Here is a 91,010-nt window from a genome sequence, read left to right on the forward strand (position 1 = left end):
CAGGCGATCTGAGTGAGCTATATCCCGGATACTCGGCAATACAGGTGCACCCGTCCATCATAGATGAATTTTACTCTAACCGTTTTTTACCAATCAAGCCACTGGAACTACCTTATACGCTGTATCCACATGAATTTGTCATTCTGAAAGATGAAATGGGAACAGGAAAATCAGCTTTGCTGAAAGTAAATCAGGAGGCAGAGAGATTAGAGCCGCTGTACTTAAGTAACGAATCGGTGTGGGGAATCAGCGCGCGTAATGCTCAACAGCGGATGGCATTGGAGCTTTTGCTTAATGACGAAATCCCCCTCGTGACCATTACAGGAAAAGCGGGTACGGGCAAAACGTTGCTGGCGCTGGCGGCAGGTTTGCTTAAGGTAGAGGATGAACATCGCTTCAAGAAACTGCTGATTGCTCGGCCTGTTGTTCCTATGGGTAAGGATATTGGTTATTTACCGGGAGAAAAGGATGAAAAGCTTCGCCCGTGGATGCAACCAATCTACGACAATCTAGAGTATCTGTTTGATGCCAAAAAATCAGGTGATATCGACAAAATTTTGATGGGCTTGGGCAGTATTCAGGTGGAGGCACTTACTTATATTCGCGGGCGTTCGATACCTGGGCAATTTATTATAGTCGATGAGGCGCAAAACTTATCCCGACATGAGATCAAAACGATTGTGTCCCGGGTGGGTGAGGGGAGCAAGATCATTTTGATGGGAGATCCGGAGCAGATTGATCACCCTTATCTGGATGCAGCCAGTAACGGTCTAACCTATGTGGTGGAGCGGTTTAAGCAAGAAGGGATTAGCGGGCATATTATGTTGGAAAAAGGAGAACGCTCCAAGCTTGCGCAGTTGGCAGCCGATCTGCTATAAAATCCCTATCGTTATGACAATAATAAAGACCTCGGGAATATCCCGGGGTCTCTTGTTTTGTACACGTAAAAATTCAGAACAATGAAAGTGAGCAAAAGCTTATTTAAAGTTTAATTCGAGCTTAACTTCAAGCATTCCTGCTAAAGTGCGTACTTCTGTGGCTTTGACATAGGAAATAAGCTGCTGTGGGTAGAAACCTAGATCAAAATCTTTTTCCAGCTTGTTGCGGGTCGTATCAGGGAGTTCCAGACCATTAAATACCAATCGATCTACATGAAATAAAATTGCATTTTTCGGTTCATTTTCTACCGTGTAGTGACCTTCTACTCTTAATTTCATCGTTCCCTGTTGACCTTCTACCATAATTCGATCCTGTGCAAATGTAAAGTTGAAGTGATTAAACAATTCATTCTCTGACTTTAAAAAACGGTTAAAGTCCTCTTCGCGAATGCTTATCGTAATCACTTTTCCATTTGTAACCATAGCACCTTGTTGTTGTTGAATGAATTGCGGTAAATCCTGCATAGCTTGAGCTAATGCTTTAAAGTGCTTATTTACCTCGTAGACCCCTACATTCTCCCAATAAGCTGTCATTTCGCCAATGAGCTTGCGTAGGGTATCCGGGTCATTACTGGCGTTAACGCCGTCATTTACACGCGACTGAAGCAGGACAATGCGTTTGCGTTGAGCTAGTAAGTTTGTTTTGACTATCTCCAATTCCATTGAGGCTTGGGTGACTTGTTGTTCTGTTTTTCGCATAGATTGATAATTGGATTCGTATTCTTGAAGCACATCCTGATCGTGACTAATCAATAATAAGTAGTAATCGTACAGAGAGAGAAGCTGCCGTATACTTTTCGCCCCTAGCACTACACTCAACAGCTTGTCCCTTTCTCCCATATAATACGATCGCAGCACAGAACCTGCACGCTTCCGTTGTATGGTCATTTGCTCTTGCTGAACGGTGAGATTACTTCGCAATTCCCGCTGACGCTGCAAAAGAGTCTGCTGCTCTTGACTGATTCGCTCAATTTCATGGTCTATCTCTACAATCGACAGGCTATCTTGTAAAATCTGACTTTCTTCATGGGAGGGAGCGGCCAGAGTAGGACTTACATATATGAAAGTTAGCAACATAATGGTGGTCAGCAGGGTGCTGATTGTGATTTTTACTCGTTTATTCATTTGGTTTCCCCTTTTATGTATTCCCGAAAAAAACTAATAGTAATGTATATGATCCTTTCTGTTTCTTTAACCATTCATTTTATTGTACAGCAGTCTGAGCATGCTTGAAACCCGAAACTGTTTACGTTCACGTATGAGTTCTTGCAGAAATGGAAATACAATTTAGTATCAAATAGATTCTATGAACTCTACGAGAGGCATAGGAATGAATAAACAGCTTTTATACCCTATTCAAATACCGGCAAGATCGGTTCATGAAGACGGTTATTTCAGGATGTTGTTAGGAGGGCTAGAGGCATGACTGCAATAAGACAAGATGCATGGAGTGTGGAAGATGACTTGATATTGGCGGAGGTGACATTGCGGCATATCCGTGAAGGTGGGACGCAGCTCGCTGCGTTTGAGGAGGTTGGTCAAAAAATCGGAAGAACCTCTGCAGCATGTGGCTTTCGTTGGAACAGCTGCGTGCGCAAACGTTATGATGAAGCGATTAGCATTGCCAAAGCACAGCGCCAGAAGCGCAGTTATATCCGTAAGCAGAACCCGGTAGGTGTATCACAGGTTGCGGCTTTTGCCTCGCTTGATACAGTCGAAGGTGGGTACAGAACGGATGGTACGAGTGAGGATACGTTATCTATTGATGCAGTAATTCGCTTTTTGCGTCAATGGAAGGGATCTGTCCAGGAAACGAATCGGCAGATTAAGATGCTGGAGAAAGATTTACGGGAAAAGGAAGACGAATTGAATCAGCTTCGCTCCATTAATGACCGGCTGTCCAAAGAAGTGAATGAGGTGCAAACCGACTATCGTGTTGTGAATGATGATTATAAAGCTCTGATTCAGATTATGGACCGGGCTCGGCGCTTGGCTTTAATCACTGATGATGAGGAAGAGCTTAAATCCAGATTCAAAATGGACGCCAATGGGAATCTGGAGCGCATTGAGTAACAAGATTACTTCTGCAATATTGAAATAAAACGTCAACTAGCGCTTTGCTGTAGTTGGCGTTTTTTGTATTTCTCTAGAGTGCATATGATATAGTAGAAAAAAAGATGGAAGCGAGACGATACAAAGGTGATTGATATTATTGGAGCGGGTTCGCTGGGATTGTTGTTTGCCGGGAGGTTGTCTGCCTCAGGTACAAAAGTAAGGCTGTGGACGCGTACACTTGAGCAGGCACGCATCATTGCTCGTGAAGGGATTACTGTGTTTGATAAGGAGGGACAGACGGCAGTACATGTGTCCGGGAATAAATTGAAGGTAGCGCCATTGGCAGATTGGCAACGGTTAAATTCACAGGCTCCGGCACGATGGATAATGCTTATGACCAAACAGGGGGCGATTGAGGAAGTATTAGAACAGATCCAGCCTGCAGCTCAAATGGATAGAGATACAGGAATTGTTTGCTTGCAGAATGGAATCGGCCATATAGAACGCATTAGAAAGGCTTGGCCTAAAGCTGTAATATACCCTGCTGTGACGACTGAAGGAGCTAAGAGGCAGGGAGTAGCATCTATTGTACATGCAGGATCGGGTGTTACTGAAATAGGATGTTCGGAGGAAGAGGAGGAGTCGAAGAACAATAATTTTAATCAATGTGTGCTAAATCGGCTGGTTGCAGCAGGATTTGACGCTTGCTTGTCGAAAGAAATCGAGAACGGTATGTATCGCAAGTTGTTGATCAATGCTGTGATCAATCCGCTGACGGCGTTATGGCGAGTTCGTAATGGCGAGCTGCTTTCGGACCCTATTCGAATACATATGATGCGCAGGCTGTACGATGAAGGCATTCAAGTGTATGAAGCTCATGGTATCCACTGGGAAAACGCATGGTGGGAGCAAATTATGAATGTATGCCGGGCAACGGCAGAGAATCACTCGTCCATGCTAGCTGATGTACTTGCACAGTCTATGACGGAAGTTGCTTCGATTAACGGACAACTGGTGCAGATGGCAGATCGGGCTGGAGTTACTGCACCAACTCATGAGTTATTGTGGCAATTAATTGAAGGCATGCGGCTAAAAGAGGGGTGATCAGTTGAGTCTTATACAAGGTACTATTATCACTTTCAGTATTCTTCCCTTTTTTCCGTTTTTGATCGTGTTTGTGGTTTGTCGCTACATTCTTAAAATGGAAAAAAAGAAATCGTTACTTACTTCTATGGATATTACCACGTTTTTTCTGATATTTTCCGTCGCAGCACTCTTTAACGTCATTTTTACATCTCGATTCGGTTTTTATTTGATTCTACTGCTCCTATTACTGGCTTTGGGTTTAATTGGAGGAGCTCAAAATCGAATAAAAGGGAAGGTTGATGGTAAAAGATTATGTAGAGCGGTCTGGAGATTAACTTTTATGGCGATGACATTGGCGTATATTTTGTTGACTGTAGTTGGTATATTTAAGAATATATTCAACGCCATGTGATATAAGGTGACATGAAAAGGTGAAAAAATATGAATTAATCATGTTTTTTTGAAAAAAAAGCTCAATTTGAAGAAATGTAATGTAGATTTTTTTGACCGCTGGTTGTATAATCTATAAACATATACCACTTTAGAACTAGGGGGAAAACGCTAGATGAAAAGGAAAAGCTTTTTAGTCCTTTTGACACTCATTCTTGCAGTTGGCGCACTGCTCGCAGGTTGCGGCGGCAAGAACGATACCAATGGTAAGGGCGCACAAGAAAACACCTCGACTACGCCGGCTGCGGCCGACAAGCAAATTTTGCGCATTAACCTTCTTTCCGAACCGCCAACCTTCGATCCGGCACAAGCTCAGGATAGTCAAACTAACACGGTTCTGAAAACTTTGTATGAAGGTCTCGTACGTATGGGTCCTGACGGCAAAGAAATCCCTGGCGTAGCTGAATCTTGGAAAATTTCCGATGACGGCAAAACCTATACGTTCAAGCTTCGTGATACTGCAAAATGGAGTAATGGCGACCCAGTCAAAGCAAGCGACTTCGTATTTGCTTGGCAACGGGTATTGGATCCTTCCACGGCTCCTGCACCTCCATATGCTTACCAATTGTACTATATCAAAAATGCTGAGGGTTACAACCTGAGCACTTCGAAAACTTTTAAAGGCACTAAAGTTACAGACTTTAAAGATGTAGGTGTTAAAGCTGTTGACGATCATACATTGCAAGTAGAGCTGGAGCACCCAACTCCTTACTTCTTGGGATTGACTTCTTTCTACACTTTCTATCCTGTAAATCCTTCTGTTAAAGGTAATGATAAGTGGGCTGTTAAGAAAGATAGCATGATCACTAACGGACCTTTCACATTAACGACTTGGGACAGCGGTCAAAAGATCGAAGTAACCAAGAGTGAAAACTATTGGGGTAAAGATGATATCAAGCTGAACAAAATTACGATGTCCCTTGTAAATAGCGGTGCAACAGAGCTGGCTTCTTATAGAAGTGGACAACTCGATTACGCAGGTATGCCAAACGGTGAAATTCCTACCGACCAAATTCCGGCTGTGAAAAAAGAACTGCCGAATGAATTTGAGGCTAAAGGGATTGCTAGTACGTATTACTATTTGTTTAATGTAACAGAAAAACCATTTAACAATGTTAAAATCCGTAAAGCGTTTGCGATGGCTATTGAACGTCAACCAATCGTTGAAAGAGTAACATTGGGCGGTCAAATTCCTGCATACGGCTTTGTACCTCCAGGTATCAAAGGAGTATCTCAAGAATTCCGTACTGAGAATAAAGATGATTACTTCAAAGAAGACTTCACTGAAGCGAAAAAATTGCTTCAAGAAGGTATGAAGGAAGAAGGCGTAACTACACTTCCTCCGGTAACATTGCTGTATAACTCCAGTGAGGGTCACCAAAAGATTGCTTTGGCAGTTGCTGATATGTGGAAGAAAAACCTTGGCGTTGACATCAAAACCCAAAACCAAGAGTGGGGCGTATTTATCCAAACACGTAACAAGCTGAATTTCCAAATCGCTCGTGGTGGATGGTCTGCTGACTATAATGATCCAATGACATTCCTGGATATGTGGACAACAGGCAACGGCAACAACAATGCAGGTTATGCTAACCCGGCATATGATGCTTTGATTGAAGCAGCTAAGAAAGAAACTGATCCAGCAAAACGCATGGAAGATTTTGCGAAAGCGGAGAAAATTCTGGTTCAAGATGATATGGTAATGCTTCCGATCTACTACTACTCAAATGTTTCTTTAACAAAACCGAATGTAAAAGACATTGGGCTTGACTTTAGTGGAGCAGTTGATTTCACAAGAGCGTATATTACACAGTAACTAAAGCTCGATTCTGAAGTTTGATAGTTACTTCGGGATATATATGTGGATAGAACCATATATATCCCGTTTTTTTTGTGTGTCATGGTCTTTTCCATCATCATGTAACCATGCAAATAAGTAGATTGGACAGTCCAATTCTATTTCGATAAAATCGAATGGTGTCGAAAAAAATTTATGGGGGGTGTAAACGGGCAATGACGCGTTATTTGATCAGTAAATTTTTCTACATGCTGCTATCTTTGTTCATTCTGATCTCTGCGACGTTTTTTCTCATGAAAGCAATTCCGGGTAACCCCTTCATGAGTGAAAAAGCGACTTCTCCTGAGATTCAAGCCCGGTTAATGGAACAATATGGGCTGGATAAGCCTGTATATGTCCAATATTTTAAATACTTAGGTGATATTGCTTCAGGTGATTTTGGTATTTCTATGAAAAAGCTGAATCAAAGTGTAACTGACATTATCGGACAAACGTTTACGGTTTCCCTTAAACTGGGTTTTGTTGCCATAATCGTGTCGATAATTGTCGGTCTCTTGCTAGGTATGCTAGCAGCTTTGTATCATCGTAGGTTAATAGATAACGTTGCAATGGTATTGGCTATCATGGGGATTGCGGTTCCCAGCTTCGTTCTGGCATCCTTGATTCAATTTTTCTTCGCTCAACAGTTAGGTTGGTTTAATGTTATGGGCTTTGACGGTCCGATGGACTACGTTCTGCCTGTTGCAGCTCTATCTGCTTCCCCTATTGCGTTTATCGCTCGACTAACGCGTTCTAGCATGCTGGAAGTGCTTCATGCGGATTACATTAAGACTGCCAAGGCTAAAGGCTTGAAATCCATTACTATTATGTTCAAACACGTTGTGCGTAATGCTATTCTGCCGGTTGTTACCTATGTGGGACCAATGACGGCCAATATTATTACGGGTTCAGTTGTTATTGAACGTATCTTCGGGATTGGCGGTATTGGTAAGGTATTCGTAGATAGTATTACGACCCGCGATTATACCATGATTATGGGAGTTACTATTTTTTACGGTATTTTGCTGATGGTGGCGCGTTTTATTACAGATATTGCATATGGATTTATTGATCCGCGGATTAAGCTTACTGGCGGGAAGGAGGGATAACTTTATGTCTGTTAAAGATAATGCTGTGAACTTGGATAAGCTTCAGGTGAAACCGGAAGATTTCCAGAAGGTCGGGGCGGATGAAAAGCAGTCTGAAGTTATTCAGCGCGAAAGCTTATCCGCTTGGCGAGATGCTTGGGAGCGACTTCGTAAAAACAAACTGGCTATGACAAGCTTGAGTGTTTTGGTTCTCATTGTGCTTGCTTCAATCGTTGGTCCGATGCTGTCCCCATACGATGACCGCACGAATGATTTGTTGAGCACCAATCTTCCTCCTTCGGCGGAACATTGGTTCGGAACAGATGATCTGGGGCGTGATATGTTTGTACGTACTTGGATGGGCGCTCGGATTTCCTTGATTATTGGTTTGGCTGCTGCAATGATTGACTTGATGATTGGAGTTATTTATGGTGGAATTATGGGTTACTTTGGTGGCCGCGTTGATGAAATCATGAATAAATTTTCTGAAATCTTGTACTCCATTCCTTACTTGCTTGTTACGATCCTGTTGCTGGTTGTACTGGAGCCAAGTATCACTACAATTATTATTGCGCTCTGTGTAACAGGGTGGATTAACATGTCGTGGATTGTACGTGGTGAGATGTTACAACTTAAAAACCGAGAATTCGTACTCGCTTCCCGTTCAATGGGTGCAGGTGCTGGTCGTTTGCTGTTCCGTCACTTGTTGCCTAATGCGGTAGGACCGATCATTGTCACACTGACTTTGACAGTTCCAAGTGCTATTTTCTCTGAGGCATTCCTGAGTTTCCTTGGATTAGGGGTACAGGCTCCTCAGGCGTCGCTGGGTTCAATGATTGAATCAGCTCTGACTGGGTGGATGTATTACCCGTGGCGGATGCTTTTCCCAGCAGGTTTGATCAGTTTGATTATGCTTGCGTTCAACCTTTTTGGCGACGGCTTGCGTGATGCGCTTGATCCGAAGTTGAAGAAATAGGAGGTGAGATCATGGTGAGTAGCAACAATTTAATTGAGGTTGAAGGTCTTAAAAAGTATTTTAATGTTGGCAAAAACCGTGTGCTCAAAGCGGTGGACAACCTGAATTTCTATATTCGCGAGGGTGAAACGCTGGGTATGGTTGGCGAATCCGGCTGTGGTAAGTCTACAGCGGGTCGTACGATTTTGCGTTTGTATGAACCTACAGCAGGTAGCGTACGTTTTAACGGTACGGATATTTACAAATTATCACCAAGTAAAATGAAAGCAATGCGCCGTGATATGCAGATGATCTTTCAAGATCCGTATGCATCATTGAACCCGCGTTTTACCGTTTCTGATATTATTGGTGAGGCACTGGATATTCACAATATGGCGGGTAGCCGTGCAGAACGCAAGAAACGGATTGAAGAGTTACTTGATCTGGTTGGTTTGAACCCTGACCATGCAACACGCTATCCGCATGAGTTTTCTGGTGGTCAACGTCAACGGATCGGTATTGCACGTGCACTGGCTGTTAATCCTAAATTCATCATTTGTGATGAGCCGATTTCAGCTCTTGACGTATCTATTCAGGCTCAGGTTGTCAACCTGTTAAAAGAGCTTCAAGAACGTTTGGGTCTGACATACCTATTCATTGCGCATGATCTGTCGATGGTCAAGCACATCAGTGATCGGGTAGCTGTAATGTATATGGGTAGAATGGTTGAGCTTGCAGAAAGTGCTGAGTTGTATGCAAATCCGATCCATCCTTATACGAAAATGCTTTTGTCGGCGATCCCACTTCCTGATCCAGAAGTAGAAGCCAACAAAAAACGGATTATTATGCCAGGCGACCAAGCAGGCCCGATTCATGATGCATCTGGCAGTAAGACAGGGGCTTATAACCTGGAAAATGCCACGCTCATCGAAGTGTCTAAAGGACATTTTGTAGCTGAGCCTTACGCCTGATCTTGTTTTATGCACCAACCGCCGAGTTATTCGGCGGTTTTTTTTGTAGGAAGCTTTGACGTGGACATAGGCTTTCGGTACAATCAAGCAGTAAGGTTTTGGTGGAGACAGGAGGCAGACCCATGAAAATAATTCCGGAAACGCTTCGCGGAGGGTCGGCTTTGGCAGAAGATTATATACAGGGTACAGGACGCGCAAGCGACTTGTATGAATATAATGTGCTGCACGCCGATGCTTATGCCCAACGGGCGAAGTGGCTGGATAAGACGGAGCATCTGCGATTAAACCGTAAGGATGTCGTAGCATGTCTTCGTATATACAATGAGAAATACAATTCGTATGAGGCGGTTCGTGCTTCATTGGACCGTCTGGAAAGTCCAGATGCCTTAGTAGTAGCTGGCGGGCAGCAAAGCGGACTGTTCACAGGTCCGATGCTGGTCATTTACAAAGCTGCTACCCTAATTAAGGCGGCGAGAGAAGCTGAGGAACGTCTTGGACGTCCGGTTATTCCCATCTTCTGGATTGCTGGCGAAGATCATGACTGGGACGAGGTCAATCATACATACGTAATGGCAAATGACCCACAAGCCGTCAAAATCAAGCTGAATAAGCAACCTGAACGCCGTTCTTCGGTTAGTGCCATTAAAGTTGACGCTTTTGAATGGAAGCAAGCGATAGCGGATATAGAGCAAAGCTTGCCAGATTCAGAACATAAGGCTGATATAATGCGCATGATTGAGAACGGGATAACGGATTCATATGGACTGAGTGAAGCCTTTGCCAAGTTGCTGGGCCTTTTGTTCGGCACCTATGGATTAGTACTCTTGGATTCAGCAGATCCTTCGCTACGCAAGCTGGAAGCATCCGTTTTTAAGCGGCTGGTTCAGCACAATGATGAGTTGGAGCAGGCTTATCGGACGGCTGCCACACGGATCGTAGATTATGGATATCATTTACAAGCCGATGTGCATGAAGGTGGCGCGAATCTCTTTTATATCCATGAAGATGAACGCTTGCTGCTTTTCAAAAAAGCTGGACTATTCGCGGATCGACACGGTCTGGTGGCGTTTACTGTGGATGAACTGCTTGAAGAGATAGATAGACATCCCGAACGTTTTAGTAACAATGTGCTAACTCGTCCTCTAATGCAGGATTCACTGTTTCCGGTGCTGGCATCTGTGCTGGGTCTAGGTGAGATTGCTTACTGGGCGATTACACGGGATGCTTTCGGGGTGTTGGAGATGCAGATGCCGATACTGCTGCCACGAATGTCTTTTACGTTGGTAGAGCCAGGTGTGGAGAAGCATATGCTTAAGTATGAATTAAGTTTTGGTCAAGTTAGAGACGGACTTGAGGAACGGAAAAAGCAATGGATTGCCACTCAAGATCAGCTTGGAATGCAGGATCAGTTTTCCGGGGCTAAGGAAGCTTTTGTCCGCATGTACGAACCACTTGTGCAGCAGACAGGTTTGATTGAAAAAGGTTTGCTACGGCTCGGAGAAACCAACCGCGAGAAAATTCTGGCACAGATCGCTTATCTGGAGGCAAAAGTTCAGGAAGCGTTGCTTCGGCAAAATGAAACAGCACTTCGCCAGTGGGATCGTATTGAATGGTCGCTTTTTCCATTTGGACAGCCGCAGGAGCGGGCGTATACGATCTATCATTTTCTAAACCGTCATGGTCTCAGCTTGATTGATACGATTATGAATGTACCATTGGATCTGACGGGTACGCATCGTGTTATTTATGTATGATTGTTATTTTATATAGGATTTATCATGGTGCAAATTTAACCAATATGAAGGAGGAAACAAAGTATGACTTCCCATTCTCTGCAAAATAGCATAGTTCACGATCTTAAATTGGCCCCTGAAGGTCATTTGAAAATTGATTGGGTAGAAGCCCATATGCCGGTATTGAACCGTATACGTCAACAATTCGAGCAAGAGCAGCCTTTTGCTGGTCTGAAGGTAACCATCTGTCTACATTTGGAGGCCAAAACGGCTTACCTGGCTAAAGTGGTACAAGCAGGTGGAGCGCAGGTAACTATTACGGGGAGTAATCCATTGTCTACACAAGATGATGTTTGTGCCGCATTAGTTGAAGATGGCGTTACAGTATTAGCTAAATACAATCCAGACCCAGAAGAATTCAAGAATTTGCAAATCAAGGCACTGGAAACAAAGCCGGATCTCATTATAGATGATGGTGGTGACTTGGTTACTCTGTTGCAATCCGAACGGCCTGATCTGATTTCTACGATCCGTGGGGGAGCAGAGGAGACAACTACTGGCATTATTCGTTTGAAGGCTTTGGAAAAAGAAGGGCAACTTCACTTTCCGATGGTGGCTGTTAATGATGCTTACTGCAAATATTTGTTTGATAACCGCTATGGTACAGGACAGTCAGCTTTCGACGGCATTATTCGTACGACTAATCTGGTTGTAGCAGGAAGTACAGTGGTTGTGGTAGGTTATGGCTGGTGTGGCAAAGGAGTTGCAATGCGTGCGAAAGGGCTGGGAGCCAACGTTGTTGTAACCGAAGTTGATCCGATCAAGGCAGTAGAAGCCCATATGGATGGTTTCCATGTCTTGCCGATGGTAGAGGCTGCCAAACTGGGCGACTTCTTTATTACAGTAACTGGAAACAAGGCTGTAATTACAGGAGAACACTTTGATGTGATGAAGGATGGAGCTGTGCTGTGTAACGCAGGGCATTTTGATGTGGAGGTTAGTAAGCCTGAGCTTGCTAAACGTTCCGAATCCATTCGTACAGTGCGTCGCAATATCGAGGAATATCGCTTTAAAGATGGACGTAAAATGTATTTGCTGGCAGAAGGACGCCTCGTGAATCTGGCTGCTGCTGATGGACATCCTGCGGAAATTATGGATACGACATTTGCGCTTCAGGCGCTTGGCTTGAAATATGTGAATGATCGTTACAATGAGCTAGGCAAAGCCGTTATTAATGTACCTTATGAAATTGATGAGCAGGTAGCTCGATTCAAGCTTGATAGTCTGGGAATCCAAATTGACACGTTAACTGAAGAACAAAAGATCTATTTGGACAGCTGGAACGCGTAATCGGATTTTTCCATCACGATTTTCGCTGTAAAGTGTTGCGTTTTTAATGCAAGTATTTGTTTAGGTTGACATAATGGACAGAGAGTAAGCCCTTTATTCCGTGTTGTTTCGAAACCTGATGCATATTGTCGGGGGACGGCTTCATGGGATAAGGGGCTTTTTTGCATCTTGTGACGCGGGGCTACAATAACAGACATAATGGTATGGATCCGGCTTCTATCACTTTTTGGTAATGAAAAAGAGGTCTTTGATTTTTTAAAGCGAATCTATTATGCTTAGGTGGTGGAAAGTGGGCCAAAGTGGGAGAATGGGGTAAGGGGTGACGAAACCAATGTTTATGGGGGAGTTCCAACATAGCATTGATGAGAAGGGTCGGCTTACTGTACCGGCCAAGTTTCGTGAACTTCTCGGTGCCTCGTTCGTGGTTACCCGCGGGTTGGACCAATGCCTCTTCGTGTATCCCATGGATGAGTGGGCTGTCATGGAGAAAAAACTTAAAGCACTGCCTCTGATGAAGGCCGATGCGCGGGCGTTTACCCGTTTTTTTTTCTCGGGGGCGACTGAATGCGAATTGGACAAACAGGGCAGGGTAAATTTACCGGGGAATTTGTGCGAATACGCCAAGCTCACTAAAGAGTGCGTCGTATTGGGAGTGTCCACCCGTGTAGAGATTTGGAGCAAGCACACTTGGGAGCAATATTTCAACCAATCAGAAGAAGCATTTAACGACATTGCTGAGAAATTGGTTGATTTCAACTTTGAATTGTAATTTAGGAGGTCAGCCGTTTGTTTCACCACATTACCGTACTCAAAGAAGAAGCAACACAGGCACTAAACATCAGGCAGGACGGGATTTATGTGGACTGCACGTTGGGAGGGGCAGGACACAGTTCCGTCATTGCATCACAGCTTGGCCCTGAGGGAAGGCTCATTGCCTTTGATCAGGACGACTGGGCATTGAACAATGCGCGAGAGAAGCTGTCAGCCTATGAAGGCAAGATTTCATTAGTGAAATCCAACTTCCGCCACTTGCAGGACAAGCTGACCGAATTGGGATTGCCCGAGAAAGACGGCGTCCCGCAGGTCCAGGGTATTTTGTTCGATCTGGGTGTGTCCTCGCCCCAGTTCGATGAGGGGGAACGGGGATTTAGCTACAATCATGATGCGCCGCTTGATATGCGGATGGATCAGAGTAGCTCGCTTACGGCTTACGAAATTGTCAATGAATGGTCGGAAGCAGAGATTGCGCGTATTTTGTTTCATTACGGAGAAGAGAAGTTTTCACGGCGGATCGCAAAGATCATGATTGAACGTCGATTGAACAAGCCTATTCACACAACTGGGGAACTTGTCGATATTATCAAAGAAGGAATTCCGGCTGCGGCACGCAGAACCGGGGGACATCCGGCTAAACGCAGTTTCCAGGCTTTGCGGATTGCTGTGAATGATGAGTTGGGTGCACTGGAAGATACTTTGCATCAGGCAGTAAGATGTCTGGCTCCAGGAGGCAGAATTTCGGTCATTACATTCCATTCTCTGGAGGATCGGATATGCAAGCATATTTTCAAGGAGTATTTGGCGAAAAGCATCTATCCATCTGATTTGCCTATTTTGGAAGACAAAATGGAAGGCGATCTGAAGCTGGTGAACCGTAAGCCGATTGTGGCGTCAGAGCAGGAACTGGAGCTTAATCCACGGTCCCGGTCAGCGAAGCTGAGAGTTGCCGAGAAATTGTAAATTTAATGGAGAAGGAGAGGCGACATGGCTTATACACGCGGTAATTTGGCTGTAAAAGAAAGAGCCCGTCAGGAACAGGTTCAGCAACAACGGTATCGTGAGACCACCAAAGTCGTTACACGCCGCAGAGAGCTGCCGATTCGAGAAAAGCTGCTGTATCTATTGACACTTGTAGCGTGCATTGTCATTGCTGGTATGTTGATTAGCAGGTACGCTCACATTTATCAAATCAATTATTCGATTAATACGGCAAGCAAGGACATTTCCAAATTACAGACCAATATCGCCCAACTGAAGATTCAAAAGGAGCGTCTGGAAAATCAGATCGTGCCGACTGCAAAGCAACAGGGATATATCGAACCAACAAGAGAGCCCATTCGTGTGGAAAAGCAGGCTGCCAAATAGTTAAGGGCATAGCATCAAGCTATGCTCTGACGTACATTTTTTTGCAGAGAGGTTTGAGCTATGGTCAAAAGAATAAAGCTTCGCACACTGCTAATAGGGGGATGTATTACCCTCTTTTTTCTTGTTCTGCTACTTAAGGTATTTTGGATTCAAGTTGTGAGCGGGGAGTACTGGCATAACCTGGTAGTTAATCAAGTTGAAAGAGATCAGGTCATTCAGCCCAAGCGTGGAACCATTACGGACCGTAAAGGAAACGTATTGGCTACGGATGCACCGGCTTATACGGTAGTTGTCAATCCTAGCATCATTCAGGAGTATGATTTGGAGAATGAGGTTGTAGCTAAGCTGCACCAGTTACTCAAAACGCCTGAGGATGAGCTGAGAGGACATCTTTCTGCAAAGGATAAAAAGGGGAACTACTTAAAAAATCGCGAGATTCGTAATGGGGGCTGGAAGGTAGACCCTGAGATCAAGGCACAAGTGGATACGTTCAAAGAGTATTTGAAGGATAAGTATGAAGTAATTGGAGCTGTGGACACCGTTCAAGAATCCAAACGCTATTATCCGGAAAATAAGCTGGCTTCCCATGTTCTTGGCTATCAAAGAAAAGATGGCACAGCAGGTATGGGGTTGGAAGCTTATTATAATAAAGAGCTCTCGGGGACGGCTGGAAAGCTTCTGTATCAGCGGGATCGGAAGGGAGTTCCTCTTCAAGGATCTGAAAGTGTCTATGAGCCGGCACAAAATGGTAAAAATTTAAAGCTGACGATTGACGATACAATTCAGTATTATATAGAGGATGCCATGCAGGAAGCTATTGCAAAATACAACCCGAAAACGATGACTGTAGTAGCTGCTGATCCCCAGACGATGGATGTTCTTGGTATGGCAACTTATCCGAATTTTAATCCCAATACATATGGGAGTACACCCTTGGAATATTTCCGTAATAATGCTACTCAATCTATCTACGAGCCTGGCTCCACGTTTAAGATTGTAACCTTGGCAGCTGCGGTTCAAGAAAAGGTGTTCAATCCGAATGAATCTTACCAATCTGGTATGATTCGGGTCGGAGGCTGGGATATTCGTGATGTAAGCCGTAACTGGGGAACGTTAACCTATCTTCAGGGAGTCAAGCGCTCAAGTAACGTTGGTTTCGTCCATCTGGGTTTGGATAAGTTGGGTGGCGAGAGACTGAAGAAATATATTAATAACTTTGGATTCGGCGTGAAAACGGGCATTGATCTTCCAAGTGAGTCTACCGGAGCTATTACGTTCCATACCCAGTACAAATCCGAGGTCGCAACCGCTTCATATGGACACGGACGTGTTCAGGTGACGCCAATCCAGCAGGTAGCTGCCATCTCGGCAATTGCTAACGGGGGGAAGCTGATGCAGCCTCATCTGGTGAAGGAAATCATCAACCCAGATACAGGCGAAGTTCAGACGATTCAACCGAAGGAAGTCCGCCAAGTGATTACTCGGGAATCGGCAGTCCAGACAAGCAGCTATCTAGAGCAGGTCGTATCTGACCAAGAAATTGGTACGGGACGCCTTGCTTATATTGACGGATATCGTGTAGCTGGTAAAACAGGTACGGCGACGAAGGTCGTCGGAAAAGTATATGACCATTCGAAGGATGTCGTGTCCTTTATAGGTTTTGCACCGGTAAATGATCCGAAAATAGCTGTTTTGGTTGTTATGGACGAACCTAACAAATCGGTAGGCGGCGGTACAGCAGCAGCACCTGTATTTAAAAAAATTGTATCCCAATCGTTGCAATATATGGGGGTTCCAAAAACGGGAACTAAAACGAATAAATCAGGTGCCGCTGTTGTAAAAACAGTGAATTTGCCAACGGTACCAACATTAACTGGTCAGGTGAAGAAGGATGCGCAAAATGCTTTGCTCAAACAGGGAATTGCCTATGAAACGGTAGGCAAAGGCTCCAAAATTGTTCGCCAGTATCCTGAAGCAGGCGTCAAAATGAAACCCGGACAACGCATTTACTTGCTGACTGAGGATAGTGCCAACATGACTATTCCTGATTTTACAGGTGTTTCGTTGCGTGACACACTTCAAGTTCTGACCCTTATGAAGGTTGGTGTGCAGGTAAGCGGCGAAGGTTATGTTGTCTCTCAAAAGGCGCAAATGGTAAATGGAAAGCGGATCGTCAGCGTGACGCTTCAGCCGGCCAAAGAAACGGTGACCGGAGTGAAACCGGAGGAAACACAGGACTCGACCAATGAAGTTGCAGCTAACCAGACCGGCAGCGCAACAAAAACGGAGATCGATACTAAAACCGATTCCGGTACTACTGCTGATGCTGGAACAGACTCGGAAGCTCCTAAGGGAGGAATATCTGCTGTTGCAGATGAGGAAAGTGCTGCTGCGATTAAAGGCGAGGATAACTGATAGCTTGTTCTAATGTCCGTTCTTTTGAATATTCATGAGGTAAGACATGTCATGAGTATTTGAGGAACGGAGGGAGCACGTTTGAAAAAATCTAACGTGACCATGCGGCGGAGGCTGGTATGGGGGCTAATGGGATTGTTTGTACTGTTTGCGGCCTTGTCGATCCGGCTCGCCTATGTTCAATTGGGTAAAGGAGGCGAGCTCTCGGCCAAGGCTGAGGATTCGTGGCGCCGCAATATTCCATTTGCCGCCAAGCGTGGCGAAATTTTGGATCGGCAGGGTACGGCGCTGACCTATAATGTCAGTTCGCCGACAGTCATGGCGATACCAGTACAAATTAAGAAGCCGGAAGAAACGGCACGCAGGCTGGCACCCTTGCTGGATATGAGTGAGGATAAAGTGCTCAAGCTGATTACCAAACGAACAGCAAGCCAAAAACTTCAGCCCGGCGGACGAAAAATTACGATGGAGAAAGCGCAGCAAATTCGTGATTTGAAGCTGCCGGGTATCGTTGTTGCTGAAGACAACAAACGTTATTATCCTTATGGTGATCTAGCGGCTCATATTCTTGGGTTTACAGGAATTGATAATCAAGGGCTGACAGGCGTAGAGAAGCAGCAAAACAGTAAGCTTCGGGGAATCGACGGAAGCATTGCGTATTTATCGGATGCAGGTGGTCGTCTAATGCCTGGTTCTTCTGAAAAATACATTGAACCGAAGGATGGACTGAATTTACAATTAACCATTGATAAGTCTGTGCAGTCCATTATGGAACGGGAGCTTGACCAAGCTATGGTCAAATTTCAGGCGAAGTCCGCATTGTCTATAGCTATGAACCCTAAGACGGGTGAAATATTAGGTATGGCTGGACGACCAAGCTATGAGCCAGCGCAATACAAGCAATATGCGCCTGAAATCTATAATCGAAATCTGCCTATCTGGATGACATATGAACCTGGGTCTACTTTCAAAATTATTACACTGGCGGCTGCCTTGGAAGAAAAGAAGGTCAATCTCAAAAATGACCGTTTTTTTGATCCGGGATATATTGAAGTCGGTGGAGCACGACTGCGTTGCTGGAAGAAAGGCGGACATGGAAGCCAAACTTTCCTTCAAGTGGTGGAGAATTCTTGCAACCCCGGTTTTGTAACATTGGGGCAGCGATTAGGTAAAGAAACACTGTTCAAATACATTCGCAATTTTGGCTTCGGCAGCAAAACGGGGATCGACATGATTGGTGAGGGCAACGGTATTTTGTTCAAACTACCTCAGGTCGGTCCTGTAGAGCTGGCGACAACCGCTTTTGGTCAAGGGGTGTCTGTTACTCCGATCCAGCAGGTTACGGCTGTATCAGCGGCAATTAATGGCGGTAATCTTTATAAGCCTCACATTACAAAAGGTTGGGTTCAGCCGGGAACCGGAAAAGTGCTGGAAAAAGTAGAGCCAGAACTGGTACGTAGGGTTATTTCAGAGGAAACCTCCCGACAAGTAAGGGAAGCGCTGGAAAGCGTCGTTGCTAAAGGTACAGGTCGTCCTGCTTTCATTGAAGGCTACCGGGTGGGAGGTAAAACGGGGACAGCACAAAAGGTGATTAACGGGCGTTATTCTTCCTCGGAGCATATTGTATCCTTTATTGGTTTTGCACCGGCGGATGATCCGCAAATCGTCGTCTATACCGCTGTCGATAACCCGAAGGGCATTCAATTTGGCGGGGTGGTTGCTGCGCCAATCGTGCAAAATATTTTAAAGGACGCGCTGATTGCCTTGAAAATACCGCCTCGCACCAATCAAATTGCCAAAGAGTACAAGTATGGAGAAAATCCGATCGAAACGGTACCTGATCTGGTAGGTGCTACTGCAGCTGATTTGTACGAAGATATGAATATGAACTTTATGCTCGTGAAATCTGGGTCAGGCAAGACGGTCGTGAGTCAGGCGCCGAAGCCGGGCTCCAGATTGGAGCGGGGATCAACGATCCGTATTTACATGGGGGATTGATAGGTTCATTTTATACCATACTATGAATAACGAGAGAGCAATGGAGGAATGAAAGATGCAGCTTCAACAATTGGCTTCACTGCTGGCCGTCTCCCGTGTTGTGGGTGACGGTACAGTGGATTGCCGAGGAATCGGGGCGGATTCACGTCGAGTGCAACAGGGAGATTTATTTCTATGTTTGCCAGGTTTTACAGTGGACGGACATGACTATGCTGAGCAGGCAATTGCGTCCGGGGCGGCAGCTTTGGTCGTTGAACGGGAACTGGATGTACCTGTTCCGCAGCTTGTAGTTAAGGATGCACGACATGCCATGGCGGTTTTGGCGGATTATATGTTTGATTCACCGAGCCGACGCATGCGCATGATCGGCATAACCGGAACTAACGGTAAAACAACGATAACTTATCTGATTGAAAAGATCATGAAGGATGCCGGGGTGAACACCGGACTGATTGGTACGATTCAAATGCGTTACGGGGGTCAGTCTTACCCAATGTCTGGTACTACGCCCGAAGCGGTGGAACTGCAACGTTATCTCGGAAATATGGCAGAGCAGGGGGTTCAATGCTGTGTCATGGAAGTATCCTCACATGCGTTGGAGCAGGGCCGCGTCAAAGGAACTGATTTTCGCACTGCTATATTTACAAACCTGACGCAGGACCACCTGGACTACCACAACACAATGGAGGAGTACCGTGCTGCAAAAGGACTTTTGTTCTCTAGGTTGGGAAATGCTTTCTCGCGGGATGCATCAGATAGCAAATATGCTGTTCTGAATGCAGACGATCCGGCTTCTTCCTATTTGCAGGCTCAAACTGCGGCCCAAGTGATTACATACGGCGTAGAAAAGGAGTCTGATGTGCAGGCATCTCGTATCACTATAGGTTCCAAGGGAACCTCCTTCCATGTGTCTACTTTTAAAGGAGATACCGATATTGAGCTTCGAATGGTGGGCAAGTTCAATGTGTACAACGCACTGGCGGCCATTACCGCTGCTTTGCTGGAAGGAATCTCGCTAGTGGATATCAAGCACAGTCTAGAGTCTATCGCAGGCGTAGATGGGCGGGTAGAGCCTGTAGATGCGGGTCAGCCCTTTGCTGTTATTGTAGATTATGCCCATACACCGGACGGATTGGAAAATGTCCTTCGCACCGTAAAGGAATTTGCGGTTGGTAAAGTATGGTGTGTATTTGGATGCGGCGGTGACCGGGATCGTACGAAACGTCCGTTGATGGGGAAAATTGCTGCGCGTTACAGCGATCATTCGTTTATTACTTCCGATAATCCGCGAACAGAGGACCCGAAAGTGATTTTGAAAGACATCGAACAAGGGCTGATTGACGAAGGTGTACCCGCAGAACGATATGAATTGATCGTGGATCGCAGAACTGCAATTCATAAAGCTGTTGAAATGGCAAGCCCTGACGATGTAGTATTGATTGCGGGAAAAGGTCATGAGACTTACCAGTTGATCGGAAAAACGGTGCATGAATTCGATGACCGCATCGTAGCCAAAGAAGCGATAAGGGGTTTATCCAAGTGATGAAAAGAACAATCGGTCAGATTGCATCTATGTGTGGAGGAACACTTCACGGAGAAGCGGACGCCGAACAGATGGTCGAAGGCGTTTTTACAGATTCTCGCAGGCCGCAGAGCCAAGGGTTGTTTGTTCCACTCGTGGGCGAACGGTTTGATGGACATAATTATGTGCAGCAGATCGTAAGCGAGGCAGGTGCAGCTGCATTTTTATGGCAAAAGGACCATGGAGCACCTCCGGCTGAGAACGCTATTGAGGTAGAGGATACGTTAGAAGCCCTTCAGCATCTAGCAGCTGCATACTTACGCGAAATTGGCGTTTCTGTCGTTGGGATCACGGGAAGCAACGGCAAGACGACAACGAAAGACATCGTAAACGCTCTGCTGGGCACGACTTTTAAAGTACACAAAACCGAAGGGAATTATAACAATCATATCGGTTTGCCTTTAACGGTACTGTCCATGCCGCAGGATACAGATATTCTCATTCTGGAGATGGGCATGAGTGGGCGCGGAGAGATTCGTCTGCTGGCTAATATCGCCCAACCAGATGTAGCTATCATAACGAACATAGGCGAATCGCACTTGCTGCAGCTTGGTTCTCGAACGGAAATCGCTCGTGCAAAGTTGGAGATTACAAGTGGCCTTAAGCCTGGTGGCTTGCTGATCTACAATGGGGATGAACCACTGCTTTCACAAGTGTTGGCGGAGTCTGAAACGGTCAAGCCTGAAGGTTTAAAATTGTTTACGTTCGGGCTAGCTACAGGCAACGATGACTATCCGACTGAAATCACTTCGGATGGAGAAGGTAGCTTATTCATAACAGCCCAATCTGGCAAAGAGGCTTTCCGGCTTCCCTTGCTTGGACAGCACAATGTTGTAAATGGTTTGGCAGCACTGGCGGTAGCGCGTCATTTCAATGTCGATGCAGACCATATACGTAAAGGGTTGTCGTCTTTAAAACTGACGGGCATGCGCATTGAGGTCGTGAACTGTCCTAATGGACTTACCGTGCTAAACGACGCTTATAATGCCAGCCCGGCTTCAATGAAGGCTGCCATTCAGACGTTGTCTGCGTATAAAACGGACGGACGTAAAGTCGCGGTGCTTGGTGACATGCTGGAGCTGGGACCTGAGGAAAAGCAATTCCATGAGGAGATTGGAATTTTCGCGGCAAAGCACGACGTAGAGGTACTGTATACCTACGGTGCGTTAGGCACTTCGATTGCGCAGGGTGCGCAAGGGTTGATGCCAACTGCTAACGTGCACGCTTATACAGATAAGCAAGAGCTGATCCAGCATTTGCAGGTTCATCTCCACGCCAATGATATTGTGCTGGTTAAGGCATCCAGAGGGATGCGACTAGAAGAAATTGTGGATGCGCTGAAAAACGGTCCGCTACAGAACTGATGTTGACGAGAGGGAGACTCCCATGGATATTCAATTATTACTGCTGACGATCGTCGTATCGTTTATACTGGCGGTCATTGCCGCTCCACTGCTCATTCCGCTGCTGCGGCGAATGAAATTCGGCCAGCAGGTCCGGGATGACGGGCCACAAAGCCATCTTAAAAAGATAGGTACGCCTACAATGGGCGGTATCGTGATTCTGGTGGCTTTTACGCTGACCTTTCTTAAGTTTTCAGCTATCAAAAATACGGACTTTTACGTTCTGTTGGTTGCTACGCTCGGTTTTGGGCTGATCGGCTTTTTGGACGACTATATCAAAATTGTATTCAAACGCTCGTTAGGTCTGACGGCGCGTCAAAAGCTGTTTGGGCAATTATTGTTCGGCGCAATTATGTGCTGGCTTCTGCTTAGCAATGATCATAGTACTGCGATCGGCATCCCTGGAACGTCATGGTCATTTGATTGGGGCGGCTGGTTTTATTATCCGTTCATCATTATCATGATGCTGGCGATTAGCAATGCTGTCAATTTCACGGATGGGCTGGACGGGCTGCTGTCCGGTACAAGTGCCATTGCCTTTGCTGCTTATGCCATTGTCGCGATTCAGGCGACCTCGCTTCCGGCAGCAGTATGCTCAGCGGCTATGATTGGCGCTGTACTCGGATTTCTTGTATATAATGCTCATCCTGCCAAGGTGTTTATGGGTGATACAGGCTCGCTGGGAATCGGAGGCGCCATAGGTGCCATTGCCATCGTTACGAAAAGCGAAATTTTGTTCCTCATTATCGGTGGTGTATTCGTAATTGAAATGCTGTCCGTAGTCTTGCAAGTAGCTTCCTTTAAAACACGTGGCAAGCGTATTTTCAAAATGAGCCCGATTCATCATCATTTCGAGCTGTCCGGCTGGTCCGAATGGCGCGTAGTCATTACATTCTGGGCTGTAGGACTGCTGTTGGCAGGACTCGGACTTTATCTCAACAAGGGGTTGTAGACAAATGAACCATCCAGACGCATACAGAGATCAGGAAGTCGTCATTATCGGTCTGGCTAAAAGCGGCGTGCAAGTTGCCAAGGTGCTGCACGAGGCCGGAGCCAAGCTGACAGTCAATGATAAAAAAGATAGGGAACAATGTCCCGAAGCTTCTGAATTAGAGGCTTTGGGAATTTCCGTTTTATGCGGGGGTCACCCAGAGGGGCTAATTCATCCTGGAGTGAAGCTGGTTGTCAAAAATCCAGGGATTCCTTATACGGCCCCTCCCGTACAGAAAGCTGTCGAGCTCGGCATTGAGGTCGTGACCGAGGTTGAGGTCGCCTACCATCTATGTAAAGCTCCGATCATCGGAATTACTGGCTCCAACGGAAAGACGACCACGACCACTTGGGTAGGCAAGCTGTTGGAAGCATCCGGCATGAATCCAATCGTGGCTGGTAATATCGGTACGCCCGTATGTGAGGCGGCTGTGGATGCCAAGTCGGACGAGTGGATGGTTGTGGAGCTGAGCAGCTTTCAGTTAAAAGGAACAAAAGATTTCAAGCCCACTGTGGCCTGCCTGCTCAATGTAGCTGAGACCCATTTGGACTACCACGGAGGCATGGAGGACTACGTTGCATCCAAGGCGCGTCTATTTGCCAATCAAACGGCAGCGGATACTGCGGTGGTGAACTGGGATGACCCCGTCTGCCGGGAGCTCGTACCCTATATAAAAGCGAAGCTGCTTCCGTTCTCTATGACAGAACGTTTACAGGAAGGGTTGTTCGCTGACCCGCCATACATACCGGATGTGACGGATGATATTGAACGTAGCATCGTATACCGCGATGGAAATGGTGTGCTGCATCCCATTATAGGCGTAGCTGAGATTGGACTTCCGGGTCGTTTTAACGTAGAAAATGCTCTTGCTGCTTGCGCAATCGCCATTGCTGCAGGCGCAGAACCAACGAATTTGGCGGAACCATTAAGTACTTTTCGCGGCGTCGAACATCGGCTCGAATATGTTTTAGAACACGCTGGTGTAGCTTATTACAATAATTCCAAAGCAACCAATTCGAAAGCAACAATGATGGCCTTATCTTCCTTTAAGCAACCGATTGTACTCATTGCCGGAGGATTGGATCGCGGCTCTGATTATACAGAGCTCGTACCTTCCTTGCAGGAAGGTGTGAAAGCCGTTGTGCTCTTGGGTGAGACACGGCATAAGCTGGCTGAGCGGGCCCATCAGGCTGGAATAGAGCATGTCAAGGTCGTCGATAATGGGGAGGATGCCGCCGCTACGCTCGTGGAGGCTGTGAACAAGGCTGCTGAATTTGCTGAGACGGGAGATGTAGTATTACTCTCACCCGCCTGTGCAAGCTGGGATATGTTCCGATCCTATGAAGAGCGTGGACGTATTTTTAAAGAGGCGGCGCATAAATTGTAAGTAGGGGGGTTGGATAAGCCCCTACTTTTATGCAAGGGGTGGCCTCCTGATGAAGCAATCTCGTCCAGCGCCGGATCTATGGCTTTTCGTTTGTATTGTAAGCTTATTAGCCATCGGCATGGTTATGGTATACAGTGCGGGCGCCGTCCTCGCTTTTCACGAGTACGGGGACTCCTACTATTTTGTAAAGCGGCAATTGCTGTTTGCAGGGCTCGGCCTTGTAGCGATGTACTTTACTGCCAGAACGGACTACCGGATCTGGCAGAAATATGCCAAGGTCGTGTTGTTGATCTGTCTAGCGCTACTGGTTGCCGTATTAATTCCCGGCATTGGTGTAGTAAGAGGCGGGGCACGAAGCTGGCTCGGTATTAGCTCTTTCGGCATTCAGCCTTCCGAGTTTATGAAGCTGGGTATGATTCTTTTTCTCGCTCGTTGGCTCAGTCGTCCTGACTATGATATTAGCTCTTTTACGCGCGGCCTGTTGCCCCCGCTTGGACTCATGGGACTGGCTTTTGGGCTTATTATGCTCCAGCCCGATTTGGGCACAGGCACGGTAATGATGGGAGCGTCCATGCTCATCGTATTTACGGCAGGCGCGCGTATGAAGCATCTCGGTCTGCTGGCTTTGTCGGGAGCAGCAGGGTTTGCTGCACTGATTGCAGCTGCGCCTTATCGACTCCAGCGCATCACCGCTTTTCTGGACCCTTGGTCCGATCCGCTTGGCGCAGGCTATCAAATTATTCAATCGCTGTATGCGATTGGTCCTGGCGGGCTGGCGGGCTTGGGACTCGGCATGAGTCGACAAAAATATAGTTACGTTCCTGAGCCGCAAACTGATTTTATTTTTTCCATTTTGGCGGAGGAGCTTGGCTTTATCGGTGGAATGACGGTGCTGGGGCTCTTTTTGGTTCTCGTATGGAGAGGAATGCGTGTCGCTATAACTATTCCGGATACCTATGGCAGTTTGCTTGCGGTGGGTATTGTCGCAATGGTCGCCGTACAGGTCGTCATTAATATTGGTGTCGTTATCGGTTTAATGCCGGTGACAGGAATAACACTGCCCTTAATCAGCTATGGAGGTTCTTCTCTGACCTTAATGCTAACAGCTCTGGGCATTTTACTAAATTTATCACGTTATGCGAGGTGAACGTTTATGCGCGTCGTGTTGAGCGGCGGCGGCACCGGAGGGCATATTTATCCGGCGCTAGCCGTAGCCAGACAGTGCGAAGAGATTGATCCGGACGCTGAATTTTTATATATTGGCGGTCAACGAGGACTCGAAAGTAAGTTGGTTCCTCAGGAAAAAATTCCATTTGAGGCTATTGATATCACAGGATTTCGCCGCAGCTTGTCTGTGGAAAATATAAAAACGATCATGCGCTTTTTCAAAGGGGTTCGCAGATCCAAAGCATTATTAAAGAAATTTAAGCCAGATGTCGTTATTGGCACTGGGGGATATGTATGCGGACCCGTCGTTTATGCAGCTTCCAAGTTGGGAATTCCCAGCATTATTCATGAGCAAAATGCAATTCCAGGGTTGACTAATACATTTCTGAGTCGCTATGTGGATACAGTGGCTGTTAGCTTTGAAGGCTCAGAAGGAGCTTTCCCCAAAGCTAAAAATGTACTGTACACTGGGAACCCGCGTGCTACAACAGTTCGTTTGGCTAACCGGGATCGGGGATTTGCTACAATTGGGGTTCCGATGAACAGTTCGGTCGTCCTTGTGGTCGGTGGCAGCAGGGGAGCGAAGGCCATTAATGACGCCATGATTGCAATGGCTCCGCAACTTTCGCAACTGAAAGACGTCCATTTTGTATATGTAACCGGTGAATCTTATTATGAGCAAACGCTGGATAGCATACGGAATCAGATCGGCTCATTGCCCAATCATCTACATGTGCTTCCCTATATTCACAATATGCCAGAGGTGCTGGCTTGTACCTCTTTAATTGTTAATCGCGCAGGTGCGTCCTTCTTGGCAGAGATCACATCGTTGGGCATTCCGTCCATTCTGATCCCATCACCTAATGTGACGAATAACCATCAGGAGGCTAATGCTCGTACACTTGAAAAGGCAGGCGCATCCGTCATGATTGTAGAAAAGGAACTGAGTGGCCCGGCCCTGTTTCAATCTATAGCGGGAATTATGAAGGATGAGGCACGACGAAGTCGCATGGCAGAGTCGGCGTCTGCGCTCGGCAAGCCTGACTCAGCAGATATTTTAGTAAAAGAAATGGAACGTCTTGCCCATAAAAGGTAGTCTGCAGCGCAGAATTGGGCGGTTGTCACACACCGGATGGTATTTACATAGGATACCCTATAGATTGTGACCATCACTCAGGCTGCCGGTTGTCAGGTGAGAGCCTTATAACCATGCGGGGCAAGCAACAAGGAGGTTTCAGTACAATGCAGCAATGGATGCCATTATTAGCGGAGCATGATATCGGAAAAGTGCTGGAGCATGAGCCGCTGTCCAAATATACGACATGGAAGATTGGAGGCCCTGCGGATGCACTTGTCATCCCGGATACCAAAGAGCAGCTGGCAAGAGTTTTGAAGCTGGCTAGCGAGCACGAAATTCCCTGGATGCAGTTGGGGCGGGGCTCCAACATGCTCGTCTCTGACAAAGGGATACGGGGACTTGTGATCAAGCTGGGGCCAGGATTTGATTATGTTCATTTTGAGGATGAACAGATCGTTGCTGGAGGAGGCGTTTCACTGGTCAAACTGTGCGTTATGGCCAGCAAGCAGGGCCTGTCCGGTCTTGAATTTGCTGGTGGTATCCCAGGATCAGTCGGTGGGGCTGTCTACATGAACGCCGGTGCCCATGGGTCTGATGTGTCACAAATATTCCAGTCCGCTGAGATTGTGCTGGATACAGGGGAATTGGCTGTGTACGATGCTGACAATATGCATTTCAGCTATCGTCACTCCGTGTTGCATGAGCAACGTGGAATGGTGACAGAGGCAGTGTTTCGGATGAAGCGGGGCGATCGGGAGGAAATTTCATCAGCGCTTGCGGCTTTTAAAGACCGCCGTCGGCTGACCCAGCCGCTACAGTTAGCTTGTGCAGGAAGCGTGTTCCGTAATCCTCCAGGTGACTATGCTGCTCGTCTTATTGAGAGCGCAGGTCTCAAGGGCTTGAAGGCGGGAGGCGCTGAGGTATCTGTACAGCATGCCAATTTCATTGTAAATACCGGTCAAGCGACAGCAGAGGACGTGCTTACCCTAATGAAGCATATTCAAAGTACAATATCATCTCAAACCGGCATCAAGCTAGTTCCGGAGGTTTTCGTAGTGGGTGAGCGGTAAACTCGGAGGTGATACATTGGACAAATTGGTGATTGAGGGAGGCCGTCCCCTGTCAGGCACCATACGTATCCATGGGGCAAAAAATGCGGCACTACCTATTCTTGCAGCGAGCTTACTTGCACAAGGTAAGGTAGAAATTCGGAATGTGCCCCATCTTTTAGACATTAAGGTCATGCTGCACATCCTTGAAAGACTCGGCTGTACATGCCGACATGAAGAGGAAACGGTATACGTGGATACGTCGTCCGTCCGAACGTTCCAAATTCCGGAAGATTTGATGAAGCAAATGCGCTCATCTATATTTCTGATGGGACCGCTGCTCGCCAGATATGGAGAAGTTTCCATTTACCAGCCCGGAGGCTGCGCCATAGGCGAGCGCAAAATTGATCTTCACCTAGAGGGCTTAAAAGCTCTTGGCGCAGAGATAGAGGAAAAAGACGAGCAAATTACGTTTCGAGCCCACAAGCTAATCGGCTCGGACATCCACATGGATTTCCCGAGTGTAGGTGCAACGGAAAATATTATGATGGCCGCTGCGTTGGCTGAAGGACGAACAACGATCACCAATGCAGCGAGGGAACCGGAGATTCAGGATCTACAAAACTTCTTGAATGCCATGGGAGCCCGCATTATTGGTGCTGGAACCGACACGATTACAATCACGGGGGTCAGTCGCCTCAATCCGTGTACGTATGAGGTCATTCCTGATCGCATAGTAGCTGGAACGGTTATGATTGCAGCTGCAGCTACACGAGGAAGTGTGTCGCTGACCCACTGCAATCCATCCCACTTGTCTGCTCTGATTCACGTCCTCAGGCGGGCTGGTGTTCAAATCGGCATCTTGAATGATATAATGACCGTAAGTTGTATGAGTCGTCCCAAAGCAGTGGAGAGGATCGTTACCTCCCCTTACCCGTCTTTTCCGACGGATTTGCAATCACAGGTCATGGTTCTGCTTTCTTTGGCGGACGGATTCAGCGTCATGAAAGAGACCGTCTTCGAAAGCCGATTCAAACATGTGGATGAACTAAATGTAATGGGTGCTGATATTACGGTTGATGCAAATGCTGCTTTTATAAGAGGAGTTTCTCGTCTGTACGGGGCTACGGTAGAGGCTACCGATCTGCGGGCAGGGGCAGCGCTGGTCATAGCGGGTCTAGCGGCTCAAGGACGTACTATTGTCGAGCAGGTTCATCATATTGACAGAGGGTATGACCGGATCGAACGTCTTTTCCAGGGACTGGGTGCCCGAATGAGCCGTCAGACTCCGGTGCCGGAGCACCTGGATTTCGTAAATTAATGCCTGTAATGTCCCTCCGTTAACGGGGGGACAAAAGGCTTTTGTGGAGAGAAGCTATGCCAAATGCTCAAATACCTGTTCTTAAAAAGAACAGAACGAAAAAAAGAACAAGCCGGAAGATTGCTATTCTTCTCATTTTGTTGTTTATCGTACTGCTCGCTGTTCTCTTTTTCCGTTCTTCGTTGAGTCGGGTTTCTGAAATTCGTTTTGATGGTAATGTATTTTCGACCCGAGATCAGCTTCTTAATCGAAGTGGTCTGGCTGTTGGAGACCAGTATTTCGGAGTCAGTTCATCCGACATCTCTGAGAAGCTGCGGGAAATTCAATCGATACAGCAAGTCACAGTGGACAAGCAGTTTCCGGGTATTATTGCTATTCATATTAAAGAGTTTGCTACGGTCGCTTACGAGTTGCAAAGTGACGGGAGCCTTCGTGCTATTCTAGCGAATGGGACAAGCGTGAGCGTGGGAAGTAGCGGAATAGCTGTTGAGAAGCCTATTTTGACCAAATGGAAATCTGATGATCCGTACAAAGCGAAGCTGTGTGATGCTTTATCGCGCATTCCGGGGGAATGGACAGCCGATATTTCGGAAATCATTCCCGCACCGATTCCTTCTTTTCCGGATCGCATCAAAATGTACACACGTTCCCAGTTTGAGGTTATTACAACTGTTTCTCTACTGAATTCTAAAATCAGCTATTTGAACCAGGTGCTAGAAACAGAAGATCCAGGTTTGATCACCATGTTGGAGGCGGATTCCTACGTTCCGTTCAAACCGGATACGAGTGAAGAGGGTCAAGAAAAAGATACTACTCAGTGATGTGAAAAAATGCTAGAATTGATTTTATGGGTAATAGACTTGCCTCCTTCTTTTTTCTTCAAATTTTTATGTGACTGCAACCATAAATTGGCTTCTAAAAAATTTGTAGAAAAAAGAGGGAAAGCATGGAGTATGTTGAATATGTACAGAGTGTGTTTAAAGAACGAAATTCATTTTGGAGTCAGGAGGTGCCACAGACTTGAGCAACAATGACATCATTGTTAGTTTGGACATCGGTACATCCAAAGTTCGGGCTATTATTGGGGAAATGAATAATGGAACCTTTAATATTATTGGAGTTGGATCTGCCGACTCGGAAGGGATTCGCAAAGGTGCAATTGTAGACATTGATCAAACCGTGCAATCAATCCGTAACGCCGTGGATCACGCAGAACGCATGGTTGGTATTCAAATAACAGAAGTGTATGTGGGGATTTCAGGCAATCATATTGGCCTGCAAAATAGTCATGGCGTAGTAGCCGTGTCCAACGAGGACCGTGAAATCGGTGAGGAGGACATTGAGCGTGTACTGAAGGCAGCTGAGGTTATTGCCGTACCACCGGAGAGAGAAATTATTGACGTGGTAGCCAAGCAGTATGTCGTGGATGGCCTTGAAGGCATTCAGGACCCTCGCGGTATGATTGGAGTTCGTCTCGAAGTAGAGGCCACGATTGTTACTGGAGGCAAGACCCCGATACATAATCTGTTGCGCTGCGTTGAGAAAGCCGGCTTGAGGATTAAAGATCTGGTCTTGCTGCCTCTTGGAGCCGGACAATTGTCTCTTTCGAAGGATGAAAAGGTGATGGGTTCAGTGCTGGTGGATATTGGTGCAGGATCTACGAATGTTGCCATTTTCCAGGAAGGAACGATTGTTGCCACATCAACACTTCCGATTGGTGGAGAATTTGTAACCAATGATATTGCCTACGGACTGAGAACCCTTACCGATCAAGCCGAAAAAGTAAAGCTTAAATACGGCTGCGCATGGTATGATGATGCGGCAGCCGATGTCGTCTTTAAAGTGACGCGTATCGGCAGTAATGTGGATAAGGAATTCAACCAGCAGGATTTGGCTGCTATTATTGAGCCGAGAGTGCAGGAAATTTTTCAACTCATTCAGGCGGAAGTTAAGCGCTTGGGTTACACAGAGCTTCCGGGAGGTTATATACTTACCGGAGGCACCGTCTCCATGCCTGGTGTACTTCAGGTGGCACAAAGCGAACTGGCCGCTTCCGTAAGGATCGCCGTACCTGATTTTATCGGTGTAAGGGATCCGGGCTACACGAGCGGAGTTGGAATCTTGCATAATGCTATTCGTTACTATCGCGGAAGATCGACTAGTGTTAGCAACAGTGGCGGAAGTACCAAGAAGCCGACTAACCGAACCAAAAGCAGTAGTCCCGCCACGGAAGGCGAGCAAAAGCAGGGGTTGATTGAACGCTTAAAAAATATGTTCAGTGAATTTATATAACGTTCATTGCTAATTATGCCAATCATGGACGGGCCATCCATGCACATTGAGGGGGAGATGGAATAGTATGTTGGAATTTGATTTTGAAATGGAGAGCTTGGCTCAAATTAAAGTGATCGGCGTCGGAGGCGGCGGCAGCAATGCGGTTAACCGAATGATCGAAAATGGTGTTCAGGGTGTGGAGTTCATTACAGTCAATACAGATGCCCAGGCACTTCATTTAGCAAAGTCTGAGCATAAGCTTCAAATTGGGGATAAGCTGACCCGCGGTCTGGGTGCCGGCGCTAACCCCGATGTGGGTAAAAAAGCGGCTGAAGAGTCGCGTGAGCTCATTATGAATACGCTCAAAGGTGCGGATATGGTATTCGTAACGGCGGGAATGGGTGGCGGTACTGGAACCGGAGCGGCTCCTGTCATTGCTGAAATTGCCAAGGAATGCGGCGCGCTGACTGTAGGCGTGGTAACCCGACCATTCACGTTTGAAGGGCGTAAGCGTTCCAATCAAGCTGAACTTGGTATTGAGGGATTAAAAGAAAAAGTAGACACTTTGATTGTAATCCCGAATGACCGTTTGCTTGAAATTGTGGACAAGAAAACCCCAATGTTGGAAGCATTCCGTGAAGCAGACAATGTTCTGCGTCAGGCGGTTCAAGGTATTTCAGATTTGATCGCTGTACCGGGTCTAATCAACCTCGACTTTGCTGACGTTAAGACGATCATGACGGAGCGGGGCTCCGCATTGATGGGGATTGGCGAAGCAACTGGTGAAAATCGTGCGGCTGAAGCAGCACGCAAGGCTATCATGAGCCCGTTGTTGGAGACATCCATTGAAGGTGCTCGTGGTGTGATTATGAACATCACTGGCGGCAACAACCTGTCTTTGTATGAGGTTAATGAGGCAGCTGAAATTGTAACATCGGCTTCCGATCCGGAAGTAAACATGATTTTCGGTGCTATCATTGACGAAGAGTTGAAAGAAGAGATCAAGGTTACTGTCATTGCCACTGGCTTTGAAGGCAAGCCAAGTCAACCGGCACCGGGACGTAAACCGGCAGCCAACCCGGCCACTTCCGAATCGGCGGAAAAAGGCTCTCCTAACTTGCGTCCATTTGGTAACACTCAAAGCAGTGACCAATTAGACATTCCTACATTCTTACGTAACCGTTCGCGCAATAATAATAACGATAACTAGTTTCAATTCGGATTGCCCGCATTCTCCCTGGAGATGCGGGCTTCTTTCTGTTTTCCGTATCCTGTAGTTCAGGCGCTTCTCCTCTTTCCGACAAAATTAGTCGGTCACCGTCCCCACCGTTAGACAGACTTTGAACAGCATGACTACTATACTTAATCCTATCCTGCAAACGCTGGGCGGGTGAAGCCTTGGTTGTTTATATCGACTTGATTTTTTTGGCCAATTTGTTCATTGATGCTGTGTTGCTGATGGTCACCGCTTGGATGAGAAAAATCCGTCCAGTGTGGTGGAGGTTGATGACTTCAGCTGGAATCGGCGCAATGTATGTGGTCATGATGTTTGTGCCGGAACTGTCCTTTTTATTTACGTTCCTGATCAAACTGGCATTATCGGTCATAATGCTGCTGGTGGCTTTTGGATTTGGCAGCATGCAAAAGTATCTTCGTACAATGGGTGCTTTTTACATGATCAATTTTGTAGCTGCAGGTGGCATTTTGGGGATGCATTATTTTCTCCAAAATACGGGGGAATTGTTTAACGGCATCTGGTACACCGCTTCGGGTGGAATGTCCTTTGAACTCAAAATCGCATTCTGGTTTATTTTATGCGCATTTGGCGGAGTGATGCTTTTCTTTCGTATTGTGCAGTCCTCAAAGCAGCGCACAGAAAGGATGAGTGGGTTTTTGGGACAAGTGCAGGTATGGATTGGGCAGGATCATATTGAGTGTACAGGCCTGTTGGATACAGGTAATCAGCTCTATGATCCTTTGACCCGAACCCCGGTGATGGTCATGGAGGCGGCCTTGTGGGAATCGCATTTGCCCGCCTCCTGGCTCCGAAAATGTTCTGAGGGTAATGCTGACCAACTGGTGATGGAACTGGGGGACGAATCGTTTAGTTGGCAGGATCGTGTTCGTCTCGTCCCCTATCGTGGAATTAACCGCAATCATTCCTTTATGCTGGCCCTTAAACCAGACCGGGTAGAGGTGGCGATGAATGGGGTTCATTTTGTACATCATCGAGTGTTGATTGGCTTGGATGGGGGAACATTGTCGGCAGAGGGTAAGTATCGCGCCATCATCCACCCGGATGTGACGGCACAAGAAGAGGGCAGTGCTGATACCAACCAGAAACGAGATGCACATTTTGGTGAGCATTTTACAGAATCAGGATGACAGAGCATAAACACAAAATGATGTTTGAAGGCGACGAGAAATATCCAATGGTGAAATGGGCGGAGCACAGCTGGAATTGCACTATTTTCAAAAGGGGGAGAATGATATGCGGGAACAGATGAAATTGAAGATGAAAATTAGGTTAGCATTGCAATTGCAATATTATCGTATTTTATTTTTATTTGGACTGAAAAGTGAAGAAATTTATTATATTGGCGGCAGCGAGGCGCTCCCCCCACCGCTGACGAGAGACGAAGAAGAATATTTGCTGGGAAAACTTTCTTCTGGAGATGCGGCAGTACGGTCGATGCTAATCGAAAGAAATTTGCGGTTAGTCGTATATATTGCCCGTAAATTTGAGAATACGGGCATCAACATTGAGGATCTCGTATCCATCGGTGCTATTGGACTAATCAAAGCGGTTAACACTTTTGATCCGGAGAAGAAAATCAAACTTGCCACATACGCCTCTCGATGCATTGAGAATGAGATTCTGATGTATTTGCGTCGCAATAGTAAAACAAGAACGGAAGTTTCTTTTGATGAGCCTCTGAATATAGATTGGGATGGTAATGAGTTGTTGCTTTCTGATGTGATGGGCACGGAAAATGATACCATTTACCGTAATATTGAGGAGCAGGTGGACCGTAAATTATTGCATAAGGCACTGGATAAATTGACGGATCGAGAGCGTTTGATTATGGAGTTGCGCTTCGGCTTACAAGACGGAGAGGAGAAGACACAGAAGGATGTTGCTGACCTGTTGGGTATCTCGCAATCGTATATTTCGCGTCTGGAAAAGCGGATTATAAAGCGCTTACGAAAAGAATTTAATAAAATGGTATAGTGCATGGGTATATCCGGAAGCGATGGAAACGGCGAATAAAAAAATGCCCTCAGGAGATAATGTACATTAATGTTGCTCCTTGGGAGGTAAGACACGATGACCCGAAATAAAGTGGAAATTTGCGGTGTGGATACCGCCAAACTGCCGGTATTAACCAATGCAGAAATGCGCGAGTTGTTCACATCACTTCAGCAAAATAATGAACGATCAGCCAGAGAAAAATTGGTCAACGGCAATCTCCGGCTCGTCCTGAGTGTGATTCAACGATTTAACAATCGGGGAGAGTTTGTGGACGATTTGTTTCAGGTAGGATGTATCGGCCTAATGAAGGCGATTGATAATTTTGACCTTTCGCAAAACGTAAAGTTCTCCACTTATGCGGTGCCGATGATTATCGGAGAGATCCGCCGTTATTTGCGGGATAACAATCCGATCCGTGTGTCTCGTTCGTTACGGGATATTGCATATAAGGCGCTTCAGGTGCGGGACAGTCTGACGAATCTGAACTCGCGGGAACCAACGATTTTTGAAATTTCAGAGGCACTGAATGTGCCTAAAGAAGACGTTGTGTTCGCGTTGGATGCGATTCAGGATCCGGTTTCGCTGTTCGAGCCGATATATCACGACGGGGGCGACCCAATCTATGTGATGGATCAGATCAGTGATGACAGAAATAAAGACGTCTCATGGATTGAGGAAATCGCTCTGCGGGAAGCGATGCATCGCCTGGGCCAGCGTGAAAAGATGATATTGTCTATGCGTTTTTATGAAGGAAAGACGCAAATGGAGGTTGCCGACGAAATCGGTATCTCTCAAGCCCAGGTTTCAAGATTAGAGAAGTCGGCTATACAGCAAATGCAAAAACATGTAAAGTCCTAATGAAATGAATGCTTGAATGATCCAGCGATAAAAACGATCCTACTCGGATCGTTTTTGCGTTTACAGGACATTTTTTGGGCTCTTCCGCTCATATAGTGAAATAAAGGATGTGATGCGTGTGAGTGCACCGGAAACGTCAGTAAGAGCAATGAAAATTTCCGAGTTTCAAACCAAGGATGTCATTAACATTGTAGATGGACGACGCCTCGGACAAATCAGTGATTTGGAGATTGACGTGCGGCAGGGGAAAATTGAAGCCATTGTGGTTCCAGGCAGCAGTCGTTTTATGGGCTGGTTTGGAGGCGGAAGCGAGTTGGTCATTCCGTGGCGCAACATTGTGAAAATTGGTTCGGATGTTGTGCTTGTACGACTGGAAGGATTGGAAGAGCCGCCGGGTGAAGGGGAAGAAAAGTTGTATATCGAACGTCAAGAGCGGAGTGATCGAAGGGGCTTCTGAACTTGCAGATCTACGTATTTTAGTGTGTTGTGAAGACACGGCGGCGGCTTTTTGGTACACTGGGCAGTAGAGGTGAGAATGAATGGAACCATTTGTAGTGAATACCGAGGCTACGGGGGCAAAGCCAATGCAAGATGGTGGACGTCCCGTACCGGAGTTGTTATATATTCAATCTTGGGAGCGACAGGTTCAGGGATTAACAGCGGGTTTTACAGGTCGTCATGGCGGTGTCAGTGAGGTGCCCTACGCTAGTCTGAACTGTGCGTTTCATGTAGGGGATGACCCCGAGAAAGTCATTCGTAATCGGCAGCTCATTGCTGAGCAGCTTGGTTTTGCTGCTGAAGCATGGACGTGCGGTGAGCAGGTTCATGGTCATCATGTTGCTGTCGTCAAGGCTGCTGATCGCGGGCGGGGCTTTAGGGATCGTGCATCCGCTTTTCAGGACACAGATGGACTTTTGACGAATGTACCTGGCATTTTGCTGACATCCTTTTATGCAGACTGTGTACCATTATATTTTTGTGATCCAGTGCGCCGTGTGATTGGGTTGGCGCATGCAGGCTGGAAGGGAACCGTTGCGGAAATTGCATTGAAAATGGTACAGACCATGCAGAACGAATATGGATCTCAGCCGTCTGATATACTAGCAGCTATTGGTCCTTCTATTGGTTCTGAATCCTATGAGGTGGATGAGTACGTGATGAGTCAAATTCAGGTTTTGGAGCATGATTGCCCGGGTAATGATAAATGGGAAGGTTCTGTTTACTTCCCCTTAACCGACGGAAAAACACTACTTGACTTGAAACAATGCAATCGACACATTATGATGAAAGCAGGAATATTGCCGAGCCATATCGAATGTACTACCTTATGCACGAGTAGCCGTAGCGATTTGTTTTTTTCATATCGCAAAGAAGGCGGCATCACAGGAAGAATGGCGAGTTGGATTGGTCTGGAAGAGAGGTGAGTCCTCCCGTGTCTTTGGAGGAACGAATTAAAGAAGTGAATGCCCGTGTAGAAGCGGCATGTGCCCGAAGCGGGCGTTCGCGTGATGAAGTTAATGTGATCGCTGTCACGAAATATGTTTCGGCGGCGACAATGACATCTGTATTGGATAGCAACTTGGAGCATGTGGGCGAAAATCGCTGGCAGGATGCTGCTGATAAATGGAGCAAGTTGGGTGACCGGGGAACGTGGCATTTTATTGGCCATCTCCAAACGAATAAGGTTAAAGATGTGATTGGAAAATTTAAATTTATACATTCGCTTGACCGCTTATCGCTCGCTCAGGAATTGGACAAGAAAGCAGCCGCTCTGGGATTGCGAGTTAAAGCTTTTGTGCAAGTCAATATTTCTGGAGAAATGTCCAAATATGGCTTGTCCTCTGAGGCGGTTGCCCCCTTCTTGGAACAAATTCGCGAGTTAGAGCATGTGGACGTGATTGGCTTGATGACGATGGCTCCTCATGAAGAAGACCCGGAAAAAACTCGGCCTGTGTTTCGGGGATTGCGTGAATTACGGGATACGTTAAATGGACAAGCCTTGACCAGAGAACCCATCGTTCACTTGTCAATGGGGATGTCCAATGATTTTGAAGTGGCAGTTGAAGAGGGAGCGACCTGGCTGCGGCTTGGTTCCGTACTGGTCGGACGAGAGGAGGATTTCCATTGGGCGTAATGAATAAGTTCATGAACTTTCTGGGGCTTCAGGAAGAAGAGGAAGTTATAGAGCGAGAGGTTATGAATACGCCGGAAGATCAAGAAATTGAAACCCCAAGCTTTGATAAACGTAAGAACCAGAAGGGCACTAATGTTGTCAGCATCCATTCACAGAAAAATGTGAAAGTTGTCCTGTATGAGCCGCGTTCTTATGATGAAGCACAGGAAATTGCCGACCATATCCGTTCCCATCGCACCGTCGTAGTTAATTTGCAACGAATTCGCAAGGATCAGGCGCTGCGCATTATTGATTTTTTGAGTGGTACTGTGTATGCACTGGGTGGTGGTATTTCCAAGGTCGGGAATAATATTTTTCTGTGTACACCAGATACGGTTGAGATTCAAGGCTCTATTACGGAAATACTGGCTGACACTGAACAAGAACTTAACAGAATGAGGTGAACTTTTCTTGATCGAGGTAATTTACTGGCTATTTCAGATTTATTCGTACATGATCATTGCATATGTTCTGCTGTCTTGGCTTCCTAATGCCAGAGAGAGTGTAATTGGTGATTTACTTGCCAAGTTTGTGGAGCCGTATTTGTCTCCTTTTCGCAGATTTATACCGCCAATCTTCGGGATGATTGATATTTCGCCCATCGTTGCGCTGATTGCTCTGCGTTTTGCGTCATACGGCTTGATTTCTTTAATTGGTAATTTCGTCTAGGAGGAGTTATGCGAACTGAGATTTATGAGCATTTTCACCCGGATGAACGGGACTATGTGGATCGCGCTTCCGAATGGATCAGTCATGCGGGAGCTTATCATGAGCAGAAGCTGACTGATTTTTTGGACCCGCGCCAACAGTACATATTGGAGACACTTGCTTCGAAGGAAGATAAGGTCACGATTAGGTTAGATGGCGGATACATGGCTTCGGAACGAAAGCGGGCGCTTATTGCGCCCGATTATTCGTATTTGGACGGTGAGGAGATGGGGATTCAGGTCCTTTCCATCACATCTGACGATCATAAAATAGGTACCCTTGAGCACGGTGATTATCTAGGTGCCCTACTGGGGCTTGGAATCAAACGTGGGAAAATCGGGGACATTCATGTACTGGATGATGGGTGCCATGTATTGGTAGCTTCAGAGATTGGTGATTTTATGACGATGCATTTACAGCAGGTACATCGTGTTCATGTATGGACAGAACTGTTGCCTGTAGCGAGTCTGCGAACAAAGGAAGTTGCATTAGATGCGCTAGATCTGACGGTCGCTTCTTTGCGCCTAGACGGTATTGCCAGCGACGTGTACAAGCTAAGCCGAAGTAAAATATTAACACCGATTCGGGCGGGGCGGTGCCGGGTAAATTGGAAGGTGGAGGAGAATCCATCCACTCCACTTAAAGCGGGGGACGTTATTTCCATGCAGGGTTTTGGGCGTTTCAAAGTGCTTGAAACAGACGGGATGACAAAAAAGGGAAGATTCCGTGTCAAAATTGGTAAGTTTGTATAGCTGTAGGCAGGAATCACGAGCTTTCTGTCGAAAGAATTAAGCTATAGCGAAGAACTGGAACGATTTTGCTCTGTACAGTATTCACAAAACGGGGTATGATGACCGATAGATGATAGTGAGCGTCGTGACGCGGAAAATGTATTTTTTGTCAATCTTATAGGAGGTGGACGGCATGCCATTAACGCCATTGGATATACATAACAAGGAATTTGCCCGCCGGCTTCGCGGTTATGATGAGGATCAGGTTAATGAATTTTTGGATCAGGTGATCAAAGATTACGAGGGCGTTATTCGTGAAAATAAAGAACTGAGCACCGAGTTGTTGAACGTACAGGAGAAGCTCGATCATTTCGCGACGATTGAGGATACGCTGAGTAAGACGATTATCGTAGCGCAGGAAGCGGCTGATGAAGTTCGTAACAACGCCAAGAAAGAATCCCAACTGATCGTGAAGGAAGCGGAAAAAAATGCGGACCGTATTGTGAACGAAGCATTGTCCAAATCCCGCAAGATTGCGTTGGAGGTTGAAGAACTGAAGAAGCAGGCCTCGATTTACCGAGCACGGTTTCGTACACTGGTGGAAGCACAGCTTGACTTGTTAAGCCAAGACGGCTGGGAAGCACTTGAAAACCGGGAACGCGAAGTACTGGAGCGCGAGCGTGAGATGAAAGAAATTTACTAATTTCATTGCTGACAAGCTTTTATCAGGCTTTGTTAGGGTTGACTTTTATCTTTAAACAGGCTATAACTGTAAATACTATACTGAATTCAATGATTATCCGTCTGTCGGCTGATGATTGTTATTCAATGCAACGATGTTGCTGATTTCAATGAATTTAACATGTTTAATTCGTTGATGGGAACGAGTACGTCATGATTTGTCCCTCAGAGAGTTGGCCTTCCGGTGCAAGCCAACGTTCAGAACATGACCGAAGATCCTCCCGGAGAAGTGAGCTGAAGCGCTTAAGATTTATGGCGTGTGTAAGCAATCACCGTTTGCCATGCGTTATAATGGCGCCCTGCTGTAGTTGAGTGGGGCTCAGAGAGCCGTGATGAGACTGTATTTTTAATGTCTGTTTTTACGGAATCAGGGTGGTAACGCGAGCACAGTCTCGTCCCTTTACAGGGATGGGGCTTTTTTTGTTGCTTTTTTTAGGAAATGCTAGAGAAATCAATGATGAGCAGAGAGGGAGTATGACGGTATGAACAGAGTGGATGTTAAAGAAAAAGCACGGTCTCGTGACCTACGCATCCTGAGCAAATGGAAGCAGGAGGACACATTCCGTAAATCCATCACAAATCGTGAAGGAAAGCCAAATTTTGTGTTTTATGAAGGCCCACCAACAGCTAACGGTAAACCGCATATCGGTCACGTGCTGGGCCGTGTAATTAAGGATTTCGTCGGTCGCTATCAGACAATGAAGGGATACCGCGTCGTACGTAAGGCAGGCTGGGACACGCATGGCTTGCCGGTAGAATTGGGTGTACAAAAGCAGCTGGGAATCTCCCACAAACCTGAAATTGAAGAATACGGTGTTGAAAAGTTTATTAAAAAATGTAAGGCGAGCGTATTTGAGTATGAGCAACAATGGCGTGATTTAACCGAAGCAATCGGATATTGGACAGACCTCGATAACCCGTACATTACATTGGATAATAACTATATCGAGAGTGTATGGAACATTTTGGCGACGATTCATGAAAAAGATCTGCTGTATCGTGGTCATCGTGTGAGTCCGTATTGCCCGGATTGTCAAACGACGCTAAGTTCTCATGAAGTAGCGCAGGGCTACAAAGATGTGAAGGATCTGAGCGCCACGGCTAAATTCAAGCTGCATAGCAGTGGTGAATATGTACTGGCTTGGACGACAACGCCTTGGACCTTGCCGAGTCACGTGGCGCTCGCCGTCAACCCTGAACTGGAATATGCACGTGTGAAGCAGGAAGACGGTGTATACATCGTTGCTAAAAATCTGGTTGAGGACGTAATTAAAGGCGAACATGAAGTGATTGGCACGCTATCCGGTTCAGAACTGGTTGGCCAAATGTATACCCCGCCATTTACGTATTTTCAGGTTGAAAAGGGTAATCAGATTCTGGGTGCGAAGTTCGTAACAGACTCCAGCGGTACAGGTATCGTTCATATGGCTCCGGCGCATGGTGAGGATGATTACCGGGTATGCCGTGAAAATGGTGTTGAATTTATCAACGTGGTGGATCTTCAAGGTAACTATGTAGAGGAAATCACTGATTTTGCAGGCCGTTTTGTTAAAGACTGTGATGTAGATATTGTTAAAATGCTGTCCGAAAAAGGCTTGCTGTACAGCAAGGAAAAATACGAGCATAGCTATCCGTTCTGCTGGCGCTGCGACACTCCATTATTGTACTATGCTATGGACAGCTGGTTTATCAAAACAACTGCGATCAAGGATCAATTGATTGCCAACAACAGCGAAGTCGAATGGTACCCGGGGCATATACGTGAAGGACGTTTTGGCAAGTTTTTGGAGGAACTGGTGGATTGGAACATCAGTCGCGATCGCTATTGGGGTACACCACTAAACATCTGGGTTTGTGAGGAAACTGGAGAACAGTTCGCTCCGCATAGTATTGCTGAGTTGAGGGAACGTGCGATCGGCGACGTACCAGCGGATATCGAGCTGCACAAACCATATGTAGATGATATCAAGGTTCGTAGCCAATGCGGTAAATACGAAATGACTCGTACACCGGAAGTAATCGACGTATGGTTCGATAGCGGCTCCATGCCGTTTGCGCAGCATCATTATCCTTTTGAGAATAATGAAACGTTTGAGCAGCAATTTCCGGCAGATATGATCTGTGAAGGAATTGACCAGACTCGTGGCTGGTTCTATAGCTTGCTTGCGGTTTCGACTATGCTGACTGGCAAAGCTCCTTATAAAGCTGTCATGGCGACAGGCCATGTACTGGATGAGCAAGGGCAGAAAATGTCTAAATCCAAGGGCAATGTTATTGATCCGTGGGAAGTGATTGACGAGTACGGTACAGATGCTTTCCGTTGGGCATTGCTGTCCGATAGTGCACCATGGAATAGCAAACGTTTCTCCAAAGGCATTGTAGGCGAGGCTAAATCGAAGCTGGTCGATACGCTTGTCAATACACACGCTTTTCTGACCTTGTATGCGGATATCGACGGATTTGATCCGGCACAGCATCCGTTCAAACCATCGGCTCATAAGTTGGATCGTTGGATTTTGTCCCGTCTGAACAGCCTCATTTTGGTAGTGGACAAAGCGCTGGCTGTAAATGACTTCCTGAACTCATCCAAAGCGATTGAGTCGTTTGTAGATGAGCTGAGTAACTGGTATATCCGTCGTTCACGCGACCGATTCTGGGGCAATGGTCTTACAGAAGATAAGCTGGATGCATACCGTACACTGACCGAAGTGCTGTTAACGACTGCCAAACTGCTTGCGCCGTTTACACCACTGCTTGCAGAGGATATTTACCTCAACCTAAGCAACGGGGAAAGTGTTCATCTAGATGATTATCCGACTGCCAATGAATCCTTGATCGATCTGGAACTGGAACGAGATATGGAAACGGCACGCCGTGTCGTCGAATTGGCTCGTAACGTCCGCAACGAAACGGGTTTGAAAACGCGTCAACCGTTGTCCGAGTTGATTCTGTCCATGGATCAGGATTTTGAACTGAGTGGCTATGAGGAAATCATCAAAGATGAGATTAACGTGAAGCATATTCATGTTGAGACGGACGATAGCGGCTTTGTAGATTTTACACTGAAACTGAATTTGAAAGTAGCAGGCAAGAAATACGGCAAAAATGTCGGTTTCCTACAAAACTTTTTCAAAGGAATGTCTGCTGAGGATACCCGTTCTGTTGTAGAAAAAGGAGTGTTAAACGTCGCTTCTCCAGAAGGTGAAGAACTGCAAGTTACGGCCGAAGAATTGCTGGTGGAGAAAAAAGCGAAAGAAGGCTTCGCTTCTGCTTCCGGTTATGGCTTAACGGTAGCGTTGAACACAGACATTACACCGGAGCTGGAGCAAGAGGGCTGGGTACGTGAAGTGGTTCGTGCGGTACAGGATTATCGTAAAAAACTGGATCTTCCGATTGAAAAGTATGTGGCGTTGACGTTGGATGTAGATAATGAGCTGCGTCTGGCCATCGAAAGCTTCGACTCTGTGTTGCGTGAGAACGTATTGGTTACTACTGTGACATTTGGTCAAGCCGAACCGGCAGAACATGTGGAAGTGAACGGTAAAACCATCGGCGTTCATATTGGGGAATAATTACAAGCCCCCTGTCCCATAATACAATAACAGGCAGCATATAAAAACGAGCCTAAGCATCGGAAACGGGTTTTCTCCGTTACGTGCTTCGGCTCGTTTGCTGCGTTCAGGGCAGCCATGGGAAAAGGGGGATTGTGCATATGACGGCACGATCAAGGCGTAGACAGGGAAGGAGTCTCCGAGGGGTGAACGGAGAAGGGGCTGCCATAGCCGCAGATAAAAGCAAAACAGGTAATCAGGCAGAGCAATTAAGTCGTGTTGAAAAGCTGATACGTGCTGTGTCAGAGCAGATGGAACGGACACGTATTGCAGATTACGCTTTGCTGCTGAATAAGCCTTGGCGATTACTCTGGCTAAATCTAATATCAGGCGTTTCCCGGGGAATCGGCATCGCGCTAGGTTTTACTTTTTTTGCCGCTACCATTATTTATGTGCTGCAAGTGCTCGGAGCGTTGAATTTGCCGATTATCGGTGATTATATCGCTGATATTGTACGGATCGTACAGCGACAATTGGAGCTTACCACCTATTAGGCAGCGATCTCCACTTTGAAGTTCACGATTCGTCTTCGTGCGTATCCGGCTCCAGTAGACCTTCGCCCTCACCATCTTCTATATAACGCTGATAAATGGAGCTGCGAATAACAGATACATTTTGTCCATAAATGTCAGTAGCAATAAAGCTTTCGTATGGCTCTACGAAGCCCATATTATCATCGCCTGCTTCAATTTCCATATCATCATAACTGTGGATTTCTCCACTTTCGGCCATGGCTGGTGTGTTAGATGTACCCCAATTTTCGACGATCTGCCAAGCATCTTCACCGTCGAAGCCGTTTTGATCATCACGCTCATCTAGACTCGTTCTGCCGAACGAGGGAGCGAGAAATTCTTCCTCTACTGGGCGGCGGTTAGACACTTCTGTTTCGGGACTGTACTCTTTACAGTAAATGGTATAGGGAACAGCCAGTAGGCGCTCATAGGGAATGGGTTTACCACTGGCGGCACAAATGCCATACGTCCCCTTTTCCATAGCCATCAGAGCTGATTCGATGCGTTCTAATTGGAATTCGTCGTGTTCCAGTAAGGAGATATCCTTGGCTCGCTCGTAGGTTTCGGTAGCCAGGTCTCCTGGGTGGTTATCAATAGGAGAAAGCTCGCCGGTTTGGTCGCGTTGGGAATCGCCGAGTCCGTAATGGTCGTTGTTTTGCAAACGATGCTCAATTTCTTTTTTGCGTTCCAGCAGTTCGTTACGCAAGCCCTGCAATTGTTGCTCCGTCAATGGGGACATGGAATCCTCTCCTTGTTCTAGGTTTACATGCGCATGCGTTGTGACGAGTATGCTCCATGTAGTTTGCACCGGGAAGACCTCTTTTACATAGGAAATTCTAATCAAATGCGAAGGAGTTCATTTTATGGATGATCTGTACTTGAAGCTTGCGGGATTCGTGGACGATCTGAGAATGCTTATGCTACAATAAATGGGTTCAACAACGGATATAAGCGGATCGGAGTGACGAGGGACTGTGATTTATTTTGGTATTGCGCTAATTATTTTTTTGATTGATCAGGGAGTCAAATATTTGGTGGCTACGCGGATGGAATTGTACGAACAAATACCAGTTATCGGCAATTTCTTTTTAATCACCTCCCATCGAAATCGTGGAGCCGCTTTTGGGATTTTGGAAGGTCAACGTTGGCTTTTTATCGTGATTACAATTGTAGTGGTGATTGGTATCGTCTGGTACCTGCGAAAAACAGTCAAGGCTGGACAAAAGCTACTTCCTGTTGCACTAAGTTTGGTGCTGGGGGGAGCAGTCGGTAACTTTTTGGATCGAGCTATTTCAGGGGAAGTAGTTGATTTTGCACAATTTAATTTTGGAAGCTATACGTTCCCCATTTTTAATGTGGCAGATTCGGCGATTGTCATCGGTGTAGCACTGATTATTTTGGATACATTGCTGGAATCGCGTCGGGAAAAAGGAAATGGCAATGATAGCATTGAAGGGAAGTCATAGCATGAGCGAAGTGAATGAAAACGGCGAAGCCGCAGGTCTGTCTTATGAGGACGAACTGGAGGGTGAATCTCTGGAATGGACGGCCGATTCCGGGGATGCCAAAACGCGTATAGACAAATATATCGCCGAAGAAATGAAGGAAGTGTCTCGTTCTCAGATACAGCTGTGGATCGGAAATGGTCGCGTGCTGGTGAACGGTACGGCGATCAAGGCGAACTACAAGCTGGCTGAAGGAGATCGTATTGTATTATCGGTACCGGAGCCAGAAAGTGTAGATATTGTACCGGAAAATATTCCGTTGGATGTCGTTTACGAGGACTCGGACGTTATTGTTATTAACAAGCAACGTGGTCTGGTCGTGCATCCTGCACCGGGACACTCTTCGGGAACATTGGTTAACGCACTGATGTACCACTGTCACGATCTTTCCGGCATCAACGGGGAATTACGTCCTGGTATTGTTCACCGTATTGATAAGGATACATCAGGACTGCTGATGGCGGCTAAAAATGATCAGGCTCACGCATCACTTGCAGCACAGCTTAAGGACCATAGTGTGACTCGGAAATATATCGCCTTAGTTCACGGTCATTTGAGCCACGATCAGGGAACGGTAGATGCTCCGATTGGCCGCGATTCCGGTGATCGTAAATTGTTCACAGTGACGGAACGTAACAGCAAGCATGCAGTCACCCATTTTCTCGTCATTGAACGGTTGGGGGATTATACCCTGCTTGAACTTCAATTGGAAACAGGACGCACACACCAAATTCGTGTTCACATGAAATTTATTGGACACCCATTGGTTGGCGACCCTATGTATGGGCGCAGCAAAGGGGTTCGTATGGATGGTCAGGCGCTGCATGCGGCGGTACTGGGCTTTAAGCATCCATCCACTGGAGAGTACATGGAATTCAACAGACCGATCCCTCCTGATATGGAGGATGTGTTAGCGTCCCTGCGTAGTCGCTAAAACAATGACAATTTGCATTCCTATTCACAAACCTGAATAAATTATTAAGTTAAACCGCCTAAATGGCGGTTTTTTTATTGTGGGATAAGGTATGGGTAAAAACAACTATGGATAATTATACAATGAAGTTGTATAATTATTAGAGTGCTTCCGGTGGTTCCGGTTGAACGGGTGTTGACACACGATTTTCAATCTGTCATACTTCTTGTAGTTGCGATGAACTTTGTCCAAGAGATGGCTAACCATCTCACACTATGAGAAGCAGGACAAAGGAAATCCTGAATAGCACCTTTAAATCAGTCCCGTGAGGCTGGCAAGGTAACGTGAATGGATCACTGATCAGTGCATCCGCTGCGGCGGTATGTCTTCAGTGTGTCCGAGAGATCGGAGAACAGTGGAAGACTGTTCACACGAGACTCCTTGCCAAACTTGGGCAAGGAGTCTTTTTTGTATCCGAACACGGGACCAGGTCTGAAGGGAACATCACCTGAGGAGGCTGGAAGCATGAGTCATGAAACACATGTACTGATGGATGAAATTGCGATTCGTCGGGCATTAACACGGATTGCACATGAAATTTTGGAGAAAAACAAAGGTATTGACGATTGTGTGCTAGTAGGTATTCGAACACGCGGAGTTCATCTGGCGCAACGCCTGGCTGAAAAAATTGCTGAGATTGAAGGCGCACCAATTCCTTGGGGAGAGCTGGATGTCACAGCCTACCGGGATGACCGGAGCAGCGTAGCCGAAGCTAAAGGAAATGGAAAAGAGCTTTTGATGAATCCTGCTGACGTATCGGTTCATGATAAGAAAGTCATTCTCTTTGACGATGTGCTGTACACAGGCCGCACCATCCGCGCGGCGATGGATGCATTGATGCACTGCGGACGACCGCAAATGATTCAGCTGGCAGTGCTAGCGGATCGCGGACACCGTGAGCTTCCGATTCGTCCCGATTACATCGGCAAGAACATCCCGACCTCCAAATCTGAGGAAATCGTAGTAGCCCTTCAAGAGACGGACGGTAAGGACGAAGTGACAATCATTCAGAACCGGGGGGAACAGCTATGATCACAACAGCCAGTCAACTTAAAGAACGTAGCCTGCTCGGGTTAAAGGAACTTAGCCGAAATGAAATCGAGTCCATTCTGGATCGCGCTCATTATTGGGAATCTCAACCAGAAAAACTGGTCCCAGTACTGCAATCACGCTTTGCGGCCAACATGTTTTTTGAAAACAGCACTCGCACCCGCTTTTCTTTTGAGATGGCAGAGAAGCGGCTGGGCGCTCAGGTTTTGAACTTTTCCGCTGCGGCTTCCAGTGTGGAAAAAGGGGAGTCCATTTACGATACAGTACGTACGCTCGAATCCATGGGCATTGATGCAGGAGTCATCCGGTTAAAGCCAGCCGGGGTGCTGCAAGAGCTCGCTGAGAAGGTCAGTATTCCACTGGTTAATGCAGGGGACGGCAACAATGAGCATCCAACGCAGGCTCTACTGGACCTGTACACCATGCGCAAAACTTTCGGTGAGCTTAAAGGCTTGAGAGTATCCATCATAGGAGACATTCTGCACAGCCGTGTCGCTCGCTCGAATCTGTGGGCCTTGCAAAAATTCGGAGCCAAGGTTAGCTTCTGCGCTCCTGATAATATGCAAGCACCTGATCTTGCGGCGTACGCGCCTTATGTTCCGATGCAAGAGGCACTACAGGCGGACGTGGTCATGATGCTTCGGGTACAGCTGGAACGGCATGCCGAAGGGATGTTGCGCTCAGCCGATGAGTACCGAGAGCAGTACGGTTTGACAGAGAAAAGAGCAGCGAACCTGAAGCCCGGAACAATTATCATGCATCCAGCTCCAGTGAATCGGAACGTGGAAATTGATAGTGCGGTTGTGGAAAGCGAACAATCACGAATTTTTCCACAAATGGCAAACGGGGTTCCGATCCGCATGGCGGTTATGGAACGGGCAATGAAGCTGTAGAAGCTGTCAGTAGGATCGTAGGAAAAGTTGCAGAAAACTGAGCGGAGGAATATTTCAGATGAAACAATTAATTATGAATGCAAGCGTATTGAACGAGCAGGGCGAGGCTGAATTGAAATCCATCCTAATCGCCGACGGAAAGATTTTGGCTATTGCAAATGCGGATGCTGGAGTCAGCCTACTTATGGAAGAAGGGGCATCTGGGCAGGAGCGCGAAATCGAAAAGATCGACGCCCAGGGAAAACTGGTCATCCCCGGTTTAATCGACATGCATGTGCATCTGAGAGAACCTGGTTTTGAATATAAAGAAACAATTGAAACGGGCAGCCGTGCGGCGGTGAAAGGCGGATTTACGACGATTGCCTGCATGCCAAACACACGTCCAGTGACGGACAATGTTGACACAGTCCAGCTGGTATTGAAAAAGGGACAGGAAGCCGGGTTTGCCAAGGTTCTTCCTTACGCAGCCATTACGAAAAACGAACTGGGTCGTGAGCTGACAGATTTTGAAGCGCTCAAAGCAGCAGGTGCAATCGGCTTTACTGACGATGGTGTCGGGGTGCAAAGCGCGCAAATGATGAAGGACGCCATGGCGTGGGCCAAAGCACTGGATATGCCGGTTATTGCACACTGTGAAGATAACACGCTTGTTGAAGGAGCGGCTGTGACGGACGGCGAATTTGCCAAGCGCCACGGACTTAAAGGCATTCCGAACGAATCCGAAGCCATTCACGTCGGACGAGACATTTTGTTATCCGAGGCAACCGGGGCACACTATCATGTATGCCATGTCAGCACAGAGCAGTCAGTGCGGTTAATCCGCCACGCGAAATCTTTTGGTATCAAGGTAACGGCTGAGGTATGCCCACACCACTTGGTATTGTCAGATGAGGACATCCCTGGGCTGGATGCGAATTGGAAAATGAATCCTCCGCTCCGCTCCCCACGTGATGTGCAGGCATGCATCGAGGGGCTGGAAGACGGTACGATTGACATCGTCGTAACGGACCATGCAGCGCACAGTGAGGAAGAGAAGGCAAGAGGTATGGAGCTGGCGCCATTCGGGATCGTTGGATTTGAGACGGCCTTCCCGCTGTTGTACACGAAATTCGTAGCTACCGGACAGTGGACGCTGGACTTTCTGGTGCGTCGTATGACTGCTGATCCAGCGCGTGTCTTCCGCCTGGATACGGGACGCCTGGAAGAAGGAGCTCCAGCTGACCTGACCATGATTGATCTGGAGCAGGAGCAGGCAGTTGATCCACAAACGTTTGCCAGCAAAGGACGCAACACTCCTTTTACAGGCTGGAAGCTCAAAGGCTGGCCTGTGAAAACTTGGGTAGACGGCAAACTGGTATGGTCTGCTGACGAAGCAAAATAAATAGAAACCACTAAAAAAATAGAACCTTATAGCAGGAAACAATATAGAGGAGTGAGACGGGATGCAGGCAAGATTGTTACTTCAGGACGGCACGCTGTTTACAGGCACATCATTTGGTGCGGAAGGTGATAAAACAGGCGAGGTCGTTTTCAACACAGGGATTACAGGCTATCAAGAGGTGCTGACTGATCCCTCTTACTGCGGACAAATCGTAACGATGACTTACCCGCTGATTGGCAACTATGGAATTACTCGTGATGACTTTGAATCGGTACGGCCTTATGTCCATGGCTTTGCTGTTAGACATTACGAGCCAGCGCCAAGTAACTGGCGTGCTCAATACAGCGTGGGCGATTTGCTGAAGGAATATGGCATCATTGGCATTAGCGACATCGACACCCGCATGCTTACCCGGATTATTCGCCATCACGGCACGATGAAGGGCATTTTGACGACTGGTTCCCAGCCGCTGGAAGAACTGAAAGAAATGATGTCTGACTTGACCATTGAAGAACTGCGCAATCAGGTTCCTATGACTTCCACACCTCATCCGTACAGCAGTCCTGGCAACGGAGAGCGGATCGTATTGATTGACTACGGTGCCAAAAGCGGCATTTTGCGCGAACTGAATAAACGGGACTGCGATGTGGTTGTCGTTCCACATGATACGACGGCTGAGGAAATTCGTCGCTTGGACCCGGACGGTATCCAGCTGTCTAACGGCCCTGGAGATCCAAAAGACGTACCCCATGCCGTTCGTACGGTAGCTGAACTGTTAGGGGAATATCCGATTTTCGGAATTTGCTTGGGACACCAGTTGTTCGCTTTAGCTTCGGGAGCGGATACGGAAAAGCTGAAATTCGGACATCGCGGTGGTAACCATCCGGTGAAAGAACTGGAGAGCGGACGCTGCTTTATCACATCACAAAATCACGGCTACACGGTGAATGAGGATTCGATCCAAGGTACTGAGCTTGAAGTGACACATATTAATAACAACGATAAAACGATTGAAGGTCTTAAACATACCAAGTATCCCGCGTTTTCGGTGCAATATCATCCAGAGGCTGCACCAGGACCTTACGATAATGGCTACCTGTTTGACCGCTTTCTGGACATGATCCGTGAGCACAAAAGAAATCATCCAAAGCAACCGCGTCAGGCTGCTATCGCCGCCGCAGTGAGAGGAGAGCGCTAATATGCCGAAAAATACAGAACTTAAAAAAATACTTGTGATCGGTTCCGGTCCTATCGTCATTGGTCAGGCAGCAGAATTTGATTACGCTGGTACACAAGCTTGTCAAGCGCTCAAAGAAGAAGGCGTCGAGGTAGTACTGATCAACAGTAATCCGGCAACCATCATGACAGACACCAACATGGCAGACAAAGTATACATCGAGCCGATTACACTTGATTTTGTAACACAGATTATCCGTCAAGAGCGTCCAGATGGGCTGCTTCCTACGCTGGGAGGACAGACAGGTCTGAATATGGCAGTGGAACTGGCTCGCGCCGGAGTGCTGGAGCGTGAAAACGTCAAGCTACTGGGAACTCAACTGAATTCGATAGAAAAAGCCGAAGATCGTGATCTGTTCCGTGATTTGATGCGCGAGTTGGAACAACCTGTACCGGAGAGTGTAATTGTAACAACCTTGGAAGAATCGTTAGAATTTGCCAACGAAATCGGTTATCCAATTATCGTTCGCCCGGCTTATACGCTAGGGGGAACAGGCGGTGGTATCTGTTCCACAGAAGAAGAACTGCGTGAAACCGTCAGCTCTGGCTTAAGATACAGTCCAATCGGACAATGTTTGGTGGAAAAGAGTATCGCAGGTATGAAGGAAGTCGAATATGAGGTCATGCGTGACGGCAATGATAACTGCATCGTTGTCTGTAATATGGAGAACTTTGATCCAGTCGGCGTGCATACTGGCGACAGTATCGTCGTAGCTCCGAGTCAGACGCTGTCAGATCGCGAATACCAGATGCTGCGCTCCGCTTCTCTGAAAATTATCCGCGCCCTCAATATCGAAGGTGGCTGTAATGTACAGTTTGCGCTTGATCCGCACAGCTATCAATACTATGTAATTGAAGTAAACCCGCGCGTAAGCCGCTCCTCGGCGCTGGCTTCCAAGGCAACCGGATATCCGATTGCTAAAATGGCTGCCAAAATTGCACTGGGCTACACGTTGGATGAAATTGTGAATCCGGTAACGGGACAAACGTATGCTTGCTTTGAGCCAACACTGGATTACATCGTGAGCAAAATACCACGCTGGCCATTTGACAAATTCATTTCTGCCAACCGCAAGCTGGGCACGCAAATGAAAGCAACGGGTGAAGTCATGGCCATCGGACGCACATTCGAAGAATCCATCCATAAAGCTGTACGGTCGTTGGAAATCGGTGTACACCGTCTGCATCTTAAGGGAGCCGAACAGCTGTCTGATGACGTGCTCCAGGATCGCCTGATTAAAGCAGATGATGAGCGGTTGTTCTTGGTAGCCGAGGCGTTCCGTCGCGGCTGGCAGCAGCAGGAGATTCAAGATTTGACGAAAATTGACTGGTGGTTCCTCGATAAGGTAGAGGGAATCGTCAAGTTCGAAGCCATCATCGCTGGAGAATCTGAGCTGACCTACGAAACACTCTATCAGGCCAAACGTAAAGGTTTTACCGACCGCTCGATCGCCGAGATTCGCAGTATGGGCCAAAACGACAGTATGATAACCGAGCGTGAGGTACGTGAATTCCGTCTAGCTCAAAACCTGCGTCCGGTCTACAAAATGGTAGATACGTGCGCAGCCGAGTTTGAAGCCACAACTCCATACTACTACTCCTCTTACGAGGTGGAAAATGAAGTGATTCCATCTAGTAAAGAGAAAGTTATCGTACTCGGCTCCGGACCGATTCGGATCGGGCAAGGGATTGAATTTGATTACTCCACCGTACATGCAGTATGGGCTATTCAAAAAGCGGGCTACGAAGCAGTGATTATCAATAACAACCCGGAGACGGTATCAACGGACTTTAACACATCCGACCGCCTCTACTTTGAACCGCTCTTCTTCGAAGATGTCATGAATGTCATCGAGCAGGAAAAACCGATTGGGGTTATCGTCCAGTTCGGTGGTCAAACGGCCATTAATCTCGCAGCTCCGCTGAGTGCGGCAGGCGTGAATATTTTAGGCACGAGTCTGGAAAGTATCGATGAAGCGGAAGACCGGAAAAAGTTCGAGCAACTTTTGTCTCGTCTGGCTATCGCACAGCCTAAAGGCAACACGGTCACATCGGTAGATGAAGCAGTAGGAACCGCACAGGCGCTAGGCTATCCGGTCCTGGTACGACCATCCTACGTTTTGGGCGGGCGCGCTATGGAAATCGTGTACTCAGATACGGAATTGCTGCGGTACATGGAAGAAGCGGTTAAAATCAATCCAGAGCATCCGGTGCTCATCGACCGTTATATGCTGGGTAAAGAAGTTGAGGTCGACGCCATCTGCGACGGCGAGATAGTATTGGTACCAGGCATTATGGAGCATGTAGAACGGGCCGGGGTTCACTCAGGTGACTCTATCGCGGTGTATCCACCACAGCACTTGTCTGCCGAGTTGAAACAAAAAATTGTGGAAATTACAATCAGCATCGCTAAGGAATTGAAAACGATCGGTCTGGTAAATATCCAGTTTGTTATTCATCAAGACGAGGTGTACGTGATCGAGGTTAATCCTCGCTCCTCGCGGACAGTTCCTTTCTTGAGTAAAGTAACAAATATCCCGATGGCGAATCTGGCTACACAGGCTATTTTGGGCGGTAAGCTTAAAGATGCAGGTTATTCAGAAGGTCTATGGCCTGAAAGTAATTATGTCTCGGTTAAGGTTCCGGTATTCTCCTTTGCCAAACTGCGCCGTGTAGAGCCTACGCTGGGCCCGGAAATGAAATCCACAGGTGAAGTTATGGGACGCGACATTCAGTATGCCAAAGCCCTGTACAAAGGACTTGTAGGGGCTGGTATGAAAATTCCATCCACTGGGGCGATCATCATTACAGTGGCGGATAAGGACAAGGAAGAAGCTGTCGAGTTGATGCAGGGCTTTTACAGACTGGGCTATAAAATTATTGCAACAGGTGGAACAGCGGCTGCTATGGAGCAAGCCAACATTCCAGTGAACACGATCAATAAGCTGAGCGAAGGGAACCCGAACATCCTGGATATGATCCGTACGGGTGAAGCCAACTTTGTCTTCAATACGCTGACCAAAGGCAAAACGCCAGAGCGTGATGGATTCCGTATCCGCCGCGAAGCAGTTGAGAATGGCATTGTCTGCATGACCTCACTGGATACAGTACGCGCTTTGCTAAGAATGCTGGAAACGATCAATTTCACATCCGAATCCATGCCAGTCCTGAGCAAATAATGCGTTACGAATAGATGTGAGGAAATAAGTAGCACAGGGAAGGACATTCATCAGCTTCGGCTGACGGATGTCCTTTATCACGGGCAAATGTACCCGAATTGACGTGAAAAGGGGATGTAGAACGGTGAATGGAGCATTTCAGCAGATGGCAGGACGGCTGATGGTTGCATTAGATTATCCCAATGCACAACAGGCTGAGCAGTTAATTCGGCAGCTAGAGGGGATTCCCTGTTATATAAAAGTAGGTATGCAACTGTTTTATAGTGCAGGGCCAGCTTTTGTAGAACAGCTAAAGTCCAGAGGATACTCCGTATTTCTGGATTTGAAGATGCATGATATCCCTAACACGGTGCGGGGAGGGGCAGAGAGCATTACCCGCCTAGGTGTGGATATGTTCAACGTACATGCTGCTGGGGGCGTTAATATGATGTCAGCCGCTAAAGCTGGTGCAGAAGCAGCTATTTCGGCTGACAGCTCGCTTTCCATGCCGCTCATTATTGCAGTCACACAGCTGACCAGCACGGATCAGACGACCATGAATAAGGAGTTAGGTATTCCTGGTACGGTGCAGGATGCAGTGGTTCGTTACGCACAACTGACCCGTGAGGCGGGACTGGATGGTGTGGTAGCTTCCCCTTTGGAAGTGCCTGCCATTCGTGCTGTATGTGGATCAGAATTTAAGACGATAACCCCTGGCATACGCCCGGCAGGTAGTGCTACAGGCGATCAATCGCGTGTGCTTACACCTGGACAAGCCATTGACCAAGGCAGCAGCTACATTGTCGTTGGACGTCCTATCACCGCAGCAGCAGACCCACGCGCCGCAGCGGAACACATTATTGAGGAGATGATACAAGTATGACTACATTGAATAGTATACCCGAGCAAATTGCATCCCATCTGTTACGTATTCAGGCGGTGGCATTGCGCCCACAACAGCCTTTTACATGGACATCCGGCATTAAATCGCCAATCTACTGCGACAATCGCCTGACCATGTCCTACCCGGAGGTGCGCGAGCTGATCGCAGACTCCTTTGCTGCCCTCATTCGTGAGCAATATCCCGAAACCGAAGTCATTGCAGGGACAGCTACAGCAGGGATTCCTCATGCGGCCTGGGTGGCGCAAAAGCTAAATCTGCCAATGGCCTATGTAAGGGACAAAGCCAAAGGACATGGGAAAGAGAACCAAATTGAAGGCCGCATCAGCCCAGGACAAAAGGTTATGGTCATCGAGGATCTCATTTCTACAGGAGGCAGCTCCATTAAAGCAGCACAGGCTGTAGCACAAGCAGGCGCTCAGCCGTTAGCGGTACTAGCCATTTTCAGCTACCAGCTAGACAAAGCGACTCAAGCTTTTGAAGAAGCAGGTGTGGAGCTGCAAAGCTTGTCCAATTATACAGCTCTGATGAATGTTGCCTTGCGTGAAGGAACCATTCAGGAAGAAGAGATGGAACTGCTGCGTTCTTGGCGTCAGGACCCGGCTTCCTTTGGCAAATAAGATGAGCTATAGGGGACAACAGAGCTAATGATTAGAACGATTCGTACTCGTTGTTAACTATTGTAGATTGTTATGGCTCGGGCCGTGTAAATCGAATTCGATCCGGTTACACTACTCCTACCATCATGTGAAAAGAGGGAGCTCGGATGTATTGGATTTACTATGGCAGACTGTACACGACTAAATTCCAGGCAGGATGTCTGGCAAAAAGGTTGGAGCACGACGGCTGGATGTATGGCTACAATGATCCCCGCGCAGTGGAGGTGTACCGCTCGCGCAAAGGTCGCTATGGTGTCCGATTTATTCCGTAAGTCCATAAAAATAATTTTATAAAAGAAAATTTTCGAAAGACTATTGACGAAACACAAGAAAATGTTGTATATTAATTAACGTTGCTGTTATGAATGTGTAACGTGAATATACAAATTTTTTTGAGGGCCCTTAGCTCAGTTGGTTAGAGCGGTCGGCTCATAACCGATTGGTCGGGGGTTCGAGTCCCTCAGGGCCCATTTCCTCAAAACCCTTGCGTAGCAAGGGTTTTTTTGTTGTTTATAGAGGGTGAGAAAATGGAGGGGAATAGCCCCTTTATTAGGGAGCGATTATAATTTGCAGTGAACCTTCTCTTTCTTCACTTTTTCTAAATGTGATTTAATTTTTTTAATCTTTCATTGCCATGAAGAATGCCCCCTTAGAATATATTAAACTACCCAGTGGGGATCAATATCTATTCTAGGGGATGCAATCTATAGGCTAGGAGAAGCTCCCAAAAGGCTATTTTTTTGAGATTTTAAACTTGAAAGGATTATATTCAATGGAAAAATTCTCCGCAGACCCCTTTGCAATTAAGGTTAAGTCCGTAGAAGAGTCAACTTTTGAGAATGTCAGAATTCCTTCTGTCTTCATACCAGGTAGTATTTCAGACTGTAACGCAGGATAAGTATAACTTACACTATCAGTCGTTGGTTCGTATTGTTTGTTTCCTTGAACCAATTTAGTATAAAAGTCATAATAATTTATCGTGTTTTTAGATTTGTTTTCGATTGCCATATAAATCCGTGTTTCCTCTTCAGCAAACTCGACTTTTTGAAGAGTCATGATATAGCCCTTTTGTTTTATTGACTTATTTACTTCTATAGTGCTCAATGTAGGATCAATAAACATAGATTTTTCTATTTTATTTGCCGAGATGGCAGGAGCTGAGGTGTAGGTGCCGTAGGTCGTTCTATAGCGATATTTATCAATGACAGTACCGGTTACGTGGATAAAATCATTCTCTTTTGCATTAGAGAAGCTGGAAAAACTATTGCCGTAGACAAAAGTATTTTTTTCATTATTTTTCGGATCAGCATTTACTTGAACATAAATCCCATCTCTATCCTCCTTAGGACCATTAGTGATTTGTCCATAAAAATCAATAGAGCGGTCTTCAAACTGATCAGCATTGACGTACATTTGTTCAAATTCTTCTTTAGATAATAATGAATGATCTTTACTTGATGATACTCCACATGCTGTTAATCCCATTATAAAAATAATAAAAGCACACAAAAGAGAGAAAAAAGCTTTATTTTTCATGAACCCAATATCCTCCAGCATAAAAATATAGTAGCAATAGTCTATCAGAACTAGATCTATTTTTCTATAAATATTTACAAATAACTAATTTCACTATTTTTTCTCACGTTTTTACCGAAATTTATTATGCCTGGCTACAATCAAGCCTTCATTTTTTACTTTGTGCAGCTGTTTCCATTGTTTGGTTTGCCACAATCGTATTATTGTTGAGTTATGTAAGGAAATGGTTAATGTCTCCGAGAGTACAAAATGTTATTGATAAAGCTACGGGCCTCGTTTTAATTGGATTCGGTTTAAACATGATCTTTAGAGTTCAAAGAACAGGACATTGAATAGCTATGAGAATGGGGTGACATCAGCCCGTCCATAAAAGTAGCACTGCCCCAATAAACGGACAGTGCTACTTTTACCGTTTTTACTTAGGATACCTTAACAGTGTATACCATTCTCAATTTACCGTTACCGCCGTAAATCTCAACTCTTGCATTCGTTGCAGTAGTGGTGGTTACCACCCCGGAAGCGGAGACGGTGACATTTCCGCTCGCCACTTTATAAGTATCCCCTGGGTAATTTGACAACGCATAGGAATAATTACGTGGCAACGTAGCCGTTCTGTAGTATACTCCGTTAACTTCTACGACAGGCGTAATTATCGGAGAAGGGCCTACAGATGCGGACGCGCTAGGGACGATAATACTCCCAATAAGTCTTTACTGTACTTTTGAACTATTCTCCTAGCTGTATAGTCTTTGATCCACACGGAATAAAAAACGGACGTCAGAGTGATTAGCTCCAAGTCCGTTTTGTGTTTGTATCTATTTAGTTCTTGATATCAGTTGACAAGTTGATGTGCAAGCTTCTCATCGCTGTCTAGATTCCTTTCTACGATACGCTGTTTTAATGCAGACAGTTCCGCACACTGTCGAATGGCTTCCGCTACAAGCTGGGCCACCTGTTTGGCTCCTTCGTCAGAAAAATGGGTATTATCCGTTACACCAGCGGGGTAATTAGGATGTGCTTTTTCAGGCAAATGCATAAATAGCTGCTGTGACTCTTTTTCACCCATTGAACGATAAAGCTGCTGAGAAGCTTCAAAAATATCGAGCAGGGGTGTCTTGGTTTCCGCGGCTACTTTTCTCATGGCAGCAGGATAGGCTCCTACAGCCAACAGATCAGGTTCACCGTCTGCGGTGAATCGTCGGCGGCTTACAGAGGTCAATAAGACTGGAATTCCACCACGCTCCCGAGCGGACTGAATGTATTGAATTAAGTTTTGACGATACTCTCCATCAGGATCGGTGTAGCGAGTGGGGTCTTCTTTTTTCTCATCGTTGTGTCCAAATTGAATAAACAGATAGTCTCCAGCTTGAATATCTTTTTCAATATCAGCTAATCGGCCTTCTGCTATAAAAGATTTGGTGCTTCGCCCATTGACAGAACGATTGTCCACATGAACAGACGGTGCCAAATAGCTTTGCAAGTGTTCACCCCAGCCTGTCATCGGTTTTTCGGTAGCCCCTTTTTGAGCTGCAGTGGAGTCCCCGGCGATAAACAGTCGAGTTGTCATCTGTTGCCTTGCCTGAGCATATCCATGTTTTTGAAGCCAAGTTTCCGCCAGATCAAGCCATTGACGGCATTCGTGGTTGTCCTCTGACAGTCCCAATCCGTGTCGCCCTTCCTCAAATACATGCAGTTCAAACGGAATATGTTCTCTGGATAATGAAAAAGCGAACAACAGACTATTTTCTACGGGTACAGCGCCATCATTAGCTGTAGTCCACATCAAAGTTGGAGGTGTCTGTGAAGTTACTTGCTGATCGGATGAAAAGGCTTGAAGCTGCTCCAGCGTCGGCTGTTCCCCTAAAAAATGTGTGCGGCTTCCGATATGTGTATGAGGCTCATGAAATGAAATTACAGGGTATCCCAACAACAGAAGATCTGGCTTTACTGTCCCTATAGTGGAGACAATGGAGGCCAAGTGACCGCCTGCAGAAAAACCGATGAGCCCCACTTGATCAGGAATGACTAGCCAGTCATGCGGTGTTTGGCGAATCCATTGCAGAGCATGTTCTACATCCTCCAACAAGGAAGTAATCTCGAAATCGCCGACTTGATACTTCAGCACACCCGCATGAATACCTAGATCATTCAACCATAGGGCTATAGGCTCTCCTTCATGTGAGGCCAAATGCTCGTAGCCACCGCCAGGTAATACCAATATAAAAGGACGAGCTTCACGAACTGCTACGGGATAGAGGGAGAGAAAAGAAGTGTCTGACGGAAATTCTTCTTTTATAATCGGTTCTTTAGGACTAACCACATGTAACATAAGTAACTCCTCCAAATTTCTTTTTAACTGCCGCAAACCAAACAAAATCGACTTAAATTGGAATGATACGGATGTAAAAAATAATGCACACGTGAAAAAAATGATTTAAACCTTGTTATGAAAGCGCTATACTTTTGATGTGAAGCAAAGAGCCAGAGGGGGAGCGCAATGAAAAAAGGAAGAATGTTCTACACTATTTTTATTACGATTCTGGTTTTGGGAGTAGGATTGGTGGCCAGTTTTGGCAGCTACATCTATTTTACAACAATTAGCTCCGTTGTGGAGAGAGTTTCCAATACCAAGCAAAGCTACATGGCACAGATCAGAAATAGTCTGGAGCAGAAAATTCAAACGATTGAATATGCTTTTAATACGTATAGCACGACCAGTTCCTTTAATGATGTTGTGAAAAATCCCATTACAGAAAAAGATTTTATAGCGTATCGGAATGTGAATACTCAGCTCAATTATATTGCTACGATGGGATTAGAAGGAACGGAATATTCACTAATCAGTCTGGATCAGAATTGGAGAATCTCCAATGGTAGCCTGTCCTATTTGACGAAAACGGAACGAGAAAAGCTGATTAGTACCTATATCGACCACCAAGAGAAGGGGCTATTCTGGGTTAAAACAGATAAAGGAATTCGTTTTGTGAATACCTTGCCTGTATTCTCTAAGAAGAAGCAAGCCATTGCTTTGTCGGATATTTCGCTGCAAACGTTAAATCATACGATTCAAACCGAGGATCATATGGCTGTTTTTATTTTGAATAAACAAGGCGATTTAATGTATGAAACCCAGCCTGCTGAACAATTATTGTCCACCCAGCAGCTTCAGCACATTTCAGAAGCTACAGTGAAGCCGAACAACACAGGTATGTTAACTTTGGAGAAAACGGATCAGCAGCCTGCACGACAAGTCATTTACGCCAAATCTGCCTATAACAATTGGACTTACTTAACGGTATTGGATAAGAAAGAAATTGCGGATGCCTTTCAAACGACCAAATTTGGAATCATCATGATGGGACTTGTATTAACGCTCTTAATGGTGGTAGTGGCGTACTTCATTGCCATTTACTTTACAAAGCCATTTCAGCAAATAAAAAAAAGCTTGCCTAAAAATCCTAATTTCGCTTTCAAAAATGAACCTTCTAAAAATGAAATTGAATGGATTATTAATTCCATCGACAACATTGTAACCGAGAAGGAAAGCTTGGAAAGTCTCATTCAGTCCGAAATGCCACAGTTGGAAACCCAATTGATTCTCAACCTGTTCCGCAAACGTATTTCTGCAGAGGAATTGGCACGAAAAATGCCACGCCTGGGTTATCCGCAGATCGAGAATCAAATGTATATTACCTTGTTAGTCCAACTGGATAATCTGGGAGATCGAGAGCCCTCGGATAAAGACGTTTTGCTGCTGGCTATTAACAAAATCATAGAAGAAACGATTCCAGAGCAGCAGCGAATGCTTCCCATCATTTTGAACGATAACACTCAGGCCACCATATTAATTTTGACAGGTAAGAGCGAACAGGAAATGAGAAAGCAAGTCCTGGATGATGCGACCCTTTTGGTTCGAAACGTAAAAGAGTATTTGAATGTATCCATCAGCATCGGCATTAGTACGGTGTATGATAACTTATTAGAAAGTAAAGAAGCCTGTGAGATGAGCAAGCAAGCTTTGCATCACCGTTTAAATTTAGGCAAAGAGTCGATTATTTTTTATGAAGATATTTCCATGGTCATTTCAGGTCCGGTGCTGCTTCATTATCCTACGGAATTGGAATCGAAACTGTTTGATGCCATCCGAATAGGGGACGAAGAGCAGGTATATCATACCGTGCACTCTTTATTGGAGGAAATGATGATAAAAAATAATCATTCCATGAACTTTGAAGTGCTGTTGGTACGGTTTGTGAATAACCTCATCCAATTGGAGCAACTATTAGGGATTGAAGTGCTGCTGACGCAAGACAATCATGCCTTGTATCATCGTTTGCTGGACATCCGTAACCCGGAAGAGATAGAACGTATGCTGATAGAGCAAGTTATTTTCCCCATGGTAAAAAGCATGAAAGAGAAGACCAACCAGCAATTCCGTTGTCTCTCGGAGAAAATTGCTGCTATTATCCGTGCTGAATATGACCAGGAATTATCATTAGAGCTCATTGGAGACCGACTTCATTACAATCCGAATTATTTAAGCAGTATTTTCAAAAAAGAATACGGAACGACGTTTAGTGAATATCTGATGGGCTACCGTTTACAAATGGGCAAAAAGTGGCTCGTTGAGACAGATATGACGATTAAAGAAATCGCCGAGCGACTGCAATATCATAATTCACAAAACTTTATCCGCTCTTTTCGGAAAAAGGAACAGGTTACACCGGGAGCTTACCGAAAGATGAAGCAAGCCAATTAGCCTTTTACCGCTCCTAATAAAGCTCCTTTGACAAAGTGCTTTTGTACGAATGGATATACGATTAACATCGGAACGGTCGCAATGACAATGACTGCCATCTTAATGGTCTGCGCAGGCGGGATGACATCTACAGCAGTTCCTTCTGCCTGCATACCACTGGAAACGATTACAATTTGTCGTAGCAAGACTTGAATCGGCCATTTGGCAGAATCATTGATATAGAGAATGGCGTGCATATACGTATTCCAGTAGGCAACAGCGTAGAATAGAGAGATGGTTGCAATAGAAGGCAGGGCTAACGGCAACATAATTTTAAAGAAGATACCAAAATCGTTGCACCCGTCCATCTTGGCTGATTCCTCCAGATCATCTGGCAGCGCCTGAAAAAAGTTACGCATGATAATCAGGTTAAACGCATTAATGGCCACGGGAAGAATCAAGGACCAATACGAGTTGATAAGCCCCATGCTTTTTACAACCAGGAATGTTGGAATCATCCCCCCACTAAACAGCATAGAAAACACGACAATGAAGTTAATCGTATTGCGGCCTAGTAGATATCTTCGGGATAATCCATAAGCCATAAAAGCAGTAAATATCATACTTACAACTGTACCGACGATCGTTACTCCGACCGAAACCCCGAGACCTCTAAAAATGGTGGGAGTCGACAGAATATAGCGGTAGGCATCCAAGGAAAAAGTAACTGGGAATAAAATGAACTTCTTGGCTATCACTTCTTCGGTTGAGGCAAAAGAGCTGGCAATGATATTCAAAAAAGGTAAGAGACAAGTGAGGGCAATGAGAATCAATAGTGTACTGTTTACAATGTTGAAAATACGGCTGCCCAGCGATTCTTTTTTTCGTAATTTTTGTTTTCGTAATGGCTGTGTCAATGTGGTTGACCTCCTCGTAATCGTTTACATGTCAACTTTATCAAGAGGAAAGAATTCCGTATATAATCAAATCTTGAGGTGTTCTCTAATCATGGAAATAAGCGGATGCTCATTAGGTTGTGTAGTAATCATTAGCTAAGGTGATAAGGTTGAAAAGTAGGTGCACACCCAGTTTTGTAAACGCTATCATTTGATGATTATATGCGGAATGCCGAAAATCGCATACTCTTGAAAACGTATACAGGAACGTTTGAAGGAGGTCGAACTAATGAAAGTTTCAAGTGTCCCCGCACCAAACATGAAAATGAAAAAGAACAAAAGAACGACGGAAAGCCTTTTACGAATGCAGAAACACAAGTTGCTCTATTTAATGGTTTTACCCGGACTGGTGTACTTCATTATTTTTAAGTATTTTCCTATGGGAGGATTGGTGATTGCATTTCAGGATTATCAAGCTTTTCAGGGAATCACGGGCAGTCCATGGGTAGGAATGAAGCATTTTATTCGTTTGTTTACCGAGCCTACGTTTTTTATGCTGCTTCGCAATACGCTGGTTTTGTTCGCATTGAACATTGTAATCTTTTTTCCATTGCCCATCATTTTGGCACTCATGCTGAACGAGGTTAGGAAGATGTTTTTTAAGAACATTATTCAAACCATCATCTACATCCCGCACTTTATGTCATGGGTTATCATTGTTTCGATTTCTTATGTATTCCTAACCGTAGACGGTGGGGTGCTGAATGAAATGATTGCCGCGCTAGGCGGTGAGAAGATCAGCTTCTTAACTTCTCCCCAATGGCTGCGAACCGTCTACATCGGGCAAGTGATTTGGAAGGAACTCGGCTGGTCTACCATCATTTATTTATCTGCGATTACAGTGGTAGATACGCAATTGTATGAGGCAGCAGAGATGGACGGAGCTGGACGCCTGAGAAAGACATGGCACGTTACCTTGCCTGCGATCCGCCCAGTCATTATTACATTGTTAATTTTGAAAATCGGTAGCACGTTGGATTTGGGCTTTGAGCATATGTATCTGTTATTGAACTCATTAAATCGCGAGGTTGCCGAAATCTTTGACACCTACATTTATACTGCGGGTTTAAAGAATGGACAATTAAGTTTCAGTACGACGGTAGGACTTTTTAAAGGTGTGGTAGGTTTAATCCTGATTATGGGCTCCAATCGACTGGCCAAGAAATTTGGTGAAGACGGCGTTTACTAATGACGACGGGAAGGATGCAAAATGGTACGGTTTGTAGAAAACATGAACAAATGGTGCATGCGCCTGCTGCGTCTGGTCTACCTTAATTTGCTTTGGACGGTTGCGACGATTCTGGGCTTGGGTTTTATAGGTGTCGGACCTGCGACCGTTGCTATGCTTAGTATTTTAAGGCAGTGGATTCGGGGCAATGAGGAAGTCGCCATTTTCTCGACGTTTGTACGTTACTTTAGAGAAAGCTTTAAAGAAGCAGCAATCATTGGCGGGCTTTACAGCCTTGTGGGTTACGTACTCTACGTGGATATAGTCAATGTCTCGTCCTGGTATGTTCGTGTGGTGACGCTTATTGGAGCCTTTTTGTATCTCATCTCTTTGGCCTACATTTTCCCGCTACTGGCTCACTATGATTGGAAAGGTATCAGACTGAAGGTCAAAATGTCGATAGTGATTGGATTTTCGTATTTACAATATACGCTTGTTCTTTTTGTAGCCATTGTTGTGCTTTTTGCATTGATTCTAGGCTTGTACCCAGGAATTCTAACTTTTGCCGGAGCAAGTATTATGGGTTATCTCGTGATGTGGATGACGCATCAGGTGTTCAGCAAAATAGAACGAGAGGTTCTGGTGAAAGAGGAAGATATGGCATAAATATATAAACAGAAGAGGAGCAAACACAATGAAAAAGGGAATCACGACGAAAAAGGGAGTATCAGGTCTTCTTGCTGTACTAATGGTCATGAGTGTTTTTTTAGCTGCTTGCGGTGACAAGGGAGCTGAGGATCAAAGCGGCCAAACCTATGATCCGAAGTCCAAACTGGAATTTACCTGGTTAAACGTATTGCATACAGCTTCTCCGCCTACAGAAACGATCAAAAGCAAAATTGAAGAATACACCAATTCTAAAATCACGTTCAATTGGGTGCCTGACGCTTCCAAAGAAGAGAGAATCACTACCGCGCTTGCGTCCGGCGAATTGGCCGATATGGTGACACTGACGATGATGACAAATTCTTCAGTACGAAGCTCTTTGAAATCAGGGCTATTCTGGGATGTAGGAAAGTATTTGGATGATTATGAAAATTTGAAGAAGATCCCGCCTGAAGTTCGGGAAGCCGCATCCATTGAAGGGGTACTGTATGGCGTTCCGTTCCAGAAGAATCTGGCTCGGGCGGGTCTGGTCATTCGTCAGGATTGGCTGGATCGCTTAGGACTGAAGGTGCCGACGACACTGGATGAGTTGTATGAAGTTGCGAGAGCGTTTACAGAAGATGATCCGGATGGAAATGGAAAAAATGATACGACTGGGTTTGTTGACAGATCGGATCTACGCTACAGCAGCTTCAAAACTTTAAGTTCCTACTTTGGCACACCTAATGGCTGGAAAGTAGATGAAAGCGGAAAGTTTACGCCAGAATTTGATACTCCTCAATATTTGGAGACCTTAAAGTATTCCAATAAATTATACAAAAATGGATATCTCTCTAAAGACTTTGCTGTAACCGCTAAAACGGATCAGCAGCAACAATTTGCACAAGGTAAAGCAGGTATTTATACGGGCATGATCGATATCTCTAACCTCAGAACCTTGTCCCAAGGCCTTCAAAAGGGACTGAAGCTGGTACCGGTTAACAAGATTTCGAATGGAGATGGCAAATACCACGTATGGTCTGAAGGAAGCGGGGTAGGAGGTTTGCTGGCATTTCCAAAATCCGAAGTGAAAACGGAAGCTGAGTTGAAGAGACTGCTGCAATTTGTAGATGATTTAATTGACAAAGATGTATATATGTATATGACCGGCGGTATTGAAGGCACTCATTATAAAATCGAAAAAGATGGAGCCTTCAAAATTACGAATACAGATTTGTGGCAAGCAGATGTTCAGCCGTTTTCAAGCTCCAGACCAAGTGAAGTGACCTATAACTTAAAAGATGCCAATCCAGAAAAGGAACTGGCTAATGAATTAGTCCGTGAAAATAATGAATTTGCTGTTCTGGACCCGACCGTGCCACTGGATTCAGTCACTGCTAATGAGCAAGGAACAGAGCTGGAGAAAATCATTACCGACGCCTCCTTCAAATTTATTATGGGCGAGCTTGACGAAGCCGGATTTAAAGCAGCCGTAGAAAACTGGAAAAACTCCGGTGGATCACGGATTACTGCTGAGTATGAGGAAGCGTATAAAAAAACGAAAAAATAATAGCTGAGCATGGCTGTTGCCCCCAGACTCCTTGAATGATTTCTTGGATATTGAAACCCGGGGGCAGCTTATGCTTTCCCAATACAAAATGGATCTAACATCCACAAAATATAAAGACAGGAGAGAACGAAATGCAATTGTATAACATTGTAGATTATGGAGCAGTTCAGGATGGTACGACGTTGGCTACGGAAGCGATTGCGGCTGCCATTGAAGCGGCCAGCAATGCTGGAGGAGGAACCGTTTATGTTCCGTCAGGGACGTATCTGACAGGAGCTATCTTTCTGAAAAGTAACATTGAGCTGCATGTAAGCCCTGGCGCAACTCTGTCCTTCAGTACGGAACTGGCTGATTACCCTGTAGTAGAATCCAGATGGGAAGGCGTTCAGCGGGAAGTGCATGCGTCATGCATTTATGGACAGAACCTTGAGAATATATCAGTTACAGGTAGCGGAACGCTGGAGGGAAATGGTCAACCCTGGTGGGAAAAGCACCGGAATCATCCAGAGGAATTACAGTATCCGAGACCCAAATTAATCAGCTTTGACCGTTGTCAGCGGGTTACCATTAAAGATGTTATGTTAAAAAATTCCCCCAGTTGGACGGTAAACCCCATCGCTTGCTATAACGTTACGATTGATAATTTGTCCATTCTTAACCCCGCGGACTCCCCCAATACGGATGGCATTAATCCTGAATCCTGTTCCAATGTTCGTATTAGCAACTGCAATATAGATGTGGGCGATGATTGTATTGCCATCAAAGCAGGAACCGAAGATACACAAGAGCGAATTCCATGTGAAAATATTACGATTACCAACTGTACGATGGTGCATGGACATGGCGCAGTCGTACTGGGAAGCGAAATGAGTGGTGATATCCGTAATGTTACGATCAGTAATTGCGTGTTCAAGCAAACGGATCGGGGGATACGTCTGAAATCCAGACGAGGACGTGGCGGAACCATCGAGGATATTCGCGTCAGCAACATTGTGATGGAAGATGTAATTTGTCCATTTATTCTGAACCTTTATTATTTCTGCGGCCCTCGGGGCAAAGACAAATATGTGTGGGATAAAAATCCCTATCCGGTTACCAATGAAACCCCGTGCTTTAGACGAATCCATTTTTCCGATATTACGGCACGACAGGTTCATGCGGCTGCTGGATTCTTATACGGACTTGCAGAGCAATATATTGCTGAAATTACATTTTCCAATATTGATATTTCTATGGCTAAAAATGCAATTCCCGGTCGTCCGGCGATGATGACAGGGATTGAAGATATGAACAACCGTGGTTTTTATCTAGGTAATGTGAAGGATATTCGTTTTCAACATGTGACGATTGAGAATCATGAAGGTCCTGCCTTTTACATTGAAAATGGAGAAGACGTTGAAATCAATCGTTGTCATTCGAAGAATACAGTTCAGCCCGAAAAGCTGATAGAACAAGTAACGATACAACCTTCTGAACAAAATAGGATGAATTAGAAGGGCATAAAAGGAGGTACAACGTGGATAAGTTGCAAGCATTGTTGGGCGACCTTCCGGCAGATCGCCCTGTAACGGCAACTCTGCTGAATCAAGAAGAGCGCGAGGGATACCGACTGGAGAGTCTCCTGCTCGACTTGAACGGGATCGAGTCTGTACCCGCTTATGTAGCTACACCCTTACAAGGGAACGGTCCGTTTCCATTGGTCGTTTTTAACCATTCGCATGGAGGCAATTATACGAACGGGCGCAAGGAACTGATCCATAGCAGCTCTTACTTGCAGCAGCCCTCGTTTGCTACTACCCTGACAGACATGGGGTACTGTGTATGCTGCATTGACATGTGGGGTTTCAATGAACGTGGGGGCAAAACCGAGAGCGAGCTGGTAAAGGAAATGCTCTGGCAGGGCCAAGTGCTGTGGGGCATGATGCTGTATGATAACCGTCGCTTGGTGGATTATATGTGCGAGCGTGAAGATATTGATGCTTCCCGTATCGCAACAATCGGTATGTCGATGGGCGGACTCATGGCATGGTGGATGGCTGCGTTAGATGAAAGGATACAGGTGACGGTTGATATTTGTGGACAGGTAGATGCCCATACGCTAATCGCCAAAAGGGGGTTGGATCATCATGGTTTCTATTCCTATGTCCCTGGCTTGTTGAAGCATTTTACCACCTTGGATATTCAAAAGCGGATCGTACCTCGTCCACGGATGAGTATAACAGGTCAAAATGATCGGATGTGTCCTATTGAAGGAGTCGAGCATTTGGCAAAAGGTCTGCTGGAAGCTTACCAGGAAGCAGGTCACCCTGAGCATTGGCAGCCTGTGATTGCGGGCGGTGGACATATGGAGACGTTGGAAATGCGAATGGCGTGGCAGTTATTTTTAGCTGAACACCTGTAAATCAAATGAAAGGATCGGGGTAACCATGCTAGTTGGAAAAGAATCCTTTTGCGATTTCCATACGATTCAGGAGGCGATTGCTGTATTGGAGCAGTCGGATTCCAACGAAATGGAAACGCTAACTATTTTATCAGGTACTTATGAGGAAGAGGTACGAATTTACCGTTCATATCTTCATATTATAGGCGTCGGACAGGTAGAGATTCGAATGGATCGGTATGCCAAGGAGCGGGATGAAGCGGGTGAGGAAATAGGGACCTTTGCGACACCTACTTTATTTTTAGGCGGTAGCCATCTGATCTTGGAAAATCTCACGATTTCCAACACGGCAGGACAGGGAGAAGCCATTGGGCAGGCCGTTGCGGTATACGCTCATTGTGATGAAACGGTCTTTAGAAACTGTACCTTTAAAGGGCACCAGGATACTTTATTTACAGGCCCTCTACCTCCTGCACCGAAAGAACGACTCCAGTTTGGTGGAATTCATTTGAAGGAGCATCATAGGCACTATCGGCAGCTCTACCAGCATTGTTATATAGAGGGGACGGTGGACTTTATTTTTGGTGGGGCTACCGCGTATTTTGAAGATTGCGAGATTCGCAGTTTACGCCATCATGACAACCAAACGAGCTACGTCACAGCCGCCTCTACGCCGCAAGGACAAGCATATGGTTATGTATTCAACCATTGCTACTTAACCGCAGAAGCTGATATTACCCCGGTTTTTTTGGGGCGTCCGTGGCGGGAGTATGCCAAGACCGTATTTGTCAATTGTAAAGTGGGCGATCATATTGACCCACGTGGCTGGGACAATTGGAACAATGTCGCGAACGAGAAAACGGTCTGTTATCAGGAATATAACGGACCCGATGAAGTTGCTACGTTACGTAAGCAGCGTGTTCCGTGGGCGGATTGTTTTGAAACGGGAACAGAAGTATGGAGCAAGGAACAGGTTTTTGATGAAGTCACATTTTGGAAGTAAGGAGAAGTGAGGTCTCATGATGATTCAAAATCCCATATTAAAAGGCTTTAATCCCGATCCGTGTATTACACGAGTCGAGGATACTTACTATATTGTGGTGTCATCGTTTGAGTGGTTGCCTGGAGTACGGGTGTACCAGTCCAAAGATTTGGCCAACTGGGAGCATTGCACAGATATTTTGACCGATCAGGTTGATTTAAGAGGAAACCCGAAAAATTGCAGCATTTGGGCACCGCAGCTTAGCTATGCGGATGACCTTTTTTATCTGCTCTATACGGATGTGAAAAGCACCAAGCGTCCGTTCAAGGACGTCCATAATTTTGTAATGACGGCGCCTACGATCCAAGGACCTTGGTCGGAACCCGTCTATCTTAACAGTAGCGGATTTGATCCGTCTTTATTTCACGATGAGGACGGACGCAAATGGCTGTTGAACGCATTGTGGGATTACCGTATGTTGGAAAGCAATAAATCTTCCGGTATCGTCATGCAGGAGTATGACAGCAAGCAACAACAACTCATTGGCGAGCCTGTCAAAATCTTTGATTGCACTCCTTTGAAGAAAACAGAAGCGCCTCACATCTACAAGCAAAACGGTTATTACTATCTTGTTACAGCGGAAGGCGGAACGGGTACGGGGCATGCCGTTACCGTAGCACGGTCGAAGCAGATATCCGGGCCATATGAAGTAGACCCGCACAACCCCATGCTTACGTCACGTGATCGACTGGATTTCCCGTTACAATGCGCAGGACATGGCAGTCTTGTACAAACTCCGGACGGCGAATGGTACATGGCTCATTTATGCACACGTCCAGTAGAGGGGAAATATGCCATTTTAGGACGGGAAACAGCCTTGCAGCAAGTGTACTGGAATGATGAAGGCTGGCTGCGATTAACCGCCGGGGGCCATACACCTCAATTGGAGGTGCCCGCACCTCGAGGGAAGTTCTCGGTTAAGCAAGAGCAGCAGGGTTATATTTTCGAGGATTTTTTCGAGGGAACCACATTAGATAAAACGTGGAACACATTGCGTATCCTGGCGGATGATAGCTGGTGTTCATTAAGCCAGCGCCCCGGTTATCTTCGGATTCTAGCTGGAGAATCCATTCAAAGTCTGTTCCAGCATCATGTGCTTGCCATTCGGCAAACGGATCATCATTTCCGGGTGGAAACAGCATTGGAGTATCAGCCAACAAGCTATTTGCAAATGGCGGGGCTTCTACTGTACCTTAATGAAGAAGATTATTTGTACGCCTATATTAGCTATGAGGAGGGACAAGGGAAGGTGCTGCGCATGATGCGATGTGAAGCCAACACATTTACCTTAGTTCCCCAAGCGATTACACTTCAGGACGATCTTCCTATACATTTAGCTGTGGAAGTCCATGCATCCCACGGGCAATTTTATTATGGGGTCGGAGACAAACCTGCTTGGAAGCGGCTTTTTGAAATGCAGGATATCAGCTTTTTATCCGGTGGTTTTACAGGGAATTTTGTAGGTATTGCTGCTCATGATATGCAACAATTCCAAGGAAGCTACGCTGATTTTTCTCATTTCTTATATCATGGTAAGGATCATCTTTCCTCATAAAAAACATGATAATGAATATGTTGAAAGCACCTTAATGGGTGCTTTTTTTCGTTGTTTCTGCACTTTATCTTTTCAAATTATAACTTCGCAAAATCTCCAAAAAAGCGGTGCTTGCTTTCATTTCAAATGTCGATGAAGGAGTTAGGAAGGAGAATTTTCGAATGACTGGAAGATTATGAATATCCAGTACTTTTAATGTGCCCAGAGCAAGTTCCTTCTGAATGACCCATTGGGACAGCAAAGAAATCCCCAAGCCTGCTTCTACAGACTCTTTGATGATCTGTGTACTGCCAAAATTCATCATATGAGAAGGGGAAAACCGGAACCGTGCAAACATATTTTCAGCCGCTTCCCGGGTTCCAGAACCTTCTTCCCTCAGAATCCAGATGTCCTCTTGCAGCTCACTTAAATCCACCTGAGATTTACCAGCCAAACGATGATTTTGCGGAACGACGATATACATTCGATCATCAGCAAATGATTCAATGTGTAAATGGTCATGCTGAAATTCTCCTTCGATAATGCCTACATCCAGTTGATTATGGATCATGAGTTTTTCAATTTCCTGAGTGTTACCGATGGTAATCGAGGGCTGAATGAGTGGATACTGGATTCTCATTTGCGCAATCACATGCGGCAACACATATTCGCCATATGTGTAGCTTGCGCCAATCGACAGGTTTCCTTTTGCCGTATGTATCAGCTCGTCCACCAAATATTGCATCCGTGTATGGAGACGGATAATCTCCTGAGCATGATGATACACAATTTCACCTGCTTTGGTTAAGCGCACATATTTATTACTACGCTCCAGGAGGCGGGTCCCTACGCTACGTTCCAGCGTTTGAATATATTGACTTACCGCTGGTTGGGTCATGTGTAACACCTCGGCAGCTCGTGTGAAGTTTTGTTTCTCCGCGACCATAACAAATACGATTAAAGATTGGTCCAAAGCCCATTCCTCCAAATTCATCATATCTATTTACTTATTATCATTATTATAATGATTTATTTTTCTTATGACAAAAAACATATTAAGCTGGATGCATGTAGAATTGGAGGGGTTCACCATGAACAGTCATACACAACACACCAAATTATTTTCGAACAGAGGGCGATTATTCCAGCGTATATTTGGCATTATCCTCACGATGTTATTTGCTTTGACAGGCTACGGCCTGAATGAATTGCCAGGTTTTCATTATGTAGGTCCATTGGCCTGTGCCATGTTTCTCGCTATTCTGTACCGACAGTTGTGGGGATACCCTGAAGCTGTGCGCTCGGGGGTTGAGTTTTCAGCAAAGAAAATACTACGTGGAGCGATTGTGTTATTTGGGCTGAAGCTGAACATGGATGTTGTCATTCATCATGGGTTGGGTTTACTTTTGCGTGATGTGGGCACCGTTGTATTTTCCATCTTTTTTACGGTTTGGCTGGCAAAACGTTTCAAGGCAGATGCTTCGCTTTCGCTTCTTCTTGGTATTGGAACAGGAGTTTGCGGTGCAGCAGCGATTGCAGCGGTTTCTCCCTTGTTAAAATCCAAAGATGAGGATACAGCCATAGGAGTAGGACTCATTGCCTTGGTTGGAACGGTATTTGCCATTTTGTTTACTGTGCTTCGGCCCTGGCTTCCTTTGACGGATATGCAATATGGAATCTGGTCGGGCATCAGTTTACATGAAATTGCACATGTGGCCTTAGCTGCAGCGCCTGCCGGACAGGATGCTCTTGCAATGGGCTTATTAGCTAAACTGGGGCGTGTTTTCTTACTCATACCGCTCAGCTTTGTTTTAATGGTTTGGATGAAACGAACTGGAAAAATTCGTACAGACGCTAAAGTGGAGTTTCCCTGGTTCCTCATCGGCTTTATGGCTACAAGTATTGTGGGCAGCTATGTTTTTGGGAAATATATTGTAGTTCCATCTAGTCTGACGAACGGAATTTCTCAAGTTACCACCTTTATGTTAACAATGGCTATGGTAGGCATGGGGCTGAATGTGAGCTTTAAGGCTTTGCGGGAGAAAGCAATGCTTCCCTTACTGGTACTATCTGTTACCTCGATCATTCTTATAGGGTTAACATTTTTAACAGTGTGAACATGAAGTATTCGTTTGGTGATAAGATTGCTAGTAAACTAGGTTAATAAAACTGAAAAAAGCTCTGCTTGCTGTATAGCTGGCAGAGTTTTTTAGTACTTTTGTATGATAAGACTGAAATATGTACTGAATCAATCGTAACTTTTACCATATGATTCGCGTCTATCAAAATAGAGGTCCTGAGAATCATAGAGTGCAAGAATTTCATAAGCGAAAATATAGAGATTGGTAGGGTACATAATGAAAAAAATTTGTTTATTTGCTTTTTTGTTTCTGTTTCTACTAGCATTTCCAAGAGAAAGTCATGCTGCATCTTCGAGTTCACATCTTCAGTTGGATGGTAAAGATATAAGTGTTGGCAAAGGTGTTCAGATTCAAGAAGTAAAGGGGAATGTACTGGTTCCACTCCGTCTCATTGTAGAGGAATTGGGTTATAGCGTGAATTGGGAGTCCAAGACAGGGACCATAACTATACATAAGCAAAATCTTAACCTCAGTCTTCAGGTCAACAATCCCATAGCCTCTGTCAATGATCATCAAATGGGATTGGCTGTAGCTCCTTTGCTTAAAGAGGGGACGACTTATGTTCCGCTTCGCTTTGTATCGGAACAGACAGGAATGAATGTGACCTGGAACAACGAGCTTAAAACCGTGTTCCTGACGACTCCTCCTACTTCAAGCGGCAATAGCGAGTCCACTCATGATCATCCTGCTACTCCAGCTGTAAGTAATCCTAAAGAGAGTGCGCGCACGGCTATAAACCAAATTAGCTTCGATAATCACCAATTAACTATAACTGTTAATGGAAAAGTAACCCCTAAAGTAACCACGTTGACTCATGCAGACCGTATTGTTGTAGATATACCGGATACAAAGTTTGCTGAGGAATTTCCATCCTCGCAATCATTTAACAATGGTGGACAAGGAAGTTTTCTAGTCACAGATGATCCAGATGTTTCCCAAGTAAGATACTCCATGTTTAGTACAAACCCAGCCTCGGTACGCATCGTGGTCGATCTTAATCAGAGTACACCCTTTCATGTACTCAATGTGGATGATGGTAAGGTGGTTATAGCGTTGGATCAGGAAACAGAGGAGCCATCAACAACCGAGAACGTTATACCTACCATACCTGTTGTACCTGAGATTTCTTCCGATGGACACGCGCAAGGGATTGACGTCTCACACTATAATGGCAATATTGATTGGCAGCAAGTGGCGGCGGCAGGCAAGACATTTGCTTTTATTAAAGCTACAGAGGGCACAAAATATCAAGATAATCAATTTTTAGTAAATGTGCAGGGTGCCAGAGATGCTAACATCCTGGTTGGCGCTTACCACTTTTTGAACGCTACTACTGCGGATGGAGCTCGGCAGGAAGCAGCTAATTTTGCCAGGGCTATAGATTCAGCAGGAGGCAGGCTGGATCTACCCCCTGTGATGGACTATGAAAATAACCCCAAAGGTCTTACTCCTGCACAGATTAGTGAAGTGGCGCATGCTTTTTTGGATGAAATGGAGAGGCTTACCGGGCGTCAGCCGATCGTATACACGGGCAATGTCTTTGCTTCCAAGTTTGATCCTACATTTTCTATGTATAAGCTGTGGGTAGCCCGATACAGCACTACGCAAAAGCCGACCGCAGTCCCAGCTTGGAATAGCTGGTGGGCTTGGCAGTACAGTAGCACAGGCAGTGTTCCGGGTATTCAAGGCCAAGTCGATTTGGATGAATACAACGGAACGATAGATGAACTCCGGGCTTCACTGGCAGGAGAGCTTGATTAGCATAATCAACGTTATAATCAATCCTCGCGAATCCGGAACAGGATTTGCGAGGATTTTTAATGTCTAAATTGTTTAGTTGGGCATAATCCATACGATTTCGCTGATTCGAACAAAGAATTTTTTTCCGTATACATCTAAAATGACATGATCAGGCTTACAGTCCACTACACATCCATCAATTCTGCCACGTGTTGTCTCAAGTACAACGTACTTGCCGATCACCGATTTTAATGTTTCTACGACGTACGGATCTACAGGGTGTACCACGACGTGGTGAGAGGTAGGATGGTGGGGGAAAGGTTGATTAACGTTGTAATTGAGCATTTGATTTGAATTCAATTGCTTCACTCCTTCAAGATTAGTTGTGTTATCCTATGCTCCTGCCTAGGAAAGGTGTAGGCTAATGCCCATCAGCAAAAACATTCATAACATTGCCGAAAAGCCCGGTCCGTAGGAAAGCTCAATACATAAGCTATGTTGTACCTTGAATTGAAGGAGGCAATGACCATGAGTGAATGTGAAAGAGGTTGTGGTGGCGGTTCAGTAGGGGGCTACCCAGGAGTATGGACATCGACAGGAGCTATTCTGGTACTGTTCATTCTGCTCGTTATCATTACGAAGTCTTTATGGGTTTAAATTGAACTGAGTAGCTTAACCCCCCATCGGTATATAACCGATGGGGGGTTAAGTGTTTTAGAGGATGAAACGTATGTAAAACACCTCAAATAACAGCGTACAAGCCCTACACAAACTGTGCCGGGCTGGGTAGCTGTCATTTGAGTTACATTGGCATCTATAGACAGGAACGGACAATGGATCAGGATTAAATTAACGCAATCGCCAGCAGGGTGAACAGGCTCAAAGTTAAGATTTGATTCCCATACCCGTAGCCAGGATAAAAGGCAGACGTTTGTACACGTCCGTTCTGTTCTGTTTTTAAGTACACATTATTACGATCCACATCCATAATGGTTCCTTCGTACTGTTTTCCGTCAATGGTGAGAATACGCACCTTTTTATTCATGCAGTTCAAACAGTTGTAGTAAGCGTCCATTCCATCACCCCCTCTTATACATTGGCATTTTATGAGAGGGACGGTCTTATGGTAACGGCGAACATACAGGGAAAAGGTATTCTCTCCAACTTAAGACCTGACTAGAGTTAGCCTATTCTTGATAGGGATTAAAAGAGAAGCCGGGATATCCGTTAGTATAGGCGTAATCTCTTTGGGGGACGGCTTGATGGTGTGATGAAGCATCAGCAAGCCTTACATGTATCCCTGGTTTTCGAGGGGGCTGCTGCTTGCAGTCATTGGGAGGACCGATGATGACAGGTTTTTTAATAGGGGCGAGCGCTTCTTGAACCTTATTCTCATCCAGGCAGTAAGTATGAGCCAGAATGTTATTTGGCGTTAGGCGCAAAATGTCAGATCCCAGTATGAATTCAGGGGTCGGGGCATCAAACATCGTCAACAAATGAGTGTTATCCATCGTGGCGACCAGATAATGCCACCATCCTTGAGGGACGTTAGCCACTTGGCCAGGTGTGATCGGAAAATGTCGTAATTCGCGGGTAAAGGGGTTAATCAGTGACACGGTTACTGCTCCAGAGATGCAGTAGACCAGTTCTGTGGCATTTTGGTGATAGTGAGGCTCCACAACATTAGCAGTGCTGAGGCGAATATCCAGCAGCGATACATTTGCCAATGTATTCAGCTGCTGGATCGACAGCTCGTTGATCGAATTTTGAGCATCCTTCTGAAACAAAACATTGTCGCTTAAATCATAGGTGAATTGTACAGTAGGAGAGGTGTAATCCATATATGAATTCACGCGTCGTTTCCAGCCTTTCTGTTAATCAAGATTTGATGATCGTACGCTACCCTATGCATACGCCCATATATGTGTGCGCGCAAATGTGATTTGAATTAGTAGAAATCAGGCTCCGATCCCGGGCAAGTTGAAGCGAAAAATAGCGAAAAAAGTCACGTATTCAAGTGTGGTCAGTACATGATCCATTGCTTTTAATACACGTCATCCCTTTAGGGATGGCGTTTTATTTGCTTGGGTAGTCTTAGGACCAGAGCCGGATGATACGTAAATGCGGCTTGTGGTATACTGCAACGGACGTGTGAAAGCATGATTGTCCCATTCCGTATGTAGCCACGCGTCATTTCTGCAGCTAGGCATAAGTTATGTCATAAGAAACATCATCGGATAAACGTCCCTGAGTTGTACAGGCCGGAATGGTTGCACCGGACAGAACATGAAAGAGGAGGTTGTCTGGAATATGAAAAAATTATCTATTTTAATCCTGTCCTGCGCATGTATGTTAGGTACTGTATTGTCAGTCGCACCAGGACAAGCACAAGCACAAACGTCAGCTTTGAAGAAAGGGATTCAAAGCGAACGGGTGCTGGAGCTTCAACAGCAGCTTCATTCGCTCGGTTATTTCAAGGCTGGGTTTACTGGGTACTATGGTTCTCTGACCAGTAAAGCGGTGGCTCGTTTTCAACGAGATAACGGTCTGACACCTGATGGAGTAGCCGGAGCGGCAACACAAGCCAAGCTGAAATCCTTCGGAAAGGTACGCGTAACCGCGCTGGATCAACTGGCTCGTATCATTTATTCTGAGGCGCGCGGAGAATCGTTTGAAGGCCAAGTGGCTGTTGGCGCTGTCGTATTAAACCGTGTGCAGTCCGGCGAGTTTCCAAGCTCGATCCCGGACGTTATTTTGCAGCCTGGCCAATTCACCGCTGTACAGGATGGTCAATACCGCCTGAAACCAAACAAGACGGCATACCGTGCAGCCAGGCAGGCACTTAATGGTGCTGATCCGACTAATGGGTCCTTGTTTTATTACAACCCGGCCATTGCCACAGCCAAATGGAGTAAAAGTCGCCCGGCTGTCATCTCACTCGGTCGCCATACGTTTACGAATTAATTGCACATGAGAATACGCAAATTTCCAGCCGTCAGTTGCTTCTTCTAGGAGCAGTGACGGTTTTTTATATTCATAAATTTGTAATATTTTAGTGGTGATTTATCTGATTTAATATTAAAAATTCTACCTATTATTCCGATACTCTTAATAGACAAAAAAATGAAATCAAAGGAGTCTTTCTAAATGAGTCAACATCCTTACACTATCGAAGTAGATCAAGCCATGAAAACGGTACATATGGCGGTGAATGGAGTTTTTAGCCAGGAGGAGTATGATAGCTTTGTAAAAGATTATGTAGCCAAAACTTCATCCATTCAGGCGTCCAGCTTTACACTCAAGGTAGATTGTACCCAGATGGCACTTTTGGGTCCGGGAGAAGTGGAAAAATTGAAGGGCTCATTTGTACGTTATAAAGAAACTGGATTTACCAAAGTAATCTTTGGCATCAGTCTTCAACAAACCATTATTAAAATGCAGCTTGGTCGAGTAGCACGTGAAGCAGGATTAAACAACGTAGATATTGTCGTACAATAATGCGCTGACGTATGTGTAAGGGGGAAACCTGATGAGCCATATCAAAATAAAAGCACTGGGTGTGTACCATCCGCCCCATTCGTTGGGTAACGAATATTATGTTCGCCATTTTGACGAGCGGGGCAAAGATATTCGACGCTTCATGGAGCATATGGGTAGAAAACAGCGTTATATCATTGATGATCCGAACGAAAACGGCCTAACCATGGGAATTGCAGCTGCGCAAAAAGCTCTGGAACAGGCCGGTATGACAGGCCGTGATGTGGATATGATCGTGTTCTCCACTCAAGTTCCTGAGTCACTGTTTCCAATGAATGCTTTGTTTGTTCACCAGGCGATTGGGGCGAGACATGATGTGGCCGTGATGGATTCCAACGCGAATTGTGCAGGGATGACAGTCGCTGTCGATCAAGCCAGTCGGTCGATGCTATCTAATCCTGACGTGCGGACAGCGCTTATTATCGGTTCAGATTATAATTCACTCATTTCCGGTCCAGAGGATGAGATTACTTATGCGAACTATGGAGATGCTGCATGTGCGGCTATTTTGGAGCGTACAGAAGAAGACACCGGTTTTATAGATTCAATGTATTTTACGGACCCAGTCAATATAGATAAAATTTTGTACCCGGCTCAGGGGTTAGCGGCAACACTCCAAAGGAATGCTCCCGGAAAATATATTCAGTGGCTTCCGTTTGATGCCAATATGGCCTTGCCTCCTACATTTGATCTGCTTGAACGCATTTTAAAAAAGAATGGGCTGACGCCTCAGGATGTACGGGCTTATTGTCTGTCTCAGTTCTCGTTAGCAAATGTATTGAAGATTCAGGATCACTTGGAGCTAGAGGATGCCCAAATGATTTATGTGGGTGATCGATATGGTTACACAGGTACCAGTAGCCCGTTCATTGCGCTATATGAAGGTATTGAATCGGGTCGTATCCGGCGCGGTGATTATGTGCTGTTCTGGACGATTGGAGCTGGATATCAGCTGGTTGCTATGTTGTTTAAATATTAGTTATGCGAAGACCTTGCAGCTGTAAGGTCTTTTTTGTGTGTCACACAATGACAATTGTAATGATTTGGTTGTGCTGTGTTTGATTATTTTGTAAAATTTAAACATTGAATTAAAAGGGAGAGCTTATATTGCGGGAATCGGATAGCATGACAATTATGACGGAAAACATGGCACACAATTCATAATAGGAGCTGAAGAGTCATTAAGATCGAAAATTTATTTTATGGGGAACGAATAAAATTGGCCGCAGTCAGGGAAGAAGATGCCGAAGTGATGTTCAAATGGGGTGAGGATGCGAAGTATCTGCGAAATGTAGATACGGATTTGGCGCTCCCCTACACGTTGAAACAGATGGAGTCAGAAGGATCTCCCCGCTCTAACGAGGTCTATTTTCGATTAAGAACATTGGCAGATGATGTCTTGATCGGATTTGTTGCTATCCACGGGATTGAGTGGAATAATCGCAGCGGACAGCTGGCAATAGGTATAGGTAATACGGACTACCGCGGCAAGGGCTTTGGGGCAGAAGCGGTACGGCTCATTCTTCGTTATGCGTTTTATGAGCTCAATTTGAATCGGGTCGGCTTGGATGTGATTGAGTACAATACACAAGCGATCCGAACTTATGAGAAGGTGGGGTTCCAGCTTGAGGGTAGAGTTCGTTCCGCTGTTCTTCGTGATGGTAACAGTTATGATCGTATCATGATGGGTATCCTGTATTCTGAATGGAGCTCGACTGTTCAAATATAATAGATACACAATTTGTTCATAAAATATTCCATAATAAGCCTTTTAATAATGTGAAAAGAGGTTTATAGTTAAAGGGTCACATGCCCAAATCATTATTAATTTGAGTATGAGTCAAAGCTGAGGAGGAATTTACATGGCAAACGTTGTAAGGTCCGTTACTTCACCCAAGAAATTTATTTCTGGACAAAATCTACTCTCGTCGTTAAATGACTATATTAAGGATTATGGCGATAAAGCCTTTGTCATTTGTGATGAGTTCATACTTGAAAGGGCCCAAAAGGAGGCAGGTGCTTCGATTGAAGCAGCTGGTAACCAGGTGGTCTTCGAGAAATTTCAATATGAATGTACAAAAGAAGAGATTGATCGTAACCGCGAATTGGTGCGTAAACATGGTTCGAACATTATCATAGGGATTGGCGGGGGAAAAACATTGGATACCGCCAAGGCAACGGCTTATTATGAAAAGCTGCCTGTTGTTATTTTCCCAACAATTGCTTCTACAGATGCTCCTTGTACCGCGCTTGCGGTTATATACAAAAAAGATGGCTCTTTTGATGAATATCTGTTCCTGCCTACTAATCCAGACGTTGTACTGGCGGATACAGGCATCCTGGCAGCAGCGCCTGCACGTTTCTTTGCAGCTGGAATCGGTGATGCACTGGCCACTTATTTTGAAGCTCGTGCCTGCTATCAGGCCAATGGAGATAACCTGGTTCTGAACAAGCCTTCCACTACAGGGCTGGGACTTGCTCGTCTTTGTTATGATACGTTGCTGGAAAATGCTGTGAAGGCCAAACGTGCTGTGGATCGTAAAGTATATACTCGTGCGGTTGAGGATACGATTGAAGCTACTATTTATCTGAGCGGTGTTGGTGCAGAATCAGGTGGATTGGCAGCAGCACATGCCATTCATAATGGCATGACGGCTGTTCCTTCGCTCCATAAAGCACAGCATGGTGAGAAAGTTACATTCGGTTTGTTAACCCAGCTAGTGCTGGAAAATGCACCGAAAGAGGAACTGGAAACCGTGATTAAACTGGTGAAGGATGTAGGCCTTCCGTTGACGCTTCGTGACTTGGGTGTAGAGGAATTTGTTGAGGCTGAATGGCGCCAAGTGGCTGAAGCTGCTTGTGCATCGAATGATACAATGGTCAACATGCCGTTCCCGGTTAGTCCTGCTGACGTGTACAATGCAATCATTGCAGCGAATGCAATAGCAGAATCCTATCAAGAATAGTTTCTTCCTAAATCACGAAAATGGGTTTACAAAAACGGGTCTGTCACATCACTGGCAGACCCGTTTCGTTTACGTGCACTAACATGTGAAACGAAAGAAGGGTACCAGGGACTTATATCCTATCTTGTTCTGACCGATATACATGTAACAGGGAAATTAGGTTGGTTACACAGCAGGAGGAGATTTGATGTTGGTGCATGGTAAAACACGTAGGGGTAACTTGTACATCCATATGTCCAGCGGTTTTCACAAAATTGGAGATTATCGGGAAGAATATTCTGTAGCACCGGGTGATCGGCTGATGTCTAGACTGTCCAAGCGGATCTACACCATTGTATCCGTACATCTTGGTGAAGAGGCGTATGCCGATATTGATCTAGAAGAGGTTATCAGAAATAGTTAGAGAGCTTTATTTGGATTTAGTATAAAAAAGCTTCCACTTTGCTCTTAGAGCGAAGTGAAAGCTTTTTTCTTTCAGCGGAGGGACTCATGAAGAAGGTCTCGTGTGATGATATTATTTTGGTTCATAAAATGTCTGATTGCTGCTTGTGAATTGGTTGCAGACAGCTCCTTTCCCCATGTCATGGCATAGGCCCAGGCTGGCTGGTTTTGCAGCACCTTCGCACTCGGCAGAATATCACTTTCTCCGATTCCCATAGGCTTGCCCTGCGCAAGCTTTAGCAATTCAGTGTAATAGGAGGATTTATAATCATTATTATAGATATCAGCTGCAAGAATATCTACCCGGTTAATACCTGGGAAGGATAGATTATAGGGAGTGCTATATGCGTTTGGGGCATTGGGACTCCACACCCACAACAGGTTATCCAGATGATGGACATGAGTGAACCGATCATACATTAGATTCCACAACTTAGCGTAATTTTGCTTGTTCCCCCACCAAAACCAGTTGCCGTTCATCTCATGATAGGGTCTCCATAAAACAGGTACATCCGCGTCTCGTAAAGTCTTAAGGGACAGAGCCACCTCATCCAGATCGGCGATCAGTTGTTTATATTGCGGGGTACCCGGCGTGATGTAACGATTAAATTCAGCTTGAGTTATTTTTGCTTGTACATTTTTCCACGTTTTGGGTGTGCCCGGTAGCGCCTGATGGAAGGTAATAGCTACGATTCCGCCGTCCTGACTCCATTGGATAGCACTATTCACAACATGCTGACGTTGCTCTTGTAGGGCCGTACGAGACTGATTAGCTAATCCTCCAAACTCATAGCCGTGAAGTCCTGCGTATTGTCCGCTGATTTGTTGTAGCTTGTTATTTTGTTCATCCGGTGCCTCTAAGTAATCATGCTGCCCGGAAATTAGCATATCATCCGGTACATTAGATAGGTAGGTGAGTAATTGCTTAGCTTTGGCAGAGGCCTGAACATTAATTGGCGGGGCGGCATCGGCAACAATGAATGATTGCTGAGAACCGCTGAAGAGTAAAACAAGCATTAGCAGTAGCACCCTCTGTAACCAAAAGCGTGTTGAGTGAGATTTCATGGCGCTCCTCCTTTGATGCATGGTAATGGGATTAGTATTTTTCTTTTTGCTTTCTAAGCTGTATATAGGCACTAATAATAATCACCAGCAGACTAATCATGGCCCATCCATTGAATTCCTGTGAGTGTGTCCAGTTGTCCCATACAAGGAAGCCTAAAATTACAACGAGCAAACTCATTGTGAGATACATTTTGGTTTGTGCTGGACGTTGGGTGCGTTTTGAAATCCAATGTATGATGCCGAAAACGATGGCTGCCTGAAATAAAAATATACCCATTATCATTAAACTTGCTATAAAGATTGGGGACATCGGTATCCTCCTCCTGGGTTTACAAACAGAATATGCAGGTTGTAACAGGAATGTGGATTCTTGGATGTGAATTTAATTGCAAGTTGAGTAAACAATTGAGCGCTGGTTACGATCTTGAACAAGTTGACTAAATTATACCATAACTACCGTCCTGCAATGAAAGACGTCTAAATACCCACTCTACCCTGATTCGACATCAGACTTTATATTCAGCGAAATATTGACATAAGGGGGTACACTTCACATATATGAAGATGCAATCAGAAATATGTGGTAAGTATATACATAAAAGCACCGCGAAATCGACGGAAAAGTTTGGTAAGATTAAAGTGGATTGAAAAGGAGGTACTCTTATGAATGAAGAAAACAGACCATTCTCTAGATCAGCAGATGCTCAAGGAGCCAAAGCGAACTTTGATGCCAATCAGCGGAAGCTTCACTCCGAGGGAGTGCCTAGCTTATGGCGTCAGGTCAGCAACCTGCTGATTCTAGTTGGCGTGATTGCATTGATTATCATTTTAGCTCGAGTGCTCTAATTGAGATATCCAAAAAAACGAAAAGAATTTGAAGAATTAGGGATGTGAAATGGTGTTAAAAGCAGCTTTACTTTTTATATTAGCTGGCATCGCTGAAATTGGAGGAGGATATTTGATTTGGCAGTGGCTGCGTGAAGGGAAGACATGGTATGTCGGACTTTGCGGCGGAGTAATTTTGGCTGTGTATGGAATCATCGCTACCTTTCAGGTTTTTTCCTCCTTTGGACGTGTATATGCAGCATACGGAGGTGTCTTTATCGTTCTTTCCATCGCATGGGGCTGGTGGATTGATAAAAAGACACCCGACTTGTACGATTTCATTGGTGGATTGATTTGTTTGGTCGGTATAGCTGTAATCCTGTTTCCGCGATCAGGGTGATAGGACGAAAAACCCTTTTTTATTTTCGAAAACATGACTATAGGTCTAAAAAAATAAGCTTCATATTCCGAAATAGAACTTAAGGAGGGGGTTCTATGAACTGGAATCAAATGAAGCTTAGATTGAAATTTGGCAGTACTATGCCGAAGAATGAAGGTAATTTCTCTTTTGGTATCATGTGTGGACTCTTAATCAGCATCGTGCTGTGGATATCGATCATTGGCTGGATTATGCTGATCTTTAAGTGATTTTACGAAATCACTGTACATATCAAAATAAATAAAATTAAGGGCTGCTCACAAACCTGTGTCCTATTACCCATGCTTTATTTTGTGAAATCGTTACGTAACTTATCTATCCCGCGACCTATGGCTTCATCAATCATATCGGTAGCAGCAGGTGTATCTGCATCGGTGTCAGGAATGCGATTAAATCCTGGCTCGCGCTTGTCGAGGGATTGTTTATGTTCGATTTGATCGTCAGTACGATTTTTTTCAGAGTTATTATCTCTCATAGCACATCACAGCTCCTTTTATTAGGTACATTCAGCTTCTATACTTTACATAAACGCTTGTGCTCCAGACTAAACGTTGATAAAAATAAAACCGGGAGGAAGTAAATCCCGCCCGGCACTTCCCAAACAACTAGCGATGCTCAATCAGATCAATCGCTCCCAGAACAACATGAGCCAGTCCGAAACCGAGAATGCCTGTAGCTGCAAGTTTGTACTTACTGCTCAGCAACACAGCGCCTGAAGCCGATACTACCGTTCCAAGAACAGCTGGAATCATACCTTCACGCATTCGTAACACCCCTTCTGGTAGTTTGGAAAGACGTTTATTAGTGTGATTCAAATGTGCACAAGTTATACAAAAAGAGAAATTTATTATTTTTTAAAAAAAACACTTTACAATTCGATAAAATTATCGTATTATATGTTGGTGCCCAATTGAACGACATTTACATAACGAGAACACTTCTTAATCAGATGCATGTTTCTCAGATACTTGTAAGACAAGTAAGTGTAAAGATTAGCGTTCCTAAATTTATGCCGGGGTGGCGGAATTGGCAGACGCACAGGACTTAAAATCCTGCGGTAGGTGACTACCGTACCGGTTCGATCCCGGTCCTCGGCACTATCGTTTTTCTCTTGAATCCCTTGATTATCAAGGGATTTTTTATTTTTAGTGATTGAAATCATGACTTCCATATCACAGGGAGCGAGCGCCTTTTTCGCTCTTGGGAACGGATTGGGGACGAACTTTTGGATCGAAGACATCGAGGTGTGCTGTTGTTTTACGACTAATCTTTTTGGTGAAATGAGCATGGGTGTATGAAGTCACTTGAGATGTAGAATGTCGCAATCGATGCTGAATCTCCTTGATAGGATGCTCCCTAGCCAATGGCAATGTGGGCTGAAGGCGGTGTAGGTGTCGATATCGGATACATAACTCCGAGTGATATTAGATAAGTATGCTGATTGAACAAAAGTAAGATTTATCGTGAAATAAAAGCGAAGACTCAACCAGTATAATAGCTGGTATGAGTCCTTTTTTATATCCAATAAAAAATAAATATGCAAATATATAGATTATATTTATAGATCAGCAAGTTTATGTTTAGACACAGTTCCTCAATTAAATTATTCTTAGTCTATTAAACATATTGGAAGATTACCTTAATGAAGAAAGCATGTATAACGATTTTGTTTTTAGTTCTTTTATCCCTTCCCTTATCGAATGCTTTTGCAGCCGAGGCAGAGTATTCAGAAAATTTAATTCCAAATATGACCTCTAACACTTTGCCATCTGGTGTGGCAAGCGCAAGTAATGAATTTTCATCCGCAAATAGAGCTTTCGACGGAGATTTTGCTACTATTTCTAGCGCGTGGGGTTCAAATGTAAATACAGCATGGTTAAGATATGACTTTCCTACTCCTGTGGTTATAGGTCAGTATGTTATATATCAACAAACTACGGCAAGTGATCGAGCCCCTAAAGATTGGACTTTCGAAGGCTCCAATGATGGGGTTACTTGGAACGTTCTAGACACTCAGTCAAATATCACTGGATGGGTAGATAGCACTCCCAAAAAATTCACTTTTTCTAATTCTAATTCATACAAGGATTATAGAGTTAATATAAGAGCCAACAATGGAAATCAAATTTTAGCTATTGGTGAACTAGAGATGATGTCTAAAGTATCGAGCTCTACTCCTAATCCAGGAACAGAGGACCCGGACCAAACTTCAAGCGGGGATCATGCTATTCTAGTAGTCACCATGACAACAGGCTTGGAGAAAGAATTCGATTTGAGTATGAAAGAGGTCAATGACTTTATTGCATGGTACGAAGGCAAACAGGCTGGTTCTGGATCAGCATCCTATGCAAATAAATAAACACGATAACAATAAAGGCCCATTCAGCAACCGTAAGGATTATATGCTATATGATCGCATTCTGACGTTTGAAGTAAGTGAATACTCGAAATAAAAGCAAATCCCCGCTAACCTTTAATTGGTCAGTGGGGATTTACATTTTTATCTCTTCTTAGCCCGATACCATGGTATAACTGCTGTATTAAAACTTTGTTTCGAATCACTTTAATTAATGCTTTACTCTATTCATATGTTATCATATCTGTTTACACAGATGATGAAGTCCCCTTATTTTCGTTATTTTTAACTTTTCTTGTTTTCTTAGTTCTCCGTCTAAGAATGACAAACATATAAACTGTAGCAATCAACAATGACTTTATATAGAAAACGTCATGTAATTGTTGAGAGTAGAAAGCTAGAACAGCAATAAACATAAGGACGGAAACAATTATTTGTACTGCAGGATGATAAACAAACTTTATAAATTTACTATGTTCATTACTTTTTTGAAGATCAATTACTAAATATACTACGAAAATAGGAGTAGTAAATAAAACTCTTTTAATTATATCTACTATTGTTTGTGAATTAAGTGTAGTAAATATAAGATACGACAAAGTAAGTACAATAAAAGTAATAAAAGAAGTATTGGAATTACTTAATTTTAAAAATCCTACCAACCATCGCACTAATACCTTGAAAGGATAAACAATTAGAAGCGAAAAAATCCAAGTAAGTAAATTCCAAAAAACGTCTGATGTAACGATCATATATAATCTCCAATAAATCCGCATCGGCTACGGTATTTGCTTTTTCATCTGTAATGTATGTATCGGTATTTTCCGTCATTTCCTTTACAGCAGACATAGGAGCTGGATTGCTGTCAAAGAAGGACAACTAAATTTTATGGGCTGATAAATCTAATTGCGAGATATTGTCATAATAGAGGACTGGAGTGCGGACAGAGTAGACCTATTAGCGATGCGAATAAGTATTTCACAGAATATTAAACCCCCGGATTGCTCCGGGGTTGTTTTTTATCTGATCGTATATTCGTAAACTTTATCCTGAATCTTTATCTCTGCTTTTAATGGCTTATCACTTTTAGCCACCTCATTGGGGATCTCTGAAAGATAGTACAGTGTTCCCGTTTTAAGTGGGTCTACGCTAGTTATGTTGGTGTAAGTAAAGTCTTCACCACCACGTTCCTCAATAGTACTGAATGTATCATAATCATATTTGTTATCAAATTTTAGGTTTACTTCCGCTATTTTATCCGCTTTAATACCTTCTGCCCCAAGATTTTTGGCTTTAATGAATATAGCAAAGAAGGTGGAGTCTGTTTCTTTGGATTCGTATAGTGTGTGGAAGTCTCCCGGTTTAGAGGGTTCGATTTTTTTCGAAATCTTATTTCCCGTTACTGTTATATCAGCGAAATCTTGTATTGTAACTGTCTCGCCCTTTTTAATAGGTGTAACCGTATCTTCTTGCTTTTGTTCCACTGGTGCTGCTGGTGCGGCAGTATTCGTTGGCGTAGTAGCTGGTTTAGTGTCATTTGTTGTGGCAGTTTGTTTAGGCGAGCAAGCTGCAAGCGTTAGAAACGCGGCAGCCACCAATATACCTATTACAATTTTCATATTATCCCCCTGATTTTTTATTTTCGTATAGTCTATCAGACCTAGGAATATTTTTCTAGGACAAAAGTTTTGGATTCGGCATACAAAAAGCCTTGTCTAGAACGTATGTTCGGAATATGATTTCTACATAACACATCAGGAGGCTGTATACATGGGAAAGAAACTTGAGGGCAATGGATTATGGGAAAGCAGTCGGATAATCATCCCTGAACATAAGGAAGCATTGCCTGAAGCTTATGAAAGATCGCCAACGGCGTGGTAAGCCTGAACTTGATGATCAAGAAGTGCAGCTAATTGAGCAGGCGATCATAGTCTCTTACAACACACGTCAACCTATATCGATAGTGTTTTTTAGCCCGTTCGATGACGAAGAACTCACAGGTGTAATCACGTCTATAAATACTGCTCGCAGGGAAGTGAAAATGTTTCGTGGCGAGGATGATTTTAGTTGGAACAAGTTGGAGGATATCATTTCAGCAAGTATCTAGCAAAAATCTAAGGGGAGTAAATATTCTACTGACGTTATCCAACAAACAAGAAATATTTTCAACCGCCTTACCTACGACATTTCAAGTCGAAGTCTTTCTAGGAGCATTTGACGCTAGTGTTTTAGCTGATTAACTAAAAAAGCAGATCCTCATATCGCAATCGAAGACTTCCTGATGATGATGCGTTACACCCGCATCAAGTTAAAGAAAGAGGCTTACAAAGTGGTACAAGACTATTACGGAGAAGCTCACTTTTACAGAAAAAGCCTGATGAGCTACAACGACATCGCGCTGGGCCAAGGTAACTTTTTCTTCGCTAGCGGTCCATTCGTTGTGCGAAAAATGGACCGCTGGCGAAGAAAGGTATCAATTTAGGTTAATGAAACAATTCTATAGGCTCTTGCTTGTCGTGGCTGGAAAATTAACAAAAGAGGCAGGGGGATCCGTGCCTTCGGCGTTTTATAATTCTACGTCTGTGAAAAGCGGAGTGGACAAATAACGCTCACCTGTATCAGGTAATATGACCACGATCATCTTGCCTTTGTTTTCTGGAAGTTTCGCAATTTGTGTTGCTGCACAAACCGCAGCCCCAGAAGAAATACCAACAAGCAGCCCTTCTGTTTTGGCAAGCAGGCGTGCAGTTTCAAACGCATCTTCGTTTTTAACTTTGAAAACCTCATCCACATATTCTTCATTAAAGTTATTTGGAATGAAACCAGCACCGAGTCCTTGTAGTTGATGTGAACCTGGAGTACCGCCAGACAGCACTGGTGAATCGAACGGTTCGACGGCTATCACTTTTACAGAAGGTTTTCGTTCCTTCAATACTTGGCCAACGCCTGAAATAGTTCCACCTGTACCTACGCCTGCGATAAAAATATCTACACCGCCGTCTGTATCCTGCCAGATTTCCTCCGCTGTAGTTTTGCGATGAATTTCTGGATTGGCAGGATTGCTGAATTGCTGTGGTATGAAAGAGTTCGGTATTTCGGCAGCCAAGAGCTCAGCACGCTTGATAGCGCCTCTCATCCCCTCGGATCCCGGTGTTAACACAAGCTCAGCACCGAACGCAGTCAAAAGCTTACGACGTTCGATACTAAACGTTTCAGGAAGTGTAATTATAAGTTTATATCCAAGAGACGCAGCTGCAAATGCAAGTCCGATTCCAGTATTTCCACTTGTCGGCTCGATAATAACGGAGTCTTTATTGATTAAGCCCTTCTCCTCAGCGTCTTTAATCATAGCATATCCAATGCGGTCCTTAACGCTACCAGCCGGATTAAAATATTCCAACTTTGCTACCACGCTTGCCTCAATATTTTGGATTTGGCTGTAGTTCAGCAGTGCTAACAAAGGAGTATTCCCAATTAATTCTGTCAACTTTTGGTGAATTTTAGTCAAAATTATCCCTCCAAACAATTTATTCATATCTACTTGCTATGACATAGATATTATCACGAAGTTTTCTTCATAACCATGTCCTGTTAATTCATAGTACGGAGCGGGAACGAATGGAGACAGTCTAAGCCTAAAGTTACTACTCATAAAAAGTAGTTCAAGCTTATTCAGAACCAAGAGAGTCATTAAGAATGTATACCGTGTATCATTTTTTTTATTTCGGAATAATTATCACGTTTCATAATAAACAAGCTTTTTCCTAGGATGCGTCGGAGGATAGAAATTAGATTACAGTGTACAATAAACGATAGTGGCATGAGGTAAGACAACACATACGGCAAAAGATACTACCCGCTAACCTAGTGGTCGGCGGATAATGATTTTGTATTTAGTAGAAGGCAAAAAGAGCAGTAAGGAATTAATCCCTTCTGCTCTTTTTATTGGGAACAGACTGTAGTATTTTGTGTAGAATACAGTCCAAATGAGAACATATACGAACACACAAAAGCCTTGAGGATGCTGGATTTTGGAACTTTATTCCAGTACAGTATATTGAAAACTCATGTTTTAAAATCCTGCGGTAGGTGACTACCGTACCGGTTCGATCCCGGTCCTCGGCATTCTTGAATTACCATGGACACATCAAAGTTAAATGAACGAAAATAATGAGAGATCTTGTAGCTGCAGTGGAGCATTCAGCAGGTACGCAGGATCAACAAAAAACGTCTCACCGTTAACTGGTCAAGACCCCATTTTATAGACACTAAAAAAAGACCCTAGGCTATAAGCTGCTTCCGATACTCTTTCGGAGGC

86 protein-coding genes, 2 tRNA genes, 2 pseudogenes and 1 other annotated feature (1 of these 91 cut by a window edge) are annotated in these 91,010 nt (G+C 45.2%); of the genes and pseudogenes, 73 read left to right on the forward strand and 17 right to left on the reverse strand.

Features of this window, described 5'->3' with window-relative positions:
• On the forward strand, positions 1–878 hold the 3' portion of the coding sequence (locus ACL9RM_RS11385) for a PhoH family protein (protein WP_250268837.1). The gene continues 454 nt to the left of window position 1, outside the view; 878 of the gene's 1,332 nt are visible here — the last part of the coding sequence; the start codon falls outside the window, past its left edge; the stop codon is at positions 876–878.
• Positions 879–977: 99 nt separating this feature from the next.
• Here ACL9RM_RS11385 and ACL9RM_RS11390 read toward each other — a convergent pair whose 3' ends face one another.
• Positions 978–2,063: a hypothetical protein gene (locus tag ACL9RM_RS11390; RefSeq protein WP_250268836.1), complete on the reverse strand. Its 1,086-nt coding sequence runs from the start codon at positions 2,061–2,063 to the stop codon at positions 978–980.
• 297 nt (positions 2,064–2,360) lie between these two features.
• Between ACL9RM_RS11390 and ACL9RM_RS11395 the strand changes: the two genes are divergently transcribed.
• The 37 genes from ACL9RM_RS11395 to ACL9RM_RS11575 all read left to right on the forward strand — a co-directional run bounded on the left by ACL9RM_RS11395 (position 2,361) and on the right by ACL9RM_RS11575 (position 43,839).
• Positions 2,361–3,011 (forward strand): RsfA family transcriptional regulator, encoded by a 651-nt coding sequence (locus tag ACL9RM_RS11395; protein WP_250268835.1) that lies wholly within the window; start codon positions 2,361–2,363, stop codon positions 3,009–3,011.
• Between the two features lie 126 nt (positions 3,012–3,137).
• Complete coding sequence (locus tag ACL9RM_RS11400; protein ID WP_250268834.1) at positions 3,138–4,097, forward strand: ketopantoate reductase family protein; 960 nt, start codon at positions 3,138–3,140, stop codon at positions 4,095–4,097.
• 4 nt (positions 4,098–4,101) lie between these two features.
• The gene (locus ACL9RM_RS11405) at positions 4,102–4,491 is read left to right on the forward strand and encodes a DUF3397 domain-containing protein (RefSeq protein ID WP_250268833.1); all 390 of its coding nucleotides are present in this window, start codon (positions 4,102–4,104) and stop codon (positions 4,489–4,491) included.
• A gap of 153 nt (positions 4,492–4,644) precedes the next feature.
• Entirely contained in the window at positions 4,645–6,345 is a 1,701-nt protein-coding gene (locus ACL9RM_RS11410) for a peptide ABC transporter substrate-binding protein (protein WP_250268832.1), read from the forward strand.
• Between the two features lie 197 nt (positions 6,346–6,542).
• The gene (locus ACL9RM_RS11415; RefSeq protein ID WP_023989458.1) at positions 6,543–7,475 is read left to right on the forward strand and encodes an ABC transporter permease; all 933 of its coding nucleotides are present in this window, start codon (positions 6,543–6,545) and stop codon (positions 7,473–7,475) included.
• Between the two features lie 4 nt (positions 7,476–7,479).
• The gene (locus tag ACL9RM_RS11420) at positions 7,480–8,430 is read left to right on the forward strand and encodes an ABC transporter permease (RefSeq protein ID WP_013311103.1); all 951 of its coding nucleotides are present in this window, start codon (positions 7,480–7,482) and stop codon (positions 8,428–8,430) included.
• An 11-nt stretch (positions 8,431–8,441) separates the two neighbouring features.
• On the forward strand, positions 8,442–9,380 hold the full coding sequence (locus tag ACL9RM_RS11425; protein WP_013311102.1) for an ABC transporter ATP-binding protein: 939 nt from the start codon (positions 8,442–8,444) through the stop codon (positions 9,378–9,380).
• Between the two features lie 122 nt (positions 9,381–9,502).
• Positions 9,503–11,134: a bacillithiol biosynthesis cysteine-adding enzyme BshC gene (bshC, locus tag ACL9RM_RS11430; RefSeq protein WP_250268831.1), complete on the forward strand. Its 1,632-nt coding sequence runs from the start codon at positions 9,503–9,505 to the stop codon at positions 11,132–11,134.
• Between the two features lie 63 nt (positions 11,135–11,197).
• The gene (locus ACL9RM_RS11435; protein WP_165178386.1) at positions 11,198–12,463 is read left to right on the forward strand and encodes an adenosylhomocysteinase; all 1,266 of its coding nucleotides are present in this window, start codon (positions 11,198–11,200) and stop codon (positions 12,461–12,463) included.
• Positions 12,464–12,794: 331 nt separating this feature from the next.
• Complete coding sequence (gene mraZ, locus ACL9RM_RS11440) at positions 12,795–13,232, forward strand: division/cell wall cluster transcriptional repressor MraZ (protein WP_013311099.1); 438 nt, start codon at positions 12,795–12,797, stop codon at positions 13,230–13,232.
• Positions 13,233–13,249: 17 nt separating this feature from the next.
• A complete protein-coding gene (gene rsmH, locus ACL9RM_RS11445; RefSeq protein ID WP_061828520.1) occupies positions 13,250–14,200 on the forward strand; it encodes a 16S rRNA (cytosine(1402)-N(4))-methyltransferase RsmH in 951 nt (316 codons plus the stop codon).
• Positions 14,201–14,224: 24 nt separating this feature from the next.
• Positions 14,225–14,605, forward strand: a complete 381-nt coding sequence (locus ACL9RM_RS11450; protein WP_025721604.1) for a hypothetical protein — start codon at positions 14,225–14,227, stop codon at positions 14,603–14,605.
• Between the two features lie 60 nt (positions 14,606–14,665).
• Entirely contained in the window at positions 14,666–17,020 is a 2,355-nt protein-coding gene (locus ACL9RM_RS11455; protein WP_250268830.1) for a penicillin-binding transpeptidase domain-containing protein, read from the forward strand.
• An 81-nt stretch (positions 17,021–17,101) separates the two neighbouring features.
• A complete protein-coding gene (locus tag ACL9RM_RS11460; protein WP_069289990.1) occupies positions 17,102–19,018 on the forward strand; it encodes a stage V sporulation protein D in 1,917 nt (638 codons plus the stop codon).
• Between the two features lie 55 nt (positions 19,019–19,073).
• A complete protein-coding gene (locus ACL9RM_RS11465; RefSeq protein WP_250268829.1) occupies positions 19,074–20,561 on the forward strand; it encodes a UDP-N-acetylmuramoyl-L-alanyl-D-glutamate--2,6-diaminopimelate ligase in 1,488 nt (495 codons plus the stop codon).
• Positions 20,561–21,964 (forward strand): UDP-N-acetylmuramoyl-tripeptide--D-alanyl-D-alanine ligase, encoded by a 1,404-nt coding sequence (locus ACL9RM_RS11470; protein WP_235309863.1) that lies wholly within the window; start codon positions 20,561–20,563, stop codon positions 21,962–21,964. The genes ACL9RM_RS11465 and ACL9RM_RS11470 overlap by 1 nt, the downstream gene beginning before the upstream one ends.
• A gap of 22 nt (positions 21,965–21,986) precedes the next feature.
• Positions 21,987–22,955 carry a phospho-N-acetylmuramoyl-pentapeptide-transferase gene (gene mraY, locus ACL9RM_RS11475; RefSeq protein WP_013311092.1) on the forward strand — a complete coding sequence of 323 codons (969 nt, stop codon included), beginning with the start codon at positions 21,987–21,989 and terminating at the stop codon, positions 22,953–22,955.
• A gap of 4 nt (positions 22,956–22,959) precedes the next feature.
• Positions 22,960–24,381, forward strand: coding sequence for a UDP-N-acetylmuramoyl-L-alanine--D-glutamate ligase (gene murD / locus ACL9RM_RS11480; RefSeq protein WP_250268828.1), 1,422 nt, complete (start codon positions 22,960–22,962; stop codon positions 24,379–24,381).
• A 49-nt stretch (positions 24,382–24,430) separates the two neighbouring features.
• The gene (gene spoVE / locus ACL9RM_RS11485; protein ID WP_061828513.1) at positions 24,431–25,528 is read left to right on the forward strand and encodes a stage V sporulation protein E; all 1,098 of its coding nucleotides are present in this window, start codon (positions 24,431–24,433) and stop codon (positions 25,526–25,528) included.
• 6 nt (positions 25,529–25,534) lie between these two features.
• Positions 25,535–26,644: an undecaprenyldiphospho-muramoylpentapeptide beta-N-acetylglucosaminyltransferase gene (gene murG, locus ACL9RM_RS11490; protein ID WP_061828512.1), complete on the forward strand. Its 1,110-nt coding sequence runs from the start codon at positions 25,535–25,537 to the stop codon at positions 26,642–26,644.
• 146 nt (positions 26,645–26,790) lie between these two features.
• Positions 26,791–27,696 carry a UDP-N-acetylmuramate dehydrogenase gene (gene murB / locus ACL9RM_RS11495; RefSeq protein ID WP_250268827.1) on the forward strand — a complete coding sequence of 302 codons (906 nt, stop codon included), beginning with the start codon at positions 26,791–26,793 and terminating at the stop codon, positions 27,694–27,696.
• Entirely contained in the window at positions 27,686–28,996 is a 1,311-nt protein-coding gene (gene murA / locus ACL9RM_RS11500) for a UDP-N-acetylglucosamine 1-carboxyvinyltransferase (protein ID WP_250268826.1), read from the forward strand. Before murB ends, murA begins: the two co-directional genes overlap by 11 nt.
• Positions 28,997–29,052: 56 nt before the next feature.
• A complete protein-coding gene (locus ACL9RM_RS11505; RefSeq protein WP_061828510.1) occupies positions 29,053–29,817 on the forward strand; it encodes a cell division protein FtsQ/DivIB in 765 nt (254 codons plus the stop codon).
• A 199-nt stretch (positions 29,818–30,016) separates the two neighbouring features.
• Positions 30,017–31,288, forward strand: coding sequence for a cell division protein FtsA (gene ftsA / locus ACL9RM_RS11510; RefSeq protein ID WP_250268825.1), 1,272 nt, complete (start codon positions 30,017–30,019; stop codon positions 31,286–31,288).
• A 67-nt stretch (positions 31,289–31,355) separates the two neighbouring features.
• Positions 31,356–32,480: a cell division protein FtsZ gene (gene ftsZ / locus ACL9RM_RS11515; RefSeq protein WP_013311084.1), complete on the forward strand. Its 1,125-nt coding sequence runs from the start codon at positions 31,356–31,358 to the stop codon at positions 32,478–32,480.
• 188 nt (positions 32,481–32,668) lie between these two features.
• Positions 32,669–33,655 (forward strand): sigma-E processing peptidase SpoIIGA, encoded by a 987-nt coding sequence (gene spoIIGA / locus ACL9RM_RS11520; RefSeq protein WP_061828508.1) that lies wholly within the window; start codon positions 32,669–32,671, stop codon positions 33,653–33,655.
• A gap of 106 nt (positions 33,656–33,761) precedes the next feature.
• On the forward strand, positions 33,762–34,502 hold the full coding sequence (gene sigE / locus ACL9RM_RS11525; protein ID WP_013311082.1) for an RNA polymerase sporulation sigma factor SigE: 741 nt from the start codon (positions 33,762–33,764) through the stop codon (positions 34,500–34,502).
• Between the two features lie 96 nt (positions 34,503–34,598).
• The gene (sigG, locus tag ACL9RM_RS11530; RefSeq protein WP_007431182.1) at positions 34,599–35,381 is read left to right on the forward strand and encodes an RNA polymerase sporulation sigma factor SigG; all 783 of its coding nucleotides are present in this window, start codon (positions 34,599–34,601) and stop codon (positions 35,379–35,381) included.
• A gap of 112 nt (positions 35,382–35,493) precedes the next feature.
• Positions 35,494–35,838, forward strand: coding sequence for a YlmC/YmxH family sporulation protein (locus ACL9RM_RS11535; RefSeq protein WP_196765424.1), 345 nt, complete (start codon positions 35,494–35,496; stop codon positions 35,836–35,838).
• A gap of 82 nt (positions 35,839–35,920) precedes the next feature.
• Complete coding sequence (pgeF, locus tag ACL9RM_RS11540) at positions 35,921–36,805, forward strand: peptidoglycan editing factor PgeF (RefSeq protein WP_061828506.1); 885 nt, start codon at positions 35,921–35,923, stop codon at positions 36,803–36,805.
• A gap of 8 nt (positions 36,806–36,813) precedes the next feature.
• Complete coding sequence (locus ACL9RM_RS11545) at positions 36,814–37,515, forward strand: YggS family pyridoxal phosphate-dependent enzyme (protein ID WP_061828505.1); 702 nt, start codon at positions 36,814–36,816, stop codon at positions 37,513–37,515.
• On the forward strand, positions 37,506–37,958 hold the full coding sequence (locus tag ACL9RM_RS11550) for a cell division protein SepF (RefSeq protein WP_013311078.1): 453 nt from the start codon (positions 37,506–37,508) through the stop codon (positions 37,956–37,958). Before ACL9RM_RS11545 ends, ACL9RM_RS11550 begins: the two co-directional genes overlap by 10 nt.
• A gap of 7 nt (positions 37,959–37,965) precedes the next feature.
• A complete protein-coding gene (locus ACL9RM_RS11555; RefSeq protein ID WP_023989436.1) occupies positions 37,966–38,223 on the forward strand; it encodes a YggT family protein in 258 nt (85 codons plus the stop codon).
• Positions 38,224–38,231: 8 nt separating this feature from the next.
• Positions 38,232–39,014, forward strand: a complete 783-nt coding sequence (locus ACL9RM_RS11560; RefSeq protein ID WP_165178379.1) for an RNA-binding protein — start codon at positions 38,232–38,234, stop codon at positions 39,012–39,014.
• Between the two features lie 172 nt (positions 39,015–39,186).
• On the forward strand, positions 39,187–39,696 hold the full coding sequence (locus ACL9RM_RS11565) for a DivIVA domain-containing protein (protein ID WP_023989434.1): 510 nt from the start codon (positions 39,187–39,189) through the stop codon (positions 39,694–39,696).
• 162 nt (positions 39,697–39,858) lie between these two features.
• Positions 39,859–40,137, forward strand: a binding site (T-box leader).
• Positions 40,138–40,216: 79 nt separating this feature from the next.
• Entirely contained in the window at positions 40,217–43,306 is a 3,090-nt protein-coding gene (gene ileS, locus ACL9RM_RS11570; RefSeq protein WP_250268824.1) for an isoleucine--tRNA ligase, read from the forward strand.
• 140 nt (positions 43,307–43,446) lie between these two features.
• Positions 43,447–43,839, forward strand: a complete 393-nt coding sequence (locus tag ACL9RM_RS11575; protein ID WP_250268823.1) for a DUF5665 domain-containing protein — start codon at positions 43,447–43,449, stop codon at positions 43,837–43,839.
• Positions 43,840–43,861: 22 nt separating this feature from the next.
• Here ACL9RM_RS11575 and ACL9RM_RS11580 read toward each other — a convergent pair whose 3' ends face one another.
• The gene (locus ACL9RM_RS11580; protein ID WP_069289977.1) at positions 43,862–44,596 is read right to left on the reverse strand and encodes a TraR/DksA C4-type zinc finger protein; all 735 of its coding nucleotides are present in this window, start codon (positions 44,594–44,596) and stop codon (positions 43,862–43,864) included.
• A 235-nt stretch (positions 44,597–44,831) separates the two neighbouring features.
• On the opposite strand from ACL9RM_RS11580, the gene lspA reads away from it, so the two are divergent.
• The 11 genes from lspA to ACL9RM_RS11635 all read left to right on the forward strand — a co-directional run bounded on the left by lspA (position 44,832) and on the right by ACL9RM_RS11635 (position 56,083).
• Entirely contained in the window at positions 44,832–45,323 is a 492-nt protein-coding gene (gene lspA, locus ACL9RM_RS11585; protein WP_023989430.1) for a signal peptidase II, read from the forward strand.
• A 1-nt stretch (position 45,324) separates the two neighbouring features.
• On the forward strand, positions 45,325–46,296 hold the full coding sequence (locus ACL9RM_RS11590) for an RluA family pseudouridine synthase (protein WP_069289976.1): 972 nt from the start codon (positions 45,325–45,327) through the stop codon (positions 46,294–46,296).
• A gap of 504 nt (positions 46,297–46,800) precedes the next feature.
• Positions 46,801–47,367: a bifunctional pyr operon transcriptional regulator/uracil phosphoribosyltransferase PyrR gene (gene pyrR / locus ACL9RM_RS11595; RefSeq protein WP_023989428.1), complete on the forward strand. Its 567-nt coding sequence runs from the start codon at positions 46,801–46,803 to the stop codon at positions 47,365–47,367.
• Positions 47,364–48,278: an aspartate carbamoyltransferase catalytic subunit gene (locus tag ACL9RM_RS11600; RefSeq protein ID WP_250268822.1), complete on the forward strand. Its 915-nt coding sequence runs from the start codon at positions 47,364–47,366 to the stop codon at positions 48,276–48,278. Before pyrR ends, ACL9RM_RS11600 begins: the two co-directional genes overlap by 4 nt.
• 58 nt (positions 48,279–48,336) lie before the next feature.
• Complete coding sequence (locus tag ACL9RM_RS11605; RefSeq protein WP_250268821.1) at positions 48,337–49,659, forward strand: dihydroorotase; 1,323 nt, start codon at positions 48,337–48,339, stop codon at positions 49,657–49,659.
• Between the two features lie 61 nt (positions 49,660–49,720).
• Entirely contained in the window at positions 49,721–50,857 is a 1,137-nt protein-coding gene (gene carA, locus ACL9RM_RS11610) for a glutamine-hydrolyzing carbamoyl-phosphate synthase small subunit (protein WP_025718621.1), read from the forward strand.
• 1 nt (position 50,858) lies between these two features.
• Positions 50,859–54,074, forward strand: coding sequence for a carbamoyl-phosphate synthase large subunit (gene carB, locus ACL9RM_RS11615; protein WP_250268820.1), 3,216 nt, complete (start codon positions 50,859–50,861; stop codon positions 54,072–54,074).
• Between the two features lie 67 nt (positions 54,075–54,141).
• Positions 54,142–54,936, forward strand: a complete 795-nt coding sequence (gene pyrF, locus ACL9RM_RS11620; RefSeq protein ID WP_322161199.1) for an orotidine-5'-phosphate decarboxylase — start codon at positions 54,142–54,144, stop codon at positions 54,934–54,936.
• Positions 54,933–55,574, forward strand: coding sequence for an orotate phosphoribosyltransferase (pyrE, locus tag ACL9RM_RS11625; protein WP_061828494.1), 642 nt, complete (start codon positions 54,933–54,935; stop codon positions 55,572–55,574). Before pyrF ends, pyrE begins: the two co-directional genes overlap by 4 nt.
• Positions 55,575–55,720: 146 nt before the next feature.
• Positions 55,721–55,885: a hypothetical protein gene (locus ACL9RM_RS11630; protein WP_014282411.1), complete on the forward strand. Its 165-nt coding sequence runs from the start codon at positions 55,721–55,723 to the stop codon at positions 55,883–55,885.
• A 124-nt stretch (positions 55,886–56,009) separates the two neighbouring features.
• Positions 56,010–56,083: transfer RNA gene (locus ACL9RM_RS11635), tRNA-Ile, on the forward strand.
• A gap of 262 nt (positions 56,084–56,345) precedes the next feature.
• Here ACL9RM_RS11635 and ACL9RM_RS11640 read toward each other — a convergent pair.
• Complete coding sequence (locus ACL9RM_RS11640; protein WP_250268819.1) at positions 56,346–57,149, reverse strand: DUF4352 domain-containing protein; 804 nt, start codon at positions 57,147–57,149, stop codon at positions 56,346–56,348.
• A 119-nt stretch (positions 57,150–57,268) separates the two neighbouring features.
• Here ACL9RM_RS11640 and ACL9RM_RS11645 point away from each other — a divergent pair, with 119 nt between their 5' ends.
• Positions 57,269–57,481, forward strand: coding sequence for a LysE family transporter (locus tag ACL9RM_RS11645; protein WP_231517130.1), 213 nt, complete (start codon positions 57,269–57,271; stop codon positions 57,479–57,481).
• A gap of 87 nt (positions 57,482–57,568) precedes the next feature.
• Here the strand turns inward: ACL9RM_RS11645 and ACL9RM_RS11650 are convergent, their stop codons facing one another.
• Positions 57,569–57,697, reverse strand: coding sequence for a hypothetical protein (locus ACL9RM_RS11650; protein WP_257785365.1), 129 nt, complete (start codon positions 57,695–57,697; stop codon positions 57,569–57,571).
• Positions 57,698–57,981: 284 nt separating this feature from the next.
• Positions 57,982–59,478 carry a GDSL-type esterase/lipase family protein gene (locus ACL9RM_RS11655; protein WP_250268818.1) on the reverse strand — a complete coding sequence of 499 codons (1,497 nt, stop codon included), beginning with the start codon at positions 59,476–59,478 and terminating at the stop codon, positions 57,982–57,984.
• Between the two features lie 168 nt (positions 59,479–59,646).
• Here ACL9RM_RS11655 and ACL9RM_RS11660 point away from each other — a divergent pair, with 168 nt between their 5' ends.
• Positions 59,647–61,908, forward strand: coding sequence for a helix-turn-helix domain-containing protein (locus ACL9RM_RS11660; RefSeq protein WP_250268817.1), 2,262 nt, complete (start codon positions 59,647–59,649; stop codon positions 61,906–61,908).
• Here ACL9RM_RS11660 and ACL9RM_RS11665 read toward each other — a convergent pair.
• Entirely contained in the window at positions 61,905–62,804 is a 900-nt protein-coding gene (locus ACL9RM_RS11665) for a carbohydrate ABC transporter permease (protein ID WP_013311057.1), read from the reverse strand. The genes ACL9RM_RS11660 and ACL9RM_RS11665 overlap by 4 nt on opposite strands.
• 268 nt (positions 62,805–63,072) lie before the next feature.
• Here ACL9RM_RS11665 and ACL9RM_RS11670 point away from each other — a divergent pair, with 268 nt between their 5' ends.
• The 7 genes from ACL9RM_RS11670 to ACL9RM_RS11700 all read left to right on the forward strand — a co-directional run bounded on the left by ACL9RM_RS11670 (position 63,073) and on the right by ACL9RM_RS11700 (position 71,203).
• Positions 63,073–64,032, forward strand: a complete 960-nt coding sequence (locus ACL9RM_RS11670; RefSeq protein WP_023989418.1) for an ABC transporter permease — start codon at positions 63,073–63,075, stop codon at positions 64,030–64,032.
• Between the two features lie 21 nt (positions 64,033–64,053).
• Positions 64,054–64,677 (forward strand): YesL family protein, encoded by a 624-nt coding sequence (locus ACL9RM_RS11675; RefSeq protein ID WP_013311055.1) that lies wholly within the window; start codon positions 64,054–64,056, stop codon positions 64,675–64,677.
• Between the two features lie 28 nt (positions 64,678–64,705).
• Positions 64,706–66,226, forward strand: a complete 1,521-nt coding sequence (locus tag ACL9RM_RS11680) for an extracellular solute-binding protein (RefSeq protein WP_028540499.1) — start codon at positions 64,706–64,708, stop codon at positions 66,224–66,226.
• A gap of 131 nt (positions 66,227–66,357) precedes the next feature.
• Positions 66,358–67,719 (forward strand): glycoside hydrolase family 28 protein, encoded by a 1,362-nt coding sequence (locus tag ACL9RM_RS11685; protein WP_250268816.1) that lies wholly within the window; start codon positions 66,358–66,360, stop codon positions 67,717–67,719.
• 23 nt (positions 67,720–67,742) lie between these two features.
• Positions 67,743–68,627 (forward strand): dienelactone hydrolase family protein, encoded by an 885-nt coding sequence (locus tag ACL9RM_RS11690; protein WP_250268815.1) that lies wholly within the window; start codon positions 67,743–67,745, stop codon positions 68,625–68,627.
• Positions 68,628–68,652: 25 nt separating this feature from the next.
• A complete protein-coding gene (locus tag ACL9RM_RS11695; protein WP_069289966.1) occupies positions 68,653–69,609 on the forward strand; it encodes a pectinesterase family protein in 957 nt (318 codons plus the stop codon).
• Between the two features lie 16 nt (positions 69,610–69,625).
• The gene (locus ACL9RM_RS11700; protein WP_250268814.1) at positions 69,626–71,203 is read left to right on the forward strand and encodes a glycoside hydrolase family 43 protein; all 1,578 of its coding nucleotides are present in this window, start codon (positions 69,626–69,628) and stop codon (positions 71,201–71,203) included.
• Positions 71,204–71,267: 64 nt separating this feature from the next.
• Here the strand turns inward: ACL9RM_RS11700 and ACL9RM_RS11705 are convergent, their stop codons facing one another.
• On the reverse strand, positions 71,268–72,155 hold the full coding sequence (locus tag ACL9RM_RS11705) for a LysR family transcriptional regulator (RefSeq protein ID WP_061828484.1): 888 nt from the start codon (positions 72,153–72,155) through the stop codon (positions 71,268–71,270).
• A gap of 118 nt (positions 72,156–72,273) precedes the next feature.
• Between ACL9RM_RS11705 and ACL9RM_RS11710 the strand changes: the two genes are divergently transcribed.
• A complete protein-coding gene (locus ACL9RM_RS11710) occupies positions 72,274–73,299 on the forward strand; it encodes a YeiH family protein (protein ID WP_061828483.1) in 1,026 nt (341 codons plus the stop codon).
• A gap of 240 nt (positions 73,300–73,539) precedes the next feature.
• Positions 73,540–75,084, forward strand: coding sequence for a GH25 family lysozyme (locus ACL9RM_RS11715; RefSeq protein ID WP_322161181.1), 1,545 nt, complete (start codon positions 73,540–73,542; stop codon positions 75,082–75,084).
• A gap of 72 nt (positions 75,085–75,156) precedes the next feature.
• Here the strand turns inward: ACL9RM_RS11715 and ACL9RM_RS11720 are convergent, their stop codons facing one another.
• Entirely contained in the window at positions 75,157–75,423 is a 267-nt protein-coding gene (locus ACL9RM_RS11720) for a DUF2642 domain-containing protein (RefSeq protein ID WP_025719729.1), read from the reverse strand.
• A 168-nt stretch (positions 75,424–75,591) separates the two neighbouring features.
• Between ACL9RM_RS11720 and ACL9RM_RS11725 the strand changes: the two genes are divergently transcribed.
• The gene (locus ACL9RM_RS11725) at positions 75,592–75,720 is read left to right on the forward strand and encodes a hypothetical protein (RefSeq protein WP_013371969.1); all 129 of its coding nucleotides are present in this window, start codon (positions 75,592–75,594) and stop codon (positions 75,718–75,720) included.
• Between the two features lie 187 nt (positions 75,721–75,907).
• Here ACL9RM_RS11725 and ACL9RM_RS11730 read toward each other — a convergent pair whose 3' ends face one another.
• Both ACL9RM_RS11730 and ACL9RM_RS11735 read right to left on the reverse strand, forming a co-directional pair.
• Positions 75,908–76,138, reverse strand: a complete 231-nt coding sequence (locus tag ACL9RM_RS11730) for a hypothetical protein (RefSeq protein ID WP_250268812.1) — start codon at positions 76,136–76,138, stop codon at positions 75,908–75,910.
• 112 nt (positions 76,139–76,250) lie between these two features.
• Positions 76,251–76,916, reverse strand: coding sequence for a cupin domain-containing protein (locus tag ACL9RM_RS11735; protein WP_069289961.1), 666 nt, complete (start codon positions 76,914–76,916; stop codon positions 76,251–76,253).
• A 457-nt stretch (positions 76,917–77,373) separates the two neighbouring features.
• On the opposite strand from ACL9RM_RS11735, the gene ACL9RM_RS11740 reads away from it, so the two are divergent.
• From ACL9RM_RS11740 to ACL9RM_RS11765, 6 genes are all read left to right on the forward strand, one after another.
• Positions 77,374–78,027 carry a cell wall hydrolase gene (locus tag ACL9RM_RS11740; RefSeq protein ID WP_250260962.1) on the forward strand — a complete coding sequence of 218 codons (654 nt, stop codon included), beginning with the start codon at positions 77,374–77,376 and terminating at the stop codon, positions 78,025–78,027.
• Between the two features lie 183 nt (positions 78,028–78,210).
• Entirely contained in the window at positions 78,211–78,561 is a 351-nt protein-coding gene (locus ACL9RM_RS11745; RefSeq protein ID WP_013311042.1) for a hypothetical protein, read from the forward strand.
• Between the two features lie 31 nt (positions 78,562–78,592).
• Positions 78,593–79,579, forward strand: coding sequence for a ketoacyl-ACP synthase III (locus ACL9RM_RS11750; protein ID WP_250268811.1), 987 nt, complete (start codon positions 78,593–78,595; stop codon positions 79,577–79,579).
• Positions 79,580–79,780: 201 nt separating this feature from the next.
• On the forward strand, positions 79,781–80,329 hold the full coding sequence (locus ACL9RM_RS11755) for a GNAT family N-acetyltransferase (RefSeq protein ID WP_322161243.1): 549 nt from the start codon (positions 79,781–79,783) through the stop codon (positions 80,327–80,329).
• Between the two features lie 133 nt (positions 80,330–80,462).
• Positions 80,463–81,566: a glycerol dehydrogenase gene (locus ACL9RM_RS11760; protein ID WP_023989402.1), complete on the forward strand. Its 1,104-nt coding sequence runs from the start codon at positions 80,463–80,465 to the stop codon at positions 81,564–81,566.
• Between the two features lie 187 nt (positions 81,567–81,753).
• Positions 81,754–81,969, forward strand: a complete 216-nt coding sequence (locus tag ACL9RM_RS11765) for a hypothetical protein (RefSeq protein ID WP_013311038.1) — start codon at positions 81,754–81,756, stop codon at positions 81,967–81,969.
• Between the two features lie 71 nt (positions 81,970–82,040).
• On the opposite strand, the gene ACL9RM_RS11770 is transcribed toward ACL9RM_RS11765, so the two are convergent.
• Together ACL9RM_RS11770 and ACL9RM_RS11775 are read right to left on the reverse strand one after the other, a co-directional pair.
• Positions 82,041–83,072, reverse strand: coding sequence for a glycosyl hydrolase (locus tag ACL9RM_RS11770; RefSeq protein ID WP_039272214.1), 1,032 nt, complete (start codon positions 83,070–83,072; stop codon positions 82,041–82,043).
• A gap of 31 nt (positions 83,073–83,103) precedes the next feature.
• The gene (locus ACL9RM_RS11775; RefSeq protein ID WP_039272213.1) at positions 83,104–83,382 is read right to left on the reverse strand and encodes a hypothetical protein; all 279 of its coding nucleotides are present in this window, start codon (positions 83,380–83,382) and stop codon (positions 83,104–83,106) included.
• Positions 83,383–83,735: 353 nt separating this feature from the next.
• Between ACL9RM_RS11775 and ACL9RM_RS11780 the strand changes: the two genes are divergently transcribed.
• The 3 genes from ACL9RM_RS11780 (at position 83,736) to ACL9RM_RS11790 (ending at position 84,545) form a co-directional block, all read left to right on the forward strand.
• Positions 83,736–83,918 (forward strand): hypothetical protein, encoded by a 183-nt coding sequence (locus tag ACL9RM_RS11780; RefSeq protein WP_039272212.1) that lies wholly within the window; start codon positions 83,736–83,738, stop codon positions 83,916–83,918.
• A gap of 52 nt (positions 83,919–83,970) precedes the next feature.
• A complete protein-coding gene (locus ACL9RM_RS11785; protein ID WP_023989398.1) occupies positions 83,971–84,297 on the forward strand; it encodes a YnfA family protein in 327 nt (108 codons plus the stop codon).
• Between the two features lie 95 nt (positions 84,298–84,392).
• On the forward strand, positions 84,393–84,545 hold the full coding sequence (locus ACL9RM_RS11790) for a hypothetical protein (protein ID WP_165149143.1): 153 nt from the start codon (positions 84,393–84,395) through the stop codon (positions 84,543–84,545).
• A gap of 77 nt (positions 84,546–84,622) precedes the next feature.
• On the opposite strand, the gene ACL9RM_RS11795 is transcribed toward ACL9RM_RS11790, so the two are convergent.
• Positions 84,623–84,811 carry a hypothetical protein gene (locus tag ACL9RM_RS11795; RefSeq protein ID WP_023989396.1) on the reverse strand — a complete coding sequence of 63 codons (189 nt, stop codon included), beginning with the start codon at positions 84,809–84,811 and terminating at the stop codon, positions 84,623–84,625.
• A gap of 130 nt (positions 84,812–84,941) precedes the next feature.
• Positions 84,942–85,100, reverse strand: coding sequence for a hypothetical protein (locus tag ACL9RM_RS11800; protein ID WP_013311032.1), 159 nt, complete (start codon positions 85,098–85,100; stop codon positions 84,942–84,944).
• Between the two features lie 247 nt (positions 85,101–85,347).
• On the opposite strand from ACL9RM_RS11800, the gene ACL9RM_RS11805 reads away from it, so the two are divergent.
• Positions 85,348–85,433 (forward strand) — tRNA-Leu (locus ACL9RM_RS11805).
• A gap of 635 nt (positions 85,434–86,068) precedes the next feature.
• Positions 86,069–86,789 (forward strand): annotated as a pseudogene (locus ACL9RM_RS11810) (discoidin domain-containing protein); the annotation flags it as partial.
• Between the two features lie 539 nt (positions 86,790–87,328).
• Here the strand turns inward: ACL9RM_RS11810 and ACL9RM_RS11815 are convergent.
• Positions 87,329–87,541 carry a hypothetical protein gene (locus ACL9RM_RS11815; RefSeq protein WP_422759367.1) on the reverse strand — a complete coding sequence of 71 codons (213 nt, stop codon included), beginning with the start codon at positions 87,539–87,541 and terminating at the stop codon, positions 87,329–87,331.
• 170 nt (positions 87,542–87,711) lie between these two features.
• On the reverse strand, positions 87,712–88,311 hold the full coding sequence (locus ACL9RM_RS11820) for a YgdI/YgdR family lipoprotein (RefSeq protein ID WP_250268810.1): 600 nt from the start codon (positions 88,309–88,311) through the stop codon (positions 87,712–87,714).
• A gap of 151 nt (positions 88,312–88,462) precedes the next feature.
• Between ACL9RM_RS11820 and ACL9RM_RS11825 the strand changes: the two are divergent.
• A pseudogene (locus ACL9RM_RS11825) lies at positions 88,463–88,799 on the forward strand (YolD-like family protein).
• A gap of 459 nt (positions 88,800–89,258) precedes the next feature.
• On the opposite strand, the gene cysK reads toward ACL9RM_RS11825, so the two are convergent.
• The gene (cysK, locus tag ACL9RM_RS11830) at positions 89,259–90,200 is read right to left on the reverse strand and encodes a cysteine synthase A (RefSeq protein WP_323873172.1); all 942 of its coding nucleotides are present in this window, start codon (positions 90,198–90,200) and stop codon (positions 89,259–89,261) included.
• Positions 90,201–91,010 lie beyond the last annotated feature (810 nt).

Source organism: Paenibacillus sp. S29 (assembly GCF_049319765.1).
Lineage (GTDB): Bacteria > Bacillota > Bacilli > Paenibacillales > Paenibacillaceae > Paenibacillus > Paenibacillus polymyxa_B.

Bases quoted from the DNA above. Each gene is read 5' to 3' on its own strand.
- ACL9RM_RS11505 (WP_061828510.1), top strand. From the start codon at position 29,053: ATGCCAAATGCTCAAATACCTGTTCTTAAAAAGAACAGAACGAAAAAA.
- ACL9RM_RS11395 (WP_250268835.1), top strand. From the start codon at position 2,361: ATGACTGCAATAAGACAAGATGCATGGAGTGTGGAAGATGACTTGATA.
- ACL9RM_RS11670 (WP_023989418.1), top strand. From the start codon at position 63,073: ATGAAAGTTTCAAGTGTCCCCGCACCAAACATGAAAATGAAAAAGAAC.
- sigG (WP_007431182.1), top strand. From the start codon at position 34,599: ATGACCCGAAATAAAGTGGAAATTTGCGGTGTGGATACCGCCAAACTG.
- pgeF (WP_061828506.1), top strand. From the start codon at position 35,921: ATGGAACCATTTGTAGTGAATACCGAGGCTACGGGGGCAAAGCCAATG.
- ACL9RM_RS11580 (WP_069289977.1), bottom strand. From the start codon at position 44,596: ATGTCCCCATTGACGGAGCAACAATTGCAGGGCTTGCGTAACGAACTG.
- ACL9RM_RS11410 (WP_250268832.1), top strand. From the start codon at position 4,645: ATGAAAAGGAAAAGCTTTTTAGTCCTTTTGACACTCATTCTTGCAGTT.
- ACL9RM_RS11565 (WP_023989434.1), top strand. From the start codon at position 39,187: ATGCCATTAACGCCATTGGATATACATAACAAGGAATTTGCCCGCCGG.
- ACL9RM_RS11685 (WP_250268816.1), top strand. From the start codon at position 66,358: ATGCAATTGTATAACATTGTAGATTATGGAGCAGTTCAGGATGGTACG.
- murD (WP_250268828.1), top strand. From the start codon at position 22,960: ATGAACCATCCAGACGCATACAGAGATCAGGAAGTCGTCATTATCGGT.
- ACL9RM_RS11575 (WP_250268823.1), top strand. From the start codon at position 43,447: ATGACGGCACGATCAAGGCGTAGACAGGGAAGGAGTCTCCGAGGGGTG.
- ACL9RM_RS11605 (WP_250268821.1), top strand. From the start codon at position 48,337: ATGAAACAATTAATTATGAATGCAAGCGTATTGAACGAGCAGGGCGAG.
- carA (WP_025718621.1), top strand. From the start codon at position 49,721: ATGCAGGCAAGATTGTTACTTCAGGACGGCACGCTGTTTACAGGCACA.
- pyrF (WP_322161199.1), top strand. From the start codon at position 54,142: ATGTCCTTTATCACGGGCAAATGTACCCGAATTGACGTGAAAAGGGGA.
- bshC (WP_250268831.1), top strand. From the start codon at position 9,503: ATGAAAATAATTCCGGAAACGCTTCGCGGAGGGTCGGCTTTGGCAGAA.
- murG (WP_061828512.1), top strand. From the start codon at position 25,535: ATGCGCGTCGTGTTGAGCGGCGGCGGCACCGGAGGGCATATTTATCCG.
- ileS (WP_250268824.1), top strand. From the start codon at position 40,217: ATGAACAGAGTGGATGTTAAAGAAAAAGCACGGTCTCGTGACCTACGC.
- ACL9RM_RS11425 (WP_013311102.1), top strand. From the start codon at position 8,442: ATGGTGAGTAGCAACAATTTAATTGAGGTTGAAGGTCTTAAAAAGTAT.
- ACL9RM_RS11775 (WP_039272213.1), bottom strand. From the start codon at position 83,382: ATGTCCCCAATCTTTATAGCAAGTTTAATGATAATGGGTATATTTTTA.
- mraZ (WP_013311099.1), top strand. From the start codon at position 12,795: ATGTTTATGGGGGAGTTCCAACATAGCATTGATGAGAAGGGTCGGCTT.
- ACL9RM_RS11700 (WP_250268814.1), top strand. From the start codon at position 69,626: ATGATGATTCAAAATCCCATATTAAAAGGCTTTAATCCCGATCCGTGT.
- ACL9RM_RS11390 (WP_250268836.1), bottom strand. From the start codon at position 2,063: ATGAATAAACGAGTAAAAATCACAATCAGCACCCTGCTGACCACCATT.
- ACL9RM_RS11710 (WP_061828483.1), top strand. From the start codon at position 72,274: ATGAACAGTCATACACAACACACCAAATTATTTTCGAACAGAGGGCGA.
- ACL9RM_RS11725 (WP_013371969.1), top strand. From the start codon at position 75,592: ATGAGTGAATGTGAAAGAGGTTGTGGTGGCGGTTCAGTAGGGGGCTAC.
- pyrR (WP_023989428.1), top strand. From the start codon at position 46,801: ATGAGTCATGAAACACATGTACTGATGGATGAAATTGCGATTCGTCGG.
- ACL9RM_RS11790 (WP_165149143.1), top strand. From the start codon at position 84,393: ATGAACTGGAATCAAATGAAGCTTAGATTGAAATTTGGCAGTACTATG.
- ACL9RM_RS11420 (WP_013311103.1), top strand. From the start codon at position 7,480: ATGTCTGTTAAAGATAATGCTGTGAACTTGGATAAGCTTCAGGTGAAA.
- ACL9RM_RS11450 (WP_025721604.1), top strand. From the start codon at position 14,225: ATGGCTTATACACGCGGTAATTTGGCTGTAAAAGAAAGAGCCCGTCAG.
- spoVE (WP_061828513.1), top strand. From the start codon at position 24,431: ATGAAGCAATCTCGTCCAGCGCCGGATCTATGGCTTTTCGTTTGTATT.
- ACL9RM_RS11815 (WP_422759367.1), bottom strand. From the start codon at position 87,541: ATGTCTGCTGTAAAGGAAATGACGGAAAATACCGATACATACATTACA.
- ACL9RM_RS11660 (WP_250268817.1), top strand. From the start codon at position 59,647: ATGAAAAAAGGAAGAATGTTCTACACTATTTTTATTACGATTCTGGTT.
- ACL9RM_RS11820 (WP_250268810.1), bottom strand. From the start codon at position 88,311: ATGAAAATTGTAATAGGTATATTGGTGGCTGCCGCGTTTCTAACGCTT.
- murB (WP_250268827.1), top strand. From the start codon at position 26,791: ATGCAGCAATGGATGCCATTATTAGCGGAGCATGATATCGGAAAAGTG.
- ACL9RM_RS11590 (WP_069289976.1), top strand. From the start codon at position 45,325: ATGAGCGAAGTGAATGAAAACGGCGAAGCCGCAGGTCTGTCTTATGAG.
- ACL9RM_RS11465 (WP_250268829.1), top strand. From the start codon at position 19,074: ATGCAGCTTCAACAATTGGCTTCACTGCTGGCCGTCTCCCGTGTTGTG.
- ACL9RM_RS11740 (WP_250260962.1), top strand. From the start codon at position 77,374: ATGAAAAAATTATCTATTTTAATCCTGTCCTGCGCATGTATGTTAGGT.
- ACL9RM_RS11760 (WP_023989402.1), top strand. From the start codon at position 80,463: ATGGCAAACGTTGTAAGGTCCGTTACTTCACCCAAGAAATTTATTTCT.
- ACL9RM_RS11680 (WP_028540499.1), top strand. From the start codon at position 64,706: ATGAAAAAGGGAATCACGACGAAAAAGGGAGTATCAGGTCTTCTTGCT.
- ACL9RM_RS11750 (WP_250268811.1), top strand. From the start codon at position 78,593: ATGAGCCATATCAAAATAAAAGCACTGGGTGTGTACCATCCGCCCCAT.
- ACL9RM_RS11470 (WP_235309863.1), top strand. From the start codon at position 20,561: ATGAAAAGAACAATCGGTCAGATTGCATCTATGTGTGGAGGAACACTT.
- ACL9RM_RS11640 (WP_250268819.1), bottom strand. From the start codon at position 57,149: ATGAAAAATAAAGCTTTTTTCTCTCTTTTGTGTGCTTTTATTATTTTT.
- ACL9RM_RS11415 (WP_023989458.1), top strand. From the start codon at position 6,543: ATGACGCGTTATTTGATCAGTAAATTTTTCTACATGCTGCTATCTTTG.
- ACL9RM_RS11655 (WP_250268818.1), bottom strand. From the start codon at position 59,478: ATGTTACATGTGGTTAGTCCTAAAGAACCGATTATAAAAGAAGAATTT.
- ACL9RM_RS11675 (WP_013311055.1), top strand. From the start codon at position 64,054: ATGGTACGGTTTGTAGAAAACATGAACAAATGGTGCATGCGCCTGCTG.
- ACL9RM_RS11535 (WP_196765424.1), top strand. From the start codon at position 35,494: ATGCGTGTGAGTGCACCGGAAACGTCAGTAAGAGCAATGAAAATTTCC.
- ACL9RM_RS11630 (WP_014282411.1), top strand. From the start codon at position 55,721: ATGTATTGGATTTACTATGGCAGACTGTACACGACTAAATTCCAGGCA.
- ACL9RM_RS11455 (WP_250268830.1), top strand. From the start codon at position 14,666: ATGGTCAAAAGAATAAAGCTTCGCACACTGCTAATAGGGGGATGTATT.
- ACL9RM_RS11800 (WP_013311032.1), bottom strand. From the start codon at position 85,100: ATGCGTGAAGGTATGATTCCAGCTGTTCTTGGAACGGTAGTATCGGCT.
- mraY (WP_013311092.1), top strand. From the start codon at position 21,987: ATGGATATTCAATTATTACTGCTGACGATCGTCGTATCGTTTATACTG.
- ACL9RM_RS11600 (WP_250268822.1), top strand. From the start codon at position 47,364: ATGATCACAACAGCCAGTCAACTTAAAGAACGTAGCCTGCTCGGGTTA.
- sigE (WP_013311082.1), top strand. From the start codon at position 33,762: ATGCGGGAACAGATGAAATTGAAGATGAAAATTAGGTTAGCATTGCAA.
- ACL9RM_RS11770 (WP_039272214.1), bottom strand. From the start codon at position 83,072: ATGAAATCTCACTCAACACGCTTTTGGTTACAGAGGGTGCTACTGCTA.
- ACL9RM_RS11765 (WP_013311038.1), top strand. From the start codon at position 81,754: ATGTTGGTGCATGGTAAAACACGTAGGGGTAACTTGTACATCCATATG.
- ACL9RM_RS11715 (WP_322161181.1), top strand. From the start codon at position 73,540: ATGAAAAAAATTTGTTTATTTGCTTTTTTGTTTCTGTTTCTACTAGCA.
- carB (WP_250268820.1), top strand. From the start codon at position 50,859: ATGCCGAAAAATACAGAACTTAAAAAAATACTTGTGATCGGTTCCGGT.
- ACL9RM_RS11560 (WP_165178379.1), top strand. From the start codon at position 38,232: ATGCGAACTGAGATTTATGAGCATTTTCACCCGGATGAACGGGACTAT.
- ACL9RM_RS11435 (WP_165178386.1), top strand. From the start codon at position 11,198: ATGACTTCCCATTCTCTGCAAAATAGCATAGTTCACGATCTTAAATTG.
- ftsZ (WP_013311084.1), top strand. From the start codon at position 31,356: ATGTTGGAATTTGATTTTGAAATGGAGAGCTTGGCTCAAATTAAAGTG.
- ACL9RM_RS11730 (WP_250268812.1), bottom strand. From the start codon at position 76,138: ATGGACGCTTACTACAACTGTTTGAACTGCATGAATAAAAAGGTGCGT.
- ACL9RM_RS11695 (WP_069289966.1), top strand. From the start codon at position 68,653: ATGCTAGTTGGAAAAGAATCCTTTTGCGATTTCCATACGATTCAGGAG.
- ACL9RM_RS11795 (WP_023989396.1), bottom strand. From the start codon at position 84,811: ATGAGAGATAATAACTCTGAAAAAAATCGTACTGACGATCAAATCGAA.
- ACL9RM_RS11780 (WP_039272212.1), top strand. From the start codon at position 83,736: ATGAATGAAGAAAACAGACCATTCTCTAGATCAGCAGATGCTCAAGGA.
- ACL9RM_RS11745 (WP_013311042.1), top strand. From the start codon at position 78,211: ATGAGTCAACATCCTTACACTATCGAAGTAGATCAAGCCATGAAAACG.
- pyrE (WP_061828494.1), top strand. From the start codon at position 54,933: ATGACTACATTGAATAGTATACCCGAGCAAATTGCATCCCATCTGTTA.